Origin of the sequence: Pantoea sp. ICBG 985 (genome assembly GCF_002928365.1) — a bacterium.
Taxonomy (GTDB): Bacteria; Pseudomonadota; Gammaproteobacteria; order Enterobacterales; family Enterobacteriaceae; genus Pantoea; species Pantoea dispersa.
In genome coordinates this window covers 338901-453283 of the sequence record NZ_POWM01000001.1, presented here as the reverse complement: position 1 = coordinate 453283, position 114383 = coordinate 338901, and the positions used below count along the sequence as shown (strand labels likewise).

The following is a 114383-nucleotide window of genomic DNA, read 5'->3' as shown; positions in this document are numbered from 1 at the left end:
GCGTGAGCTGCTGGGCAAGGTCGGCCTCGCCGAGCGTGCGCACCACTTCCCTTCTGAGCTGTCCGGCGGCCAGCAGCAGCGCGTGGCGATTGCCCGTGCGCTGGCGGTGAAGCCGAAGATGATGCTGTTCGATGAGCCAACCTCGGCACTCGATCCCGAGCTGCGTCACGAAGTGCTGAAAGTGATGCAGGATCTGGCGGAAGAAGGCATGACCATGGTGATCGTGACCCATGAAGTGGGCTTCGCACAGAAAGTAGCGTCGCGCCTGATCTTTATCGACAAAGGTACCATCGCGGAAGATGGCAATCCGGACGATCTGATCACTAACCCGCCGAGCGACCGTCTGCGTGAGTTCCTGCAGCACGTCTCTTAATACGGCGTAAAAACAACAAAGCCGCTGCGGATCCCCGTAGCGGCTTTTTTTTTACCTGAGCAGCGCTTAGCGTGCCAGCCGCTGCGCGCGCGTGGCGGGCGGTAAAAATGTCCAGGCGATAAAGCGGCTCTGCTTCTGGCCCTGCGCCATGTCGACGATGCGTACCTGATAAGCGTCCTGCGCCTTCAGCCGATCGCGCAGCTCGGGCAGATGCTCTTTGCGCGACACCAGCGAGGTAAACCAGACGATGCGATCGCCTAATGCGACGCTTTCATCGATCATCCGGCCGATAAACGCACGCTCACCGCCGTCGCACCACAGCTCGTTATGCTGACCGCCAAAGTTCAGCGGTGCCTGCTTGCCGAGGCCGAGATTGCGCACTTTACGCTGGCTGCCGGCCGCCGCATCGGCCGCCGAGGCATGAAACGGCGGATTACACAGTACCGCGTGATAACGTTCATTCTTGTGCACCACGCCAGCAAAAATCGCGCTCTCCTGCTTCTGACGGCGCAGGCGAATGGCGCGCTGCAGGCCTGGATTGCTGGCCACAATCTGACTGGCGGCGTTAACGGCGTCCGCGCTGATGTCGGTGCCGGTAAAGCGCCAGCCATACTCCGCGTGACCGATCAGCGGATAGATGCAGTTGGCGCCGCAGCCAATATCCATCACGTCGAGATCGCGCGGCAGCACGCCACCGTTATCGCTGGCCAGCAGATCCGCCAGCGCATGGATATAGTCAGCGCGGCCCGGTACCGACGGCGTCAGATAGCCTTCCGGCAGCTGCCAGTTCAGGTTATAAAACAGTTTCAGCAGCGCCTGGTTCAGCAGCAGCACCGCGTGCGGATCGGCGAAATCAACCGACAGCTCACCGTAACCGTTGGGGCGCACTTTGTCCGCCAGCGGCGGATGCGCGGCAGTCAGGGCAGCAAAATCATAACGGCCCTGATGGCGGTTACGCGGATGAAAGAGCGCGGTAGCGGCAGGCTTGTTCATAGATTCTCCGGACATTAATGCGCGCGTAAGATACGCTGGATGACGGCAGCGCACAATCCGCCAGGAAAATTTAGTGCAACGAATTTAAATCTATTCTCCCTAAAACTGAATCCGCAATACTGCGTCCAGCCGCCAGCACCGCCGGAACACGCAGTATCCAGGACGAATCAGGAGCGCAAATGCGTCAACGTTACACTTATCAGCCACGCAGTGGACACGGTCTGCCTCACGATCCGCTCAACGCCATCGTCGGCCCGCGCCCGATTGGCTGGGTCAGCTCGCAAAGCGCCAGCGGCCAGCGCAATCTGGCGCCCTATAGTTTCTTTAACTGTTTTAACTACCATCCGCCAATCATTGGTTTTGCCAGCAGCGGCTGGAAAGACAGCGTGCAGAATATCAGTGAAACCGGCGAGTTCGTCTGGAACCTGGCGACGCGTCCGCTGGCAGAAGCCATGAATGAGAGCTCCGCCTCAGTACCGCCCGATCACGACGAGTTTGCCCTCGCCGGCCTGACGCCGCTGGCCGCTTCCCACGTTAACGTCAGCATGGTGGCAGAAAGCCCGGTCAACTTTGAGTGTCGCCTGACGCAGCTGATTCGCCTGCAGGATGCACAGGGAGGCGAGCTGGAGAGCTGGCTGGTACTGGGCGAAGCGGTGGCGATTCACATCGATGAAGCGCTGCTGGAGAACGGCATCTATCAGACCGCCAAAGCGCAGCCGATTCTGCGCGCCGGCGGTCCTTCCGCCTATTACGCGATCAGCGAAGATCAGCGTTTTGATCTGGTGCGCCCGGACGCGCGCCGCGGTTAAATCAGGACACTGGCGGCGCGACACATTGCGCCGCTAGCAGGCCAGCGTCTGTAACACCTTCACCGCCCGGGCTATCTCCGGTGCCAGCCAGCGATCCTCCTGCCAGGTAGCAACCTCAGCGCGCAGCGCGCGTAGCGCCCGGCCCGTGCCGCTGGCCAGCTGCGCCTCACCGTGAAAATCCAGCGCCTGCGCCGCCAGCAGGTACTCAATCGCCAGCACCTGCCAGAGGTTATTCAGCAGTCTGAGCAGCTTGAGCGCCGCGCCGGTACCGAGGCTGAGGTGATCCTCCTGCAGTCCCGAGGTGACGTAATTGTCCAGCACCGCCGGCTGCGCCAGCTGACGATTCTCCGCGCACAGGGAAGCCGCCACGTATTGCGCGATCATCATGCCGGAGTTGACGCCCGGCTGCGCCACCAGAAACGGCGGCAGCCCGCTGACCAGCGGATTGACCAGCCGGTCCAGCCGGCGTTCGGCAATACTGCCGATCTCCGCCATGGCAATTGCCAGCAGATCGGCCGCCATGGCGACCGATTCACCGTGCGGATTGGCCTGCGACACCACGCGCCAGTTATCCGGCGTGCCCAGCACCAGCGGATTATCGGTGCAGGCATTCAGCTCGATCTCAACCTGACGCGCTACGTGGGCGAACTGATCGCGGCTGGCACCGTGCACCTGCGGCATCGAACGCAGGCTGAGCGCATCCTGGGTGCGTATGCCGCAGCTCGCCGCCAGCAGCGGGCTGTCGCTCAGCAGCGCACGCAGACGCTGACCGCTGTGCTGCATGCCGGGGCTGGCTTTCAGCGCAATCACCTCGGCATCAAACGCCGCCAGCTGACCGCGCAGCGCTTCGAAGCTCATCGCGCCGGTGACATCCGCGCAGTCCAGCAGCCGCGCCGCATCGTCCAGCGCCAGACAGCTCAGCCCGGTCATGCACGGCGTACCGTTGACCAGGCTCAGTCCCTCTTTGGCACCGGGGCGATACGGCTGTAAACCGGCCAGCCGCAGCGCCTGCTCCGCCGGCATCACCTGTTGCTGGTACTCAACGTCGCCCACGCCAATCAGCGCCAGCCCGATATGCGCCATGTGGGTGAGATAACCGACCGAACCCTGCGACGGCACCTGCGGCGTGATCTGCTGATTGAGCAGCGCCAGCAGATGCTGCACCAGCGCCACCGAAACGCCGGATTTGCCGTGGCTGTAGTTGGCGAGGGCCGCACACAGAATGGCGCGCGTCTGCTCGCGCGTCAGCAGCGGACCGACGCCGCAGGCGTGGCTCAGCAACGTATTGCGTGACAGCTGGCTGAGCTGGTCTTCCGGCAGCGTGATGTTACACAGCGCCCCCAGCCCGGTGTTGATGCCATAGGCAATCTGGCCGCTGGCAACGATCTGTTCGACGATCTCGCGACCGCGCGCAATGCGCTGCCAGGCGGCGGCGCTCAGCGTCAGTTCGGCGTTATGTCGCGCTACCTGTACCAGCGCCTGCCAGGTCAGCGGCGCATCGCCCCAGACGACGGTCATACTGGCTGCTCCGCGTGATGGCTCTGATGGCTGGAGATAAACTGCTTAAAGCGCGATGAACCGCTGGCGCTAAACATCGCTTCTGGCGTGCCCTCGCAATCAATGTTGCCCTGATGCATAAACACCACGCGATTAGAGACGTTGCGCGCGAAGCCCATCTCGTGCGTCACCACCAGCATGGTGCGCCCCTCTTCCGCCAGGCTGCGCATCACTTTGAGCACCTCGCCGACCAGTTCCGGGTCGAGCGCCGAGGTTGGCTCATCAAACAGCATCACCTCCGGATCCATCGCCAGCGCGCGGGCAATCGCCACGCGCTGCTGCTGGCCGCCGGAGAGCTGCGCCGGATAAAAATCCTTGCGGTTAAGCAGCCCGACGCGATCCAGCAACTGCTCTGCCTGGGCGATACAACTCTTTTTATCGCGCTTCAGCACATAGTGCGGACCTTCAATCACGTTCTGCAGCACCGTCATGTGCGACCACAGATTGAAGCTTTGAAACACCATGCCCAGCCGCGAACGCAGGCGTTCAATCTGCTTAGGATTCGCCGCCAGCTGATGGCCGCGCGCGTGGCGCTTCATTTCAATGGTTTCGCCGCCGACGCTCACCACGCCGGCATCCGGCGTCTCCAGCAGATTGATGCAGCGCAGCAAGGTACTTTTGCCCGAGCCGCTGGCACCGAGAATTGAAATAACATCGCCCTGATGCGCCTGCAGCGAGATGCCCTTGAGCACCTCCATAGCGCCAAAGGATTTATGGATATCAGTGGCGGATAAGGTGACTGGTGAAGTGGAATGCATATTACTCTCCGGCAAGCGGTTTAACGGCGGGCAGCGGCTTTTTTTCAGCGCGGTGCACCGGGGTCAGACGGCGCTCTAACAGCGCGTACAGCTGGACGATAATAAAGTTGAGAATCAGGTAGATGGCCGCAGCGCAGACAAACACCTCCATGGTGCGATAGGTACGCTGGATGATCTGCTGCGCCACGCCGGTGACATCCCACACCGTGACCAGGCTGGCGAGCGCGGTGGATTTCACCAGCAGAATCGCCTCGGTGGAGTACGCCGGCAGCGCATAGCGCAGCATGATCGGCGCGATGATGCGGCGCAGCAGCAGCCAGCGCGACATGCCGCAGGCCAGCCCGGCTTCGACCTGACCTGCCGGCACCGCCAGCAGCGCACCGCGCAGGATCTCAGCGGTGTAAGCGGCGGTACACAGCGACAGCGCCAGCACCGCGCAGATAAACGGCTCGCGCAGAAACGGCCAGACGAAGCTGTGGCGAATCACGCCAAACTGGCCAAGGCCGTAGTAGATGAGAAACAGCTGAATCAGCAGCGGCGAGCCGCGAAACACCAGAATGTAGCCGCGGGCAAAACCGCTCAGCAGCCGCCAGCGGCTCATGCGCAGCGCCAGAATGCCCAGCGCCAGCAGCCCGCCGCAGATAAAGGCGCTGATAAACAGCCCGAGCGTCACCGGCAGCGCCGCGCTCAGCTTAAGAAAGGTATCGGCAAGAAAAGCGAAGTCGATCATACTGCTGCTCCTTAGTGCTGTGCCGCAGTGCGACTTTGCCATGCGCGGCCGAGGCGCGATTCCGCGCGGCGAAACGCATGGTTCGACAGCAGTGTCAGCAGCAGATAGCAGCCACCGCCAATCAGGTAAAAGGTGAAGTAATCGCGCGTTGAACCGGCCGCCACCTGGCTGGCGCGCATCAGCTCGACGATGCCGGTCACTGACACCAGCGCCGAATCTTTCAGGCTCATCTGCCAGACGTTGGACATCCCCGGCAGCGCGTAGCGCACAATCTGCGGGACGAGGATGCGCTGGGCGATACGCCAGCGCGGCATCCCGATGGCTACCGCCGCTTCGACTTCGCCCTTGGCCAGCGCCAGGCGCGCAGCGCGATACACTTCACCCTGATAGGATCCGGAGATGAGCCCGATAGCCAGCGCGCCAATCAGGAACGGCGGCGCTTCAATAAAGCCGTCTGCACCAAACAGCTGGCCGACCAGCGTGATCAACCCCGATCCACCGAAGTAGAACAGGTAGATCACCAGCAGTTCCGGGATGCCGCGAAACACCACCGAATAGCTTTCACCCAGCCAGCGCAGCCAGCGCTGGTGCGAGAGTTTCGCCGCCGCCACGCCGGAACCGACCACGGCGCCAATCATCAGCGCCGCCAGCGACAGCAGCAGCGTGGTACCGGCGGCGCTCAGAATCAGGCGACCCCAGCCATCTGCACCAAAACTCAGCAGGCTCATCATCTTTCACCTCACTTACGGCGTTACGTCAGTTTTAAACCACTTCTCGCTCAGCTTTTTCACCGTGCCGTCCGCCAGCGCAGCGTGAATGGCGGCATCGAGTTTGGCCTTCAGGTCGTTATCAGCCATGCGCACGCCCATCGCTTCGCCTTCCCCCCAGATCGGACCGCCCAGCTGCGGGCCGCTGAACGTCAGGTTGCTGTTCTCTTTACGCGCCAGCATCGACTGCGCGAAGGTCACGTCATCAAACACCGCATCAATGCGGCCCGCCTGCAGATCGAGAATCGCATCCGCCGAAGCGGTGTATTCGCGCACGTCGGCCACATCTTTGAAGTATTTATCGATAAATGGCGTATACACGGTGCCGGACGCAATACCGATGGTTTTGCCCTTGAGCGCCGCCTTCAGCGGGGCGATGGCCGCATTGATGGCAGCCTCGTCGTCGTGCAGTTTGATGATGTTCTTATCGGCCGGCAGCAGCGGGTTATCTTTGCTGGTGATGAAGGTCGCCGGCGTTGACGCGTACGGCGTGGTGAAGTTGACCACTTTTTTCCGGTCCGGCGTAATCACAATCGCATCCATGATGACGTCATATTTCCCGGCGTTCAGTCCGGCAATCATCCCGTCCCAGTTCTGCACCACCAGCTTGCACTGAATACTCATGCGCTTGCACAGATCTTCCATCAGTTCAGGTTCGAAGCCGCCCAGCTTGCCGCCCGGCAGCGTCAGGTTCCACGGCTCATAGCTGCCTTCAGTGGCGATGGTGATGGATTTCCACTCTTTAGCCTCGGCAGCCACGCCGGCCAGCATCAGGCTGGCAAACAGCGTGGTAAGGCAAAAACGGCGAAACGGGGCACGGTGTGTCATACGTCTTCTCCTGGTGGTTAACAAATCTGGCTGTCTCTGTTGGCTGATACAGCGCAAATGACATTTCATGTATATACAAGTTAGCTTGCGGCAGATCATTGTCGGCATAAGCTTTTTGTGAGCCAGCCAGAATAAATAGTCATCATTGCCGCGCGGTCTTTACTTGTACATACAAGCTAGCAAGGGCTGTGCCAGATCGGCAAAGACGGTAAACGGAGGGGATCGGCGTCAGGCGGACCGCGTCGTGCACACTTTCAGAGCAGGGGTTGCACAGGATTGGGGAGTGAGGCAGCGGTTGTACATCCGCCACATGAGAAACGGGGTCACCGTGATGGCGACCCGCATCAATTAAACGGCTTTCCCCGCCTGCAGAAACGCCTGCAGCAGCGGCTTCAGCACTTGCTGCAACCGCGTGGCGCGATCCTGCTGCCAGGCAAACGGCGGCGCCTCATCCATGTAATTCAGCTGCGCCAGCTCCAGCTGCACCGCCTGCACGCCCTGCGCTGGCTGGCCGTAAGCGCGCGTGATGTAGCCGCCTTTGAAGCGTCCATTCACCACCCAGCTGTAGTCGCTTTGCGCGGCGCACACCTGCTCAATCGCCGCGATGCTGGCCGCCGAACAGCTGGCGCCATCGTTGGTGCCGATGTTCAGGTCCGGCAGCTGGCCGTCGAACAGGCGCGGAATCACCGAAGCGATGGAGTGCGCATCAAACAGCAGCGCATAGCCATGTTCGGCTTTTAACCGCGCCAGCTCCTGCTGAATCTGCTGATGATAGGGCTGCCAGATAGTCTCGAGATAGCGCTGGCGCGCCGCGCTGTCCGGCGTCATGCCGGGTTTGAAGGTCGGCGTGCCATCAAACAGCGTCTCCGGATAGAGCCCGGTGGTGGCCGTGCTGTACAGCGGCTGGTTGTCCGGCGGACGGTTGAGATCGATCACGAAGCGCGAGTAGTGACCGATTAGCACGCTGGCACCGAGGTCGCGCACAAAGTCGTACAGCAGCGGAATATGCCAGTCGGTATCCGGCAGGCCGCGCGCGGCCTCGCTCAGCCCGGCGTCAACCTCCGGCGTCAGTTGGGTACCGGCATGCGGAATACTGACCAGCAGCGGCAGCTTACCGGCGGTGAAATGAAAAGGGGTCATTGCGCTTCTCCACGATAGATAACCTGGCACGGCAGTTCGCCGCCCAGCCAGTAAACCAGCTCAGCCGGGCGAGCCAGCGGCCAGTGGACAAAATTGGCTACTTTGCCTGGCTCCAGCGAGCCGTGCGTGGCCTGCAGGCCAAGCGCCTTCGCGCCCCACAGCGTGACGCCGGCCAGCGCTTCCTCCGGCGTCAGGCCAAACAGCGTACAGCCCATGTTCAGCATCAGCCGCAGCGACAGCGCCGGTGACGTGCCCGGATTGGCATCGCTGGCCAGCGCCATCGGCACGCCGTGCTGGCGGAACAGTTCGACCGGCGGACGCTGCGTCTCGCGCAGCAGGTAGAACGCTCCGGGCAGCAGTACTGCCACCGTGCCATGCTCCGCCATCGCGCGGGCATCCTGTTCGGTGGCATACTCGAGGTGATCGGCAGAGAGCGCACCATAGCGCGCCGCCAGTGCGGCACCGCCGAGTGCCGACAGCTGTTCAGCGTGCAGCTTCACCGGCAGGCCGAGCGCTTTGGCGGCATCAAATACCGCGCTCACCTGCTGCGGTGACAGCGCCAGGTGTTCGCAAAACGCGTCGACCGCATCTGCCAGCCCCTCCGCTTTCACCCGCGGCAACAGGCGCTGACAGATAATATCGATCCAGCCCTGCGGGTTATCCCTGAACTCTGGCGGGAAGCCGTGCGCTGCCAGGCAGGTGGCCTGCACATCGGCAGGCACCGACTGCGCCAGCTCGCGGATAGCGCGCAGCAGAGTGAGCTCGCTCTCCTCGTCCAGCCCGTAGCCGGATTTAATCTCCACCGTGGTCACGCCTTCGGCCAGCAGGCGATCGAGCCGCCAGCGCGCTGACGCCACCAGCTGCTGCTGACTGGCCGCGCGCGTGGCGCGCACCGTCGACAGGATGCCGCCGCCCTGCGCGGCGATCTCCGCGTAGCTCACGCCGTTGAGCCGCTGTTCGAACTCCTGGCTGCGATCGCCGCCAAACACCAGATGCGTGTGGCAATCCACCAGACCGGGCGTGATGATGCCGCCGTCAAACTGCTGCTGCCGGCGCGGGGCAAAGTCCGGTAAGGCACTGCGCGGGCCGACCCACACCAGCTCGCCGTTATCCACCGCCACGGCGCCATCCTCAATCAGGTTATAGCGACCGTCACGCATGGTGACCACATCGGCCCCCAGCCACAGGCTGTCGATCTGTTTACTTGCCATCCCACTCCCCTTTTGTCTGGCGATTTACACTGCGCCTCAAAGTATGTATATGTATATACAACTTTCCGCCATTGAGGATCAACCATGGCAGTTTATTTTGCCCCACGCGCACGGCTGGCCGACGGCTGGCAGGAAAACGTGCTGATCGCAACCGACGATCAGGGATTTATTTGCGCCCTTACCGCCGACAGTACGCCCGGTGACGCCGTGCGCCTGGCCGGCCCGGTGATTCCAGCGATGGCCAACCTGCATTCCCATGCCTTCCAGCGCGCCATGGCCGGGCTGGCGGAAGTGGCAGGCGATCCGCAGGACAGCTTCTGGACGTGGCGCGATCTGATGTACCGCATGGTGCAGCGCCTGTCGCCTGAGCAGGTCGGTGCCATCGCCACCCATCTCTACATTGATATGCTAAAGGGCGGCTACAGCCAGGTGGCGGAATTTCACTATCTGCATCACGATCCGCACGGCCAGCCGTATGCCGACGATGCGATGCTGCAACAGCTGATGCAGGCAGCGCACACCGCCGGTATCGGCCAGACGCTGCTGCCGGTGCTGTACAGCTACAGCGGCTTCGGTGCGCAACCGGCCAGCGACGGTCAGCGACGCTTCATTCAGCACACCGATGCCTATCTGCAACAGCAGCAGCGCGTCGCGCAGTGGAGCGCGCAGCAGCCGCTGATCAACCACGGCCTGTGCTTCCACTCGCTGCGCGCGGTGAGCGAAGCCCAGATGCATGAGGTGCTGGCCGCCAGCGCTGCGCATCTGCCGGTGCACATTCACGTTGCCGAGCAGGAAAAAGAGGTTAATGACAGTCTGGCATGGAGCGGCGAACGGCCGGTGGCGTGGCTGTATAACCGCTTTGCCGTCGATGCGCGCTGGTGCCTGATTCACGCCACCCATCTCGAGCAGCAGGAGATTGCGCTCATGGCGGACAGCGGCGCGATTGCCGGTCTGTGTCCCACCACCGAGGCCAATCTCGGCGACGGCATCTTCCCGGCGGTGGAGTACATCGGGCGCGGCGGACGCTGGGGCATTGGCTCTGACAGCCACGTTTCGCTCAGTGCGCTGGAGGAGCTGCGCTGGCTGGAGTATGGCCAGCGGCTGCGCGATCGTCGCCGCAACCGCATCACGCTAACCGATCAACCCTCGGTCGGCGATCTGCTGTGGCAGCAGGCGGCGCAGGGCGGCGCGCAGGCCTGTGGCATTGCCAGCGGTGAGCTGGCGGTGGGCAAACGCGCCGACTGGCTGGTGCTGGAGGAGGATGCGTTGCTGGCCAGCGTCAGCTCCGCCGCGCTGATCAATCGCTGGCTGTTTGCCGGCAGCAGCCAGCAAATTCGAGACGTGTTTGTTGCCGGACAGGCGGTGATTCAGCAGGGCCACCACGTGGCGGAAGAAGCGGCCGCCGCTGGCTTCGCCCGGGCAATGCGGGCGCTGCAATGATCGCGCGCTTTGACTACGCGCAGCTGCCGGTCAGCCGCTGGCGCAACGGCGGCGGGGAGACGCGCGAAATTATCAGCTATCCGCCGGGCGCAGCGCAGTTCGAGTGGCGCGCCAGCATCGCCACCATCGACGCCGACGGGCCATTCTCGCCCTTCCCCGGTGTCGATCGGGTGATCACTTTGCTGCATGGCGATAGCGTGCTGCTGCGCTGTGAACAGGCCGAACAGACGTTACTGCCCCATCAGCCGTGGGCCTTTCCCGGCGAATGGGCGATAGAGGCGCAGGTCAGCGGCAGCTGTCAGGACTTCAATATCATGACGCGGCGCGACGCATGGCGCGCGGCGGTAAGCGTGGAGCAGCTGGCGGTCAGCAGCCTGCATGGCGTGGCGTATGTGCTGGCCGGTACATGGCGCAGCAGTGCGGGCGAGACACTGCAGGCGCAGCAGGGAATGTGGTGGCTGCAGGAGCAGCAGCTGGTGCCGCAAACGGCAGAGGCCAGCCTGCTGTTTATCGCGCTTAGCCGTGTCCCCTGAAGCGGCCCAGCAATTTGTAGCGTGAGCCTGGATAGAGCAGGCGCGCATAGGTGACGATTTTGTTGTCGCTCCACGTCTGGCGACGGATAAGCAGGCACGGCTCGTGCTCGTCCAGCGCCAGATGCTTACGCTGGCGCAAATCCGGCAGTACCGCTTCAACGATATGCTCACCGGCGGTCAGCGGGGCGACGCGCATCAGATAGGTGTACGGCGTCAGGCTGTGGTAATCCTGGCTGAGGTAGTCAGGCGCGACCAGCGGATTGACCAGACGATCTTCCAGCTGCACCGGCAGCTCATTTTCATAGTGCACGATCAGCGAATGATACAGCGTCTGGCCGGTGGAGAGTCCCAGCACCGCCGCCTGTTCCGGATCGGCCTTCATCTGACCTATCGAGAGAATTTTGCAGCTGTGCGTATGGCCGCGCTGGGCAATTTCATCGGCGATGTTATGCACTTCCAGCATTGCGGTGTAGCCCTTCATCTCCGCGACAAAGGTCCCGACGCCCTGCATGCGCACCAGAAACCCTTCGCTGGTGAGCTCCCGCAGCGCGCGGTTGATGGTCATGCGGCTGACGCCCAGTTCATTGACCAGCTCGCTCTCTGACGGCACCCGCTGGTTGGCTTTCCAGTGACCTTCGCGGATCTGGCTGACGATTGCCTGCTTAACGCGCTGGTAAATGGGCGCGGGTTCATCCCCCATCGCTGCCGCCAGCTGTGCGATTGCCGTTTGCTCCGCCATTTCCTGTTCCTTTTCCGAATGATATGTGAAGTTTACTGTCTCGCCGCCTAAATGTATATACATCCAATGGTGCAAAGCCTGCCCGCGTGGTGCAACCGCCGCCCGATTTTGGTGCAGCGTACCAGGCTGAAGGTTGCCGCGCCCGCATTGCGGCACGTTTCACAGAATACGATCAATCTGGCACAGCGCTTGCTACTTGTATAGACAAGATTAGACACTTATGCTTCACTCACAACACTTATAGCGCCTCTGGCGGATGCCATCGCATCTTGCGCTCCGCCACAACGTGGCAGATCACTTGTATAGACAGGAGTAGACTATGTCAGGTTCGGTTCAGGCAATTCGCCTCGTTCCCGGTGAAGTGGACCTCGCCACCTTACGCCGTATTTATCAGGAAAAGGTGACGCTGCAGCTGGCAGAGGAAGCGCGGGCGGATATTGACCGCGCACGTGAAACCGTCGAGGCCATCGTCGCCTCGGGCAAAGTGGTGTACGGCATCAACACCGGCTTCGGCAAGCTGGCGCAGACGCAGATCCCCGCCGAACGCCTGGCGGAACTGCAGCGCAACCTGGTGCTGTCACACAGCGTCGGCCTCGGCGATCTGCTGCCGGACAACGTCACTCGCCTGGTGGTCGCCAGCAAAATCATCAGCCTGGCACGCGGCCACTCGGGCATCCGCATGGAACTGATTGACGCGCTGCTGGCGCTGTTCAACGCTGGCGTGATGCCGTGCATCCCGGCGAAGGGATCGGTTGGCGCGTCCGGCGATCTGGCGCCGCTGGCGCACCTCTCCCTGATGCTGCTTGGTGAAGGCCAGGTGCGCATTGACGGCCAGCTGGTGCCCGCCAGCGAAGGCCTGGCCCGCGTCGGCCTGCAGCCGATTGTGCTGGGACCAAAAGAGGGGCTGGCGTTGCTCAACGGCACCCAGGTCTCTACCGCGCTGGCGCTGCGTGGGCTGTTTGAAGCCGAAAATCTGTTTGCCGCCGGGCTGATGGCCGGCGCGCTGTCGCTGGAAGCAATTAAAGGCTCGGTTAAACCGTTTGATGCGCGCATCCATCAGGCGCGCGGCCAGCACGGGCAGATTGCCGTCGCCGCTGCAGTGGCGACGCTGCTCGAAGGCAGCGAAATTCTCAGTTCGCACAGCAACTGCGGACGCGTGCAGGATCCCTACTCGATCCGCTGCGTACCGCAGGTGATGGGCGCCTGTCTCGATAACCTCAGCCACGCCGCGCGCGTGCTGCAGATTGAAGCCAACGCCGCTTCTGACAACCCGCTGGTCTTCAGCGACAGCGGCGACGTGATCTCCGGCGGTAACTTCCACGCCGAGCCGGTGGCCTTTGCCGCCGACATCATCGCGCTGGCGATTGCGGAAGTCGGCGCGATTTCCGAACGCCGTCTGGCGCTGCTGCTCGACACCGGCCTTTCCGGTCTGCCGCCCTTTCTGGTGCGCGACGGCGGCGTGAACTCGGGCTTTATGATTGCGCAGGTCACCGCTGCCGCGCTGGCCTCGGAGAACAAATCGCTGGCGCATCCGGGCAGCGTTGACAGCCTGCCGACTTCAGCCAATCAGGAAGATCACGTATCGATGGCCACCTACGCGGCACGCCGTCTGGGCGAAATGTGCTTCAACACCGCTGCCGTGGTCGGCATTGAAGCGATGGCGGCGGCGCAGGGCATCGACTTCCACCGCCCGCTGCAAAGCTCTGCCGCGATCGAACAGGAGATGAGCCGCATTCGTGCGCAGGTCGCCTTCCTCGATCAGGACCGTTTACTGGCGCCGGACATTGATGCCATGCGCCTGTGGGCCAGCAGTTACGTCTGGCCTGAAACCCTTACTGCGCTGCTGCCAAGCCAGCGTTCTACTGCTAATTAAGGAACCGATGATGAGCGAAACTTTGACTCAGGCTGTTGCCCGTGAAATCCGTGCGCCGCGCGGTAATGAACTGCACTGCGCCAACTGGCTGATTGAAGCGGCATACCGCATGATTCAGAACAACCTCGATCCTGACGTGGCCGAACGCCCGGAGGATCTGGTGGTGTACGGCGGAATCGGCAAAGCCGCGCGCAACTGGGCGTGCTTTGAACAGATTCTGCGCTCGCTGCGCGCGCTGCAGCCGGAAGAGACGCTGCTGATTCAGTCCGGCAAGCCGGTCGGTGTGTTCCGCACCCATGCCGATGCGCCGCGCGTACTGCTGGCCAACTCCAACCTGGTGCCGCACTGGGCGACATGGGATCACTTCCACGAACTGGATAAGGCCGGGCTGATGATGTATGGCCAGATGACCGCTGGTTCATGGATCTATATCGGCGCGCAGGGCATCGTGCAGGGTACCTTTGAAACCTTCGCTGAAGCCGGTCGCCAGCACTACAACAGTGACCTGACGGGCCGCTGGATCCTCACCGCCGGTCTGGGCGGCATGGGCGGCGCGCAGCCGCTGGCGGGCGTGCTGGCCGGTGCCTGCGTGCTGGCGATTGAGTGCCAGGAGTCGCGCATCGATTTCCGTCTGCGCACCCGCTACCTCGACCATAAAGCCTACAGCCTGGATGAGGCGCTGGCGCTGATCAAAGATGCCACCGAAGCCGGCCAGGCGATCTCCGTGGGCCTGCTGGGCAACGCGGCCGAGCTGGTCCCGGAACTGGTGCAGCGCGCGAAAGCGGGCGGCATGAAGCCTGACATCGTGACCGATCAGACCTCCGCGCACGACCCGATCAACGGCTATCTGCCGGTGGGCTGGGACGTGGCGCGCTGGGAAGCCGAGCGCGTCAGCAATCCGAAAGCGGTAGAGAAAGCGGCACGCGCTTCCATGGCGCAGCACGTACAGGCGATGCTCGACTTCCACCACATGGGTGTGCCGACCGTGGATTACGGCAACAACATTCGTCAGGTAGCGCTGGATGAAGGGGTGAAAAATGCCTTTGACTTCCCGGGCTTCGTGCCGGCGTATATTCGTCCGCTGTTCTGCGAGGGTAAAGGCCCATTCCGCTGGGTGGCGCTCTCGGGCGATGCGGAAGATATCTATAAAACCGACGCCAAACTGAAAGAGCTGTTCCCGGAACACAAAAACCTGCACCGCTGGCTGGATATGGCGCAGGAGCGCATCGCCTTCCAGGGCCTGCCGGCGCGTATTTGCTGGCTGGGGCTGGGCGAGCGTCATAAAGCGGCGCTGGCATTCAATGAGATGGTGCGCAACGGCGAGCTGAAAGCGCCGATCGTGATTGGTCGTGACCACCTCGACTGCGGCTCGGTGGCGTCACCTAACCGTGAAACCGAGGCGATGAAGGATGGCTCGGATGCGGTGTCAGACTGGCCGCTGCTGAACGCGCTGCTGAACACCGCCGGCGGAGCCACCTGGGTGAGCCTGCACCACGGCGGCGGCGTCGGTATGGGCTTCTCGCAGCATTCCGGGGTGGTGATCGTCTGTGACGGTACGGCTGAAGCGGATGCGCGCCTTGGTCGCGTACTGTGGAACGACCCGGCCACCGGCGTGATGCGTCATGCCGATGCGGGCTACGAGCTGGCGCAGTCCTGCGCAGAGCAGCACGGTCTCAATTTGCCGATGCTGAAGTAGTTCCAGGTGCGCATCAATGCGCACCCTACGGGAAGTTACCCCGGCTGGGCAATGCCGCAATGTGCGGTCTGTTAAGCCTTAACACTGTTCGCAAAGGTTGCACTGTACAAGGTCGGCATTGATGCCGACCGCGTGCAGCGCCAGCACGGCAGCATCCCATCGAGTCCTGTAGGGTCGGCATTTATGCCGACCGCGTGCAGCACCAGCATGGCGGTATCCTATCGCGCTCTGTAGGGTCGGCATTCATGCCGACCGCGTGCAGCACCAGCACGGCGGTATCCTATCGCGCCCTGTAGGGTCGGCATTCATGCCGACCTTGCCCCCCATGCCCTTATGCCAATCCGCTATAGCCTATAGCCAAATTATTCCTTTCCACGATAGACGCCCCCCACGCTTACCACTACAGTGGACACTTAACTTCCCGCGTCGGAGATTGCGCAGCTGACGCTGCTGATGGAGCCTTACCTTATGAGCCTGCCTGCTGTCCTGCTGGAAAACGCCCTCACCTGGCGTCGTCAGTTACATCAACACCCTGAACTGGGTTACCAGGAGCAGCAGACCAGCGAGCTGGTAGCCCAGGTGCTGACCGATGCCGGACTGCAGGTGTTTCGCGGCCTCGCCGGCACCGGCGTGATCGGCACGCTGGAAAACGGTCCCGGTCCGGTCATCGGGCTGCGCGCCGATATGGATGCCCTGCCGATCACCGAAAAAGGCGAGCCGCAGTGGAAATCGAGCCGGCCTGGCGTGATGCACGCCTGCGGTCACGATGGCCACACCGCGATACTGCTGGCCGCAGCCTGTCAGCTGGCCGCCACGCGCAATTTCAAAGGTACGGTACATTTCCTGTTTCAGCCGGCCGAAGAGAATCTTGGTGGTGCGCGCAAAATGGTGGAGGAAGGTCTGTTTCAGCGCTTCCCGATGGATGCCGTGTACGCGATGCACAACTGGCCGGGATTGCCGGTGGGATCGCTGGCGGTAAATCCGGGCGCGATGATGGCATCGCTGGATTCGTTTGAGATTACGCTGTACGGCAAAAGCTGCCATGCGGCGATGCCGGAAAGCGGTGCCGACCCGATGGTGGTCGCCGCCGAGCTGATTCTGGCGCTGCAAACCATCCCGTCGCGCCGCCTGTCACCGCTGGCGTCGGCGGTGGTCAGCGTCACCCAGATTCACGGTGGCGAGGCCATTAACGTCATTCCGGAGCAGATCACGCTGCGCGGTACGGTGCGATGTCTGCAGACCGACGTGCGCAATCGCGTACGCGGTCTGATTGAAGATTTTGTCACCACGCTGCCGCGCCCGTTTGGCGTCAGCGGCGAGATTCACTGGTATCCCGGCTATCCGGTTACCGCCAACCATGTCGCCCCGGCGGAGCAGGTGCGTGACGTGGCATGCCAGCTGCTGGGTGAACAGCAGGTGCACTGGCAGGTTAACCCGTCGATGGCGTCTGAAGATTTCGCCTGCATGCTGGAAGCCTGTCCCGGCGCCTATTTCTGGCTCGGCGCTGACGGTGCCACGCCTTCAGCCCCGCTGCACAATGCCAACTATGATTTCAACGATGCGCTGCTGCCGATTGGTATTACCTTCTGGCAGCAACTGGTGGAGAGCGTACTGATTAAACGCTGATGGCGCTGCTCAGCAAGCCATTTCAGCTGCGCAGGCGTGCACCCCCTGCGCAACCGCTGCGGTGACCGCCGTCACCGCCCAGGTTTTTCGTGCATGGCCAGCCGGGCAGCCCGGTTAAATCCCCGCCTGCTGTAACCGCGTTTCGGCATCGGCCATTGTTGCGGCTTCGCCGGTCGCCACCAGACAGCACGCCAGCTGCAGGCGCAGCGCCTGCGGCACCGCGCGTTCACCGGCCAGCACCTGACGAATCCACGCTGCGGTATCCTGGGCGCTTTTGCTCTCTGCTAACGCCAGCGCGACCTCCGGCTGCCGCTCGACCCACACTTCCGCTTCTGCGCCAGCACCGCGAATATAATTAATCGCCGGGCAGCGCTGCGGATTGGCATAGACCTCACCTTCAGTGCCGTTCAGCAGAATGGCCGGTGCATCGATATCCTGGAAGAATTTCCCCACGCGCGGCACATATTCCGGATGCGACACGCTCGCCAGCCGCAGCGCGGCGCGTTCGGCAAACGGCGTCGCCAGCTTGGCCAGCGTGTGCGCGCTGTTGCGCACGCCCATGCGCCAGCGCAGCGCCAGCTGTTTAGCCATTGGCGCACATAAATTATCGATGGTGATGAACGCCAGCTCGCCAGCGTCGAGTTTCGCCTGCGCCTGTTGCGCGCTGGTCACTGGCGCAATATCCAGCGCCGCCAGCACCGCTTCGCTGGTCACGCGGGTTGGGTCGTCGCTGACGCCGTGCAGCAACACCGGAAAACCGAGCTTCACCAGCAGCAGCGCCAGCAGCGGCGTCAGGTTGCCCTGGCGACGCGCGCCGTTATAGCTGGGGATGACGATGGGCATCGGACGCTGTGCCGGGGCCTGCAGCCGCATCATGCGCTGCTGCATCGCGTGGTAGAAGCCGCGCATCTCTGCTTCCCCTTCGCCTTTGATGCGCAGCGCAATCAGCACGCCACCCAGTTCGAGATCCGGCACCTCGTCCGCCAGCATCGCGCTGTAAAGCGCCACGGCAGTGTCAAAGTCGATATCGCGTGCGTGATTCTTGCCGCGGCCAATCTCTTTAATGATCTTATTCAGTTCCATCATACTTTCCCGCTTCCAGGGCGCGCCGTCACCCGGCGGCCAACAATCGTGCATCCGGCTGTTGCCGCATACTCAGGATTTCTTGCTGCGCTTCGCCGGTTTGTCCGCTTCCGGCACCGGCGGTTGTTCAATCGGAAACACCGGCAGCGCGGCCAGCAGGCGGCTGCCGTAGGTTTTGCTCAGCAGCCGGCGATCGTAAATGACGATTTCACCAAAACACTGATGGCTGCGGATCAGACGCCCGACCTGCTGGATCAGCGTAAACGATGCGCTGGGTAAGCTTTGTACTTCAAACGGATAGCGTTTGAGGCTCTTGAGCCACTCCCCTTCGGTCAAAATTACCGGACTGTCCACCGGCGGAAAAGCGATTTTATGGATGTGCACCTGCGATAGCAGATCGCCTTTCAAATCGAGCCCTTCGGCAAAGGATTGCAGGCCAACCAGAATGCTGCTCTGCCCGGCCGTCACCCGTTGCCGGTGTAATTCCACCAGCCGCGAGCGCGGCTGATCGCCCTGCACCAGCATCGTCAGGCGCAGCTCCGGCACCAGGCTGACAAACTGCTGCATCGCGCGCCCGCTGGCAAAAAGCACCAGCACGCCTTTGTGCTGCTGCGCCTGCATTTGCTGGCGGAAGAAGCGCGCCATCTCAGCAATGTGCTCCGCTTCATTGGCCAGCAGCGGCTCATAGCGCATCTGCGGAATCACCAGCTTACCCTGGTCGACATGGTTAAACGGCGAATCGAGCGCCACAAAGCGGTCGCCGGCCTTTTGGTTCAGGCCGGACATCTCCTGCAGGCGATTAAAGCTGTTTAGCGAACGCAGCGTAGCCGAGGTCACCACCACGTGCGGGATTTTGCGCCACAGCAGCTTTTCCAGCTGGTCGCTGACGCGAATCCCGGCGCAGTGAAACAGCAGATGCGCCTGGCCGTCACGAATTTCACGCGTCACCCATTTCGACACCGGCGCGTTGGACGCTTTTTCCATCGCCGCCAGCCGCCACAGTTTGCTGATGGATTCAAACCAGCCGAAGTGGCGATTGAGCTGCAGGATGGCTTTGTGCAGCCGCATGATATCGGCCTTGCCGGTCTGTTCGCCCAGCTCGTTGAGCAGCCCTTCGCTCAGGCCACGCAGCGCATCACTCAGCTTAAACAGCAGCGCGCACAGGGTCAGCAGTTCTGGCGGCAGCTCACCGAGCACAAAGCGAAACTCGCCTGGCTGATTGTCGCGCGGCAGCAGAGGATTGAGCGCGTTGCACAGCGTCTGCAGCTGCTCGCGCATCTCATCACAGTGTCCTTTCAGACGTTCGGGATTGCTCAGCGGCGGCGGGGATTTCGGCCGGAACTGCGCCATGATGGTCTCCACCAGCCGCACAAACAGATCGAGCTGCAGGCTGCTCCAGCCCGGCGTGATCTCCGCGCTCATCTCCAGCGCATCCCGCGCCACTTCCGGCAGATGGTGCCCTTCATCCAGCACCAGCATCAGGTGTTTGGCCGGCGGCAGCACCGACTCATTCTCCATCGCCGCCATCACCAGCGCATGGTTCGCCACCACCACATCGGCCTGCTCGATTTCGCGTCGCGCCACAAAGAACGGGCATTCGCGATACCAGCGGCAGTGGTGTGCCAGGCAGTTTGCTTTATCAGTGGAGAGGCGCTGCCACAGGCTGTCGTCAATCGCCATGTCGCTGTGATCGCGCAGGCCATCCCACTTATAGCTGCTGAGGTCTTTCTCCAGCCGCGCGCAGAATTTCTGCTCCTCTTTCGAACCGGTCACCGCCTGTTCGTCGAGATACAGCAGCAGATCGCCCTGCTGATCGTCCGTGGCTGCCAGCGCGGTCAGGTTGCGCGGACAGACATAGCGTCCGCGACCAAAAGCCGCGGTGAAGGTGAGGTCAGGAATAATTTTCTTTAATAGCGGCAGATCTTTGCTGAAGATCTGATCCTGCAGCGCCACGTTGGCGGTGCTGATGACTAAACGTTTCTCTTCGGCGCGGCTGACCGCAATGCCGGGAATCAGGTAGGACAAGGTTTTGCCGACGCCGGTGGGCGCCTCAATGGCCAGATGGCGACCCTCGTCACCGGCCAGACTCTTCGCCACTTCGGCGATCATCTGGCGCTGCGGCGCGCGCGGGATAAAGTCAGGAACCTGCTGCTGCAGCGCCTTATACCATTGCGCAATCTGGCTTTTTATCGCTGCTGTCAGGGCCATAGTGAATACTGTTGGTTAAACCGGCCTGTATTTTTACACAGTATTGCCACAGCGTCAGCTTTCGCGCTCAGTTTTTCGCGCTGGATTCAGAATTTCCCGCATCGCGCGGATCAGCGGCTCGCGCGCGCGGCCGCGCCGGAAGGCGAACGAAAACGGCGCGCGAAAGTGAAAATGGTGGGGCAGCAGGCGCAGCAACTGGCCCTGCTGCTCGCGACTGCGCGCGTAATGCTCGGGCAAAAAGCCAATATAGCGCCCGGAGAGAATCAGCATCAGCTGCGCTTCAATGCTCTCCACCGAGGCGGTGCTGTGGCGGAAACCGCGCTTGTTCAGCTCCTGCTGGTTCCAGTAGCGCCGCGTTACCATACCGGTCTGCTGCACGCGACGCACATCCGCATCGCCCTGCGCCAGCGCATGTTGCGGACTGCAGTACAGCCACTGCTGCTCCTCGTACAGCGGCAGCGTCACCAGATTGCTGGCGCGCAGCGGAAAGTGTCCGATGGCCAGGTCGAGCCGATCTTCCAGCACCTGCTGCTGCAGTTCGTTGGGCTCGCACACGCTGAGGGTGAGAAACACCGCCGGAAAGCGCTGGTTAAAACGGGCGATAACCGCCGGCAGATCCAGCGTGCTGTCGGTGACGGTGGCGTCGACCACGCCGAGCGCAAATGTGCCGCCCTGCGCGCTTTTCAGCGTCTCCACCTGCGACTGCCAGCCGCTCAGGGTCGCCAGCATTTCCCGGGTGTAGGCATAGAACTGTTCGCCTTTGCTGGTCAGCGCAAACCCCGCGCGGCCGCGCTGGCACAGAATAAAGCCCAGCTGGCTTTCCAGTTCACTCATGTAGGCGCTGATGGCCGGCGTGGTCATGTTCAGCGCCTGCTGCGCACGCGAATAGCCCTGGTTTTCCACCACGCTGGCGAACACCTGCAGCAGTTTCAGATTGGGTAAGGTTGGCACCGCACTTCCTTCAGGGATTGCTGACAATAGTTAACGAATCGCTGAAGTGATTATCAGCTGACAGGGATTTTTTCTGCAAGCCGCTTTGGCGATGATGCAGCCATTCCCTCAAAAAGAGAGCTTTCGCTATGTCGCAACAAAATTTGCTGTTCCCGGCGCGCGTGCTGCGTGGTGCGGGTGTGATTAACCAGCTGGGGGCCATCTGCGCCGGGCTGGGCCAGCGCGCACTGCTGATTGGCGGCCAGCGCGCGATGCAGGCGGTGGCGACGCAGGTGAAGACCCAACTCGACGCCGCTGGCGTCACGCTGCTGGCACCGGTGTGGTTTGGTGGCGAAACCTCGCTTAACCATATCGAACGGCTGGCGGCGTTAGCGGTTGAACAACAGGCAGAAGTGCTGATCGGTGCGGGCGGCGGCAAGGCGCTGGACACGGTTAAAGCGGTGGGTGCGCAGCTCGGGCTGCCGGTGATAACCGTCCCGACGATTGCCGCCACCTGCGCTGCGGTGACCCCGCTGACCATTCGCTACGACGATAACGGCAACTTCTTTGATATTTTCCCGCTGCCACAGGCGCCGGCGGCGGTGATCATCGACAGTGAGTTGCTGGCAGCCGCCCCTGCCCGCTGGCTGGCCGCGGGCCTCGGCGATACGCTGGCTAAATGGTATGAGTTCCGCGCGGTAAGCACGCGCCATCCGGCGCGCACCGGCAATGCGCTATCATCGCTGGCGCACAGCCAGATCTGCTATGAGGTGATCGCAGAGCACGGTCCGGCGGCTTACGCAGCGGTGCTGCGCGGTGAGAGCGGCACCTCGCTCGAGCAGGTGCTGGACGCGATTTTTACCTGGGCCGGTCTGACCTCGCTGATGAGCAATGGCGCCCACGCCGCCGCTGCGCATGCCATTTACGAAGGTTTCACCTTCTGCGACAAAACGCGCGAGTTTGGTCACGGCCTGCTGGTGGGTTACGGCAATTTGTGCCTGCTGGCGCTGGAGGATCGCAGCGACGAAGAGCTGGTGGATGAGATGCGCCTGGCGCGCGACTGCGGCGTACCGTTGACGCTGGCCGAGATTGCCGCGCTGGATGAGAGCGAGCTGGCGTTGATTATACGTGAGTCTGTCCACGCGCCGGATATGGCCAACATGGCCGAACCGGTCAACGAAGCGCGGTTGCGGGCGGCGATGGCGCGGATTGAAGGGCTGGCGGAACGGGTTTGATTGCGGTCGCAATGGATGTGGTAAATCCCAGGTCACCGTAAACGGCAAACCCCAGGTCACCGTAAACGGCGACCCTACGGGCCAGCGCGCGTTTTTGTAGGGTGCGCATTTATGCGCACCGTCATCATCAGGTCGCGCTGGCTTGACCGATCGGCATTACGCCATGGCTGGCACCCCACTTTTACCGGGTCGCCAGCAACGCCGCGACTTGCCGCACATCCGCCACGTTATCCAGCGTCAGACACAGCGTTTCCAGCTGCTGCACCTGTGCCGCCGGCAAGACGCGCGCGGCGAGGCTGCGGTATTTGGCGTGCAGCGCCGCGTCGCTCAGCGGATTCGCCGGCGATCCGGATGGCACCGCGACGTGCTGCTGCCACTGCTGGCCCTGCACCGTTTCCAGCCGGACCCACGGCTCATCATCGCGCCCCTGCTGGTGGTCAATCTCCAGCTCAATACGCGCCATCAGCGCGGCAGCTTCCGCACTCAGGCGACGGCTGTCGTCATAACTCGCCAGCTCCGCAGAGCCGAACAGCGCACGCGCCGTCAGCGCATACGGCAGACTCATTTGCGCGGCGGCGAGGCTGGTGAGTTCACGCGTGCCGCACATCTCCAGCAGGAAGGGATTGAGCCCGACCACAATGCGCGCGATGTCCCCGGTCGCCACCGCATGCAGCTCAAGCAGCAGACCCAGCGCATCGATCGCCGCATGCGTACCGCGACAGGCGGCGTACGGCTTGATGGAACAGCGCGCCAGTTTCCACACCTCGCCCAGTTGGGCCGTGAGCGCGGCGGGCTGTTGCGTTTCACCGGCCAGGGTTTGCAGAAAGCCGCCCCAGCGCGCCTCAAATACCGCGGCCGGTCCGCTGATGCCGCGCTGTGCCAGCAGCGCCGCCTGTACGCCCCCTTCCGCCGCGCGCGCCGCGTGCAGCTTTTTGGTGTGCGAGCCATCATGAATAAAGCCCCACAGGCCACCACTGAAGCTGGCAGCGATGCCCAGCGCCGAGGCACACTGCGCGGCCGGCAGCCGCAGCAAACAACTGACGGCGGCAGCCGCGCCAAAAACGCCACAGCTGGCAGTCGAGTGCCAGCCCGCACCGTTGTGCGCCGCATACCCCCCGCAGGCTTCCAGCACGCGACGGCCGATGTCATAACCCACGACCATCGCGGTGAGAAACTCCCGGCCGTCGACCGGCTGCGTCGCCAGCGGCAGTGCCGCCAGCAGCGCCGGTAACACCACGGCACCGGAGTGATCGCAGCCGCCGGTGTCGTCCAGTTCATACATGTGCGCCGCCACGCCGTTGAGCCACGCCGCCTGGCGCGGGGAAGCTTGCTGTGCGCACCCCCACAGTTGCGCCACGGCGCTGCCGCCCTCTTCGGCCACCAGCGCCCGGCATTCGCACCAGATCGGGCTGTCACAGCCCGCCAGCGCCGCGCCGAGCGTATCCAGCAGATGGCGCTTCGCCTGCGCTACCAGCGGTTCCGGCAGCTGGGCAAAGCGGGTGGTCGCGATGAAATCCGCCAGCCGATCAAGCGTGGTGTTCATGTTCACCTCCGCTGACCCGGGCAAATACCTCTGCCGGATGATCGGCATCGTTATCCGGCTGCGTCTGCCAGTGCGCGGCCACCTGGCCGGCAGTAGCGATCCACACGTCATGCTGCTGCAGCGTCTCCAGCAGCTGACGCAGCAGGCCAATGCGTCCGGCGGTGCCGATAATTTCCGGGTGCAGCCGCAGCAGGTAGCACAGGCCGAAACGGTGAAAACCGTGGAAATCCTGCGTCAGGTTAGCCAGCGTTTCGCCATAGGGCGCGATGCGCGACTGTCCGGGCGGAATCGCCGGACTGAGGTTGAAGGCAAAATAGGGCGCATCCTCCAGCGTGTAGTGCATGGGCAGCTCCACCAGCCGGGTGCCGGGGTGAAAATAGGGTAAATCATCACCGCGCCAGCTGGAGGACCAGCGGATGCCGTGCGTTGCCAGCGCCGCAGCAAGGCCCGGTTTCCACTGGCCGGCCGGCGTGCGAAACCCGGCAATCGGCTGGCCGGTCAGCTGCGCCAGCCGCTCGCAGCCGCGCGTTACGCTGGTAATCTGCTGCGCCAGCGTCAGCGCCGAGAAGTCTTCGTGTCGCTCACCGCTGCAGGCGATCTCATGCCCGGCGGCGACAATACGCTGCAGCACCTGCGGCTGCTCTTCGGCGACGATGGCCGGCAAGCACCAGCTGGCCAGCAGCTGTTTCTCCGCCAGCAGATCCAGCAGGCGATCAACGCCGCGCAGCGTGCCATAGCGCCACACCGACAGGGTTTTATCGCGCCCGGCGACCGCAGGCGCCTGTGTCAGGATGCCGTGAATATCGTGATAGTCGATGGTAATGATGGCCGCCGATTGTTTGCCCAACGGCCAGCGTGAATGTTCAGTCATGTTGCTGCTCCTGCAAATACCACGCGGCCACCGCATCACAGCGCGCAAACCACACATCGTCGCGCGCCGTCATGTGGGCAAACAGCTGCTCCAGCAACAGCAAACGGCCAGGCTGCCCGGAAATTTTCGGGTGGAACAGCGTGGTCAGGCACAGTCCTTCGGCCATCGCGCCGTCAAATTCGCGCTGCCAGTTGTCACCGGTGTGCGCATAGCTGGCGATGCGGTCGCCGCCCTGTGGAAAATCCGGCTGGCGCGTGTAGGCCAGCGAGGCGTAATCATCCATCTCCCATTTGCCGGGAATCTCCACCAGCGGCGTATGCCCGGCGACGGCAATGCTGTACGGCCGATCGTCACCGCGCATGCTGCTGGAGTAAATCACCCCGGCTTCCCGCAGAATCTGCGGCGTTTCGGCGTGCCAGTCGCCGGAAGGAGTACGAAAACCGCAGGCGCGGATACCAAGATGTTGCTGAAAGATGGCGGCAGAGCGCGCCATCACGGCGCGCTGTTCATCTGGCGTAATCGCCCAGAACGATTCGTGGCGATAACCGTGATAGGCCACTTCGTGGCCCTGTTCGATAATCGCCTGGCACTGCCGCGGCCACTGCTCCACCACCCACGCCGGCACAAAAAACGTGGCCGGCAGTTGGAAGGCGCGCAGCAGATCCAGCAGCCGACCGAGCGCGCGAAACGGCCCGTAGGCGCCAAAGGTGAAATACTCTGGTGTTGACCACAGGCTGCCATTGAGCATGGCATCGCCAGTGGGACCATCAAGATCAAACGCCAGCGCCATACAGCCACGCTTGCCCTGCGGCCAGCGCACTGCGCCCGGTTGTTGCATACGCCCGCTCCTTAGCCCTGATTTACCGTGGCTTCGGCAATGCCGTTGTCGCTCAGGCCCCATTTGCTGAGGATTTTCTGGTAGCTGCCATCGGCAATCATGGCATTGATAGCTGCCTGAATCGCCGTGGTCAGCTCACCGGCATCTTTACCCAGCGCCATGCCGGTGTACTGGAAGGAGAAGGCTTTATCCAGCGGCTTAAAGGTGCCTTTTTCCAGGTTCATGATGTACGGCAGGGTTTCGCTGCCCTGTACCGCGCCATCCAGACGACGCTGACGCAGCTGCGTGCGCGCATCGGCGGTGCCTTCCGCGCCCACCACGATAATCGTGGGTTTACCGGCCGCTTCGCAGTGCGCTTTTGACCAGGTCGCAATCTCCTGCGGGAAGGTGGTGCGGCGGCTGGTACCTACTTTTTTGCCGCACAGATCGGTGGCGCTGTTGATGTCGCTACGCGCCGCCAGGGTGTAGAACTGCGGGCCGGTTTTGAAGTAGTCGATAAAGTTAACCACCTTCTGCCGCTCTTTGGTGTCGGTCATGCCGGACATCACCAGATCGACGCGTTTGGTCACCACCGCGTTGACCATCTGTTCAAACGCGATCTCCTGCCAGTTAACCTTCACGCCGAGCTTCTCGCCAATTGCCTGGCCCAGCTCATAATCGACGCCGCTCAGCTGATTGGTGGCCGGATCTTTAAAATCCATCGGCGGGTAGTTCGGCATGATGGCGACGGTCAGCCCTTTCTCTTTGATACTGGCCGGTACGGCAATCTCCGCCCAGGCAGAGGATTGCAGCAGCAGCGCGGCACTGATGGCACTCAATAACAATTTTTTCATCTATTCACCCCGGTCACGTTAAAGAAGAATCGCGTTGATAAAGTTTTTCATCCGTGGGTTTTGCGGGTTCAGCAGAATCTCTTCCGGTGCGCCCTGCTCAATAATGCGTCCCTCATCCATAAACACCACCTGGTTGGCGACCTCACGCGCAAAGCCCATTTCGTGGGTCACCACCAGCATGGTGGTGCCTTCTTTTGCCAGCTGGCGCATCACCGCCAGCACTTCACCGACCATCTCCGGATCGAGCGCCGAGGTCGGTTCATCAAACAGCATCAGTTTGGGTTTCATCGCCAGCGCGCGGGCAATCGCCACGCGCTGCTGCTGACCGCCGGAGAGCGACTGCGGATAGTCGTGCGCTTTGTGCGCCAGTCCGACGCGATCCAGCAGCGCCATCGCCTCTTCGCTGGCTTCGCGTTTCGGGCGCAGCAGCACGCGACACGGCCCCTCAATGATGTTCTCCAGCGCGGTCTTGTGCGGAAACAGGTTGAAGCGCTGAAATACCATGCCGGTCTGCAGCCGCTGGCGCGCAATCTGTTTGTCACTCAGCGGGTGCAGCTTGTTGCCGGCAATGCGATAACCCGCCAGTTCGTTGTCGACCCAGATACCACCCTGATCCACTTTCTCCAGCTGGTTGATACAGCGCAGAAAGGTGCTCTTACCGGAACCCGACGGGCCGAGAATGCACATCACCTCGCCGTAGTTCACTTCCAGGCTGACGTCCTTCAGCGCGTGGAACTGATCGAAATATTTGTTCACCTTGACGGCGCGCACGATGTTTCTCATCTCTCACTCCCGGTTACTGGCGACGACGATGGCCGCGTGAGAAGTAGCGTTCCAGCTGGCTCTGCCCGAACGACAGCAGCGTCACGATAATCAGGTACCAGATGCCCGCCACAAACAGCAGCTCCATCACGCGCGCGTTGGCGAAGTAGATGGTTTGCGCGTTGTACAGCAGCTCGGAGTACTGAATCATGCTGGCCAGACTGGTGGTTTTGATCATGCTGATGAACTCATTGCCGACCGGCGGCAGAATCACCCGCATCGCCTGCGGCAGAATGATGCGCTGCAGCGCCTGCAAACGTGGCATGCCGATGGCTTTGGCGGCTTCATACTGACCGGTATCCACCGATAACAGCCCGGCGCGCACCACTTCTGAGGTGTACGCGCCCTGATTGATGCTCAGGCCGAGCAGCGCGGCGAGAAACGGCGTCATCACCGTGACGGTTTGCACGCTGAACAGACCGGGAATGCTGATGGTGGGAAACACCAGCGCCAGGTTGAACCACAGCAGCAGTTGCAGAATCAGCGGCGTGCCGCGAAAGATCCACGCATAGCCCACCGCGATATAGTGCAGCACCGGATTGGGCGACATGTACATGATGGCGGTGATGACGCCAAACAGGATGCCCAGCGCCATCGCCAGCACCGACATAATCAGCGTGTTAACCACGCCGTTAAGGATCGCCTGCGCGGTGAAGAACTGGCCGACGAACGACCACTCAATATTGCCGTGCGCAAAGGCGTTAACCAGCAGCGCCAGCAGCACGAGGATCACTGCCGATGCGGTGATGCGGCCATAATAGCGGCGCGGCACCACCTGATAGCGATCGAGATCGTAATGTGGCTGGACGCGGCCATTGTTGACCGATGGTTCAACCGGTGTGGTGTGTGACATAGGCTCTCCTCAGGCGCGCGGTCCGGCGTAGTCATCGGCCCAGCGCTGCTGGTCCTGCATCAGGGTTTGCAGACGGGCCAGCTGCTCGCGCACCCGTGCCGGCGCGGTGCCGCCGTAGCCGCTGCGGGCTGCCAGCGCCGCTTCCAGGGTTAACGCCTGACGCACCTCGGGCGTGAGACGTGCATCGACGCCGTGCAGCTGCGCATCGCTGAGATCGGCCAGGCCGCAGTTTTCGCGTTCACACAGCTGCACCAGCTGGCCGGTAATCTCGTGCGCCTCGCGGAATGGCACGCCGCGCATTGCCAGCCAGTCGGCCACTTCGGTCGCCAGCGTAAAGCCATCCGGCGCCTGCTCGCGCATCACCTCAGTATTGAATTTCAGTGTCGCCATCATGCCGGCCATGGCAGGCAGCACCATCAGCAGCGTGTTGACCGCATCAATCACATTACGTTTGTCGTCGCTGAGATCGCGGTTGTAAGAGAGCGGCATGGCTTTCATGGTGGTCAGCAGCGCCATCAGGTTACCGACCAGCCGGCCGCTGCGGCCGCGCGTCAGCTCGGCAATGTCCGGATTTTTCTTCTGCGGCATGATCGAGCTGCCGGTGGCGTAACTGTCGTGCAGCTCCACCCAGCGGAACTGCCGTGACGCCCACAGGCACACCTCTTCACACAGCCGGGACAGGTTGATGCCGATCATGCTGGTGACGAACAGGAATTCCGCGGCGTAGTCGCGGCTGGCGACTGCATCGATCGAGTTTTCGCACGGTGCCAGATAAGCGAGATCGGCAGCGGCCAGCTGTGGCTGACGCGCAATCGCCGAACCGGCCATCGCCGCTGCGCCCAGCGGACAGCGCGCGCTGCGGCGATCCCAGTCCTGCATACGCTCAATGTCACGCGCGAAGGATTGGGCATGCGCCAGCAGCTGATGGCCAAACACAATCGGCTGCGCCTGCTGCAGATGGGTGAAGCCGGGCGCGACGCTGTCGGTGTGTTGCGCGGCCTGCGTCACCAGCGCCTGCTGCAACTGCAACAGCGCGCTCACCAGCTTGCGGCCGTTATCCCGCAGGTAGAGACGCAGATCGTTGACGGTCTGATCGTTGCGTGAACGGCCGGCACGCAGCTTGCCGCCCAGCGCGCCGAGGCGTTCTGTCAGCGCGCGTTCGATGAAGGTATGCACGTCTTCATCGGCGGCAATCGGCTGCAGCTGGCCAGCGCGATAATCGGCGTCCAGCGCGTCAATCGCCGCCAGCATGGTATCCAGCTCGTCAGCACTCAATAGCCCGGCACGCGCCAGCTCGCGCGCATGGGCGCGGCAACCGGCGAGGTCGTACGGCGCCAGCGCAAAGTAATAATCCGGGCTACGCGACAGCGCGGTTAAACTGGCTGCCGGAGCCGCTTTAAAACGTGCGCCCCATAACAGTTCGGCATTCTCAGACATGCTATTTCCCTCACAAATCAGCCGCAGCAATATGAAAAAGTTTGGATTCAGCCGGCAGCGATAATAAAAACTTATTTTATTGCCACGCTGGCAAATAGGTGGTATTTCAGATTCACTGTACTTTCACCGCAATTATTCCGGAGTTGAATAGCAAAAATGGAAAGTAAAGTTTCCCAGTCTGGAAACAATGCGAATAATCGCGGCGATAATGCGGTTCTGGCGCTGAGTAATATCGACTTAAAATTGCTGCGGGTATTTAAATGCGTGGTGGAAGCCGGAGGATTAACCGCCGCCAGTCACGAATTAAATATTGGCCTGGCGGCGATCAGTAAACAGGTTTCTGACCTGGAGATTCGGCTGGGCATGACGCTGTGCAGCCGCGGCCGTGAAGGTTTTGAGCTGACGCAGTACGGCATCAATGTTTATCAGGCCACGCTGGAGCTGTTCGTATCGCTCAACCTGTTTCGCGAGCGGCTGCACAACAGTCGCAACGAGCTGCTGGGGGACATCGCGATTTGCGTGGTGGATAACACCATTAGCGATCCACACTCGCCGGTCACCAGTGCGGTGCAACAGTTGCACCAGAAAGCGCCAAAGGTGCAGATTCGTCTGCAGACCGCACAGCTGGATGATATTGAACGCGGCATAAGCGAAGGGCGTTTTCATTGCGGCATTGCGCCCGTGTATGAAATGAAAAAAGAGTTTGATTACTTCGAACTTTATAAAGAATACGCAAAATTATATTGCGCTGCGTCACATCCTCTCTATTGCGGATCTTGCGATAAAAATATTTCGGTGGATGTATTACGTCAGCAGAAAATTATTAATCATTTATATGTTACCCCACGCGATGAACGCCGCCTGATTCCGGTGCAGGAGAGCGGTGTGCAGGCGGTGCAGGTGGAATCGGTGGCCATGCTGATTTTAACCGGTCACTTTATTGGGTATTTACCGGAACATTATGCCGCTCCGTTTATTGCCCGCGGACAATTGTGTGAGCTGGGCGATGACACGCTGCGGCGCGAAACCGCATTTTGTCTGGTGATGAAGAAAGGCCGGAAAATAAATCCGATCATCCGGCTGTTTATGCAGGCGCTGGGGTTGAGCGATGCGGCGGCGGCGCACTGATTTGGTGCGTGTGACCAGGTTTCTGCTGGCACGGGATGGGAAAGTGTACGCTGATGCCCTCACCCCGGCCCTCTCCCACCGGGAGAGGGAGACGCAGCTGCGGACAAGGGAGAGTCAGCCTGCGGAAAGGGAGAGGCAGTCTGTGGACAAGGGAAACGCGGCGTCCGGTAACAGCAACCAGAACGCTTACGTCAGCCGCTTATACATCACCGTGGTAGCATCCAGCTCGCCGGATGTGGATTCGGCATAGTACGGAATCGAACCCGCCACCTGCCAGCCGAGCGACAGATAGAGCGCGCTGGCAACATCGCCGCTGCGCGTATCCAGCACCAGCAGCGTTTTACCCTGCTGCTGCGCCAGCTGCTCGGCACGTAACATCAGACGGCGCGCAATGCCCTGACGTCGCGCACGCGGATGCACCAGCAGCTTGCTGATCTCCGCACGATGGCGGCCGTTGGGCATACTGCTGAAGCCCAGCATCACCGTGGCCACTATCTCGCCCGCTTGCCAGGCCACCAGCAGCTGGTTATCGCCGCTCGCCAGGCTGTAAATTTTGTCCTGCCAGAAACGCGCCATCACTGCGCGATCGTCCGCGTCAATGAAGCCGACGCTGGCACCGTCTGCCACGCAGCCGTGCAGCACCTCACACAGTGACGCCAGCAGCGGCTGCGCCTGGGTGGCGCTGAGAGAGTCGATTTCAATCATGGTTTGCACACCACCAGAATGTAGCGCGCGCCGCCTTCGGCATGCGCCTGAAAAGAGGAACGCCCGCTGAGGTGGAAGCGCAGGCAATCGCCGGCCTGTAGCGTCCAGCTCTGCGTCTCCATGGTGATGGTCAGCTCGCCCGACTGCAGCCAGATGTGCTGTTCCAGCCCCTGTACCGGCGGCGCATCATAATCAATGCGCGCGCCTGGACGCAGCACGCCCTCCACCAGCTCCGCTTTAAACTGACTGGCCGGCGGCGAGACGTTGCGTCGCTGGAAGCCGCTGAGCGTGTCCTGCCAGACCGGCTGCTGCTCCGCTTTCAGCAGCAGCGCCGCTTCTTCTTCTACTTCGCTGAGCAGTCGCGACATAGTTAAACCGTAGGCCACGCACAAGCGATTAAGCAAAGCGGCGGTAGGGCTGGTCTCGGCGCGCTCAATGCGCGACAATGATGCCCGGCTAATGCCGGTTGCCAGAGCCAGTTCATCCAGCGACCAGCCGCGCTGCAGGCGTAATTCCGCCAGACGTGCCGCAAGCCGATCTTCCGTATTTAGAGCAGACATCTTTAACCTCTCATTTTCGGGAAATTAATCTCACATAAGAGATAAAGCCCGAAATCGTGCAGTGGGTCAAGTTGTACAATAAAATAATCATTGTACAAGCTCACTCTGGCGGTTAAGGTGTTGTTATGCAGGTCAGAATTTTAGAGGATGCCATGGCCTTATACAGTATCGGTGATGTTGCCGAGCGCTGTGGAATTAACCCGGTAACCCTGCGCGCCTGGCAGCGTCGTTATGGATTGTTAAAGCCGCAGCGCACTGAGGGTGGTCATCGACAATTTGATGATGAAGATGTTCAGCGGATCGAAGAGATCAAACGCTGGATAGAGAGCGGTGTGCCTGTTGGCAAAGTCAAAGCCCTGCTTGAAGGAGAGACCTTCAACGTGCATGACGGCTGGACGGCGCTGCAGGAAGAGCTGATGAGCGTGCTGCGCCACGTGCGCGCCTCCAAACTGCGCACCAAAATCGCCACCATTGGCCGTGAACACCCGGTCGATGCGCTGATTGACCACGTTTTTGTACCGGTACGCCAGCGTCTCGGGCTGGATCAGAATACCGCCCGCACCATGTGCAGTCTGCTGGACGGCGCGCTGATTGATTATGTCGCGTTCTGTCTGGCAGGCGCGCGTAAAAAAGCCGGCAAAGATGCCTTAATGATTGGCTGGGGCGTAGAAGATCGCACCCGCATCTGGCTGGAAGCCTGGCGCTTAGCGCAGCAGGGCTGGCGCATTGATGTGCTGGCGGAACCGCTGGATATGCCGCGTCCGGAGCTGTTTCCCGGCCAGCATCTGTTTATCTGGACCGGTAAAAAGCCGACGCGCCGCCAGCTGGAGCAGTTTGAACACTGGCAGGCTCAGGGCTTCTCGATTCACGTCCACGAACCCACCTGAAAAATCGCACATGCGGCCTTTGCCTTACCGCATGTGCGCGTTATCATGCCGCACTTCATGACTTTTCTCAGGTTTACCTATGAACTGGAATAAAATTCTCATTGGCACCTTGTTTGCCATCATGGCGATTGGCGGCATGGGCGGCATGATGCTGGTTGGCTACAGCCTTATTCTGCATACCCACTGAGTGCGTGCTGCAACCGCTCCAGCAGCCGGTCGCAGATCAGCGCCAGCAGCGCCACCAGCAGCGCGCCCTGAATCACATAGGCGGTATTGAAGCCGCTCAGACCGATAATTACCGGCGAACCCAGACTCTCCGCTCCGACGGTTGAGGCGATGGTCGCGGTGCCGATGTTGATCATCACAGAGGTGCGCACGCCCGCCATAATCACCGGTGCCGCCAGCGCCAGCTCTATCTGCCACAGACGCCGCCACGGTCCCATTCCCAGACCGACGGCGATCTCACGGCTGCTGGCCGGAACGCTGTCCAGTCCCGCCAGCGTGCCTTGCAGAATCGGCAACAGCCCATACAGAAACAGCGCCATCACCGCCGGCGCAGCGCCAAAGCCCATGACCGGCACGGCAATCGCCAGCACCGCCACCGGCGGAAAGGTCTGACCGGCAGCCGCCAGCGTCTCCAGCAGCGGGCGGAACGCCCTGCCGCCGTGACGGGTAGCGAAGACCGCACAGCCAACGCCCACCACAATCGCCAGCGCGCTGCCGCTGATCACCAGCAACAGATGGGCCAGCGCCAGCTGCCAGAAACTCTCCTGCTGGTACAGCGGACGCTCCAGCTGCGGAAACCAGTGCGCAAACAGCGGTGCACTGTGCGGTAACCCCCACAGCAACAGCAGAAATACCCCCAGCAGCCAGTAGAGCGGATCGCGCAGCACTCGCATCAGCCCGCCTCCTGCTGTCGCAGCAAATCGCTAAAGTGCAGCACGCCCAGCGGCTGCTGATGCTGATCGACAACCGGTAATTTGTCGGTGCGCCGCGCAATAAACTGCGACAGCGCCTCGCGCAGCGTCAGCCCGGCGGCGATCGGTTCCGCCTCCAGCCACTCACCGCGCCGCGCCGCACTACCGGCCCGCCCCAGCGCCAGCAGACGCACGCCCAGCTCGCTGCGGCCAAAGAACTGGCGCGCGAAATCACTGGCAGGCTGCGTCAGCAGGTCAATCGGCCGTCCCTGCTGCACAATCTCTCCGCCGTCCATCAGCACCAGCTGATCGGCTAGGGTTAACGCTTCGTCGATATCGTGCGTCACCAGCACCACAGTGCGCCCCGACAGCTGCTGAATGCGCAGCATCTCCTGCTGCAGCGCCTGCCGGTTGACCGGATCGAGCGCGCCGAAGGGTTCATCCATCAGCAGCAGTTCCGGATCGGCCGCCAGCGCGCGCGCCACGCCAACACGCTGCTGCTGACCGCCGGAGAGCTGGTGCGGATAGCGCGACGCCAGCTGACTGTCGAGATTGAGCAGCGCCAGCAGCTCCTCAACCCGTGCGGCAATTTTTTCCCGCGGCCAGCCGAGCAGCGACGGCACGGTGGCGATATTTTTGGCCACATTCCAGTGTGGAAACAGGCCGATGGACTGAATGGCATAGCCAATGCGCCGCCGCAGCGCGCGCGCATCCATCTGCTCGATCGGCTCACCGGCAAAACGGATTTCGCCGCTGTCATGCTCAACCAGCCGGTTAATCATCTTCAGCGTGGTGGATTTACCCGAGCCGGATGTGCCGATCAGCACGGTAAAACTGCCCTTCTCAATCTTTAGCGACAGGTTGCGAATCGCCTCTTTACCGGCGAACGCTTTGCTCACCTGATGAAATTCAATCATGTCCTCTCTCCAGCAGCGCCGACAGCAATCGCAGCAGCGCATCGAATATCACCGCCAGCGCCACCACCGGAATCACGCCCAGCAGCACCAGATCCAGCGCGCTGCTCAGCAATCCCTGAAACACAATGGCGCCGAAGCCGCCGGCCCCAATCAGTGCGGCGACCACCGCCAGCCCGACGGTTTGCACCACCACCACGCGCAGTCCGGAGAGCCACACCGGCAGCGCCAGCGGCAGCTCGGCGTGCCAGAACTGCTGCCAGCTACTCATGCCCATGCCGCGCGCGGTTTCACGCACCTCCTGCGGCACCTGCTGCAGCCCCGCAACCACGCTGCGCACCAGCGGCAGCAGTGCATACAGCACCAGCGCAATCAGCGCTGGCGCGACGCCAATCCCGCTGATACCGAGGCGCGCCAGCTGCGGAAAATGCGCCGCCAGCCCGGCCAGCGGTGCAATCAGCAGGCCAAACAACGCCACAGACGGCACGGTCTGGATCAGATTCAGCACGCTGAAGGCGACATGTTGCCAGCGGGCGCGACGCGCGATGGCGAGTCCCAACGGCAGACCAATCAGTAAGGTGGGCAGCAGCGTGCCGCCCAGCAGCAGCAGATGCTGGCTGAACGCGGCGTTAAAGACAGCGGTGCGATTGCTGTACTCTTTCAGCAGCGACAGCGCATCCAGCTGACCACTCAGCAGCAGTATCAGCGGCGGCAGCCACACTTGCAGATTGAGCAGAATACGCAGCGGCGTCTGCTGGCTAAGCTGGCGAATCGCTTCGGCGGCCAGCAGCAGCGCTAATCCTGCCGCACACCATAGGCCGCTGCCCAGCGCGGTGCGCGCCAGCGGGCTGCCGCTGCGGGCCAGCTCACTGGCGGCGTGGCCGCCGATGCCAATCAGCAGGGCGAACAGTAGCTCCGCGCCCAGCAACTGCGCCAGCGCCGCACCGCGACCTGGCGGCCACCACAATCCCAGCCATAGCCATAACAGCGGCAGCAGCAGCAGCCAGCCCGCCGTTACCTGCCAAAGCATCAGCGGCTGTCCGGAGACCAGCCGGTTGGCCGCATAGCTCAGCAGCGGTAGCGCTCCCAGCGCCAGCGTAATCAGCAGCGTCAGCACCAGCAGCACCGGCTGCTGGCGCGGTCGGTTTATCCGTGACAGCACCGCTTACAGCAACTTATTCTGCTGCAGCCACTGCTGCGCAACCTGGCTGGCGTCCTGTCCGTCAACGGCGATTTGCGCGTTGAGCTGCTGCAGGGTTTTCTCATCCAGCTTGCTGAATACCGGCTGCAGCCAGTCGGCAATCTGCGGGTACTGTTGCAGCACGCTGGCACGGATCACCGGCGCAGGCGCGTAAATCGGCTGTACGCCCTTCGGGTCGCTCAGGGTTTGCAGGCCGAGCGCCGCGACCGGGCCGTCGGTACCGTAAGCCATCGCCGCATTGACGCCGGACGTTTGCTGGGCGGCCGCTTTGATGGTAACAGCGGTGTCCCCGCCAGCCAGCGACAGCAGCTGTGACTGGCCCAGCTTGAAGTTGTAGGCTTTCTCAAACGCCGGCAGCGCATCGCTGCGCTCGATGAACTCCGCCGACGCCGCCAGCTTAAAGGTGCCGCCTTTTTTCAGGTAAGCGCTGAGATCGTCGAGGGATTGCAGGTTATTCTGCTGCGCGACATCGCCGCGCACCGCAATGGTCCAGGTGTTGTTAGCCGGTGCTGGCGTCAGCCACACCAGATGATTTTTCTCTGCATCGAGCTTTTTCACCTTCTCATAGCCCTGCTGCGCGTTTTTCCACGCCGCGTCCTTCTCATCATTGAAGAAGAACGCCCCGTTGCCGGTATATTCCGGATAGATATCCAGCTCACCGGCGGTGATTGCGCCGCGCACCACCTGCGTGGTGCCGAGCTGGATTTTATTCACGGTTTTTACCCCATGCTGGTTCAGCACCTGCAGAATGATGTTGCCGAGCAGCGAACCTTCAGTATCGATCTTGGAACCTACCTTGACCGGGTCCGCTGCCTGCACGGCCCCGACACTCATCGCGAATGCGATCATCCCCAATAAACCCTGCTTAATCATGGCGCTTTCCTCAGCATTATTTTCTTTCAGTGATTATCAAGCGTAGCCTGGCGAAACGGGATGGGTGCGGTCAAGCGGCGCAATTCGTTCTTTTTCTGCTATCCGTTGCCGGTTTTATAGAACGCTTTGGTTGCACTTATAACCAAATAGAATTTTTCACATCCGTGGCGCGGCTTATGCTCATAGCCCCACTCTTTACAATAAATCACACAACATCATGTCTGACTTAACTTCTTCGGCGCACGTGGCGCTGGCAGGGAATACGCCGCAGGGCGAGACGCAGTGGATTCGCAGCGCGGCCGACGTGACGCGGCTGGTCAACAACAGTAACGCCTCGCGCAGCAATGCGCGCATCGTCATCGCCATTGCGCTGGGCGGGGTTTTTCTCGATGCCTACGATCTCGGTGCGCTGGCCTTCGGTATTAAAGATGTCACGCGCGAATTCAATCTGACGCCCGCCGGCACCGGCATGGTGGCGTCGGCTATCACCTTTGGCGCGATTGTTGGCGCGCTGATCGGTGGCTATCTCACCGATAAAATTGGCCGCTATCGGGTCTTCATGGCCGATATGTTCTTCTTCGTGGTGGCGGCACTGGCCTGTGCCTTTGCGCCGAACGAGTACGTGCTGGCGGCGGCGCGCTTTGTGATGGGGCTCGGCGTCGGCATCGATCTGCCGGTGGCGATGGCGTTTCTGGCGGAGTTTTCCCGACTGCGCGGTCAGGGCAATAAGGCCGCCAGCGTCGCGATGTGGTGTCCCACCTGGTACGCGGCGATCAGCATCTCCTATCTGCTGGTGCTGCTGCTATATGCGGTGCTGCCAGAGAGCCATACTGACTGGCTGTGGCGGCTGATCCTCGGCTTTGGCGCGGTACCGGCGCTGTTGATCATCGCCATCCGCAGTCGTTACATGAGCGAATCACCGATCTGGGCGGCAAATCAGGGCAACCTGCAGGGTGCAGCGGCAATCCTGCGGCGGTCATATAACATCAACGCGGAGGTCGCGCAGGATGCCGAGCTCACTGCCGTACAGCCAGTACGTAAAGCCAGCTGGCGCAACTATGGCGCGCTGCTGCAAGGCGTTTACCGCCGCCGTACGCTACTGGCAACGATAACCTCGATTGCCTCGTCGTTCGCCTATAACGCCGTGGCCTTTGGCCTGCCGGTGATCATCTCCAGCTTCCTCGCGCAGTCGATGCTGACCACCATTCTGGTCTCGCTGGCGCTTAACCTGCTGTTTGCGTTTGTTGGCGGCCTGCTGGCGGTGCGGCTGGTGCCACGGCTGGGCGCGTGGAAGATGTCGGTGGCCGGTTACGCCTGCCAGTGTGCGGCGCTGCTCGGGCTGGCGCTGATTGGTCGCCCGGCCGGCGGAGAAGAAGCAGCGCTGGCAATTGCCATGCTGGCGCTGTTCCTGTTCGGTCAGGGGTTTGGTCCGGGTTCACACACCATGACTTTTGCCTCACTCAGCTATCCGGCTTCGCTGCGCGGCGTAGGCGTCGGCTTTAATCAGACGCTGATGCGCGCCAGCTCGACGGTATCCCTGTTTGTGTTTCCGCTGCTGGTGGCGGCGTTCGGCACTGGCGTGTTCTGGGTCATTCTGCTGGCGCCGCTGGCCGGATTGCTGGCGCTGCTGGCGATTCGCTGGGAACCGTCAGGCTACGATGTAGATGCGGAAGATTTTCAGTAAGCGGATAACGCCTCAGCGATGAGGCGTTTACTCAGGCGGTGAGGCGGAAATCGCCCAGCGTAGTGGGGATGCGCGGGAAAGTGTGCAGGAACCACGGCGTAAATTTTGCCGGATTATCGCGCATCTCCTGCTGAATCTGTTCGACAGAGCAGTAGCACCAGTCGTCGGCCTCGTCGAGATTAAGCACCGGCGCTTCGTCACTGATGGCGAAAAACACGTGGCCATACTCATGCTCGATCAGGCCGTTGCTGAGCGGCAGATTGTAGCTCAGCTCAAACACCGGCGTCAGCGCCAAATCCAGCCCCATCTCTTCACGCAGGCGGCGCTCAGCCGCGTCGCGCGTCAGCTCCTGTGGATAAGGATGGCTGCAGCAGGTGTTGCTCCATAAACCGCCGCAGTGATACTTACTCTGCGCCCGGCGCTGCAGCAACAGTTCATGGCGCGAATTGAACACGTAAACCGTTACCGCGCGATGCAGCAATCCCTTCTCATGGACTTCCAGCTTTTCCATCTTGCCGGTGGGACGATCGAGGTGGTCGACGAGGATAACTTCAATGGCGGGCATGACAACTCCTTCGGAAAAATCCCCGCTATTGTACACAATAGCGGAAGCGGCAGCGGAGAAAATCGCGCACATTCCGTGCGCTGTCGCGATAAGCAGTAAGCTTAGCAGCCAGCGGATAATTCTGGAGAAAAAGGCAGGAAAAAGCGTGACAGCGGCGCCATAAAGACGCCGCTGTAAGGGGTGTGCGCTGCGTTACAGTTTGAAGCCGTGCACCACCTGCTCAAGCTGCACGCTTTGCTCTTCCATGGCACGCGCCGCCGCGGAAACCTGTTCCACCAGTGCCGCGTTCTGCTGGGTGCTGCCGTCGAGCTGGGTAATCGCCACGTTCACCTGTTCGATCCCCATGCTCTGCTCACGGCTGGCGGACATGATTTCGCTCATCAGCGTTGTGACGCTGCTGACGCCCTGCATCAGCTCATCCATGGTTTGTCCGGCCTGCTCCACCAGCTGGCTGCCGGTGTCGATATTAGCTACCGACTCTTCAATCAGCTTCTTGATTTCGCGCGCCGAGTTGGCGGAACGCTGCGCCAGATTGCGTACCTCCGAAGCCACCACGGCAAACCCGCGACCCTGTTCACCGGCGCGTGCCGCTTCTACCGCCGCGTTGAGCGCCAGAATGTTGGTCTGGAAGGCGATGCTGTCGATGACGCTGATGATATCCACCACCTTACGCGAGGAGTGATGGATTTCGCCCATGGTGCTGACCACCTGACGCACCACTTCACTGCCGCGCGCCGCCACCTGAGACGCGCCATCTGCCAGCTGGTTGGCGTGCGTGGCGTTGTCGGCGTTCTGACGCACCGTGCCGGTCAGCTCTTCCATCGACGCGGCGGTTTGCACAATGGAACTCGCCTGCGATTCAGTCCGCGCCGAGAGATCGGCGTTGCCGCTGGCGATTTCGCGTGAAGCCGCAGTAATCGCCAGTGCGCTGTCGCCCACCTGGCGCATCAGCCCCTGCAAATGGGCGATGAACTGGTTGAAGCTTTGCGCCACAGCGTTGAATTCCGGGCTATTGCTGGCTGGCAGACGCTGCGTCAGATCCGCACCACCGGTCGACAGCGCTTCGATATTTTGATGCAGCAGATTCAGGCGTTTCATCATCGCGCGGACAAAGCCAAGCAGCACCAGCAGCAGCAGAATCGCCAGCGGGATCTGGACCAGGCCGAGACGGGTCAGCATGCTGTGCGTCTGCGCATCCAGCAGCGCGGACGGCACGTCGCTGGCCAGATACCACGGGCTACCGGGAATGGCCTGCAGGAACAGCGTGTGCTCACCATCTTCTCCGCTGAAGGTGGTTTGCGACGGCTGAGAACCGGCCTGTGCCAGCAGCCCTTTCAGCGCCGCCGCCATTGGCAGCTGGGTGTCAGCCAGATTTTCCAGCTTCGGCGTACCCTCCAGCAACGCGGCATTGCCGACCACTTTGCCGTCCGCTTCGACAATCAGTACGCGACCATGAATCGCCTCACCCATCTGCTGCGCCAGCTGGTTGAAAAAGCCGAGCGTGACGTCAATGGTTGAGACGCCCCACACAGTGCCGTTACGGTAAATCGCCATCGCGCAGTTGGTGCGCGGCTGCGGGCTGGCAGCATCCTGATAAGCCTTCGCCCACGCGCACTGGCCTTTTTCTGCGGCCATGCCATCTTTGTACCACGGCTGCTCCCAGTATTTGTCGGCAGCATCGGAGTTCCAGTAGGTGTTGACCTGCAGCTGGTTGCTGGCGTTACGCGCAAAGAACGAGCTGTCTTTCTCTTTCGCCGGATCGCGCCGGTTGGGTAACGGCCAGATACCGCCGCCGAACACGTTGCTGTCCTGATACTGGTTAACCAGCGCCGGCAGCAGCGTATCAATGGCGGCGCTGTCCATCACGCCCGCCGCTTCGGTAATGGCACGCTGCTGCGCCTGCACGCGGTTCATCTGCTCGACGATACGTCCGGCGAGACCATCCACCTCATAGCGCACCAGCCGGCTTTCGTTCTGGCTAAGCTGCGGTGCGATGAACTGGTTAATCACCAGGACGGTGACCAGCATAAGAACAACGAAGAATGCGACTAAGGTCGCGGTAAAACGGGATTGTGTGGTTTTTAACATCGGTGTGCCCTTACCCTGGTGTGGCGAGTTGCCTGATCGAGGTTAACGGCTTGTTACAGAGGAACTTGAGGTGCGCAAGATCACAAAATGGTTAACTGATTGAATAGCGTGATCATAAGAGCGCTTATTGTCACTGGCCTTACCCTGCCTCCTTTCTGACCGCTCTGGTGTTAACTTCGGTGACAGTCAGCACGTAAATACTGAGGCTGAAGGCCCTGGTCGTGAAGAAAAAACCGGCGGTGAGCGGGTCGCCGCTAGGCCTTTTTACAAGCTAAATGTTCAGCGTAGTCTGCAGGGTAATAGCAGACCTGTAGCAAAGCTATTACGTAATAAACTAAGCTCGTGCTGTTCGTCTCTGTTAGTTTGCCTGCACCAGCGGCATAAAGTTTTCCGCAAAAATATCTGGCTCATAACCCGCAGCGGCAAACAGGTGCGCACGCGATTCATCAATGGCTGCGCGGAGGCGCTCGCTGTCAACACCCGAAATTTTACCGTTCTGTTTGACGATGCGTCCGCCGATCAAAACAGTGTCGATGTTACTGCGTTCGGTTGCATGCACCACCGTACCAAAAGCATTTCCATCAGGATAAAGGTTGAGATCTGTAGCATTAATCAGCAGCAGGTCGGCCTGTTTACCAGGAGTCAGGCTGCCCACCTTATCCTGCATTCCCGCACAGGCAGCACCATCAATGGTTGCAGATTTAAGAAGCTGCTCTGCCGGAAGCGTTGTCAGCGAATGCTCTGAATCACAGCAATGCTGCTTATGCATGCCCATTACACGCTGCAGATAAAACGCCACGCGCATTTCCATAAACATGTCGGTGCTGTATGACGTTTCGTTGTCCACGCTAAGGCCAGGATGGATGCCATGACGCCGTGCGGCCTCAATGGCAAACATTCCGTTCTCAATACCATAATGCGAATCTGAGCGCGGGCAGACATTCACACGGACACCGGCTTCGCGCAGAATTTCCCATCCCTGATCTGGCAGTGCCGTGCAGTGATTGAATATATTGTCCGGACCCAGCAGGCCCTGCTTATGCAATGACTCAAGTTCAGAAGCCATCTCAGCACCGAAAAATTCAGTGACGATGGGCAGTCCCAGCCGGCGTGCTTCAGCCCATAGATCAGGCTCCAGTTGAGCCATGACACCCAAAGAAACGAGGCTTTCAGGATTATTTTCGAAATATTTTTTCTGCAGACGCTGCCAGTTACCCGGCCAGTGCGCTCTATTCCATTCCCCTGCTACCGGCGCACCTGAAGCGTGGATGGCACGTATGCCGGCATCAAGCAGAGCCTCTACGGCAGCGTCAGAATGTGCAGCAGTACGGCTGTTGTGGGAATTATCAATGATTGTTGTGATGCCGGCGTCGATAGCACTCAGTGCGGTCAGGAGGTTACCGATATACATATCGGCTGGCCGATAGTACCTGGCAAACGAGAAGTGCGTGGCGTTGCTGTAGTCGTCCAGACAGGTGGCATTTGGATTGATGCGGCGCAGCTGCCCCTCCCATGAGTGACGGTGCGAATCGACCATCCCCGGCATGGCAATCATGTTCGTAGCATCAATTACACGTGCCCCATGAGCATCCAGATTTTGACCTACGGCACTGATGGTTGAGCCGGTGACAAGAATATCACCGCGTTCAAGATTACCGACGTTATCATCCATGCTCAGTATAGTGGCGCCACTGATGAGCGTCATCGGCGGGTTTACGGTCTGGTTATTAATAATATCTCTTCTGTAATCGCTCATTTAAATCGCCTCGTTTCGTGTTGACAGGAAGACGATAGGTCACACAATTACATTGAAAAAGATGCTAAACGCGCTTTCATAATTCAAAATTTGCGAACAATGATATTTAATAGGGGCAGAAATCAGAGGTGTGGGAGCAGGTGAATGGATCGACTTCAGGCAATGCAAATCTTTATAAGGGTGGCTGAAGCCGGAAGTTTTGTTCGTGCTGCCGAGACATTGTCCCTGCCGCCCTCAACGGTCACCAGTTCGATTAAGGGTCTTGAAAAATACCTGCAGGTACGGCTGTTTAACCGTACGACAAGGCGGGTAAATCTCACTGCTGAGGGTCTCCAGTATCTTGCGCAGTGCCGCGAAATACTGTCGTTAATCGAGCATACGGAATCCAGTCTGACGGATTCCAGTAAACGGCCGCAGGGGCGGCTACGTGTGGATATGCCAGGTGGCATTGCCCATTTCATTGTCATGTCAAATCTGAAAGATTTTTACCGCCGTTATCCGGATATTTATCTGATGATTGGGGTGAGCGATCGTCAGATAGATCTCGTTCAGGAAGGCGTGGATTGTGTAATAAGAACAGGAGAATTGCTAAATTCCACGCTAGTTGCACGTCCACTGGGCCGGTTTCGCTGGGTGACATGTGCTTCACCGAAATATCTCAGCGAATATGGCATACCGCAGTCACCTGAAGATTTATCCCGGCATCGGGCAGTCCACTATTTTTCAGACCAGTCCCGGCGTAATGGCGAATTGTGTTTCGTGCAGAATTCAGAGCCGCTTTCCGTGGCTGTCAGCGGCCAGGGTGCTGTAAACGAAACAGGACTCTACATTAAAATGTGTCTTGAAGGTTTTGGGCTGGCCCAGCTTGCCGGAAATATTGTTTCTGAGCACCTGCAGAAAGGAACGCTGGTTGAAGTACTTACCGACTGGCAGCCACCCTCAGTGCCGGTCAGCCTGCTTTATCCCCATCAGCGCTTCCTTTCCCCTGCCGTACGCGCATTTGCAGATTGGATAGAGGAAATCATCTGACAGGTCTGTCTCACGCACATTTCGTGCCTTGCATTACTGACGCACCACAGCATGGTGCGAACAGTATCTATTGCTTAGCTGAGCGATGACGCAACGTTGAGATGCAGATTGGGCTAACCCGCTACGCTTAAATTATTTCAAGGGAGATGAAGATTGATTTTATGGTGCTCCTGACCAGGCATTAACGATTAATCCTGCGCCGGAAATAAACAGAATGACGTCTATCAGCACGGCAAATTGTGTGACTGACAGTCTCTGGACTATCACCTTCGTGCTCAGGGTGCCCAGCATAATGCCACTGCCCACTAACACACCGGTGAGCACAATCTGCATTGAGAGCGCCTGCTGGAAGGCGAACGTACTGACCTTGCTGAAATATAACAGCAAGGCACTCGATGCTTCCGTGCCAATAAATGCGCCACGACTCAATCCATAGGCGGTAAAAATCAGCACGCTCACCGGTCCGGTGGAGAGAACCAGTCCGGTCAGAAAACCCACCACGCCACCACAAAACCCTAACTGCTTTATCGAGAGCGTCCAGTGACTGTTTTTCAGGTTGCGTCTGACCAAAATCATCACCCAGAAAAACAGACCCAGCGCGCCATCAATGATCCAGGCAGGTAAAGAGAGCAGCACATGCGCGCCTAACGACGCAGCTGGCACGCCAGGCAGGCTATAGGCCAGAGTGGCGCGCCAGTCGATTTCACGCCACCAGACCGCGATGCGCGAGAGATTTCCCAGGATTGCGGCGATAGCCATGACCGGCATCGCCACTCTGGGGCCGAAATTGCTGACCATCAGCGGCAGCAGCAGTAACGAAGAACCGGTGCCGATGATGCCACTCAGCGCTCCGGAGAGGATCGCGATCAGCGTCACAAATAGATAATCACCCACTGACTTTCCTCATTTTCAACGGCAAAGCACGCATCTTAATCAGGGCAATTCGATCATAATATCGATAAATATTGCCCACTCCTGATACTAAAAGTCACAGATGAAAAAACGTAACCTGCCGCCGTTGAATGCATTGCGGCTGTTCGAAACGGCCGCGCACGCCAACAGCCTGAGTGACGCGGCTGAGGAATTAGGGATGACTCACGGTGCCGTTAGCCGTCAGATCAAATTGCTTGAAGAGTGGCTGGGACAACCGTTATTTGAACGTCAGGGACAGCGCAGCGTGGCGGCGGAACATGCCCGGGCTTTTGCCGCAGAGATCAGCACCGCTTTTGACATCATCAGCGATGCCGCAGTGCGCTTTGGCAAAACACCCAACACCCGCACGATACGCGTCAATGCGCAAACCACCTTTGCGATGCACTGGTTGATCCCGCGCCTGCCGGCATTCCACAGCCAATATCCCGACATTGAAATCTCGGTATCCACCTCAAACAGTTCGGAGTTGAAAGGGCTATCTGGCTTTGACGTATTGATTCGCCGGGATGCGCTGAACAAACCTGAATGGCGTTACTTTGAGAAGAAAGCGTTATTTGAGGAAAAGCTCACCCTGATTGCCGCGCCGAAACTGTTAGCCACAAAAGCGCTGAACACCCCTGCAGACCTGGCGACCCACGTTGTCGTGTTATCCAGTACGCGGTCAGGCGAGTGGGAACGGTGGATGAAGCAGGCTGGCGTCGGCGAGGTGCGTCCGGAACGTTTTCAGCGATTCGAACACAATTATATCAGCCTGCAGGCGATTATTGATGGCGTCGGTGTGGGTATCGGTGGAATACAAATGCTGGGACATGATTTGCAGGGCAACCGGCTTGTCACCCCGTTAGCTGTTGAGGCGAAGGGAAGCCGCTACGTGGCGTTAATTGCGCCTGACGTGGATAAATCATCGTCGCTAAACCGCTTTGTCGCATGGCTGGAACGGGAAGCATCCGCTTAATACCCGCCTGGTCGCTGCCAGAGGGGTATGTCGGGGCTTTTTCGGCAGGCACTACGGTGCGGACTCCACCACTTCCTGGCGCGGACGGAATACATGATCGCTGCCCTGCGCCAGCAAACGCTGCAGCAGCTGCTGGCCGCCGCGATCGTCCGCCTGGGCAAACAGCCGCTCGGCTTCGGTGATCGGCGTCGCCCACAGCAGATTGGGCCGATCGCCGTCGCGCTTCGGCAGCCGCAGTTGCGCGTTTTCGCCCGCCAGCCCGTTGGCCAGCAGGAAGCTTTCAAAGCCGACCGGCGCAACTTCCGACGCCAGCGTGTGCCCTTCGCCAATCCACGTCAGCCGCGCCCACGGCAGATGAGCAAACTCCGCCAGCGCGCTGGCCATCTGTACCGCGTTGGCCTCGGTCATCACTTCGCCATCCACCGCCATCGCCAGCTCTACACGCCGGTACTGCGGTGCCAGCTCATCAAACAGATAATCCACCTGCGGCATCGGCCGGATACTCATGCCGAGCGTGAAGAAATACCACACGCCGTTATGCCAGTGCTGCGAAATCGCCATCGGCGGCCAGTTGCCCTGATCGATGGCGTAATATTTTACCGACTCACCAAACTGCGCCTGGTAACGCTGCAGCAGCTCGCTCTGCACGCGATCCCACTGCTGGCCATCGTGCCAGTCACGCCAGAAATGACGCTGCTGTTCGGCGCGCGCGTAGTAATCGTTGGTGGAGGCTGAACCGAGCGGCGCGGTGAGACGGTTCTCCTTGATGCAGCCCGACGAGAAGCTGACCTGCTTGTCCTGATACAGGCTCCAGCCGGGGATTACCGCCAGCAGCTGGCCGTAATACCACAGCGCGGCACCGTCGTCGCTGGGCTCCCACAGAATCTGCAGGCCGGCCGGATCGAGCATCGGCTCCGCTTCCAGCGTGCGGCAATAGCTGGCGCTGAGCAGCGGCGCAATACCCTGCTCCATCGCTTCGCGATCTTCCTGCGCCGGTGCCGGCAGCAGATTGCGCAACCAGCAGCCGCGCACGGCGTACTGACTGCGGAACAGGTCGTTCGGCCAGATATAAAAATAGGCGGTACGCGCATCCTGTTCGACGATGGCGGTTAAAGTGTGTTGCTGATTCGGCACCTCAGCAATCAGAGGTTGGTGTGTCATAACGCCTCGACAATGCCTGGAGGGATCCATTTTCCCCGAGAATAGAGCAGGATCGGCACTCGCGCCATGTGACACAAGGGTAAAACTCTCAAAGTGCGCCAGGCCATCGTTCAGCCCGGCTTAAGAATAGCGGGGGCAGCGGCGGCGAAGCTTCAGATTTTTTTGCGATTCTTTTACCGCTTCGCATGCTATTGTCAGCGCACTCTTCTGTTGCGGAGCTGTCGTCATGGTGCTGCAAACCCTCGATCTCAATCTGCGCGAAATCGTGATTCTCGCCCTGCTGCTGTGGCTGTTTGTCCGCTATACGTGGGTGATGGCAGCCCTGACGCTGATCGTCGGTGCCATCGCGCTGCTGGTGCTGCTGCCGCTGGATATCTACTACACGCTGGTGCCGCTGGCGCTACTGGGCGTTGGCCTGGGCATGCTGCTGCATCACTATCAGCAGCGCCAGCTCCTGCTGAAACGCGAGGCGCGCACGCCGCGTAGCTATACCAGCAAGCAGGATGAATTTCACCTGTAACGCGGATCGCGCCCCATGCGCTGCATGGCACGCGCCCAGGCGCCACGCTGGATTGACCAGCGCAACAGGGCGGCAATCAACGCGATCTGCTTATCAATCCGCCATTGCGCCACTGGCCCGATCGGCTGTTGCATCAGCTGTTGCGCCCAGTCGGGCAGCAGACCACAGCCAGCCCGCAGCATGACGCGCATCGCCGGTTTCGCCTGCCAGCTGGGTGCTGGCGCATTAAGCAGCAGCTGCATCACTTCGTGAGTGCGCGCATCGTAAACCAGCTCTGCCCGCATCGCCTGTAAATAGGCCTCAACCGCCTCTACGCTTTTCGGCACCTGCTGCGCACCAAGCGCTTCCGCTACCCGCGCCGCTTCGGCGTAATAACGATCGCGATCGGCGAGGCTGAGCTGCGGATTTTTGTAGCGCAGATGCGCGGTCAGGAAGCGGCTGGTTTCTGCAACGTGCACCCAGGTGAGCAGATGCGGATCGCTGGCGGCATAGGGTTTACCGGTGTTATCAATGCCGGTGACGCGCAGATGGATGCGTTTGACCCGCTCAATCAGGGTATGCGCATCGGCGGTGTTGCCGAAGGTGGTGACCGCGATGAACTGGCTGGTGCGCCGCAGCCGGCCAAGCATGTCCTGGCGGAAACTGGAGTGATCCCACACGCCCGCCAGCGCCGCCGGATGCAGCATCTGTAGCATCAGCGCGCTGATGCCGCCGCACAGCATCGCGGGAAAGTCGCCGTGCACCTGCCAGATGATGTGGTCAGGGCCGAACAGGCCGGGATCGCCCGGCGGTTGAGAGATGTCAAATTCGTTGAGCGACAGGCCGTTAAGGCGAAAGACCTGCTGTTCGATGCGGTGGCGGAGATTCATTTGTTCGTTCTTGCGCTAATGACCTTTCCCTCACCCCAGCCCTCTCCCGCGCGCGGGAGAGGGGGCAGTCCGCTGAAGCGGGCAGGTCAGAGGATAATATCCGCTAAAAGTCGGTTTGATCGGTTCCCTCTCCCGCCGGGAGAGGGTTAGGGTGAGGGAAACCAGGATAACAAACCCTCAATTACAAATAATCGAACTGCGCATCCTGGGTTCTGACCGAATCCAGACCGATCATCACGTTGAATTTGCCCGGCTCGGCGACGTGCTGCATCTTCTGATTCCAGAACTTCAGCGCATCGACATCAATCTTAAAGCGCACGGTCTGCGACTCGCCGGCCTTCAGCATAATGCGCTGGAAGCCGCGCAGCTCCTGCACCGGACGGCTGATACTGGCAACCGGATCGTTCAGGTACAGCTGCACCACCGTGGCACCATCGCGTTTGCCGGTATTCGTCACCGTCACGCTGGCTTCCACCGTGCCGTTACGCGGCATGGTTGGTGCAGACATCTTCACCGGCGACACGCTGAACTGGGTATAGCTCAAACCGTAACCAAACGGATAGAGCGGACCGTTGACCGCGTCGTAATAGTGCGAGGTGTACTTGTTCGGCTTCTCGAAATTGTACGGACGGCCGGTTGGCAAATGATTGTAATAAATCGGAATCTGTCCGACCGAGCGCGGGAATGACACCGGCAGTTTGCCCGATGGGTTGTAATCACCGAACAGCACATCGGCGATGGCGTTCCCGCCCTCGGTACCGCTGAACCAGGTCTCCAGCATCGCATCCGCCATGCGGTCCTCATTTACCAGCGCCAGCGGACGGCCATTCATCAGCACAATCACCAGCGGTTTCCCGGTGGCTTTCAGGGCCGCCAGCAGCTTCTGCTGGCTCGGCGGGATCACCAGATCGCTGCGGCTCGACGCTTCATGCGCCATGCCCTGCGCCTCGCCCACTGCCGCCACTACCACGTCCGCTTTTTTCGCCTGCGCGACCGCTTCGTCAATCAGCTGCTGCGGCGAACGGGCATCGACACTGACCGCCTGCTCATACAGGTTGAGGAAGTTCTGGATACCTTTGTTATCGGAAATATTGGCCCCTTTGGCATACAGCACGGTGCCTTTGCCGGCCATGGCGCTGCGCATGCCCTGCAGCAGCGAGACAGATTGCTTCGCCACGCCCGCAGCCGACCAGCTACCCATGATATCGCGCTGGCTATCGGCCAGCGGTCCCACCAGCGCCACGGTGGCCTCTTTCTTCAGCGGCAGGGTTTCATGCCAGTTTTTCAGCAGCACCATACTGCGGCGCGCCACGTCGCGCGCTTCCGCCCGGTGCAGGCGGCTTTCCGCATTGGTGTCCTGCGGATCGCTGCCTTTCGGTCCGAGATGGCTGTACGGATCGTTGAACAGGCCCATGTCATATTTAACGTTGAGCACGTGACGGGCCGCATCGTCGATTTCCGCCATGCTCACCGCGCCGCTTTTCACCAGTCCCGGCAGGTATTTGCTGTAATACTCGTCGCTCATACTCATGTCGATGCCGGATTTCAGCGCAATACGCACGGCATCCTGCGGATCGCTGGCGACGCCGTGTTTGATTAACTCTTTGATGGCACCGTGATCGCTGATGGTGATGCCTTTGAATTTCCAGTCGTTGCGCAGAATATCTTTCAGCAGCCAGCTGTCGGCGGTGGCCGGGGTGCCGTTCAGCGAGTTGAGCGCCACCATCACGCCGCCGCTGCCGGCATCCAGCGAAGCTTTATACGGCGGCAGATAATCCTGGAACAGGCGCTGCGGGCTCATGTCGACGGTGTTGTAATCGCGACCGCCTTCCACTGCGCCGTAAGCTGCAAAGTGCTTAACGCTGGTCATGATGGCGTAGCGGTCGGCGGCGCTCTTGCCCTGCATGGCTTTGACCATCGCACTGCCCATCTGCGAGGTGAGGTAGGTATCCTCGCCAAATCCTTCAGAGCCGCGGCCCCAGCGCGGTTCGCGCGACACATCCACCATCGGCGCCCAGGTCATGTTGAGGCCATCGTCTGCCGCTTCATAGGCGGAGATGCGTCCCACTTCGCTAACGGCTTGCAGATCCCAGCTGGCGGCGAGGCCGAGCGGGATCGGGAAAATGGTGCGCTGGCCGTGCACCACGTCATAAGCAAAGAACAGCGGCACCTTCAGGCGGCTGAGCTGCATCACCTGATCCTGCATGGCGCGGATATCCGGACGCGTTACCGTATTGAAAATCGCCCCGACCTGGCCGTGCTGAATCATGTCGCGAATCGCCTCTTTTGGCGTATCCGGACCGACGCTGATCAGGCGCATCTGCCCAATCTTTTCATCCAGCGTCATTTTGCTCAGCAGCTGATTAACAAAGGCGTCGCGCGCCTGTTCCGTCATTGGATGGGGGCCGAACAGGTCATCCGCAAACGCGGGTTGCACGGCAAGGGAAACAGCGAGGCTAACAGAGTAAATCCATTTCATCAGGTCGGGTTCTCTTAAGTAACTGCGCAATATCGAAATAACCGGGGCAGTGTGCCACAAGATGAGGATAGCAGGTAGCCGCCATTGTCACACTGCGCCCCCGTGGCCGACGCGTGCTACAGTAGAAACGCCACGTTAACGACAAGGATAGGCTAATGAATAACAACACCTCACACCCTGCCCTGCTGTCCGAGCTGCGCCGTCTGGTCGGCGCATCACAGCTGCTGACCGACGCGGAGCAGACCGCGCGCTATCGTAAGGGTTTCCGTTCCGGCGAGGGCGATGCGCTGGCGGTGGTTTTCCCCGGCTCGCTGCTGGAGCTATGGCGCGTGCTGCAGGCGCTGGTACAGGCCGATGCCATCGTGCTGATGCAGGCCGCCAATACCGGCCTGACCGAAGGTTCAACGCCCAACGGCAACGATTACGATCGCCCGGTGGTGATCATCAGTACCCTGCGTCTCGACAAACTGCAGCTGATCGACGGCGGCAGGCAGATTCTCGCCTTCCCCGGCAGCACGCTGTATCAGCTGGAGAAAACCCTTAAACCGCTCGGGCGCGAGCCGCACTCGGTGATTGGCTCCTCGTGCATCGGCGCCTCGGTGCTGGGCGGCATCTGCAATAACTCCGGCGGCTCGCTGATCAAACGCGGCCCGGCCTACAGCGAAATGGCGCTGTTTGCGCAGGTGGACGCCGACGGCAAGCTTCGGCTGGTCAACCATCTGGGCATCGACCTCGGTCATTCGCCGGAAGAGATTCTCGGCCGGCTGGACGACGAGCGCTGGCAGCCGGATGATGTGCGCTGGGATGCGCGCCACGCGTCCGACCACGAATACGCCGAGCGGGTGCGGGACATTCACGCCGATACGCCGGCGCGTTTCAACGCCGACCAGCGGCGCCTGTTTGAGGCGTCAGGCTGCGCCGGCAAACTGGCGGTGTTTGCCGTGCGGCTCGACACCTTCCCCACCGAGCCAAAGCAGCAGGTGTTTTACATTGGCACCAACGACCCGGCGACGCTCGGCGAGCTGCGTCGCCACATGCTGGCGGAGTTTACCCATTTACCGGTCGCCGGTGAGTACATGCACCGCGATATTTTCGACATCGCCGAGGTCTACGGCAAAGACACCTTTGTGATGATTGATAAACTCGGCACCGACAAGATGCCACTGTTTTTCACCCTCAAAGGCCGGGTGGATGCCTGGCTCAGCAAGCTGAGCTTCGTTAAGCCGCACCTGACCGATCGCCTGCTGCAACGCATCAGCCGCTGGTTCCCGGCGCACCTGCCGAAGCGCCTGAAGCAGTATCGTGACAAATACGAGCACCACCTGATGCTGAAGATGTCTGGCGACGGCGTGGCCGAAGCGCAGGCGTATCTGCAGGAGTATTTCCGCGAAGGCGGCGGTGAGTTCTTTGCCTGCGACGCCAAAGAGGGCGCGCACGCTTTTCTGCATCGTTTTGCCGCAGCCGGTGCCGCCGTGCGTTATCACGCGGTGCACGCTGACGAAGTGGAGGATATTCTGGCGCTGGACATTGCGCTGCGCCGCAACGATCAGGAGTGGTTTGAGCGCCTGCCGCCGGAGTTTGATAACGATCTGATTCATCGCCTTTACTACGGCCACTTCTTCTGCCATGTGTTCCATCAGGATTACATTGTGAAGAAAGGCGTAGATGCCCATGCGCTGAAGGAGAAGATGCTGGCGATCCTCGCGGCGCGCGGCGCGGAGTATCCGGCAGAGCATAACGTTGGCCATCTGTATGCGGCCAAACCGCAGCTGCAGGCGTTTTATCGCCAGCTCGATCCGACCAATACCTTTAACCCGGGCATCGGGAAAACCAGTAAGCACAAAGGCTGGGCGGTGAAAGCCTGAGTCAGATCTGCCGGACCCGTAGCGGCGCGATTTATCGCGCGGGTTTGCTGCATCAGAGGCAAACCTTAGCGCAATGAATTGCGCCGCTACGGTCTCATGCCATTATGGCAACGCTTCACCTTCATTCTGCGTCGCCGGCAGCGCGCGGCGTTCGATAATCATGGTCTGTGGCGTCGACAGCACGATGCCCTCTTTGCGCAGGCGCGTCAGGATATCGAACAGCAAATCGCTTTTCGCACCGGAAATCTGGCGCTGGCTGGCGACGTTGCCGGTCACGCTCAGCACAATACCCGCCGGCGTCAAATCTTTAAACGAAACCGACGGCTCCGGCGTTTCGAGAATACGCTCGTTTTCGCGATACACGTCCAGCAACAGTTCGCGCACCTGCACCGGATCGATATCCAGCGGGAAGGTCAGCTGAATCGTCACCACGCCCTGCGCGTTGCCCATGGTGGCGTTACGCACGTTCTGCGAAATCAGCTGCGAGTTCGGCACGATCACCGTGGATTTATCGCCCAGCTGAATCTCAGTCGCACGCACGTTAATACGGCGTATATCCCCTTCGATGCCGCTGATGCTCACCAGATCGCCGACCTTCACCGGACGTTCGGTCAGCAGGATCAGACCGGAGATAAAGTTCTTCACGATCTCCTGTAAGCCGAAACCGATACCCACCGACAGGGCGCTGACGATCCACGCCAGCTTGTTCCACTGCAGCCCCATAATCGACAGCGTCAGCAGGATAATCAGCACGTAGCCGATATTGCTGAACAGCGTCACCAGCGACACGCGCATGCCGATGTCCATGGTGGTCTTCGGCAGGAACTCTTTGTCCAGCCAGCGCCGCACCGAGCGCAGCACGTAGATACCCACCACCAGACACAGAATGGCGTTCACCATGTGCGCCGGCACAATGTTGAGCGACTCCAGCCCTTTGCCACCCCAGAACTCAATGACTTTCTGGATCAGCTCAATCGGCGTGGACGAGGCAAACGTGCCGTTGAGCAGCGCCAGCGCGACAAATGCCACCAGCAGAGTTTTACCCACGGCGCTGAGCAGTGTTGCAGCCTGCTGCAGGTAGCGCTCGTCAATATTCAGCGAGGTCTGCAACCGCTTGCCGGTCGCGTTGTTGGTGGAGAACAGGCTTTCACAACCGTCGTTGATCAGATGACTGAGGAAGTAGAACGAGCCAAACAGGATGCCGCACCAGATCACTTCATAGCTGAGGAAGCGCGCCAGCGTGACGTAGCCGACAATCAGCGAAACCAGAATCGCCACGGCGGTGACCGTCAGCGCCAGCTGCACCAGGCCGACGATGGTCGGACGCGCTTCCGGCGGATTGCCGGCCTGCGCCATGCGACGACGCACGCGATTGGTGCGCATGCTGATCGCCAGCCCGGTGCTGCCAATCAGCAGCGCCGTCAGGCCGTTGGCAAAAATGGTGGTGTTCAGGCTGGTGCCGACCGTGTAGTTAAACGACTCGGCGGTCTGGAAGATAAACACCAGCGCGGCGGTAATCGGCGGGAACGGCTTCAGCGCCAGCGCCACTTCACTGGAGATGCTCGGCAGACGCCAGCTCGGGCGGCGCGTTGACAGAAATGCGCGGCCGAGACCGGCGATCAGTCCGCAGTAAACGCTGAGCTGCACCAGACGGCTGATAAAATCCTGCACGTCGCTGGACACTTCATCGCGGCGCACAAACGCCAGCGAGAGAAAATTAAAGGTCAGCACCACGGCCGCCAGCGTAGTCAGCGCAATCGCCGCCGCGAGGAAGCTGCGGCGCAGCCGCCCTTCCGGCAGTTTGTGAATGCTGACCCACGCCAGAAACTCTTCGCTGTAACGCCGGCCCAGCGTCATCACCAGCAGCGCCGCCAGCAGCCAGCCGACCGTGCCCACGCGCCAGCCCGGCTCCCACGACAGCGCGGCGGTATCCTGCAGCTCGCTGATAAAGTCGCCAATTTTTTCGCCATCCAGGTCCTGACGGCTGAACAGCGGTGACCAGAAGCGTGGCCCTAAAATACTGCCGGAGTTGAGCGCCAGCTGGCTTTTCAGCTGATCGCGCCGCAGGTTGACGATCTGCGAGGATAGCACCAGCGCCCCGTTTTTGATGCCGTCGGCCTGCTTGATCTGATCATCCAGTTTGCCCTTCTGATTCTCCAGCGCGGCGCGTTTGCGCGTCACTTCCGGCGTCTCTTTCACGCCGCTGTCCGCCTTCGGCGCCGGGCCGAGCACCGCCAGCTGCGCATCCAGCTGCTGACGCTGCGGAATCAGCGCCTGGCCGAGGGTTTCCGCATTACCTGACAGCTCCAGCGCCATCTCATTGAGCTGGTTGAGCTGGTTTTCATTGGTATCGCCAGACACCTGGCCCTTAATTTTGTCGAGGATTTTCTGCATCTTCGGCAGTTCAACCGCCGGATTGACCTTCGGTGCCGCGTCTTCTTCCTGCTGCGCGGGCGCGGCGTTGTCATCCGCATAGCTGAGCGCCGGCGTGAATAACACCAGCAGCAGCAGGAACGGGGTAAACAGAGAACGAAACTTGAACATATGAGTGAGATTCCAGCGCAATAACAGCCTGTAAACGCAAGGTTAACCGTGAATGGTCGCCAGTGTAGGACTTTGCCGTCAGGGAAACTATAGGAATGGTGGCGTAAAACATTGGTGCTAACGATAAGAAATTTTGTTCATTTAAGCGCCGTTGACCGTCAGTCACGCGCCACCCCGGCACACGGCGCACTCCCTTGCGCCGCTACGCTGAGTAACGGGTTGCGTTACTCCACGTCCGCACTGCTGGCAAGCTGTGACGCTTTCTGCTTTTTGTACGCCAGCGCGGCCGCCGGCACCGGCGCCGCCTTGCCGGTTTCCAGCCAGTCGCGCAGGCGGTTGGCATCGGCAAAGTGGGTATATTTGCCAAACGCATCCAGCACCACCAGCGCCACCGGGCGGTTATTAATCATGGTACGCATTATCAGGCAGTGACCGGCCTCGTCGGTGTAACCGGTTTTGGTCAGCTGAATGCGCCAGTCATTTTTGTACACCAGATGGTTAGTATTGCGGAACGGCAGCGCGTAGCTGGGGTGTTTAAACACCGCCGTCTCCTCTTTGGTGGTGCTCAGTTGACCAATCAGCGGATACTGGCGCGTGGCCCTGAGCAGCTTCACCAGATCTTCCGCACTGGAGACGTTGTGCAGCGACAGACCGGTCGGCTCTACGTAGTGGGTGTGCGTCATGCCGAGCGCGCGCGCTTTGGCGTTCATGGCGCGGATAAAGGCGTCGTAACCGCCGGGATAGTGATGCGCCAGGCTGGCCGCCGCGCGGTTTTCCGAGGACATCAGCGCCAGCAGCAGCATGTTGCGGCGGCTGATTTCACTGTTGAGCTTCACGCGCGAGAATACGCCCCGCATTTCGGGCGTCTGGCTGATATCCACCGACAGCATTTCGTCCATCGGCAGCCGGGCATCCAGCACCACCATCGCGGTCATCACTTTGGTGATCGACGCGATAGGCCGCACCCGATCCGGATGGCTGGAAAACAGCACTTTGTTATTATCGAGATCGACAATCAGCGCGCTGCCGGAGGCGATTTGCGGCTGGGCAATCGGCGCCAGATCGGACAGTTTTGCTGCGGCGGCGAGCGCCGGAGTCATCGCAGCTGGCGCGGCGACAAACAGCGCCAGCGACAGCAAAGAAATACGCATTTTTACAGACATCGTGTCAAAAAAATCCGGTGAGGAGGTTTGCGCTGTGTCGAAACACAGGCCGCCGGCGTCAGGCCTGATGCGACGCGGGCTGGCTGCGCTATCATACGCGCTCGTCTGCGAAATTTCTTAGGGAGATTGTTTCCGAGCGTTAAAAAAGGCGGGCATGACAGACACTGCCAGGCGCAGCGGGATCAGTCAGGTCGCCATGGCTGACGACCTGACCCCTCTCACGGTCAGAACAAGCGTGGTCCGTAACCCCACAGAATCACCGTCAGCGCCAGCAGCACCTCGAACACCAGCACACCAATCGCCAGCGTCGAGCCGGAGAAGCGCAGGCTCTCTTCACGGTCAATGTTGAGGAATACCGGGATGCCGACGTACAGCAGATAGCCGGTGTACATCAGCGCTAACGCACCGGCCAGCACGCATAGCCACACCAGCGGATAGAGCGCCACCAGCCCGCTGATGAACAGCGGCGTTGCCACATAGCCGGCAAACACGGTGCAGCGCTGGATGCTGGGACGCTGCGGATAGTCGCGCGCCATCCAGTGAATGACGCGGCCCATCACCGCCACACCGCCTAAGATGATCAGATAAAACAGAATGCCGAGACCAATACCGGTCAGCATGTTGAGTTGCACGAACTGCCCTTCGCCCAGGTTCCAGCCCAATTGCGTGGTGCCGATAAAGGCGCAGATCACCGGGATCGCCGCCATCAGCAGAACGTGATGGGTGTAGTGGTGCGAAACGCTCTCGTTTTCCTGCTTGATATCACGCATCTCCTGATTGGGATGCGCCAGAAGACCCCAGACATGATTCATACAATCACTCCTCTGATGCGACGGGCTGCCCCAGCGATCAGGCTGTCCAATGCAGGCAGCTTCAGTTCAAGTATAATCGGCGCGGCTGTTTTTGCGGCCAGCGGCACAAAAAAAGCCGCAGCCAGCTAGACTGTTAGCTGTATCGCTTACCCAGGGAGGAGCAATTGCACATCGATATCAATGGATTAATCACCCAGTACGGTTACCTGGCGCTGCTGATTGGCTGCATTGCCGAAGGGGAAACCTTTACCCTGCTGGGCGGCGTCGCGGCGCACGAAGGCCTGCTGCACTTCAGCGGCGTGGTGCTGGCGGCGATGGGCGGCGGCATTATTGGCGATCAGCTGCTGTTCTGGCTTGGCCGCCGCTATGGCACGCGCATTCTGCGGCGCTTCCGCAAACATCAGGACACGATTAAAAAAGCTAACCGGCTGATTCAGAAGCACCCCAGCCTGTTTGTGATTGGCGTGCGCTTCATGTACGGCTTTCGCCTGATTGGACCGATTATTATTGGCACCAGCCGTCTTAAGCCGCTGCGCTTTTTCGTGCTTAACGTCATTGGCGCCGCGCTGTGGGCGCTGATTTTTGTCACCCTCGGCTACTTCGCCGGTGAAATCATCACGCCGTGGCTGCACAAGCTTGATCAGCACCTTAAGCACTTCATCTGGCTGGCGGCGGCGATTGTGTTCGGCATCGTGCTGCGCTTTGTGATTCGCCGCTGGAACCGCCGCCGCGCCGGTTAACTGTGGTAACCCTTGAACTGCGGGTTGGCCAGCATGAAGCCGCCGTCGACCACGAATGACTGCCCGGTGGTGTAAGTGGCCCATTCCGAGCACAGCCACGCCACCAGACTGGCGATTTCGCGCGTATCGCCAGGGCGGCCAATCGGGATTTCCGGCATGCGCCGGCTGTGCGCCTCGCTGTTGCTCATGTCGTTCATCGGCGTAGCGATGGCGCCCGGCGCCACGGCATTCACCAGAATGTGATGCGGCAGCAGGCTCAGCGCCATCGATTTGGTCAGCCCGCCAAGCGCATGCTTGGCCGCGGTATAGGCGGCGGCGTCCGGCAGCGGCGTATGCTCATGCACCGAGGTGATGTTGATGATGCGCCCGCCGTCGCCCTGATCCACCATATGCCGCGCGGCAATCTGTCCGCAGACAAAGGCGCCGTCTACGTCAACAGTGAAGACTTTGCGCCAGTCCTCAAAGGTCACATCAAGAAAATCGGCTTTGGTCATCACGCCGGCATTGTTCACCAGCACATCGATGCGGCCCAGCGAATTGATCAGCTGCGCCAGCTGCTGCCCGCCAGCCTGCGGATCGGACAGATCGAGCTGCCGCACCTGGGCCAGCTGGCCTTTACTCTCCACCAGCCGCGCGGTCTCCTGCGCGCCCTCTTCATCCGAGCGCCAGGTAATGCCGACGGTGTAACCGGCCTCGGCCAGCATCACGGCGCAGCTGCGTCCAATCCCCGAATCTGAAGCGGTCACTACGGCGACTTTCTGTTTGCCCAGTGTCATAACGTTCTCCTGCCTGATGGGTGTCTTCACAGTATAGAAGTTATCGTTCTGTGCCACGTCGCAGCCGATTCTGCCGTTTCGTCTATAGTTAACAATTGGATAGCGTTCAGGAGGCAGGATGAGCAAGATTAAACGCAGAATTGACGACCACGGCGTCATCGGTGATTTACGCACCTGTGCCCTGATCGCGAACGACGGCACCATTGATTATCTTTGCTGGCCTGAACTTGACAGCCCCTCCGTGTTTGCCGCCCTGCTCGACAGCGACGAAGCCGGCCTGTTTTCGCTGGCACCGCAGTGGCAAAACGCGCGCCAGCAGCAGCTCTACCTGCCCGATACCAACATTCTGCAAACCCGCTGGCTTGATGAGGCCGGCGTGGCGGAAATTACCGATTACATGCCGATCTGCGATGAGCGCAGCAAAGTGCCGCGCCTGGTGCGGCGGGTAAAAATGATCCGCGGCACCGCCACCTTTGATCTGCGCTGCGCGCCGCGCCACGACTATGCCCGTGCCGAAATGCGCACCGAGACGCGCCCAGGCGGTATCGCCTTTGTCGCCGAAGGCCAGCCGTCGCTGCGCCTGAGCGCCACGGTGGTGATGACGCGCGAACCGGACAGCGCGGTGGCGCAGTTTACCCTGCAGGCCGGTGAGCACGCCGAATTTGTGTTTGGCAACGATGACGATCCGCAGGTGCAGCATATCGCGACCGAGCGCTGCTTTCGCGATACGGTGGATTACTGGCGGCGCTGGAGCAGCCACAGCTCCTATCGCGGTCGCTGGCGTGAGATGGTGACGCGCTCGGCGCTGGCGCTCAAGCTGCTCACCTCGCACCAGCACGGCTCGATTGCGGCTGCCGCCACCTTTGGCCTGCCGGAAGAGCTGGGCGGCGAGCGTAACTGGGATTACCGCGCCTCGTGGATCCGCGATGCCTCGTTCAGCATGTACGCGCTGATGCGGCTCGGCTATGTGGAAGAAGCGCGTGACTTCACCCATTGGGTAGGCCGCTGCGTTGAGCACAGCCACGACGATACGCCGCATTTGCAGGTGATGTACCGTCTCGACAGCGGCACCGAGCTGCACGAGACCGAACTGCTCAACCTCTCCGGTTACGCCAACTCGCGCCCGGTGCGCATCGGCAATGATGCCTGGCGTCAGACGCAGCTGGATATTTATGGCGAGCTGATGGATGCGGTCTACCTTGCCAATAAATACGGCGAAGCCATCTCGCAGCGCGGCTGGCGCCATGTGTCCAGCATGATTGACTACGTCTGCGTTAACTGGAACCAGCCGGACGCCGGTATCTGGGAGATGCGCGGCGAGCCGGAGCACTTTCTGCATTCGCGCCTGATGTGCTGGGTGGCGCTGGACCGCGCACTGCGGCTGGGCATGAAGCGTTCGCTGCCGATGCCATACGATCGCTGGGACCGGGTGCGCAGTGAGATCCGCGACGACATCTGGCAGAACTTCTGGAACGATGAACTCGGCCACTTCACCGCCACGCGCGGCGGTAAATACCTGGATGCGTCGATGCTGCTGATGCCGCTGGTGCGCTTTGTCAGCTCGACCGATCCGGAGTGGATCGCCACGCTGGATGCCATTAAAACCCATCTGGTGAGCGACGGTTTAGTGCGGCGTTATAACATCAGTGAGACGCCCGCCGATGCGCTGACCGGTGGCGAGGGTGCGTTTGCCGCCTGTTCGTTCTGGTATGTGGAGTGTCTGGCGCGCGCCGGGCGGGTGCACGAGGCGCATTTCGAGTTTGAAAAGCTGCTGAGCTACGCCAATCCGCTGGGATTGTACGCCGAGGAGTTTACCTCGCACGGCAACGCGCTGGGCAACATGCCGCAGGCGCTGACCCATCTGGCGTTGATCAGTGCCGCGTTTTTCCTCAACCGTAAACTGAGCGGCGAAGTGACTCTGTGGCAACCGTAAGAAAATTCACATTTTGGGCGGCGTGGCAAAGAGAATAGTCTGTGAAACGCCGCGTTTTGCGTAAAGTATCTTCAACCAGCGAAAATCCTGATTCCCATCATTGCGCCTATGCACATATAATGCGCAGCGGGTTATTCTGACCCTGATGGGTTCGACACACTGACAAGCCATGAAAATGGCCATAACGACTTGTAAAAACATGAAAAAAAGCATTCGCGCGTTCGCTTCACTCGCCCTCGTACTGGCGGCGTTCAGCCAGTCGGCCTTTGCAGTCGTCTATCCGCTGCCTCCAGCGAATAGCCGCCTGATTGGCGAAAATATTGAAATCACCGTGCCAGACGACAGCAAACTGCCGCTGGAAGCGTTTGCGGCGCAGTACCAGATGGGCCTCAGCAACATGCTGGAAGCCAATCCGGGCGTGGACGTTTACCTGCCGAAAGCAGGCACTAAAATGGTGATCCCGCAGCAGCTGATTCTGCCTGACGCACCGCGTGAAGGCATCGTGATCAACAGCGCCGAGATGCGTCTGTATTACTACCCGAAAGGCACCAAAACTGTCGTGGTGCTGCCGATCGGTATCGGCGAGCTGGGTAAAGATACGCCGGTTAACTGGACCACCGCGGTTGAGCGCAAGAAGAATGGTCCAACCTGGACGCCAACCAAAGCGATGCACGCAGAGTACGCGGCGCGCGGCGAGAGCATCCCGGCCGTGTTCCCGGCAGGTCCGGATAACCCGATGGGCCTGTACGCGCTGTACATTGGCCGTCTGTATGCGATTCACGGCACCAACGCCAACTTTGGTATCGGCCTGCGCGTGAGCCACGGCTGCGTGCGTCTGCGTGCGGACGACATCAAATGGCTGTTCGACAACGTGCCAGTGGGTACGCGCGTCCAGTTCATTGACCAGCCGGTAAAAGCCACCGTTGAGCCAGACGGTTCGCGCTACATCGAGGTTCACAACCCGCTGTCGACCACCGAAGAGCAGTTTAACTCACGTGAACTGGTGCCAATCAGCCTGACGTCCGCCGTGACCAAAGTGGTGGCCGATGCCAGCACTAACCAGGATGCCGTGAACAACGCCATCCAGGCACGTACCGGTATGCCGACCAAAATCAACGGTCAGCCGGGCGAAACCCAGCCTGCGCCGGTGATGGTACAAGAGTCTTCTGACGCGATGCCGAAAGAAGAGCCGATGACGCCGCAGGGTGCCACCGCCGTCGCGCCGCAGGCCGATGTGCAGCAGCCCGCTGAAGCCGCTCCGGTTGAGCAGGCCGCGCCGGCACAGCCTGCCAGCAACGGCAACAGCCTGTAAGGGTTCGCTGTCGATGATCAAGCCAGCCGCAGGGCTGGCTTTTTTATTGCCCGATCGCCGGGATCATTGTGCGGTTGTGTCGCGGCGCAGTTGCGCGCTCAATCGTGTGGTCGGCGTAACGCCAGCCAGCCCGCCACCAGAGTAAACACCAGCACCACCAGCACTAACAGCAGAAAGCCGTGCGGATTGTTCGCCAGCGGAATGCCGCCCACGTTCATGCCAAAAAAACCGGCTACGATATTGATGGGCAGCGCCAGCACGGTGATTGAGGTGAGCAAAAACAGCGTTCGGTTGCTCTGCTCCATCAGGCGGGCAGCGATCTCCTCCTGCAGCAGGCGAATGCGCTCCATCAGGCTGGCAAGATCGTTAAGCGCCACGCTGAACTCCTCGGTGAAAATCCGCAGCTCACTGAGCGGTTCCCGGTTGAGCCAGTTTGGCGGCCGGTTAAGCAGGCGAAACAGCGCGGCCGGCTCCGGCGCCAGCAGCCGCTGGACGCGCAGCAGCATGCGGCGCAGATGGCCCAGCTCGCTGCGGTTGGCTTTGATCGCCGCGCTCAGCAGCCGCTCTTCTATCGCATCCACCGCCTGGCTGGAGCGCCGCACCACCTGCTCCAGCTGCGCTTCCTGTTCGCCGAGCAGCCACAGCAGCATCGCATCCGGCGCGCTGAAGCACAGCCGATCAATCTGCTGATGCATACGTTCAATCATGCCAACCGGGCGATAGCGCGCGCTGACCATCACCTGCGGCCGGCACCAGATCCACAGCGTCGCATTTTGCGTGCTGCGTTCCTCCTTACTGAAGGTGACGTCATTCAGCACCGCCAGCAGCGCATCGTTTTGCTGTGCCAGCCGGGTGCGCGGCGAGGCTGAATGAATCTCATCGAAAAAATCGTCATCTACGCTGAAATGGTCCTGAACCCAGCGCTCGGCGCGGGCATGATTCAGGTTAATGTGCAGCCAGAGAAAGCAGCCGTCGGGTAGGGTGTGCCGCGCCAGCTTCGCGGCCTCGCGGGCGTTGAGCCGCTGTGGCGGAGCATCCGGGTTGAACAGGTAACCGTGAATCAGTCCGGCGACTTCGTTGTTGAAGTCGGGCAGCGAGGCAAGCGGCAGGACAGGCTGGAGCATAGCGGCGTGAAGATCCCAGAGCGGTCAGATCCACAGCCTGCGACAGGTCTGTTACAGCATGATGACAGCCCGCGCTGGCATCATCATTCTGTCATACAAAACCCGTATCACACTGCAGTTAACGGGTGCCATTCGTGCATCGTTAATTCACCCCGGGGGGTGTGTTATGGCTGAAAACAGTTTACCTGCATCATCGTCCGCCCGCGGACGGCCCAATCTGCACCCGCGCAGCGGTCGCGCCTCGCGCGTGCTCTTTCTGCTGCTGCTGGTGGCCGGGCTGGTGTTCACCGGTATCAATCTGTTCAACGACGTGGAAGAGACCGGCGCGGTCGTCACCAGCTATACGCCGTTTCTGCTGCTTGGCGTGGCGCTGCTGATTGCGCTCGGCTTCGAGTTTGTTAACGGCTTTCACGATACCGCCAACGCCGTCGCCACGGTGATCTACACTCACTCGCTGTCGCCGGGCGTGGCGGTGGTGTGGTCCGGCTTGTGTAATTTCCTTGGTGTACTGCTCTCCAGCGGCGTGGTGGCGTTTGGCATTATTTCGCTGCTGCCGGTGGAGCTGATTCTGCAGGCGGGCAGCGGTCACGGCTTTGCTATGGTGTACGCGCTGCTGTGCTCGGCGATTGTCTGGAACCTCGGCACCTGGTATTTCGGCCTGCCCTCTTCCTCTTCGCACACGCTGATCGGCTCGATTATCGGCGTAGGCGTGGCGAATGCGCTGCTGCACGGCCGCAGCGGCACCAGCGGCGTCGACTGGGATCAGGCGGTTAAAGTCGGTTACGCCCTGCTGCTGTCGCCGGTGATTGGCTTCATCTGCGCCGCCGTGCTGCTGCTGGCCATGAAGGCATTGGTGCGCAATCGCCAGCTGTATCAGGCGCCGGAAGGCAATCAGCCGCCGCCAGCGTGGATTCGTGGCCTGCTGATCCTCACCTGTACCGGCGTCTCGTTTGCCCACGGCTCGAACGACGGTCAGAAAGGCATGGGACTGATTATGCTGATCCTGGTTGGCACCATGCCGATCGCCTATGCGCTCAACCGCTCGCTGCCACCGGAGCAAATTCCGCGCGTGGCGGCGTTAACCCAGGTCACCGAACAGCAGTTGCTGACGCTGCAGCCACCGCCCGCCGCAATGCCGGCAGCGCGTGAGGTGCTGACGGAATATGTACGCACCAGCCAGAACCGGCCGCAGGTGCTGCCGGCGCTCGGCATGATGCTCGGCGATATCGGCGAACAGATTCGCCAGTACGGTTCGGTAGAAAATATTCCGGCGCAGGCAGTCACCAACACGCGCAACGATATGTATCTCGCTTCGGAAACCATCAAGCATCTGCAATCGGCCAACATCGCGCTGCCGGAAGAGACGGCGCGCAACCTGACGGCGGTGAAGCACGAGCTGGACGCGGCTACGCGCTTTATCCCGATGTGGGTCAAAGTGGTGGTGGCGATTGCGCTGGGTCTCGGCACCATGGTCGGCTGGCGCCGGATTGTGGTTACGGTGGGTGAGCGCATCGGCAAAACCCATCTCACCTATGCGCAGGGTGCCAGTGCGGAGCTGGTGGCGATGGCTACTATCGGTGCGGCCGATGCCTTTGGTTTACCGGTGTCGACCACCCATGTGCTGTCGTCCGGCGTGGCCGGTACCATGGCGGCCAACCGATCCGGCCTGCAGCTCGCCACCCTGCGTAATCTGGCGCTGGCGTGGGTGCTGACGCTGCCGGTATCGGTGCTGCTGTCAGGGCTGCTGTATGCGCTGTTTATTCATCTGGCCTGATAGGCTCTGAAGACTGCTGGTGCAGGCGCAGCGTAATCAGGAACGCGCCCAGCACCATCAGTGCTGCCGCCAGATACACCGACTGCATGCCCCAGTGGCCGATTAACAACCCCGCCACTGGTCCGGTCAACCCCAGCCCCAAATCGAGAAACGCCGAATAGGTACCGAGCGCCGATCCCTGATCCTGCTGCTGTACCCGCTTCACCGCTTCCACGCCCAGCGCCGGGAACACCAGCGAGAAACCGCCGCCGGTGAGGAAGGCGCCAATATCCACCAGCCAGCTGCTGTCCGCCTGCCAGATCAGCAGCAGACCAGCGCCCTCCAGCACGAAGGAGATCAGCGAGACCTGCAGCCCGCCGAAGCGCGTGATATAGCGCCCGCACGCCAGCCGCACCAGGACGAAACCGAGGCTGAACAGCGTCAGGGCGAAGGCCGCGCCGCTCCAGTCGCGACTGGCGAAATAGAGAGTAATGAAGGTGGAGATCACGCCAAAGCCGATGGTGCCAAATCCCAGCGCCAGGCCAAACAGCCAGACGCGGCTGACCACGCGATGAAATGGAATGCGCACGCCGGCGCTGACGCTGACCGCCGGTTTGCCGGAGGCCATCCAGAAGCCGATCGCCCCCATCAGCGCCACCAGACCAGCAAAGCCGCTGATGCCAAAAATCTGATTCAGCAGCACGCCCAGCGGCGCACCAATCGCCATGGCAAAGTAAGTCGCCACGCCGTTCCACGAAATGACCCGCGCGGTTTGCCGCGGGCCGACAATGTTCATGCCCCACAGCGTCGAGCCGGTACTGCTAAAACTTTCCCCGACGCCGAGAAACAGCCGCCCCAGCGCCAGCAGCGTCAGGCTCAGCAGCGGCGCACCGCTGCACAGCGCGGCAATGATCGACAGCACGCCGCTCATGCCGCAGCACACCAGCCCCATCATCACCACGCGTTTCGGGCCGTAGCGATCGGCCAGCCGGCCAGAGTGCGGGCGACTGAGCAGCGTGGCGAAATATTGCAGACTGATGATCAGCCCGGCGATAAACGAGCTGAAGCCCAGCTGGTTATGCACAAACCCCGGCAGCACCGCCAGCGGCAACCCGACGGACAGGTAGCAAAAGAAGGTGAAAACGATGACGGAGAGGATGCGTTTATTTAACTGAGCATTACTCAGTACAGCGGCGTCAGACATGGAAGATGGCGTCAGAAACGTGGTGAAAGCGAAGGTTCACTATACCGGTTAGCAGACTAAGGATCGCGGCTTTTTTTGTTATAAAACATGGCGGCAGCGCACACTTTCACCGGGTGATCGCTGGCTTGCCCGTTAACGCGGCGGACCTGACAGTTCAGGTACCACCGCTCAGGTTCAGATGCAGGACACCTGGGCCATGCGTGCGGCATGGCGTTCGATGGCGCTGGCGATCTCGGCGGAGACACGCAGCGTGCGGATCTCGCTGAACAGGCCGTCGGCCTCTTGGTAGGCTTTGCGCAGATAGCCCAGCCACTGCTTGATGCGCGCAACGTGGTAGTTGCCGGTATCACCCTGCTTTTCCAGCTGGGTGTAGCGCAGCAACAGCTCAACCACCTGCGACCACGGCATCGGGGCTTCGTTGTATTTCACCACGCGCCCCAGGTTAGGCACATTGAGCGCGCCGCGCCCGAGCATGACCGCGTCGCAGCCGGTAATGCGCAGGCAATCCTGCGCATCCTGCCAGTTCCAGATTTCGCCGTTGGCGATCACCGGAATTGTCAGACGCTGGCGAATCTCACCAATCGCCTGCCAGTTGATGCTCTCTGCGCGATAGCCGTCCTCTTTGGTCCGGCCATGCACCACCAGCTCGCTGGCACCGGCCTGCTGCACCGCATCGGCGATCTCGAAACGCCGCGCGCCCGAGTCCCAGCCGAGCCGCACTTTTACCGTGACCGGCAGATGAGCGGGCACCGCCTCGCGCATCGCTCTGGCACCGCGATAGATCAGCTCCGGATCTTTCAGCAGCGTCGCACCGCCGCCGCTGCCGTTCACCAGCTTCGACGGGCAGCCGCAGTTGAGGTCAACGCCCCACGAGCCCAGCTCCACCGCACGTGCGGCGTTTTCTGCCAGCCATTCAGGATACTGGCCCAGCAGCTGCATGCGCACGCGCGTGCCGGAGGGCGTCCGGCTGTGATGGTGCAGTTCCGGACACAAACGGTAGAAGGATTTTACCGGCAGCAGCTGATCGACCACGCGTAAAAACTCAGTGACGCACAGGTCATAGTCATTCACACCGGAGAGCAGTTCACGTACCAGCGAATCCAGTACGCCTTCCATGGGCGCCAGTAAAACCCGCATACCGTTACGCGTTCCCGTTGCTCTTCGCTGCCGGACGACGTGAGCGCGCCGGTTTACCCGCGTTGCCTGCCGCCGGGCCGTTGTTGCCCGAACGACGCGGTGCACGCGCCTCGCCCTGTGGCCGCGCGCCGCCGTTACCGGCGCTGGCACGCTGACCATTGCCGCCGCTGCGGCTGCGCGGTGCGTCAGCACCCTGCCCCGGCGCGCGGCCCTGGCCACGTCCGCGTGGCTGCTGCTGGCGGCCATTCTGAATCGGCTCCGCCTTGATGCTCGGATCCGGCTCAAAGCCCGGCAGCGCAATGCGCGGAATTTCCCGCTTCAGCAGGCGCTCGATATCACGCAGCAGCTTGTGCTCGTCCACGCACACCAGCGACAGCGCAGCACCGGTGGCCGCGGCACGACCGGTGCGGCCGATGCGGTGCACGTAATCTTCCGCCACGTTCGGCAGCTCGTAGTTGACCACGTGCGGCAGCTCTTCGATATCCAGACCGCGCGCGGCAATATCCGTCGCCACCAGCACGCGAATGCCGCCGGTTTTGAAGTCGGCCAGCGCACGGGTACGTGCGCCCTGGCTCTTGTTGCCGTGGATCGCGGCGGCCGTGATGCCATCTTTATTGAGCTGCTCAGCGAGGTGGTTAGCACCGTGCTTGGTGCGGGTGAACACCAGCACCTGCTGCCAGTTGTCGCGACCAATCATCAGCGACAGCAGTTCCCGTTTGCGCTTCTTATCGACAAAATGCACCTGCTGCGACACCTGCTCGGAAGCGGTGTTGCGGCGTGCCACTTCTACCTGTTCCGGGTTGGTGAGCAGTTTTTCCGCCAGCGCTTTGATCTCGTCCGAGAAGGTGGCAGAGAACAGCAGGTTCTGCCGTTTGGCCGGCAGTTTTGCCAGCACGCGGCGAATGTCGTGGATGAAGCCCATGTCGAGCATGCGATCCGCTTCGTCCAGCACCAGGATTTCCACCTGCGATAGATCGACCGCGTTCTGGTGCGCCAGATCGAGCAGACGCCCCGGCGTGGCGATCAGTACATCGACACCGCCGCGCAGTTTCATCATCTGCGGATTAATGCTGACGCCGCCGAACACCACCAGCGAACGCATGTTGAGGTACTGGCTGTATTCACGTACGTTTTCGCCAACCTGCGCCGCCAGTTCACGGGTTGGCGTGAGGATCAGCGCACGTACCGGACGGCGACCGCGCGCCGCTGCCGGTTTTTCTGACAGACGCTGCAGCAGAGGCAGCGTGAAACCGGCGGTTTTACCCGTGCCGGTCTGGGCGCTCGCCAGCAGGTCACGACCGGCCAGCACCACGGGAATCGCCTGACGCTGGATTGGCGTCGGTTCACGGTAGCCCTGTTCTGCTACCGCACGCAAAATATCGGCATTCAAGCCGAGAGAGTCAAAAGACATGCAGGTGTATTACTCCGAACCGCCCTGATCGCGCTGCGCGATGTAGTTTTCAGGGGGGATATGACGCAGCCTCAAGGCCTGCGTGTGAAAAGGGCACAAACTACCATGCGTAAGAGCGGCAGTGTAGCAGCTTTCCGCAAGAACCGCGACCAGCAAAACGTGAGGGTGATGGGCCGCTGCGCGGTAGCGCGTAAAAAAGGAGCCGCAGTGGGCTCCTCTTTTCTTGCTGGCACATCCGCTTAGCTGCGTTTTTTCTGCACGCGCTGCGGTGGCTCTTTGGCCAGCAGCGACACCAGCGCCGGGCCCACCAGCATCACCACGCCCAGACAACCAATCAGCAGATTGTTGTGGATGAAGCGTGAAATCAGGAACAGCGTCAGCATCGCCGCGCCGAAGTAGTATGTCGTCGTCACTTCTTCCAGAGAGTCACCAAAGCGGCGCAAACGGGCACTACGCTGCAGGGCCAGCATGGTGATGAACACCAGCGCATAAGCTGCCACCAGGGTACTGCTCACTTCGACCAGTGCCTTATGTTTCCAGCCCCACACCAGCGCCGCGATCACCAGCAGGTGGGTCGCAATATGCAGGCAGGTTTGACCGGTAACAATCTGAACACGATTAGACCATTTCATTCTCTTCTCCTGGCAGACCCAACAGGTCGCCCAAGTGTATCTGACCGCAGCCAGACGGATTTCCTCAATGTAAAGCAAATTTCGGATAACACCCTAATTTTCTGTCTCCAGCACCACCCATTTGTGACAAAGACTACACTTTGTTCTGTTGATGATGAAAAGGAGCGCGTCGCAGTATGCCACAAAACACGCAAGGATCTTCATTTAAAGTCCTGACGATCAATACCCATAAGGGGTTCACCAGCTTTAACCGTCGCTTTATCCTGCCGGAACTGCGCGACGCAGTGCGCGCGACCTCGGCGGATATCGTCTTTTTACAGGAGGTGATGGGCACGCACGCCATCCACTCCGCACACATTGAAAACTGGCCGGAAAATTCGCACTACGAATACCTTGCCGACACCATGTGGCACGACTTCGCTTACGGCCGCAACGCGGTCTATCCCGAGGGCCATCATGGCAACGCGATACTGTCACGCTTTCCGATCACCGAATACCAAAACCGCGATATTTCTGTCGCCGGCAGTGAGAAACGCGGCATGTTGCACTGCCAGATCAGCCTGCCGGATCGGCCGGAACCGATTCACACGTTGTGCGTGCACCTCGGCCTGAAAGAGAAGCACCGTCTGGCGCAGATGCGCATGATGTGTGAACTGATTGAGTCGCTGCCACCGGATGCGCCCCTGGTGGTGGCCGGCGATTTTAATGACTGGCAGGTACGCGCTAATCGATTTTTACAGCGCGGAGCCGGTCTGCAGGAGGTGTTTAGCATGAAAAACGGTCGCCCGGCGCGCACCTTCCCGGCGCGCTTTCCGCTGCTGCGTCTCGATCGCATCTATATCCGTAATGCGTCGGTGAGCCAGCCGTGGGCGCTGCCGGTGAAACCCTGGTCACATCTGTCCGATCATGCCCCGCTGGCCGTGGAGATCTTTCTATGAATTTCAGCTGGCGCGAAGGTAACCAGCTGCGGCTGCTGGAGAATGGCGATCAATTCTTTCCACGCGTCTCCGGCGCGATTCAGCGCGCCCAGCGTACGCTGCTGCTGGAGACGTTTATCCTGTTTGAAGATGAGGTCGGTAAGGCGCTGCACCGCGATCTGCTGGCCGCCGCGCAGCGCGGTGTTAAGGTGGAAGTGATGGTGGATGGCTACGGCTCGCCGGATCTTTCCAGCCAGTACATTAACAGCCTGACCGAAGCAGGCGTGCGCTTTATCTATTACGATCCGCGCCCGCTGGTGATGGGCATGCGCACCAACGTGTTCCGCCGTCTGCATCGCAAAATTGTGGTAATTGATGAGGAGATTGCGTTTGTTGGCGGTATCAATTTCTCCGCCGAGCACAACACCGATTACGGGCCGGAAGCCAAGCAGGATTACGCCGTGGAGGTGACAGGACCGGTGGTGCTGGATATCGCGCGCTATGTACAGCAGGCGATCGGCAGCGAACAGGTAACGCGCCGCTGGTGGGGCGCGCGCTCCCAGCGCCTGGCGGTGAACGCCCTGCCCGGTGATGCGCAGGTGCTGTTTGTCTACCGCGATAACGATGAGCACCGCGACGACATCGAACAGCACTATCTCGATATGCTGCGCAAGGCGAAGCAGGATGTGATTATCGCCAACGCCTACTTCTTCCCCGGCTATCGCCTGCTGCGGGAAATGCGCAGTGCGGCTCAGCGCGGTGTGCGCGTGCGGCTGATTGTGCAGGGTGAACCGGACATGCCGATTGTCAAAGTCGGCGCCGAGCTGCTGTACAACTATCTGGTGGATGCTGGCGTTGAAGTGTACGAATACTGCCGCCGCCCGCTGCATGGCAAAGTGGCGGTGCAGGATCAGCAGTGGTCAACGGTCGGTTCCAGCAACCTCGACCCGCTCAGCCTGTCGCTGAATCTCGAAGCCAACCTGATCATCCACGACCACGCCTTCAACCAGACGCTGCGCGATAACCTTGAGCAGCTGCTGGCTGCGGACTGCGTGCGCGTCGATGAAGACAAGCTGCCGCCGCGCACCTGGTGGCAGCTGACCAAAAGCGTCGTCGTGTTCCATTTCCTGCGCCATTTCCCGGCCATCGCCGGCTGGCTGCCTGCCCATACGCCCCACTTGTCTCAGGTCGATCCGCCGGTGCAGCCGGAAATGGAAACCCAGGACCGGGTTGAAGCCGATAACGAAGGAGCGAAACCCTGATGAGCAAAAAGAACCCGCGCTGGCAGTTAGCGAAAAAAATCCTTACCTGGCTGTTCTTCATTGCGGTGATCGTGCTGCTGGTGGTTTACGCACGCAAGGTGAACTGGGAGGACGTGTATAAGGTCATCGTCGGCTATAACCGCTACGTGGTGCTGAGCGCCGCCGCGTTAGTGGTGGTGAGCTACCTCACCTACGGTCTGTACGATTTGATTGGCCGCGCCTACTGCGGGCATAAGCTGGCGAAACGTCAGGTGATGCTGGTGTCATTCATCTGTTACGCCTTTAACCTGACGCTGAGCACCTGGGTGGGCGGTGTGGCGATGCGCTATCGCCTCTATTCGCGCCTCGGCCTGCCCGGCGGCACCATCACGCGCATCTTTTCACTGAGTATTGCCACTAACTGGCTCGGCTACATTTTGCTTGGCGGCGTAGTATTTGTCTCCGGCATGGTGCCGATTCCGCCCGGCTGGTTCATCGGCGAAGGCACGCTACGGGTGATTGGTGCGGTCCTGCTGGCGATGGTGGCGGTTTATCTGTGGGCCTGTGCTTTCGCGAAGAAGCGCCGCTGGACGGTGAAGGGCCAGCATCTGCAGCTGCCCTCACTGCGCATGGCGCTGTTTCAGTTTGCCGTTTCCTGCGCCAACTGGATGGTGATGGGCACCATTATCTGGCTGCTGCTGGCGCGTGAAGTGGATTATCCCATCGTGCTGGGCGTGCTGTTAATCAGCAGTATTGCCGGGGTGATTATTCATATTCCGGCGGGCATTGGCGTGCTGGAAGCAGTGTTCCTCGCGCTGCTCAGCGGCCAGCATGCTTCGCACGGTGAGATTATCGCCGCGCTGCTGGCTTATCGCGTGCTCTATTTTATTCTGCCGCTGCTGCTGGCACTGGTGCTGTATCTGTGGCTGGAGAGCCGCGCGAAGCATTTACGGCAGAAGAATGAGCGCAAGATGGCGGCGCGATAAAGCGTGCCAGGTGGAGGCTGAATAACGCGTAATACATTACGCCGCTACGGAGAAGGTGAAACAGGCTGATAAGTACAAACCGTTTACCTCGCCGTAGCGGCGCGATTATTTTCACAGCCTTAATGGCTGGTTACTCTTAGCGACGGTTACCGAAAATCCGCAGCAGCATCAGGAACAGGTTGATGAAGTCGAGATACAGCGTCAGCGCGCCCATGATGGAGAAGCGGCGCAGATTCTCTTTATCGTTAACATCAATGCCCTCACCGATGGCTTTCAGCTTCTGCGTGTCATAAGCCGTCAGGCCCACAAACACCACCACGCCGATATAGGTAATCGCCCACATCAGCGCCGGGCTTTTCAGCCAGAAGTTCACCAGCGACGCCAGCAGAATGCCGATCAGCGCCATAAACAGCAGGCTGCCGAAGCGGCTCAGGTCGCGTTTGGTGGTGTAGCCGTAAAAGCTCATGGCACCAAACATACCCGCGGTAACGAAGAAGGTACTGGCGATCGACGAGTAGGTATAAACAAGGAAAATACTCGCCATTGTCAGCCCGGTCAGCGCGGAATAGAGCATAAACAGCCCGGTCGCCACGGCGCCGCTCATGCGCTGCACCATGCCGGAAAGCACGAACACCAGCGCCAGCTGCGCGATAATCAGGCCGAAGAAGGTGATGCGATTGGCAAACACCAGCTCCATGACGGCAGGCGTGCGCGCGGCAAACCACGACACAAACGCCGTCAGCAGTAAGCCGCAGGTCATCCAGCCATACACCTGCGCCATATAGGTTTGCAGCCCGGTCGACGCCTGCTGCACGATTGAACCATTACGTGGATATCGATCCATGATGCACCTCTTTAAAAGTTACTGATAACGTCAGTGTGAAGTGTACACCACGGATCGTCAACGGCGCGTCATACACTGCTGATATCGCCCGTCAACCCGCTGGGCAAACCACGCGGTGGTGAGATTACGGGTAATTTTCGGGCTCTCCAGCTTAATGCCCGGCAGCACTTCGCGCGGCAGACGTTTTCCCGCCATCTTATCGGCGAGGATAAAGGTCTGTTTCCACAGCGTGCTGTCGCTGAAGCTTTCGCTGTCGCCCTTCTCCAGATCGCGGCGAATTTCCCGCGGGCTCATGTCCAGCTGCTTCGCCAGCGTGCGCACCGCCAGTTCGGTGGCGCTCGCCTGTTCGCTGCCGTAGCGGATCAGGTCGCCGTCCAGCGCCAGTTTGATGCCGCTGGCACGCGCCACCGCAGCCTGGAACGCGGCGTTGCGGCTGGCGTACCAGCCGGCGTTGAAGTCAGCAAAGCGATACAGCGGCTGGCTGTAATCCACCGGATAACCCAGCAGGTGCAGCGTGCCGAAGTAGATACCGCCGCGCCGGCTAAACACTTCGCGCCGGATCGAACCGTCAATCGGGTATGGATAGCCCTGCGCATGCGCTTCGGCAAAGGCAATGCTGACCTGCATCGGCCCGCCGGTGTGGATTGGGTTGAGATTACCGAACAGCTTCTGCCCCATCGGCACCATATCGATAAAGTCATCGAAAATGGCGCTCAGCTCTTTCTCGCTGTGCACCTTATCGAGACGTGCCGCGTAGCTCTCGCCGTTGGAGGATTTGATCAGTAACGCGGTGCGCACCAGAAACGCCGGCACGTGCACGCTGGCGGCGCGGCGGTCAATTTCAGCCCAGGCGATTTTTGGCAGACCCGGCACGGTGGCATCGGCGCTGAAGTTAGATTCCTGATCGGTCACGGCGATCACCGCGCAAATATTGCTGGCGCTGGCGTCGATGTGCTGCACGCGCAGCGCGGTATAGATGTCGTCGGCCCAGGCCGATTTTTGCGTCACATGGGCGGGCAGCAATTGCTGAATTTGCGCTTTCACGTCAGCGGGCTGGCGGGCCGGTAGCTGCGGCTCCTTTTTGGTGCTGCATCCGGCCAGCACCAGCGCAGCCAGCAGCGCTGCGCCGCGTAATATCGTGTTGGTGTTCATCCTGCTCCCTGATAAGCCAGCAAAAACCGTACCTTACCGTTTTCGTGGTCTGGCGGCTATCAGCGCGGGCGGATTTTGCGCGCTAGTTCCAGCGTTCAGCGGCCTGATGGTCGCTGTCGCGGGCATCGACCCAGCGATCGCCCTGCGCGGTGGCTTCGCGCTTCCAGAACGGCGCGCGGGTTTTCAGGTAATCCATGATGAATTCACTGGCGGCAAAGGCGCTGCCGCGATGGGCGCTGCTGACGCCAACGAACACGATCTCATCACCGGGGAACAGTTCGCCTACGCGATGAATCACCGTCACCTGCTGCAGCGCCCAGCGCTGACGCGCATCCGCCACAATCTCTGCCAGCGCTTTTTCCGTCATACCCGGATAGTGCTCCAGCGTTAACACGGCCACGCTGTCGCCGAGATTGTGGTTGCGGACTTTGCCGGTGAAGGTGACGACCGCGCCGTCGCTGTCATGCGCCGCCAGCAGCGCATACTCGTCGCCAACGTTAAACGGCGCGCTGCCGACGCGAATTCGGGTTGTCATGCTCAGCCTCCGGTAACCGGCGGGAAGAACGCCACTTCATCACCGGCGCGCAGCGGATGGTTCATCGGCACCAGCGTCTGATTCACCGCCGCCAGCAGCTTGCCGGACTCCAGCGCCAGCGCCCAGCGATCGCTTTTCTGCGCCAGCGCAGCGCGCAGCGTGGCGACGTCAGCATACTCTGCCGCCAGGTCCAGCGCGGCGGTGCCGGTCAGTTCGCGCACCTGGGCAAAAAACAGCACCTTAATCATGGCGCACCGCCTGGAAATCACCGGATTTACCGCCGCTTTTGCTCAGCAGCCGCAGCTGGTCGATGACGATATCTTTCTGCACCGCTTTGCACATGTCGTAGATGGTCAGCGCCGCGACCGACGCGGCGGTCAGCGCTTCCATTTCCACGCCGGTTTTGCCGCTCAGGCGACAGCGCGAGGTAATGCGTACGCGGCTGTGCTCCGGCTCAGCCACCAGCGTCACCTCGACTTTGCTCAGCATCAGCGGATGGCACAGCGGAATCAGTTCCCAGGTACGCTTCGCCGCCTGAATACCGGCAATGCGTGCGGTGGCGAAAACATCGCCTTTGTCATGACTACCGTCGAGGATCATTTGCAGCGTGGCCGGCTGCATCAGCACCAGCGCTTCCGCCTGCGCTTCTCGCACGGTGTCAGTTTTGCCGGAGACGTCCACCATGTGGGCTTCGCCGGCCGCGTTGATATGGGTTAACGAGGACATGCTTATAACTTCTTCAAATGTGAGACAAAATTACACGGACGCGTACGCGCATCCAGCTGGGCTTCAATGATCCGCTCCCATGCACTGCGGCAGGCACCGGTTGAGCCCGGCACGGCAAACAGCAGCGTCTGGTTGGCCAGACCGGCCACCGCGCGTGATTGCAGCGTCGCGCTACCGATCTCCTCGTAAGAGATCATGCGAAACAGTTCGCCAAAGCCGTCAATTTCGCGATCCAGCAGCGGCAGCAGCGCTTCCGGCGTACTGTTTTTACTGTTAAAGCCGGTACCGCCGTTAATCAGCACCACCTGCACATCTTCACTGGCGATCCAGCGCGACACCGTGGCGCGGATGCGATAACGGTTGTCCGGGACGATGGCGTGATCAACCACCTGATGCCCGGCTTCGGTCAGCGCCTCACGCAGATAGTCGCCGGAGCTGTCACTGCTGGCGTCGCGGCTGTCAGAGACGGTCATCACCGCCACATTTAAGGCGACAAAATCGCCGGAAGGTTTACCCATGGCCGTAACTCCTGTGTTTAGCCACCAATGAAGGAGAGGTTCTGCGTGATGCCGGTATTGCCCTGATGCAGGAAATGCGTCTGCTTCTTCTGCCCGAGGCTGTGAGCGATGCGCGCCTGTAGCTCGGCCTGCTGATCGTCGGAGGCCAGCAGATCGCGCAGCGGCACGCCGCCGTCGCCAAACAGGCACAGATGCAGGTTACCGATCGCCGATACGCGCAGACGATTACAGCTGGCGCAGAAATCTTTTTCATACGGCATGATCAGGCCAACTTCACCCTGATAATCCGGATGGCGGAACACCTGGGCCGGACCATCGCTGCGGCCGCGCGGCTGGCGCTGCCAGCCCTGCATGATCAGCTGATCGCGGATCACCTCGCCGGACACATGATGACGGCGGAACAGATCGCCGCCCTCGCCGGTTTCCATCAGCTCGATAAAGCGCAGCTGAATCGGCCGGGTGCGGATCCACGCCAGAAAGGTCTCCAGGCTGTGGCTGTTGACGTCGCGCATCAGCACGCTGTTGACTTTGACGGTGCTGAAACCGGCATCAAAGGCCGCATCAATCCCCGCCATGACTTCATGAAACTTGTTCTGCCCGGTAATGGCGTGAAACTGCCGTGCGTCGAGGCTGTCGACGCTGACATTGATATGGGTGAGGCCTGCCGCACGCCAGGCGCCGACGTCGCGCGCCATGCGGTAGCCATTGGTGGTCATGGCGATCTGGCGGATTGCCGCGTTGTCGCGCACGGCGGCAATGATATCGGTGAAGTCGCGCCGCATCGAGGGTTCGCCGCCGGTCAGGCGCACTTTTTCAGTGCCCGCTGCCGCAAAGGCACGCGTCACGCGACGAATCTCATCCAGCGAGAGAAAACTTTTGTTGTGCACGCCGTTTGGCCGGTAGCCGTCGGGCAGGCAGTAGGTACAACGGAAGTTACACACATCCGTGACCGACAGGCGCAGATAATAAAAGCTGCGCGCATAGGCATCTGTAAATTGTGGCACCTGAACACCTTTCCAAAGTACGGGAGATGCAGTCATTTCTTTCTGCACCCTGGCAGCTCGCGGCTGCGGCCAGGCATCCATATCACACGACTTAGGAACGCAAGGCTTGGGAGTCTGTTGTCATTGTGGACAACACGGTTAAAGCAAATGGTAGCGCGATTTGACGCTCGCATCCATCGGCATTTATCGCTATATATATTGATACATAACGTTATTTCACCGCATTTTCGCGACAGGATACGGTAAAATGCGCGACAGATATTGATACACATCAGTTGAACGCCGTCTGCACCTCACGTGCGGCGTTTTAAGGAGCAGCATGAATCGTACCCTGGCAGATTTGGATCGCGTGGTGGCACTCGGCGGCGGCCACGGCCTTGGCCGCGTGATGTCGGCGCTGGCGCCGCTGGGCTCACGCCTGACCGGCATCGTCACCACCACCGACAACGGCGGATCCACCGGCCGCATACGCCGTTCAGAAGGCGGCATTGCCTGGGGCGACATGCGCAACTGCATTAATCAGCTGATCACCGAACCCAGCGTGGCCTCTGCCATGTTCGAGTATCGCTTTACCGGCAACGGCGAACTGGCCGGGCATAATCTGGGCAATCTGATCCTGAAAGCGCTCGATCATCTCAGCGTGCGTCCGCTGGAAGCCATCAACATTATCCGCAACCTGCTGAAGGTGGATGCGTTTCTGATTCCGATGTCAGAGCAGCCGGTGGACCTGGTCGCGCAGGATAGCGAAGGCAATATGGTGTACGGCGAAACGGCGATTGACGAAATGAAGCAGGCGCCGGAAGAGCTGATGCTGCACCCCAATGTGGTGCCGACGCGTGAAGCGCTGGACGCCGTCGCCGAGGCCGATTTGATCCTGATTGGTCCCGGCAGCTTTTACACCAGCCTGATGCCGATTCTGCTGATGGAGGAGATGGCACGCGCGCTGCGCCGGACGCCCGCCACCATGGTGTTCATCGGAAATCTCGGGCGCGAACTGAGCCCGGCGGCGGCCAGCCTGACGGTCGCCGACAAGCTGGCGATGATGGAAAAAGCCATTGGCAAACGGGTGATTGACGCTGTAGTGGTCGGCCCGTCAGCAGACACGCGCGGCGTCACTGAGCGGTTGATCGTGCGCGAACCGCTGGAAGCCGCCGATATCCGCTATCGTCACGACCGCCAGCTGCTGCGCCGCGCGCTGGAACATGCCATTCAGGCGGTTTAGCCGGCGCGAAACGCGACCGCCGGCTTCAGATTAAGAGGCGGCGATAAACAGTTCACGCAGCTCGTGCAGCTGGTCGCGCACCCGCGCGGCCTCTTCGAACTCCAGGTTCTGCGCGTGCTGCTGCATCTGCCCTTCCAGCTCGTGGATCTTCTTCTGCATGGCCTGGGGCGTGAGCGCCAGATAGCTGGCCTCAGCCTCGGCGGCCGTGCGTGAAGCCGTTTTGCCTTTGCCGCGCGTTTTCACCACGTTTTTGCCCAGCTCAAGAATATCGGTGATTTTCTTGTTCAGGCCCTGCGGCACAATGCCCCGCTCTTCGTTATAACGCTGCTGCTTCTCGCGGCGGCGCTCGGTCTCTTCCATCGCCCGCGCCATCGACGGCGTGATCTTATCTGCGTATAGAATCGCTCTGCCGTTGACGTTACGCGCCGCGCGTCCGATGGTCTGAATCAGCGAGCGCTCGGAGCGCAGGAAGCCCTCTTTATCGGCGTCAAGAATCGCCACCAGCGACACTTCCGGCATATCCAGCCCTTCGCGCAGCAGGTTGATCCCCACCAGCACGTCAAACTCCCCGAGACGTAGATCGCGAATGATCTCCATACGCTCAACGGTATCAATGTCGGAGTGCAGATAACGCACCTTCTCGCCGTGCTCTTCAAGATACTCGGTGAGGTCTTCGGCCATGCGCTTGGTCAGCGTGGTAACCAGCACGCGCTCGTTGATTTCGACGCGCTTGCGGATCTCCGACAGCAGATCGTCGACCTGGGTCGCCACCGGACGCACCTCAAGGATCGGATCGAGCAGACCGGTAGGCCGCACCACCTGATCGATGACGTCGCCGCCCGATTTCTCCAGCTCGTAGTTACCTGGCGTGGCCGAGACGTAAATGGTCTGCGGTGCCAGCGCTTCAAACTCTTCAAAGCGCAGCGGACGGTTGTCCAGCGCTGACGGCAGGCGGAAACCGTACTCCACCAGCGTCTCTTTACGCGCGCGGTCACCGCGATACATGCCGCCAATCTGCGGAATAGTCACGTGGGATTCATCGACCACCAGCAGGCCATCCGCCGGCAGGTAATCAAACAGCGTCGGCGGCGGCTCGCCCGGTCCGCGCCCGGAGAGATAGCGCGAATAGTTTTCAATGCCCGAGCAGTAACCGAGTTCGTTCATCATTTCGAGGTCAAACTGGGTGCGCTGGGTGATGCGCTGCTCTTCCAGCAGTTTGTTGTTCTCCAGCAGCACTTTGCGCCGCACCGCCAGCTCATCCTTGATCTCTTCCATCGCCTGCAGAATACGCTCGCGTGGCGTCACGTAGTGCGTTTTCGGGTAGATGGTGAAACGCGGAATCACCGAGATCACCTGGCCGGTCAGCGGGTCGAACAGCGACAGGCGCTCAACCTCTTCATCAAACAGCTCTACACGCAGACCAATGTCATCGGATTCCGCCGGGAAGATATCGATCACTTCGCCGCGCACGCGGAAGGTGCCGCGCTGGAAAACCTGATCGTTGCGGGTGTACTGCAGTTCGGCGAGGCGGCGCAGGATGCTGCGCTGGTCGATGATCATGCCGCGCGTCAGATGCAGCATCATTTTCAGGTAGAGATCGGGATCGCCCAGGCCGTAGATGGCAGAAACCGACGCCACCACAATCACGTCGCGGCGCTCCAGCATCGCTTTAGTGGCAGAGAGACGCATCTGCTCGATGTGCTCGTTTACCGCCGCATCTTTCTCGATGAAGGTATCCGAACTGGGCACGTAGGCTTCCGGCTGATAGTAGTCGTAGTAGGAGACGAAGAACTCGACGGCATTATCCGGAAAGAACTCTTTCATCTCGCCATACAGCTGTGCCGCCAGCGTTTTATTCGGTGCCATTACCATGGTCGGCCGGTTGAGATCGGCAATGACGTTGGCGATGGTAAAAGTTTTTCCTGAACCGGTAACCCCCAGCAGCGTCTGGTGCGCCAGTCCATCCTCCAGCCCTTCTTCAAGGCGACGAATCGCCTCAGGCTGATCGCCTGAAGGTTTGAAAGCGGAGTTGAGTTTAAAGGCTTTACTCATGGTATTACGGTTCCTGCTGAAGAAGTCGGCGGGCAGGCTGGTAATTCTACTCTGCTATGGCGATTTTGCCAGAAAAAAATACTGGATATAATTACAGATATACTGCACGATGATGGGGAGATGCCGCGATTCGCTTCAGCGTAATTTATGCGGTAATCCGGAAGCGTTTGTTGCGCAAGGTTATCCCCAGACGAGCAACGCTTTTAACAATTGTCAATAGAGCGTCATTAAATTGCAGTCTGATGACAAGCCAGACAATTCTCAGGCTTGCTTTTAAATAACCTGCTGATTTAAAAGACTTTGACTCAAAAGCCCAGTTTCGCAGCATTATGTATGCAACCCGCGTATTTCCTCGCTTGCGCCCGGTTTTCAGTCGCTAATGCACAAGGTTATCCACAGGAATAGTGGATAACTGAATCCAGCCCCACGTCCATCGGCTGTGTATAATTTTCCCCTCGCTTATCCTGCCGTGCGAAAAAATTTTTTTTGCGATTATTTTTCCATCATCCCGTGCGGCTTTAACTATTCTTTTGGCGTACCCCATCGTGCCGTAACGGGAAAAAGCCCAGCGTTAAGGCCACTTATTTCTTCAGTCCCTGCCTTATGACAGCACAGATGCACCAGAAACGTTAAGCAGTCAGCACCGTCAAAGTGCAGGCGAGTTATTACTGTGGGCAATTGTTAAGCTTTGCTCATCAATTATGGCGAGTTTCGCTGCCTTTTACCCCGATTGAGGCTGCTTTGGCGGATCTGGCCTGGGAATTGCAGTGAATTAACGGTGGAGTGACGAGTCCATGCCGGCAGGATGAACAAGCGCCGCCGGCGACAGCAGTGTCCCAATAGCCATTGTGCATGACTGTATGCCAGACGACACAGAGCGGGAGCATTCAGGCGAATAATCTGGAAGGAGAATGTCAGATGCTGAGTTTACGTTCGGTGAATCAATTTTACGGTCAGAACCATATTTTATGGGATGTGGATCTCGATCTGCCGCCAGGCACCTGCACCGGCGTGCTGGGCAGCCCGGGGATGGGCAAAACCACGCTGGTGAACTGTATTATGGGTCGCCTGCCCATTAATAGTGGATCAATGACCTGGCAGGAAGACGGCGCGCCGCCGGAAAACCTGCTGCTGCAGCCTGCTGAGCAACGCGCGCGCATGGGCATCGGCTACGTACCACAGGGACGCCACATCTTTTCCCAGATGAGCGTGGAAGATAACCTGCTGATTGCGCTGATGGCGGCACAGGACGATCGCAGCCGCGCCATTCCCGAGATGGTATTCGATCTGTTTCCGGCGCTCTACTCGCTGCGTCATCAGCGCAGCGGCGAACTGCCGATGGATCAGCAGCAGCAGCTGGCCCTGGCGCGCGCGCTGGTGCTGCAGCCGAAACTATTGATCCTCGATGAACCCACCGAAGGCATGTCGCCGTGGCTGGAGGAGGAGATGGGGAATCTGATTCGCCGCCTGAACCGCGACTATGGCCTGACGATTCTGCTGCTGGAACAGCATGTGTCGTTCATTCGCCGCGTGGCAGACTATTTTCTGCTGCTGCATCGTGGCCGCAACGTGGCGCAGGGCAGCGTGGCGCAGCTGGATGATGTAACGGTGAGTAAGTGGTTAACGGCCACCTAGCGTCGGTAGCGTGCGGCGCAGAGTGCTGCGCCGCCGCGCCATTTACTGTGGCAGGGTAAGGTAACGGCCACAGTCGGCCTGCTGCGCCGCGCTGCTCAGCCACGGAATCTCACCGAGGAACGGGGCCGCAATCCGCTGCTGCAGCGTTGCCAGATATTCCGCATGTCGCTTACCCGGCGGCTGGATGTCATTGGCAATCCAGCCGGCAAGGCGCAACCCGCGCGCTTTCACCGCTTCCGCCGTCAGCATGGCGTGGTTGATGCAGCCGAGCTTCACGCCGACCACCAGAATCACCGGCAGCTGCTCGGCGGCGACCCAGTCGGCGTAGGTTTGCGTCGCGGACAGCGGCGTGAACCAGCCGCCCGCGCCTTCCACCAGCACCCATTCAGCCTGCTGCTCCAGCGCGCGTAAGCCAGCGGAGAGCTGCGTAAATTCAATCGGTCTGCCCTCTTCCGCGCTAACGATATGCGGCGACGTCGGTTCGATGAACGCCAGCGGGTTCACCTGCTCATAGCTCAGCGCCAGGCTGCTGTAGCGCTGCAGCGCCAGCGCGTCGCTGTTGCGCACGCCGTCGGGCGTGACCTCGCAGCCGGAGGCCACCGGTTTGTAGCCGGCAGTGCGTAATCCCGCAGCGCTGGCCGCCTGCAACAGGGCGCCGCTGGCGACTGTTTTGCCCACTTCGGTGTCGGTTCCGGTAATAAACCAGCGTGTCATTTTTGTAAAACTCCATACATCAGGTGATAACTGAGACGATAGCCGTGCGCATCCTGCGGCCAGTGCTGCTCCAGCTGCGCCAGCTGCGGGCGCGTCAGCAGGGCTGCCTGCCGTCCTTCATGCAGATGCGTCGCGCCGATGCCTTTCAGCGAGCGCATGGCGCTCAGCGCGCTGGGAAAATGCAGCGTCACGATCTGCGTCTGGCTGCGCAGCGGCAGGCCAGCAGTCGCCGCGGCAAACGCGTCGTCGCTGATAAAGCGATTGGCGTGACGCCGACCATCGATCTGCGCCCACGCCTGATGCACCTCCTGCAGCGAGCCGTCGAGCAGCGTCGAGAACAGCACGCTGCCGCCCGGGCGCGTCACGCGCAGAAACTGCTGCAGCGCGGTGCGCAGATCGCTGCTCCATTGCACCGCAAGGTTGCTCCAGACGCCGTCGACACTGTTATCCGCCAGCGGTAACTGGTCGATATCGCCCTGTAAATAGTCGTGCGCCGACTGCTGTTCGCGCGCCGCCTGCAGCATCGCCGGTGACAGATCCAGCGCGCAGACCTGGCGACCGCGATCGCGCCAGTAGCGGCTGAACCAGCCGGTGCCGCAGCCGGCATCCAGCAGCTGCGGGCCAAATCCGGCCGGCGTCAGCGCCAGCAGCGCCTCGCCGCTCTGGCGCTGCAGCTGAGCATGCTGTTCGTAGTGCGCGGCCGCCCGGCCAAACGCCTGCGCCACCGCCTGTTTATTCACCTGCAGCGTCATACAGTGCCTCCAGCAACGCGTCGATATCTTCGGGATGATGCGCGGCGGTGAGCGTAATGCGCAGCCGCGCGGTGCCCGGCGGCACAGTCGGTGGCCGGATCGCGCTCACCCAGCAACCGGCCTGCGCCAGCCGCTGTGACAGCGCCAGCGCGGCACGGTTTTCGCCAACGATCAGCGGCTGAATGGCGCTGTCAGAGGCCATCAGCTGCCACGGCAACTGCGCCGCGCCCGCGCGAAAGCGGGCAATATTCTGCTGCAGCCGGGCCCGCAGCGCGTCGCCCTGCTGGATCTGCTGCAGCGCCGCCAGCAGCGCACAGCACTGCGCCGGCGGCATGGCGGTGGAATAGATTAAATGGCGCGAGAACTGCTCGACGTAATCTGCGGTGGCGTCATCACACAGCAGCGCGGCGCCGCTGACGCCAAAGCCTTTACCAAAGGTCACCACCAGCAGTTCCGGTTTCACCTGCTGCTGCCAGCAGCTGCCGCGCCCCTGCTCACCGGTGACGCCAATGCCATGCGCATCGTCCACCAGCAGCCAGCCGCCCGCGCGCCGGGTTTCGGCGGCAAGTTCAGCCAGCGGCGCACTGTCGCCATCCATGCTGAATACGCCCTCGGTCACCACCAGCGTGCCGCCTTCCGCGCGCGTCGCCAGCAGCTTCGCCAGGCTGGCCGGCTGGTTGTGGGCAAAACGGCGCAGCGTTGCCGGACTGTGGCTGGCGGCATCCAGCAGCGAGGCGTGCGCCAGTTTGTCAGCGATAATGCGATCCGACTTTTGCGCCAGCAGATGGATTACTGCCTGGTTGGCGGCAAAGCCGGAGATAAACAGCAGCGCGCGCGGGTGGCCGAGCCAGGACGCCAGCTGCTGCTCCAGCTGCGCATGGTGACGGCTGTAGCCGGTGACGTGGCCGGAAGCGCCGGCACCGACGCCCGCCTCGCGCACGCCCTGCTGCCAGGCGGCCATCACCGCCGGATGCTGGCTCAGGCCGAGGTAATCATTGCTGGAGAAGTGGCGATAGCGCTGCCCGTCGAGGGTAATTTCACGCACGCTGTTGTGCTCAATGCGCCGCCGCTGCCGCCAGCCGTCGGCGGCACGCTGCGCCGTCAGCGCCTGCGCAATACGTTCAGACCACATTTACACGGCCGCGTTATAGAACTGCGCGCTGTCGGCGTGCAGCAACTGCTCGCTGAGCTGATGCTGCTGTTCGTTATCGCCCGCCGTCGTGGCGGTGTGCTCCGGATTCAGGCCCAGCTTGCGGAACAGTATCAGATCTTTGTCCTCTTCCGGGTTCGGCGTGGTCAGCAGCTTGCAGCCGTAGAAAATCGAGTTGGCACCCGCCATGAAGCACATCGCCTGGGTCTGTTCGCTCATCTGCTCGCGACCGGCCGACAGGCGCACGTGCGAGGTCGGCATCATGATGCGCGCCACGGCAATGGTGCGGATAAAGTCGAACGGCTCGACGTCATCGTTATCCGCCAGCGGCGTGCCTTTGACTTTCACCAGCATGTTAATCGGCACGCTCTCCGGCGGCGTGGGCAGGTTGGCCAGCTGCACCAGCAATCCGGCGCGGTCGTTGACCGTTTCGCCCAGCCCGACAATGCCGCCTGAACACACTTTGATGCCGGCGTTGCGCACTTTATCCAGCGTATCAAGACGCTCCTGATAGGTACGGGTGGTGATGATGCTGCCGTAAAACTCCGGCGAGGTGTCGAGATTATGGTTGTAAAAATCGAGCCCGGCGCTGGCCAGCCGCTGCGCCTGATCGTGGTCGAGCGTGCCCAGCGTCATGCAGGTTTCCATGCCCATGGCTTTCACGCCCTGCACCATCTGCTCCAGATACGGCATGTCGCGCTCGTGCGGGTTTTTCCACGCCGCGCCCATGCAGAAGCGGCTGGAGCCGGCTGCTTTGGCCTTGCGCGCCGATTCCAGCACCGCCTCCACCTCCATCAGGCGCTCGGTTTCCAGCCCGGTTTTGTAACGCGCGCTCTGCGGACAGTATTTACAGTCTTCCGGACAGGCGCCGGTTTTGATCGACAGCAGCGTGCTGACCTGCACCTGACGCGGGTCGAAGTGCTGGCGGTGCACCTGCTGTGCTTCAAACATCAGCTCGAGAAAAGGTTTATCAAACAGCGCCTGAGCCTGAGCCAGTGTCCAGCGATTAGCCATTGCTTACTCCAAAAAAGGGGGTTCATCCTGACGATTAACGTGGTTATACTTGTAAACTAAATCTTTTCAAAATGGTTTACAAGACAGATGTTCACACAGGATGACCTCCGCTTTGACCGCCAGCATATCTGGCATCCTTACACCTCAATGCGCGATCCGCTGCCGTGCTACCCGGTGGTGGCCGCGCACGGCTGCACGCTGCAGCTGGCCGATGGACGTGAGCTGGTCGACGGCATGTCGTCGTGGTGGGCAGCGATCCACGGCTATAACCATCCGCGCCTCAATCAGGCGTTGCAGCAGCAGATGGCGCAGATGTCACACGTGATGTTCGGCGGCATCACCCATCCGCCAGCCGTGGAGCTGAGCCGCCAGCTGATCGCCATGACGCCCGAGGCGCTGGAGTGCGTGTTCCTCGCCGATTCTGGCTCGATCGCCGTCGAAGTGTCGATGAAAATGGCGCTGCAGTACTGGCTGGGACGCGGAGAGACGCGGCAGAAATTCCTCACGCTGCAGCGCGGTTATCACGGCGATACGTTTGCCGCCATGTCGGTCTGCGATCCGGAAAACTCCATGCACAGCCTGTGGCGCGGCTACCTGCCGGAGCATCTGTTCGCCCGCGCGCCGCAGTGTGGCTTTGACGATGACTGGGATGACAACGATATTGCCGATTTCGCCCGGCTAATCGAGCAGCACCATCGCAGTATCGCCGCGGTGATCCTCGAACCTATCGTGCAGGGTGCCGGCGGCATGCGTTTCTACCATCCACGCTATCTGCAACAGGTGCGGACGCTGTGCGATCGCTACGGTTTATTGCTGATCGCCGATGAGATCGCCACCGGCTTCGGCCGCAGCGGCAAGCTGTTTGCCTGCGAACACGCCGGCATCACGCCGGACATTTTGTGTCTCGGCAAGGCGCTGACCGGCGGCACCCTGACGCTCTCCGCCACCCTGACCACGCGCGACGTCGCCGATACCATCAGCCGCAGCGCGGCGGGCTGCTTTATGCACGGTCCGACGTTTATGGGCAATCCGCTGGCCTGTGCGGTGGCAGTCGAAAGCCTGAAGCTGATCAACGAAGGGCACTGGCCGGCGCAGGTGGCGGCGATTGAACAGCAGCTGCGTGCGGAACTGCTGCCGCTGCGCGACCATCCGATGGTGGCGGATGCGCGCGTGCTGGGGGCGATTGGCGTGATTGAGACCCATCAGCCGGTGAACATGGCGGCGCTGCAGCAGTTCTTCGTGGAACGCGGCGTATGGATTCGCCCGTTCGGTAAGCTGATTTACCTGATGCCACCTTATCTGATTTCTGCCGCACAGCTGACGCAGCTGACGGCGGCGCTAAGCGCTGCACTGGCGGTGGACGGCCACTTTCAGCCCTGACACCGCTGGCACTCGCCGCCATTTTCCACCATCATGGAAAGCAGTACACAACAGGAAAGGAGAGATCATGCGCGTAGTGAGCCAGGATTTTAACGATGGCGATAAAATGCCCGAGCGCCACGTGTTTAACGGCATGGGTTACCAGGGCGATAATCTGTCGCCGCACCTGGCATGGGATGAAGTGCCGGCCGGCACCAAAAGCTTTGTGGTGACCTGCTACGATCCGGATGCCCCGACCGGCTCCGGCTGGTGGCACTGGGTGGTCGCTAATATTCCGGCTGAGGTGACCGTGCTGTCACAGGGCGCCGGTTCCGGCGTGGCGGAACTGCCGGAGGGTGCCATTCAGACGCGCACCGATTTCGGTCAGAGCGGTTACGGTGGTGCAGCACCGCCGCAGGGCGAATCGCATCGCTACATCTTTACGGTGCATGCGCTGGACGTGGAGAAAATTGAGGTGGACGAAGGTGCCAGCGGCGCGATGGTCGGCTTCAACGTGCACTTCCATGCGCTGGCCAGCGCGTCGATCACGGTGAAATACGCCTGATTGCATAAGGTGCGCATCGCTGCGCACCCCGGCAGAGGTCGCCGTAGATGGCGACCCTGCATGACCGAATAGCGTTCCTCAGTCCAGTGCGTGAATCACTACCCACATCGGGCCCTGACCCACGGCGTAACGCGCCAGCGGTTGCAGCAGGCCACGCTCGCCGATGCGATAGACTTCAATGTGATGCGATTTCTGCCCCGCCGCCACCAGATACTGACCGCTGCCATCAATGTTAAAGCCACGCGGCTGAGTTTCGGTCGGCTGATAACCTTCAATCGTCAGCACCGAGCCGTCCTCACTGATACTGAACACGGTCAGCGTGCTGCTGGTGCGGTCACAGGCATACAGGAAGCGACCGTCCGGGGTGATATGGATATCCGCTGCCCAGCGCGTATCGCTGAAGCCCGGCGGCATGATATCAAGACTCTGCACGCGCTCGACCTGGCCGTTAACATTGTTCAGCGCCCAGACGTCGACGGTACTGTCCAGTTCGTTAACCACATAGCCATAGGCGCCGTTCGGGTGGAACGCCATATGACGCGGGCCGGCGCCTTCTACCGTGGTCACCTGCGGCTGCGTGCGCGGTGCCAGCGTGCCGTCCGCCTGCAGCTGATACAGGCAGATGCGATCCTGTTTCAGCGCTGGTACAAACAGCGTCTGGTTGCTGAGGTCGATATTCGCCGAATGGCAGCCCTCCAGCCCGTTAATCACCTGCAGCGGTGCCTGCGGCAGGCCGTCGCTGCCAATCGGACTGATGCTGACGCAGGCATCGTTATAGGAGCCGCAGAACAGATAGTTGCCCTGGCGGTCGGTAGAAATGTGAGTCGGGCTGCCCGGCAGCGGCGCTTCACCGGCCAGGCTCAACGTACCGTCGGCCGCAATGCGGTACGCCAGTACGCGAAAATTCGGACGCACGCCGACATAGAGAAAATCTTTCTTCGGGCTCACCACCATCGGCTGCACCTGGCCGGCCACATCCGTGACCTGCAATAACGTCAGTGCGCCATCTTCCTGCATCTGCCAGGCGTGAATCTGCTGGCTCTCGGGACTGGCGGTATACACGACTTGTTTCATGCGTTTTCCTTATTCGCTGCCTGATGAAAAACAGTAACTGTAGCGCGTTTCACCGCCGCGCGCTGGGCTGATTTGTGCCCTGCTTTTTGTCTCAGGGCCGCTGGCGGGTGTAGACTTAACGCTTTGCTAACTCCGGACGGAAAGTGTAATGAGCTACCGCGTAATCGCCCTTGACCTCGACGGCACCCTGCTGACCCCAAATAAAACCATCCTGCCAGAATCCCTTGAAGCCTTAGCCCGCGCGCAACAGGCTGGCGTTCAGGTGCTGATCGTCACCGGTCGCCATCACTGCGCGATTCACCCGTTTTATCAGGCGCTGCAGCTGACAACGCCCGCCATCTGCTGTAACGGCACGTACCTGTACGATTACCAGGCGCAACGGGTGCTGGCGGCCGATCCGCTGGAGAAAAGTCAGGCGGCGCGGGTGATTGAGATGCTCGATCAGGAGAATATTCACGGTCTGCTGTATGTCGATGATGCGATGCTGTACCAGGAAGCGACCGGCCATGTAACGCGCACCCTCAACTGGGCGCAGTCGCTGCCGGAAGCGCAGCGTCCGCTGTTTGTGCAGGTGCCGAGCCTGGCGCAGGCGGCGCACGACGCGCAGTCGATCTGGAAATTTGCCCTGTCGCATCCGGACACCCGCGCGCTGCAGCAGTTTGCCGAGCGCACCGAACGCGAGCTGGGTCTGGCGTGTGAATGGTCGTGGCACGATCAGGTCGACATCGCTCAGGCCGGCAACAGCAAAGGCAAACGCCTGGCGCAGTGGGTGGCGAGCCAGGGTCTGAGCATGCAGGACGTGCTGGCGTTTGGCGACAATTACAACGATCTCAGCATGCTGGAGCAGGCCGGGCTGGGCGTGGCGATGGGCAATGCCGATGAGGCCATCAAAGCACGCGCGCGCAAAGTGATCGGCACCAACCTTGAGCCGGGCATTGCGCAGGTGATCTACCAGGAAGTGCTGTAACGCCAGGCTGGTCGCGGCAAAAGGTATCTGTAGGGTGACCGGAAAAAAGCGCGAAAAATCGCGCTGATCCGCAGACCGGACGTACCGCACTGTCGTCCGGTTTATGTTACGCGGTAATCGACACGCTCTTGATCTGCGCATACAGCCACTGATCGGGCCGGATATTCAGTTCGTCGCGCGCCCACGGTGAAATGCGCGCCCACAGCTCGCTGACGCCGATGCGCAGCTTCACTTCGACCTGGTCGTCCAGCTCCAGCAATTCCACCACCTGCGCCGGTAAGATGTTGCGGATCGAGGTATTTTGCGGCGGCTGCAGCGCCAGCGACACGTCCGCCGAGGCGATACGGATGCGCAGTACGCTTTTCACCGGCTGATTCACCCGGCTGACCCAGATGTGCTGATCGCCAAGCGACAGCGCGGTCATCGGGTAATCCGGATGCTGCTCCAGCACCTGCACGCGCAGTACGCTGCTGCGCTCGGCCGGCGGCAGCCACGGTCGCATCGCGCTGCTGCCCCACACTTTTTCCAGCGCGCCGAAGGCTTTGACGTTACCGTTATCCAGCACCAGTACCTGATTCGCCAGCTGGACAATCTCCTCCAGGCTGTGGCTCACGTACAGCAGCGGAATCTCCACCTGCTTCGCCAGCTTCTGCAAATAGGGCATCAGCTCGCGCTTGCGTGGCAGATCGAGCGACGCCAGCGGTTCGTCCATCAGCAGGATATCCGGCGCGCTCAGCAGCGCCCGGCCCATCGCCACGCGCTGCTTTTCGCCACCCGACAGCGAGGCCGGATAGCGATCCAGCAGCGCGTCCAGTCCCAGCAGCGTCACCAGCGCCCCGAACTGCGCCTTCATTTTAGGCGCCATTCCATACTGCAGATTGCCGCGCACGCGATAATGGGGAAACAGCCGCGCATCCTGAAACACGTAGCCGATGCGGCGTTTTTCCGGCGGCAGATTGATACCGCTGTCGCGGTCAAACAACAGACGATCGTTAAGCGCAATCTGGCCGCTCTGCGGCTGCGTCAGACCGCTGATGGCATTGATTAATGAGGTTTTTCCTGCACCGGACACGCCAAAGATCGCGGTGATGCCGCTGGCCGGAATCTCCACATCGACGTTGAGCTGATGCTCACCGAGCTGTTGCGCAATGTTGATTTTCAGCATCAGGCCGCTCCCAGCCGCTTGCGGCCCCAGCGCGCCAGCAGCTCTGAGGCCACCAGCGACAGCAGCGCCAGCGCAATCGCCACCGCGCACAGCCGCGCCGCAGTGCCTTCCGCGCCGGGCGTTTCAATCAGGGTAAACATGGCTGACGGGATGGTGCGGGTTTCGCCGGGAATGTTGGAGACAAAGGTAATGGTGGCACCAAACTCACCGAGCGAGCGGGCAAACGCCAGCACGGTGCCCACGATGATGCCCGGAAAAGTCAGCGGCAGCGTGATGGTGAAAAACACCCGCCAGCGGCCCGCGCCTAAGGTCCGCGCCGCCTGCTCCAGCCGGCTGTCTACCGCTTCCAGTGCCAGACGAATGGCGCGCACCATCAGCGGAAACGCCATCACCGCGGAGGCCAGCACCGCACCGCGCCAGCTGAAGGCGAAGGTGATACCGAACCAGTCATACAGCCAGCTGCCAATCAGGCCGCGCCGCCCGAGCGACAGCAGCAGCAAATAGCCCACCACCACCGGCGGCAGCACCAGCGGCAGGTGAATCAGGCTATCGAGCAGGGTTTTGCCGGGAAAGCGACAGCGCGCCAGAATCCATGCCATCAGGATGCCAAACGGCAGGCTGCACAGCACCGCCACGCAGGAAACTTTCAGGCTGAGGAACACGGCCTGCCATTCGGGATCGCTCAGTATCATCTCTTCGGCGTAAATCCATACTGTTTAAACACGGCAGCGGCATCCGGCCCCTGCAGATAGTCATAGAAGGCCTGCACCGCTGCGTTCTGGTGATCGCTGACCACCGCCATCGGGTACTCTACGGGTTTGTGACTCGCTTCGGGGAAGCGTCCGACCACCTGCACCTTATCACTGGCTACCGCGTCGGAACCGTACACGATGCCATACGGCGTTTCGCGGCGTTCCACTAGCGCCAGCGCGGCACGCACGTTGTTAGCCGGTGCGAGCCGTGAAGCCAGCGTGTCCCACGCGCCCAGCTTTTGCAGCGCTTCTTTGGCATAAATACCTGCCGGCACGTGATCCGGATCGCCCACCGCCAGGCGCTCGCCCTTAAGCAGGTTCTGCCATTGGGTCTGCGCATTGATGGTCACCGGCTGCGCGTTAGCGCTTTTTGCCGCCACCAGCACCAGATCGTTGCCCAGCAGCGTGTAGCGCGTACTGCCGATCACGCTGTTTTTCGCCACCGCATCGTCCATCCACTGCTGATCGGCAGAGATAAACAGATCCGCCGGGGCGCCCTGCTCGATTTGCCGCGCCAGCGTCGACGAGGAAGCGAACGAGGATACCACTTCAACGCCGCTTTTTTGCTGATATTGCGTGGCAATCTGCTGCATCGCATTAGTCAGCGAGGCCGCAGCGAACACAGTAATTTTCTCCGCCGCCAGCGCCTGACCCGACAGCGACACGGTGACCACGGCCGCCGCCGCCCAGTGATAAAGCGTATTTTGCATAGAGAGCTCCAGGTTACGTTATATAGTTGATAATACAACGCGAGCCTGAAAGCTGTCATGAGCTTTATATCGGCAAAAACGGCGGGAAGTTAAGGGAAAAACGCCCGCAGCGTGCGGGCGTTAAAAATCAGTGGTGTGAGCTATTGGCGGGACGGTCGTCGCGGCGGCCAAATTTAGAGATGACGTTAAAGACTTCACCCAGGCCGTAAATCAGACCCAGCATAATCGCCATCACGATGGGCACCATGATGATGGCGACCGCCAGGCTTTTTAACAGTTCCAGCATGGAAACCTCGCGCAAAGAGTAAAAAAGTGATTGTAACGGCTGGAGAAAAAAAGGCACTGCCCTTTTCGTGCTTTTACTTTAGGCCTTACAATTGGCGCATTCACCTAAGGAGCTGACATGCAGGCAGAACTCTCTCTTCACATTCGTCTTCAGCAGAAACTGTTTGCCGATCCGCGCCGTATTGAGCTGCTCAGGCGCGTGCAGGAAACCGGCTCCATCAGCCAGGGCGCCAGACTGGCGGGCATCAGCTATAAAAGCGCCTGGGACGCCATCAATGAGATGAATCAGCTGGCGGATCAGACGCTGGTCGAACGCGCAACCGGCGGCAAAGGCGGCGGCGGTGCCCGGCTGACGCGCTACGGCGAGCGATTGATTCAGCTGTTTCAATTGATGGAGCAGATCCAGCAAAAAGCCTTTGACGTGCTGCAAAACGACAGCCTGCCGCTCGACAGCCTGCTGGCGGCGATCGCCCGCTTTTCCCTGCAAACCAGTGCGCGCAACCAGCTATTTGGCACGGTGCAGGCGCGCGATCGTCAGCAGGTGCAGCAGCACGTTGAGGTACTGCTGAACGACGGCGTGACGCGCCTGCAGGTGGCTCTGACCGAACGCAGCGCGGAGCGGCTGCAGCTCGACAGCGGTAAAGAGGTGCTGGTGCTGATCAAAGCGCCGTGGATCCGCCTGACGCCTGACGCCGCAGAGGGCGATAATCAGCTGCCGGGCGTTGTCCACACCATCGAACCCGGCGAAACGCAGAGTGAAGTGCTGATTGCACTGGCAGGCGGTGAAATGCTGTGCGCCACCGTCCCCAGCCAGGTGCTTTGCCAGCATAATCTGCAGCCCGGCAGCGCCGTGACCGCCTGTTTTAATGCCGAACACGCCATCATCGCCACACTGCTCTGATCTGGCCGCCATGATTTGACTTCATTTCGCTGGCTCGCTACAACTGAGCGACTTGATGCAGAAAACGGAACAAATCATGGCCTCATTGCAAATTTCGCAAGGCATATTTCACCTGAGCGATAGCCGTACCCTGACCCTGCCGGACTTAACCCTGCACAGCGGCGAAAGCTGGGCCTTTGTCGGTGCCAACGGCAGCGGTAAATCTTCGCTGGCGCGCGCGCTGTCCGGCGAGCTGACGGCGGCAAAGGGCGAGCTGCGGCAGGATTTTCAGCGCCGCACCCGTCTGTCGCTGGAGCAGCTGCAACAGCTGGTGACGCAGGAGTGGGAGCGCAACAACACCGATCTGCTGAGTGAAGGCGAAGATGACACCGGCCGCACGGCGCTGGAGATCATTCAGGATGAAGTAAAGGATGAGGCGCGGGCGCAGGCGCTGGCACAGCAGTTTGGCATCAGCGCTTTACTGACTCGCCGCTTCAAATACCTTTCTACCGGCGAAACGCGCAAAACGCTGCTGTGTCAGGCGCTGATGGCGCAGCCGGATTTGCTGATCCTCGACGAACCTTTTGATGGTCTGGATGTGGCATCGCGCGCCAGTCTTGCCGATACGTTGCATCAGCTGCATCGCGACGGCTACACCGTGGTGCTGGTGCTGAACCGCTTTGACGATATCCCGGATTTTGTCCAGCAGGTCGGCGTGCTGGCGGAGTGCACGCTGACACACGTGGGCGCGCGCCAGGCGATTCTCGCCGAAGCGCTGGTGGCGCAGCTGGCGCACAGCGAACGCCTGCAGGGCATGGCACTGCCGGAGCCGGATCAGCCGGATCAGCTGCCGCAGCTGGCAGCAGATGCGCCACGCGTTATTCTGCGCAACGGCGTGGTGTCGTATAACGATCACGCGGTGATCGACGGCCTGAACTGGCAGGTCAATCCCGGCGAGCACTGGCAGATCATCGGCCCCAACGGCGCGGGTAAATCGACCCTGCTCAGCCTGGTCACCGGCGATCATCCGCAGGGCTACAGCAATGATTTAACGTTGTTTGGTATTCGCCGCGGCAGCGGTGAGACCATCTGGGAGATCAAGCAGCATATCGGTTACGTCAGCAGCAGCCTGCATCTGGATTACCGCGTCAGCTGTAATGTGCGTACGGTGATCCTCTCGGGCTTTTTTGATTCGATCGGTCTTTATCAGGCGGTATCGGATCGGCAGAAAGCGCTGGCGCGCCAGTGGCTGGCGCTGCTTGGCATGGACAATGCGCTGGCCGATGCGCCGTTTCATAGCCTGTCGTGGGGCCAGCAGCGGCTGGTGCTGATTGCGCGCGCGCTGGTGAAGCACCCGACGCTGTTAATTCTGGATGAGCCGCTGCAGGGGCTCGATCCCATTAACCGCCAGCTGGTGCGCCGCTTTGTTGATGTGCTGATCGGCGAAGGCCGTACCCAGCTGATGTTTGTGTCCCACCACGCCGAGGACGCGCCGCAGTGCATCACCCACCGCCTGAGTTTTGTAAAACAGGGCGCGGGCTATGCTTATCAGCAGGAGGCGTTGCGTTAGTTTTCATTGATGAGCGGGTCGCCATGCATGGCGGCCCGGCAGCAACAGTACGCACCTGACAGATTTCTTCCCCTAAAAATGTAACCGCTACCACTAGCCTGCCGCATTATTCAGCAAACGCTGCGCATAAACCCACAAAATGAGAATCGTCACCTTGTGTAAACGATACCATTTATCCAGACTGGATCACGCTTTCAGCGCCACCGTTATGCTACGTTGAAGGCAGTGATTTTCTTCTGTTTGCCGATTACCAGGACTTGTTATGCAAAAATTTAACCCGGTCGATCATCCGCATCGCCGCTATAACCCGTTGATCGATCAATGGGTGCTGGTGTCACCGCATCGCGCCAAACGTCCGTGGCAGGGTGCACAGGAGACACCAGCGCTGGAGCAACTGCCCGCACACGATCCGGACTGCTTCCTGTGCGCCGGTAACACCCGTATCACCGGCGACAAAAATCCCGATTACAAAAGCACTTACGTGTTCACCAATGACTTCGCCGCGCTGATGACCGATACGCCGGACGCGCCGCAGAGCGATGATGTGCTGATGCGCTGTGAAGGCGCGCGCGGTACCAGTCGGGTGATCTGCTTCTCGCCGGATCACAGCAAAACCCTGCCCGAACTGCCGCTGCACAACTTGCAGGACATCGTGCGCACCTGGCAGGAGCAGACCGCCGAACTCGGCCAGCACTATCCGTGGGTGCAGGTATTTGAAAACAAAGGCGCAGCCATGGGCTGCTCGAATCCGCATCCGCACGGTCAGGTGTGGGCCAACAGTTTTCTGCCGAATGAAGCGCAAAAAGAGGATGACAATCAGCGCCGCTACTTTGCCGATAAAGGTACGCCGCTGCTGGTGGATTACGTAACGCGCGAATTGCAGGACGGCAGCCGTACCGTGGTTGAAACCGATCACTGGCTGGCGGTGGTGCCGTGGTGGGCGGCCTGGCCGTTTGAAACCCTGCTGCTGCCGAAAACGCACGTGAAACGCATTACCGATCTCAGCGAGGCGCAGCGCACCGATCTGGCGCTGGCGCTCAAGCAGCTCACCAGCCGTTACGACAATCTGTTCCAGTGCTCGTTCCCGTATTCGATGGGCTGGCACGGCGCGCCGTTCAACGGCGAAGCCAACGATCACTGGCAGCTGCACGCGCACTTCTATCCCCCGCTGCTGCGCTCCGCGACGGTACGAAAATTTATGGTTGGCTACGAGATGCTGGCCGAGACCCAACGTGATTTAACGGCGGAACAGGCAGCAGAACGTCTGCGCTCTGTCAGCGCTATCCATTTCCGCGAGGAACAATAAATGTCTTTAAAATCGATCACTCAACAGGTTTTCACTGACACCTTCGGCTACGCGCCGAGCCACAGCATTCAGGCACCGGGACGGGTGAACCTGATCGGCGAGCATACCGATTACAACGACGGCTTCGTGCTGCCCTGCGCTATCGATTATCAGACCGTGATTGCCTGCGCCCGCCGCGACGATCGCCAGGTGCGCGTGGTGGCGGTGGATTACGACAATCAGCAGGATAGCTTCTCGCTGGATGCGCCGATTGAGCCGCTCAGCGAACCGATGTGGGCCAATTACGTGCGCGGCGTGGTGAAACATCTGCAGCAGCGCGACGCCAGCTTTGGCGGCGTGGATATGGTGATCAGCGGCAATGTGCCGCAGGGTGCCGGTCTCAGCTCGTCCGCCTCTCTGGAAGTGGCGGTGGGCACCGTGTTCCAGCAGCTGTATCAGCTGAAGCTCGACGGCGCAGCGATTGCCGTTAACGGGCAGGAAGCGGAGAACCAGTTTGTTGGCTGCAACTGCGGCATCATGGATCAGCTGATTTCAGCGCTCGGCCAGCAGGATCACGCCATGCTGCTGGACTGCCGCACGCTGGGCACGCGCGCCGTATCCATGCCGGAGGATGTCGCGGTGGTGATCATCAACTCGAACTTCCGCCGTAATCTGGTGGGCAGCGAATACAATACCCGCCGCGAGCAGTGCGAAACCGGTGCGCGCTTCTTTAACAAAAAGGCGCTGCGCGACGTGACGCTGGAGGAGTTTGCGGCGGCAGAACAGCAGCTCGATCCGCTGGTGGCCAAACGCGTGCGTCACGTGATCACCGAAAATGCCCGGACGCTGGAAGCGGCGGACGCGCTGAGCAGCGGCGATCTGCAACGCATGGGTGAGCTGATGGCCGCCTCGCACGCCTCAATGCGCGACGATTTTGAGATCACCGTGCCGCCCATCGATCAGCTGGTGGAGATCGTCAAAGCGGAAATTGGCCCGCGCGGCGGCGTGCGTATGACCGGCGGCGGCTTCGGCGGCTGTATTGTCGCCCTGATGCCAACCGATCTGGTCGATCAGGTAAAAGCGGCGGTGGCGCAGCAGTACGAAGCGCAGACCGGCATCAAAGAGACCTTTTACGTGTGCAAAGCCTCAGCAGGAGCCGGCCAATGGTAAGCGACGTCAACTCTCATGCGCCGGACGGCCAGCCGTGGCGCATCACCGTTTTGCGCAACCGCAACGGCATGGTCGCCACCTTTATGGACTGGGGCGCCACCTGGCTGTCGGCGCGCGTGCCGATGCAGGACGGCAGCGTGCGCGAAGCGCTGCTCGGCTGCGCCACGCCGTCCGACTATCTGCATCAGGATGCTTATCTCGGTGCCACCATCGGGCGTTACGCGAACCGCATCGCCTTCGCTGAGCTGAAGCCGCTTAACCGGCTGCTGGCGGCCAATCAGGGTCCGCACCAGCTGCATGGCGGGCCGCAGGGTTTCGACAAGCGCCGCTGGCAGATCCTCAGCCAGAGCGACAGCGAAGTGCACTATCGTCTTGATTCGCCGGACGGCGACCAGGGCTATCCCGGCAATCTGATTGCCGATGTGATTTATCAGCTCGATGACGATAACTGCCTGTCGATTCGCTATGAAGCGCAGACCGATCAGGCCTGTCCGGTCAACCTGACCAACCATGCTTACTTCAACCTTGATGCGCATCATGGCGACGCGCGCCAGCATCGCTTACAACTGCAGGCCGATCGTTATCTGCCGGTGGACAGCGCAGGCATTCCCAATGCGCCGCTGAAAGCGGTAGACGGTACCAGCTTTGATTTCCGCCAGCCGAAACGCGTGGCGGACGAGTTCCTGGCCGACGACGATCAGCGCGCGGTGAAAGGTTACGATCACGCGTTTCTGCTCACCACCGCCGGTGACAGCAGCCAGCCTGCTGCGCAGCTGTGGTCAGCGGACGACAAACTTAGCGTGAGCGTGTTCACCGCCGCGCCGGCGCTGCAGTTCTACTCCGGCAACTATCTGGAGGGAACGCGCGCCCGTGAACAGGGCAGCTATACTGCTTTCCAGGGCATCGCTCTGGAGAGTGAGTTTTTACCGGATTCGCCCAACCATAGCGAGTGGCCGCAGCCTGATTGCTGGCTGCAGCCCGGCGACACATGGCACTCCGTGACGCGTTATCGCTTCACCCCGCACTAAGCGCCGGTTGAAAAACGCGCACTGCGGTGCCGACAGGCTTACGCCGTGCGCTGTTTTCCGCTATGGTATGGCGCTATCAGTGTGCCGCTGAAATCAGCGGCCGCAGCCGGTTTCTATCATCATCGAAACATTAAGCATTAAGGAGTAAAGCTATGGCCGTAACTAAGCTGGTTCTGGTGCGCCACGGCGAAAGCCAGTGGAATCAGGAAAACCGCTTCACCGGATGGTACGACGTGGATCTGTCCGACAAGGGTCGCACCGAAGCCAAAGCAGCCGGTCAGCTGCTGAAAAAAGAAGGTTTCGTGTTTGATTTTGCCTACACCTCAGTGCTGAAGCGTGCCATCCACACTCTGTGGAACGTGCTGGATGAGCTGGATCAGGCCTGGCTGCCGGTCGAGAAAACCTGGCGTCTGAACGAGCGCCACTACGGTGCGCTGCAGGGTCTGGACAAAGCGGAAACCGCTGCAAAATATGGCGACGATCAGGTGAAACAGTGGCGCCGCGGCTTTGCCGTTACGCCGCCAGAGCTGGATCGTAACGACGAGCGTTTCCCGGGCCACGACCCGCGCTACAAATCCCTGACCGACGCGCAGCTGCCAACCACCGAAAGCCTGGCACTGACCATCGATCGCGTGATCCCATTCTGGAACGAGAGCATCCTGCCGCGCATCAAGAGCGGTGAGAAAGTGATCGTTGCCGCGCACGGTAACTCACTGCGCGCGCTGGTGAAATACCTCGATAACATGAGCGAAGATGAGATCCTCGAACTGAACATCCCAACCGGCGTACCGCTGGTGTATGAGTTCGACGAGAACTTCAAGCCAATCAAACATTACTATCTGGGTGATGCCGAAGAGATCGCAGCGAAAGCCGCCGCCGTTGCTAACCAGGGTAAAGCGAAGTAAGTTCACGCTGAAACGCAAAAGGCCAGACGCGAGTCTGGCCTTTTTTTATGCCGTGCGCTGCCGTTAGCCGCGACGGGTTTTGATCGCCTGCGCCAGCTGACGCAGCGCTTTTTCCGTGTCGTCCCAGCCAATACAGGCGTCGGTGACGCTCTGGCCGTACACCAGCGGTTTACCGCTGTCGAGGCTCTGGTTGCCTTCCACCAGGTGGCTCTCAATCATCACGCCGGTAATCGCCTGCTCGCCGCCGGCAATCTGCTGCGCCACGTCTGCGGCCACCACCATCTGACGCTGGAACTGCTTGCTGCTGTTGGCGTGGCTGAAGTCGATCATCACCTGTGGACGCAGGCCCGCTTTTTCCAGCCCGGTTTTCACCGCCGCAACGTGTTCCGCACTGTAGTTTGGCTCTTTGCCGCCGCGCAGAATGATGTGGCAATCTTCATTACCGCTGGTTTCGACAATCGCCGAATGACCATATTTGGTGACCGACAGGAAGCAGTGCGGCGCGCTGGCAGCGCCGATGGCATCGATGGCTACTTTGATGGTGCCGTCAGTGCCGTTTTTGAAGCCGACCGGACAGGAGAGCCCGGAGGAGAGCTCGCGGTGCACCTGCGATTCGGTGGTGCGCGCACCAATGGCGCCCCAGCTCATCAAATCCGCCATGTATTGCGGTGTGATCATGTCGAGGAACTCACCGGCAGCCGGAAGTCCGGTGTCGTTGATATCCACCAGCAGCTTACGCGCCAGGCGCAGGCCGTCGTTAATCTGGAAGCTACCGTCCATGTAAGGATCGTTGATCAGCCCTTTCCAGCCCACCGTGGTACGCGGTTTTTCAAAGTACACGCGCATCACCACTTCCAGCTCACCCTTCAGCTCCTCGCGCAACGTCAGCAGGCGAGCGGCATACTCTTTGGCTGCCTGCGTATCGTGGATGGAGCATGGCCCAATCACCACCAACAGGCGGTCATCTTCACCGTGCAGAATGCGGTGAATGGCCTGGCGGGCCTGGGCAACGGTTTGAGCAGCGTTATCGGTGGCGGGGAATTTTTCCAGCAGCGCAACAGGGGGCAGTAACTCTTTGATCTCTCTGATGCGTAAATCGTCGTTCTGGTAATCCATACTTATTCCATTCAAATTTCTGGCCCTGCGTACGCCGGGCGCAACCCGTCCAATGTATCCCTTCAGGCACCAGGTGTAAATTATGTCCTGTGCGCAAATGGCTCGCTCAGATTTGCATTTATTCGTTTCTGAACTAAGCTTTTTAAACGTAAGCACTGAGGAATGAGGTGCTTTCGCTATTTATATTCATGCCGAACACTCATGACGGAATTAAATTCCGTCGCGGCACGCTTTTTTCGTCAAACAGCACCAGCGGGTGTCACGCGGCAACTATCCATTTATTACAGGAGCATAATGATGAATAAGTTTGCATTGATTTTTCTGACGGCAGCGATGACTTTGGGCAGCGGCGCAGCACTGGCTGCGGATAACAACAACGGCCAGGCGAATGCGTCAGCAGAAGCCGGCGCAGCCGCGGGCGGCGCGAAAGAGAATCTGCCGCCAAATAATGTCGACAATAGCAACATTAATAATGGCAGCATGAACACCAACGGCGCGGCGACTTCCGGTACCAGCTCCGGCAATATGTCGGCCAGCCAGGAACATAAAAATACCATGTGTAAAGATGGTCGCTGCCCGGATATGAACAAGAAAGTTGAAACCAAGGAAGGTGGTGGTCACGTCAAACATAAAACTGACGGCACCACCCAGTAATCCACGCGGAGCGTGATGCAGGGCGAGCTTCGGCTCGCCCTGTTGTTTTTCCCCTGCCCTATTTCCGCTATGCTAACGCTATGAAATCCACAGGAACTGTTTCATGGCCGCGCTGCTGCTTATCGATGATCACCCTTTAGTTGAAGTCGCGCTGGAAGCGGCCTGCCTCAACGCCCCTATTCCATTACAGCTGTACGCCGCCGGTGACGAAGCCCAGGCGCGCCAGCTGCTGCAACAGCATCATATTGACCTGATTGTGCTGGATATCGGCCTGCCGGATAGCGATGGTCTGGAGCTGCTGCGCCGTCTGCGCGCGCGCCATCCGCAGTGTCCGGTGCTGATTTACTCGGCCCAGCAGAGCCGCCACACGCTGCTCAGCGCCGCCTCGCTCGGGGCGGCCGGCTATGTGGTGAAGAGTCAAAGCATGGCGCAGTTGCTGAGCGCGATTCTGGCGGTGCTGGGCGGCCAGCAGGCGTTTCCACCGCTGCCGGAGCGCATTGCGCTGCCGCTCACCGAGAAAGAGCAGCAGATTGTGGCGCTGCTGGTGCGTGGGCTGTCGAATATTCAGATTGGCGAACAGCTGCACATCAGCAATAAAACCGTCAGCACCCACAAGAAAAATATCCTCGAGAAGACCGGCGTGCAGTCGGTGGTCGAGCTGGCAGAACTGTGGAAAGCGCAGCAGTGAAACGCTGGCTGTTGCTGTTCGCGCTGTTTTTCAGTCTGCTGGCGCGCGCCGGATTGCAGCCCGCCAGCAGCGTGATGCTGCCCGCCATGATGCCCGCGCCGCACGCCGAGCCGTGGCCGGGACCGGTGCTGCGCGTGGCGGTGCCGGCGCAAAACAGCGCGCCCTGGGCGATGCGCATTGGCGATCGCATCTGGGGCATTGATGCCGATTATCTCAGCGCCCTCAGCCAGCTGAGCGGCAGCACATTCAGCCTGCACGGCTATCCTGACTTTGCCGCCCAGCTGGCGGCGCTACAGCGTGGCGACGTGGATATGGTGCTGAGCACCCGCCAGCGCGATCTGCCCGCCGACGTACTGACCAGCGAGAGCTGGTTCACCAGCCCGATGCGCATCTACCGCAATCGCGACAACCAGCGCGCGGTGATGTTCAACAGTGACAACGCCCAGCTGACCATCGCCGCCGACACGCTGGCGCAGCTGCCGCAAACCTTTGCACATCGCCACCGCTGGCAGACGCTGCCCGGCAATTTACAGGCGCTGTATGCGCTGCTGAACCAGCAGAGTGACTATCTGGTGGCCGATGAAGCCAGCGCCGGTTTCCTGCTCAGCCAGCTGCAGCAGGGACAGATTTATCAAATCACCGCCGATCCCGGTGCCGGCGAGCTGTCGCTGCGCGCGCAGACACGCGATCCGGCGCTGATTGCCTGGCTCAACCGCCAGCTGCGTTTGCTGCCAGCGGAGTTCAGCAATCGCGTGCAGCAGCGCTGGAGTCCACCGCTGCTGCGCTATCAGGATACGCAAACCCTGATGCTGACGGGCGAAGAGAAACAGTGGCTGGCGCAGCAGGATGCCATCCCTTATGCCGCCGAGAGCGATAACGCGCCGTGGAGCTATCGCGATGCCAGCGGCAACGCGCGCGGCTTCGGTATTGACCTGCTTAACGCCCTGAGCCAGAGTACCGGCCTGCGTTTCACGCCGCGCTGGGTCAATAATCCGCAGCAGGCCGCCAGTCTGTTGCAGCAGCAGCAGGTGATGCTCAACCTGTTACAGCCGCTGTACGGGGACGATGCTAACCGCACCGCGCTGCCAGTGTGGCGCGCCATCTGGGGCATTTACACGCTGTCCGACAGGCAGCCGATGGGCTGGTCCGCGCTGCACGCTCAGCGCGTCGGCGTGCTGCGTGGCGATCTGGCGCAGCGTCTGCTTCCGGCTGAAATCGCGCCTCAGCTGTTCGACGATCGCGCCCAGCTGTGGCAGGCCCTCAACACTGGCCAGATTGATGCAGTGGTGGATAACGTGCTGTCGGCGCGCTGGCGCATGGCCAGCCATGAGGGCAACCGCGTGCATCTCGCGTTTGTGGCCAGCGATATCGCCTGGCCGCTGGCGCCGCAGGTGAGCGCACAGCAGCCACAGCTGAGCGCCCTGCTCGACCATGCGCTGCAGCAGATTCCGGCAGATACGCTGAACCAGATGCGCGTCAGCTGGTCGCAGCCGCCGCAGCCCGGCACCACCATGACGATGCGCAATGTGCCGCTGCTGATTTTGATTGCGGCCGCCGTGATCATCCTGCTGTTGCTGGTATTGCTGCTGCGCCGTTATCTGCAGCAGCGGCGTGAGCGGTTACAGCGCGAGCAGGCAGAACGCGCCAATGCCGCTAAAAGTCAGTTTCTCGCCACCGCCAGCCACGAGCTGCGCACGCCGATGCAGGCGATTCTCGGTCTGCTGGAGCTGGAGCAGCAGCAGCATCCGAGCGCGCGGCTCGATCTGATGCACAGCAGCGCCCGGTCGCTGATGACGCTGCTGAACGACCTGCAGGATCATGCGCGTATCGAGAATCACAGCTTCCGCCTGACGCCGCGCCCGCTCGATCTCAGGTTGTGGCTACAGCAGCAACAGCAGTTTTACCACCCGCTGATGCGCGATGGCGGGCCACAGCTGCACGTAGCGGCGCTGACCCCGCTGCCGGCCAGCGTGATGCTCGACAGCGATCGCCTGCAGCAGGTGGTGAACAATCTGGTGGCCAATGCGCTGAAATTTACCCGCCACGGCGAAATCCGCCTGACGCTGGCGGTCACCGGGGATATCGCGCTGACGGTGAGCGACAGCGGCAGCGGCATTCCGCTCAGCGAGCAGGCGCAGCTGTTTGAACCGTGGTATCAGGCGCCGTCGGGCAAGCGCCATGCGGTGCAGGGCAGCGGCCTCGGGCTGTTTATCTGTCGCGAGATTGTACAGCGCATGGGCGGCACGCTGTCGCTGGAGTCCGCGCCGCAGCAGGGCACCACGGTGAGCGTGCGCCTGCCGCTGGAACCCTGTGCGGCATCGGCGGCGGATGACGCCACGCACTGGCCGCACTATCCGCAGCTGCGCGTGGCGATTGTCGACGATCACCCGACCAATCTGCTGGTGATGCAGCAGCAGCTGGCAAGCTTTGGCATTACTGCGGCGGTGTTTGAGGATGGCCGCGAACTGCTGCGGGCCGATGCGCAGCAGCCGTTTGATGTGCTGTTTATCGACCAGATGATGCCACGCCCGGATGGCCTGACGCTGCTGCGCATCCTGCGCCGCCGTCAGCGCCAGCGCGTGCAGCCTGCGCTGCGCATACTGTGCTCCGCCGACGTACAGCTGCTGAAACTGCCGCTGCAGGCGCACGAAGCGCAGCTGGTCAAGCCGGTAACTCTGCGGGATATTGCACCGCTGCTGGCGCAGGCAGTGCGCGATCCGCTGCAGGTGCTGCCGGACAGCCTGCAGATTCTGGCGCAGCACAATCCGGCTTTCATTCCGCGTATTTGCCACACCCTGCAGCGTACGCTGCAGCAGGATCGTGATGCGCTGCTGCAGGCGAGCGCGGCTGCAGACTGGCCCCAGCTGGCGCGCGCGGCGCACCGCCTGAAAGGCAGCTGGCTGATGCTCGGCATTGACGACGTGGCCGCCCGCTGCCAGCAGCTGGCCGACGCGGCAAAACAGCATCAGCCTGACCGTGATAATCTCAATTTACTGATATCATTAACGAACAGGCTACTTAACCAACTGGAACGTTATGGCACACACTCATTCTCACAGTGAGCACGGCGGCAACCGCGCGCGTCTCGCCGCCGCGTTTGGCGTCACCGCGCTGTTTATGGTTGCCGAGGTCATCGGCGGGCTGGTATCCGGCTCGCTGGCGCTGCTGGCCGATGCCGGACATATGCTCACCGACGCCGCCGCGCTGCTAATGGCGCTGCTGGCCGTGCAGTTCGCCCGGCGCAAACCGAATGCGCGTCACACTTTTGGCTTGCTGCGTCTTACCACGCTGGCAGCGTTCGTTAACGCCATCGCGCTGCTGGTGATTACCGTCCTGATCGTCTGGGAAGCACTGCGCCGTTTTTACCAGCCCGAGCCGATTGAAGGCGGGCTGATGCTCGGCATCGCCATTGCCGGCCTGCTGGCGAATCTGCTGTCATTCTGGCTGCTGCACCGCGGCAGCGAAGAGAAGAATCTCAACGTGCGTGCTGCCGCGCTGCACGTGCTGGGCGATCTGCTGGGTTCGGTGGGCGCAATCGTGGCGGCGGTGATCATCATGCTGACCGGCTGGACGCCGATCGATCCGATTCTGTCGCTGCTGGTGGCGTTGCTGGTGGTGCGCAGCGGCTGGGCGCTGCTGCGCGAGAGCCTGCACGAGCTGCTGGAAGGCGCACCGACGCATATCGACGTGGATAAGCTAGCGCGGGCGCTGACACGTCACATTGATGAAGTGCGTAATGTGCATCATGTGCATGTGTGGCAGGTGGGCGAAAAGCCGGTACTGACGCTGCACGTGCAGGTGATTCCGCCGTACGATCACGACGGCCTGCTGCGACGCATTCATCAGTATCTGCACCAGCATTATCAGATTGCCCATGCCACGGTGCAGATGGAGTATCAGCCCTGCGTCGGCCCGGACTGCGAGTTATGCGAGGAGAGCGGCACGCAGCACGAGCACGCAGCGCTGGAAGGCCACGCGCATCACCACCACTAATGGGACAGCGCGCGCGAACCCTGTTCCCGTGCGCTCTGCATCCACAGGCGCGTGCCGTTCAGCGCGATCAGCGTCAGAATGGCGTACTCCAGCGCCATGGCATACACGCCCTGACGCGCGAAGATCATCACGCTGATAACGTTGATCACCACCCACAGCAGCCAGTTCTCGACGTATTTGCGTGTCATCAGGATCATCGCCACAATCGACAGCACCATCATGCAGGAATCCCAGAACGGGAAGGCATCTGGCTGCAGCTGCGGCATCGCCACGTTAAGGCCGAGCGACTGCATCAGGCCCACCGCGGTGCGCGTGAGGAAAGCGAATACCGGGTCGATATAGCGCGTCATCAGCGCAATGGCGATCACGCAGGCGGCGCCCCAGCCGATGGCTTTCGGCAGCGGCAGCCAGCGGATTTTCAGCGCCGCTTCATGGCTGCTGGTCTGCCGGCTCCACGCGTACCAGCCGTACACGTTGGCAACAAAGAAGAACAGCTGCAGCAGCAGGCTGGCATACAGCTGAATCTGAAAGAAAATCACCGCAAACAGCGTGACGTTAATCAGACCAAACAGGTAGTTGATAATTTTTTCCTGGCTGGCAAGCCAGATACACAGCAGGCCGGCCAGCGTACCGATCGCCTCAATCCATGACAGATCGTAGCCGCCGACGCCAATCGGAATATGAACCAGAATATTGTGTGTGCTAAAGAAGTCCATCATCTGCACCTGTATGAAAACCGCCTCAGGCGTTCCCTTTCAGCGTAAGTTTGAGTTGTGCTGCAAAGTCTAGCATGCGGTTGAGCGGCAGCAACGCTGCCTTGCGCAGTGCCGCATCGACGTGAATTTCATGCTGTGCGCCGCCGTGCGCCAGCCCTTCAGCGATAGCCTGCAGGCCATTCATCGCCATCCACGGGCAGTGCGCGCAGCTGCGGCAGGTCGCCCCTTCGCCTGCGGTTGGCGCTTCCAGTAACTCTTTATCCGGTACCGCCTGCTGCATTTTGTAGAAGATGCCGCGATCGGTCGCCACAATCATCTGCGGATGCGGCAGCGTTTTGGCGGCCTGAATCAACTGGCTGGTGGAACCGACCGCATCGGCCAGTTCGACAATCGCCTGCGGTGACTCCGGGTGCACCAGCACCGCCGCGTCAGGATAGAGCGCTTTCATGCGCTGCAGTGCCTGGGTTTTGAACTCATCATGCACGATGCAGGCGCCCTGCCAGCACAGCACATCAGCGCCGGTTTGCTGCGTGACATAGCGGCCTAGGTGGCGGTCCGGTGCCCAGATGATTTTTTCACCGCGACTGTCGAGATATTCAATCAGCTCAACCGCAATGCTGGACGTCACCACCCAATCGGCGCGTGCTTTTACCGCCGCCGACGTGTTGGCATACACCACTACAGTCCGATCCGGATGCGCATCGCAGAAGCGGTTAAATTCGTCAATCGGGCAACCGAGGTCAAGCGAGCACTCCGCCTGCAGCGTGGGCATCAGCACGGTTTTTTCCGGGCTAAGGATTTTGGCGGTTTCGCCCATGAAACGCACGCCGGCCACCAGCAGCGTTTGCGCCGGATGCTGGCTGCCAAAGCGCGCCATCTCAAGGGAATCCGCCACGCAGCCGCCAGTCTCTTCGGCCAGCGCCTGAATTGCCGGATCGGTGTAGTAATGCGCCACCATCACCGCATCGCGTGCTTTGAGCAGACGTTTAATTTCTTCGATGTAACCGGCTTTTTCCTGCGGGCTGAGGCGCGCCGGTTTCGGCGGGAAGGGATAAATGGCGCTTTCGGCATCAAACATTGCACTCATGACACGGCTCTCGTTTTATCGATTTAACAAAATCGCCCATCAGGACGATGATGCGGCATTAAATCCGCCATCATGTTTTATATGCTAAACACAATAGCGGATTACGCCGAGCCTGTCGTGTGATTTTTATGCGGGAAGTACCAGCTGCGCGCCGGCCTGCGCCTGTTGTGGGCTTTCCAGCTCAAGCAGAAACGCTTTTACCGCCAGGCCGCCAGCGAAGCCGGTGAGCTTACCGTTGCTGCCGATAACCCGATGACAGGGCGCCATGATCGACAACGGATTTTTACCGTTGGCAGCCCCGACGGCACGTACCGCTTTCGGGTTGCCGATCTGCTCCGCGATTTGCAGATAGCTACGGGTTTCACCAAACGGAATGGTGAGCAGCGCCTGCCAGACCTTTTTCTGAAACGCAGTGCCAACGGTGTCGTACGGCATGTCAAACTGCTGACGCTCGCCGGCAAAGTACTGGCGCAGCTGGCGCTCAGCCTCACAGAGAATCGGATGCTGGTCGTTACGCGCGATCGGTTTCAGCGGCACACGCTGCGCGCCTTCGTTTTCCCATAAAATGGCTGACAGACCGCGATCCGTGGCAATGAGCGTCAGTTCTCCGACGGGCGTGGTAATGATTTTAGCGTGATACATGTTGCACCTCCGACGTGGGCTATGCGGATGATTATCGCACTTTTGCGCGGCGAAACTGGCTGTTTTCGGCCATGAGCATAAACTGGTTAGCTGTCCGAAAGCAGCCAGTTTTCCATCTGCACCTGCGCGACGATGGTGTTTATTTGCCGGAGACGATGATGTTTGATCCTGAAATTGCCTATCAGGCGCTGACGGCGCGCGACAGCCGTTTCGACGGGGTGTTTTTTGTCGGCGTGACCTCCACCGGTATTTACTGCCGTCCGATCTGTCCGGTGAAAGCGCCGATGCAGAAGAACTGCCTGTTTTTCACCAGTGCCGAAGCGGCTGAAAAGGCGCACTTTCGCCCCTGCCTGCGCTGTCGTCCCGAGCTGGCACCTGGTTCGGCGCCAGTCGATAGTCATCATCGCATCGCCGACCGGCTGATACGCCGTATCGAAGAAGGCTTACTGGAAGAACAGGAGACGCTGGCTGAGATCGCCAGCGAGTTTGACCTGAGTGAACGCCAGCTAAGGCGGGTGATTCAGCAGGAGCTGGGCGTGTCGCCACTTGAACTGCGGCAAACCCGGCGTATGCTGCTGGCGAAGCAGCTACTGACTGAAACCGCATTGCCGGTGACCGAGATTGCCTATGCCAGCGGTTTTCGCAGTCTGCGCCGTTTTAACGACGTGTTCCAGGCTCGCTATCGCATGACGCCTTCGCGTCTGCGTAAGCAGATTCAGACGGAAGCCCTGAATGGTGAGCAGGAGAGCGCCGAACTGCGCCTCAGCTACCGGCCTCCTTATGACTGGGACGCCATCCTCGATTTCCTGCAACAGCGCGTGATGAAGCAAGTCGAGTGGGTCAGCGAGGGCGTTTATCATCGTACTGTGGCGCTCGGTCAGTGTCGTGGCTGGGTGCGCATTAGCCATTTGCCGGAAAAGCAGGCGCTGAAGGTGCAATTTACTACCACGCTGACGCCGGTGCTGCCTGCCCTGCTGCGCCGCTTGCGCGATCTGTTTGATCTGGATGCCCAGCCACAGCGCATCAGCGAGCAGCTCAGCCAGGATCCGCTATTAGCTGCGAGTCTGGCACGCTATCCAGGTTTGCGCGTTCCTGGTGCCTTTGACGGCTTCGAGCTGGCGGTCCGCGCCATCCTCGGCCAGCAGGTGACGGTGAAAGCCGCGACCACGCTGAGCAGTCGCGTGGCGGAGCGTTTTGGCGCGCCCCTCACCACGCCGTGGCCTGCGCTCTCCCGCTTACCGCCAGAGGCCGAATCACTGGCTACTGCAACTCTGGATGATATCGCCAGCCTCGGCATTGTGAGCGCCCGCGCGCAGGCGATCCAGGCACTGGCCGGGGCCTGCGCCTCAGGAGCGCTGCGCTTCAATGGCGCGGTTAATCCGGACGTGGTGCAGCAGCAGTTGCTGGCGCTGAAGGGTGTCGGGCCGTGGACAGCGAGTTATATCGCCATGCGCGCCCTGCGCTGGCCGGATGCCTTCCCGAAAGAGGACATTGCGATCCGCAATAATCTCGGCGGCGTGAGCGCAAAGGTCGCAGAGCAGATGTCACAGGTGTGGCGCCCGTGGCGCAGTTACGCGGTGCTGCATATCTGGAAGAGCCTGACGCCGGATAAGGTAAAAAAGTAGATCAGCTTGAAACCTTGCAGCCAGCCGAAAGTACCGGGCGGTTCCGTAAAGTCGCCGTAAATACGTCCCTGTAGGCTCTGCCGGCGGTTTACTCGCCTCATCCCTGAGGCTCGCCCACTTTGTGGGCCAACGCTACGCGTTGTTCAAAAATGCTCCCGGCATTTTTGTCCATGCGCCGGAAGCTTTACTCCACCGCTCCGTACCCTTCGGCTTCATATTAACTCTCTGCGCCTTGCTGAAAGCGCTGCAAAACTAAAGCAGCTGAAATGCCTGACAGCCAGAAAAGGCGGGTGCGGAGGAGCGAAGCGTCCGAGCCATGGATGGCGAGGCCGATCCACAGGGATGTGAGGTTCCTTTGCGATCCGCCCCGCCTTATCTGGCCGGTGCACAATCTCAAAGCAACCCATCTAACACTTTAAAAAACGTAAAAAAGCAAAAAGGCGCCTTTAGGGCGCCTTTCTACATAACTGGTGGGTCGTGCAGGATTCGAACCTGCGACCAATTGATTAAAAGTCAACTGCTCTACCAACTGAGCTAACGACCCGCTCGGGAAGTGGCTTACAACTTTCGACTTGATGGTGGGTCGTGCAGGATTCGAACCTGCGACCAATTGATTAAAAGTCAACTGCTCTACCAACTGAGCTAACGACCCATCAAGGTTGTGAAGCAAACTGAAGTGACATCAAAACTGAATGGTTGAGATGGTGGGTCGTGCAGGATTCGAACCTGCGACCAATTGATTAAAAGTCAACTGCTCTACCAACTGAGCTAACGACCCATCTTCAGTGCTGCCGATACTTGTTAAGATATGTCCCGGCAACGGCGGCATATATTACTGATTTAGCGGGAGGGCGCAACCCTTATTTTCCGCTAAATGTCTCAACTGCTTACCTTTCATGCGGCAAGACCAGAAATCAGACGAAATCCGGTCTTAACTGCAGCAATTACATGGCAGCGAGCCGTTTTTGTGCCTGCTTAGCGGACTCAGAGTTAGGGAACTGTTTGATCACCTGCTGGTAGACCGCTTTCGCTTTCGCTGTATCGTTCTTCTCCTGCATGATCACCCCAACCTTAAACAGCGCTTCCGCCGCTTTTGGCGATTTCGGGTAGTTTTTAACTACAGTGGCAAAATAGTAGGCCGCATCGTCCTTTTTGCCTTTGTTGTAAAACAACTGACCCAGCCAGTAATTGGCATTCGGCTGATAGGTGGAGTCAGGATACTTCTTCACCCACGCCTGCAGCGCAGTAATCGCCTGGTCGTACTGCTTCTTCTCAAGAATCAGCGCGACGGCAGCATTGTAATCGGTGTTGGCATCGCCGGTTTGTGCGGGTGCAGCGGCAGCCGTATTGCTGCTCCCCGCATCAGCGTTTCCCGCTGCGGCACCGGCTGCTGCATCGGCACCACCGCTGGCCTGCGCACCATTACTGCTGCTCAGACTGTCGATCTGCTGATAAAGCTGCTTCTGCCGCTCAATCACCTGATTAAGCTGATAACTGTTCTGCTGGATCTGCCCGCGCAGCGAATCGATATCGCTTTGGTTATCACTCATCTGCTGCTGCAACTGCTGCAGAAGCTGAGCCTGGGCATTGGAGATACGTTCAAGAGTGGTGACACGGTCTTCGACCGAGCCTGAGCCAACGCTACTGATTGACGCCTGGGCATTAGCGGCCCAGGGGGCCGCTACGCCAACCAGTAACGACAGACTCAACAGATGAAGTCTGAAGTTACTAATCATGTGATTCTCTTAGTAAACCAGTACGGCACGACGGTTTTTAGCGTAAGCCGCTTCGTCGTGGCCCAGTACAGCAGGTTTCTCTTTACCGTAAGATACGATAGACATCTGGTCAGCAGACACGCCTTTACCCTGCAGGTACATTTTAACGGCGTTAGCACGACGCTCGCCCAGGGCGATGTTGTACTCTGGGGTGCCGCGCTCATCCGCGTGACCTTCGATGGTCACTTTGTAAGATGGGTTGCTGCGCAGGAAAGCAGCGTGCTGATCCAGCATCTGAGCGTATTCAGACTGCACGTCATACTTGTCCAGACCGAAGTAAACGATGTTGTTCTGCTGCAGCTGCTGCATCTGCAGACGCGCCTGCTCGTCAGAAGACATGTTGCCGTTCTGGCCAGCGCCAGCGCCGTATGCACCGTCAGCACCCATACCGGTCTGATCGTTGTTGTTGTTTTTGTGAGAGCTACATGCAGCTACCGCGATAACCGGCAGAGCCAGCATCAAACCCTTCAGCACTTTGTTCAGTTGCATTTCTTTATCCTATTATTTTGTTTGCCATACATTTTACTCCCCCGCCAGGCGAGGGAGCGATGCATCACAGATACGGCGACCAGGCAGGGAATTTGACCTGTCCATCAGTTGCCGGAAGACGCGCTTTGAAACGCCCATCGGTTGAAACCAACTGCAACACGGAACCCATCCCCTGAGTAGAGCTATAGATTACCATCGTGCCGTTAGGAGCCAGACTTGGCGTCTCATCCAGGAACGTGTCCGTTATTGTCTGAACGGCTCCCGTTTCCAGATCCTGTTTGGCGACGTGCTGCGCGCCACCCGCGCTGCTAATCATCACCATCGTTTTACCGTCAGATGACACATCCGCATCCTGGTTCTGAGCACCTTCCCAGGTAATGCGCTGTGGCGTTCCGCCGTTAACGTTAACTTTGTAAATCTGTGGCGCACCGGCCTGATCCGAAGTGTAAGCCAGCGTCTGGCTGTCCGGGAACCAGGTAGGTTCGGTGCTGTTGTAGCGGCCATCGGTCACCTGACGCGTCTGACCGGAGGCCAGATCCATCACGTACAGGTTCAGGCTACCGGTTTTCGACAGGGCGAAGGCCAGCTTAGATCCGTCCGGCGAGAAGGCCGGTGCACCGTTGTGACGCGGATAAGAAGCTACCTGACGGATAGCGCCGTTGGCCAGCGTCTGCACCACCAGCGCCGATTTACCGCTTTCAAAGGTCACGTAAGCCACTTTGCTGCCGTCTGGCGACCAGGCCGGTGACATCAGCGGCTGCGGCGAACGGTGTACCACAAACTGGTTGTAACCATCGTAGTCAGACACGCGCAGCTCGTACGGGAACTGACCACCGTTGGTCTGCACCACATAGGCGATACGGGTACGGAACGCGCCTTTGATACCGGTCAGCTTCTCAAACACTTCATCGCTGGCGGTATGCGCAGCATAGCGCAGCCACTGTTTGGTGACTTTATAGGAGTTCTGCGCCAGCACGGTGCCCGGTGCGCCACCGGTATCCACCAGCTGATAAGCCACCTGGTAGCTGCCATCGGCGTTCGGCGTAACCTGCCCGACGACCACGGCATCAATACCCAGTGCGCTCCACGCGGCAGGCTGAACTTCCTGTGCGCTGGTCGGCTGCTGTGGCAGACGAGAGCGATCCAGCGGATTGAATTTACCGCTGTTACGTAAGTCTGCTGCGACGATGCCACCAATATCTTCGGGTGCAGCGCCCGGACCGGCCCACTGGAACGGCACCACACCAATTGGGCGCGCGGTATTCACGCCCTGCGTAATTTCAATGCGTACTTCCGCGTGCAGCATCGCTGCCCACAGCAGTACAAAAAAACCTAAGGTTACACGAAGTGCCTGCTTCATCTTATCTCCCTTATCTGAACCTGAGTTCATGATAATTCGCACAGTTCCTGAAAAAACACGAGTACTCATAGAGTACGGCAAGCTAACCTTAGTTCAACCTGCCGTACGTTACTGCATTATTCTGGTTTGAAACGCATCGGTGCGTTCTTAAACACTTCATATACTGCCTGCGAAGGCGGCTTCGGAATGCGTGCCTGCTTCGCTGCGGTAATCGCCGCCTGACACAGCGCCGGATCGCCGCCTTCAGCTTTCACGTCAATCAGCAAACCATCCGGTGCCAGTTTAATCCGCAGATCGCAGCTTTTACCGCGATACAGATCGGCATCATAGAAACGGCTCTGAATCGCACTGGTGATCTGACCCAGATACGCATTCACCTCAGCACCTGAGGCACCGGCCTTCTTCTGATTGCCCTGACCTGCCGCCGCGCCACCACCGGAAGCGGCACCGCTTTTCGGCGCATTCTTACCGGAAGAGAGACCGCCTAACAGATCATCCACATCGCTCTCGTTCTTCGCCGCTTCGGCAGCCGCTTTCTTCTTCGCATCAGCCGCAGCTTTAGCTTTCGCCGCCGCATCCGCTTTGGCTTTGGCTGCTGCCTCAGCTTTCGCTTTGGCTTCGGCGGCCGCTTTCTCTTTCGCGGCTTCCGCAGCTTTCTCTTTGGCTTCCTGTGCAGCTTTGGCTTTCGCATCTGCCGCGGCCTGA

104 protein-coding genes, 3 tRNA genes and 1 riboswitch (2 of these 108 cut by a window edge) are annotated in these 114383 nt (G+C 60.4%); of the genes, 38 read left to right on the top strand and 69 right to left on the bottom strand.

From position 1 onward, the window contains the following. Window positions 1-373: the 3' portion of a glutamine ABC transporter ATP-binding protein GlnQ gene (gene glnQ, locus C1Y42_RS02260; protein WP_021508424.1), read on the top strand. The gene continues 350 nt to the left of window position 1, outside the view; only the last 373 of its 723 coding nucleotides appear in the window; its start codon lies off the left edge, out of view; the stop codon is at window positions 371-373. A 66-nt stretch (window positions 374-439) separates the two neighbouring features. On the opposite strand, the gene rlmF is transcribed toward glnQ, so the two are convergent. Beyond that, the gene (rlmF, locus tag C1Y42_RS02255; protein WP_104092743.1) at window positions 440-1366 is read right to left on the bottom strand and encodes a 23S rRNA (adenine(1618)-N(6))-methyltransferase RlmF; all 927 of its coding nucleotides are present in this window, start codon (window positions 1364-1366) and stop codon (window positions 440-442) included. 179 nt (window positions 1367-1545) lie between these two features. Here rlmF and C1Y42_RS02250 point away from each other — a divergent pair, with 179 nt between their 5' ends. Next, window positions 1546-2175, top strand: a complete 630-nt coding sequence (locus C1Y42_RS02250; protein ID WP_021508426.1) for a flavin reductase family protein — start codon at window positions 1546-1548, stop codon at window positions 2173-2175. 33 nt (window positions 2176-2208) lie between these two features. Here C1Y42_RS02250 and hutH (C1Y42_RS02245) read toward each other — a convergent pair whose 3' ends face one another. The 7 genes from hutH (C1Y42_RS02245) to hutI all read right to left on the bottom strand — a co-directional run bounded on the left by hutH (C1Y42_RS02245) (window position 2209) and on the right by hutI (window position 9166). After that, a complete protein-coding gene (gene hutH, locus C1Y42_RS02245) occupies window positions 2209-3693 on the bottom strand; it encodes a histidine ammonia-lyase (protein WP_104092742.1) in 1485 nt (494 codons plus the stop codon). Next, window positions 3690-4490 carry an ABC transporter ATP-binding protein gene (locus tag C1Y42_RS02240; protein WP_104092741.1) on the bottom strand — a complete coding sequence of 267 codons (801 nt, stop codon included), beginning with the start codon at window positions 4488-4490 and terminating at the stop codon, window positions 3690-3692. Before C1Y42_RS02240 ends, hutH (C1Y42_RS02245) begins: the two co-directional genes overlap by 4 nt. A gap of 1 nt (window position 4491) precedes the next feature. Beyond that, window positions 4492-5220, bottom strand: a complete 729-nt coding sequence (locus C1Y42_RS02235; RefSeq protein ID WP_104092740.1) for an ABC transporter permease — start codon at window positions 5218-5220, stop codon at window positions 4492-4494. A gap of 11 nt (window positions 5221-5231) precedes the next feature. Continuing rightward, the gene (locus tag C1Y42_RS02230; protein WP_031279871.1) at window positions 5232-5951 is read right to left on the bottom strand and encodes an ABC transporter permease; all 720 of its coding nucleotides are present in this window, start codon (window positions 5949-5951) and stop codon (window positions 5232-5234) included. A 12-nt stretch (window positions 5952-5963) separates the two neighbouring features. Then, the gene (locus tag C1Y42_RS02225) at window positions 5964-6815 is read right to left on the bottom strand and encodes a transporter substrate-binding domain-containing protein (protein ID WP_058769505.1); all 852 of its coding nucleotides are present in this window, start codon (window positions 6813-6815) and stop codon (window positions 5964-5966) included. Window positions 6816-7163: 348 nt separating this feature from the next. Further along, window positions 7164-7955 carry an N-formylglutamate deformylase gene (hutG, locus tag C1Y42_RS02220; protein ID WP_104092739.1) on the bottom strand — a complete coding sequence of 264 codons (792 nt, stop codon included), beginning with the start codon at window positions 7953-7955 and terminating at the stop codon, window positions 7164-7166. After that, a complete protein-coding gene (gene hutI / locus C1Y42_RS02215) occupies window positions 7952-9166 on the bottom strand; it encodes an imidazolonepropionase (RefSeq protein WP_104092738.1) in 1215 nt (404 codons plus the stop codon). Before hutI ends, hutG begins: the two co-directional genes overlap by 4 nt. An 84-nt stretch (window positions 9167-9250) precedes the next feature. Here hutI and C1Y42_RS02210 point away from each other — a divergent pair, with 84 nt between their 5' ends. Both C1Y42_RS02210 and C1Y42_RS02205 read left to right on the top strand, forming a co-directional pair. Beyond that, the gene (locus C1Y42_RS02210) at window positions 9251-10606 is read left to right on the top strand and encodes a formimidoylglutamate deiminase (RefSeq protein WP_104092737.1); all 1356 of its coding nucleotides are present in this window, start codon (window positions 9251-9253) and stop codon (window positions 10604-10606) included. After that, window positions 10603-11139, top strand: a complete 537-nt coding sequence (locus C1Y42_RS02205; protein WP_104092736.1) for a HutD family protein — start codon at window positions 10603-10605, stop codon at window positions 11137-11139. Before C1Y42_RS02210 ends, C1Y42_RS02205 begins: the two co-directional genes overlap by 4 nt. Here C1Y42_RS02205 and hutC read toward each other — a convergent pair. Then, on the bottom strand, window positions 11123-11878 hold the full coding sequence (hutC, locus tag C1Y42_RS02200; protein ID WP_021508436.1) for a histidine utilization repressor: 756 nt from the start codon (window positions 11876-11878) through the stop codon (window positions 11123-11125). The genes C1Y42_RS02205 and hutC overlap by 17 nt on opposite strands. Window positions 11879-12197: 319 nt before the next feature. Here hutC and hutH (C1Y42_RS02195) point away from each other — a divergent pair, with 319 nt between their 5' ends. From hutH (C1Y42_RS02195) to C1Y42_RS02185, 3 genes are all read left to right on the top strand, one after another. Further along, window positions 12198-13751, top strand: coding sequence for a histidine ammonia-lyase (gene hutH, locus C1Y42_RS02195; protein WP_058757812.1), 1554 nt, complete (start codon window positions 12198-12200; stop codon window positions 13749-13751). A 10-nt stretch (window positions 13752-13761) separates the two neighbouring features. Next, window positions 13762-15447 carry a urocanate hydratase gene (hutU, locus tag C1Y42_RS02190; RefSeq protein ID WP_104092735.1) on the top strand — a complete coding sequence of 562 codons (1686 nt, stop codon included), beginning with the start codon at window positions 13762-13764 and terminating at the stop codon, window positions 15445-15447. A gap of 468 nt (window positions 15448-15915) precedes the next feature. Then, window positions 15916-17073, top strand: coding sequence for a M20 aminoacylase family protein (locus C1Y42_RS02185; RefSeq protein ID WP_059012921.1), 1158 nt, complete (start codon window positions 15916-15918; stop codon window positions 17071-17073). Between the two features lie 114 nt (window positions 17074-17187). On the opposite strand, the gene ybiB is transcribed toward C1Y42_RS02185, so the two are convergent. The 3 genes from ybiB to C1Y42_RS02170 form a co-directional block, all read right to left on the bottom strand. After that, entirely contained in the window at window positions 17188-18156 is a 969-nt protein-coding gene (ybiB, locus tag C1Y42_RS02180) for a DNA-binding protein YbiB (protein ID WP_104093014.1), read from the bottom strand. A gap of 72 nt (window positions 18157-18228) precedes the next feature. Next, on the bottom strand, window positions 18229-20364 hold the full coding sequence (gene dinG / locus C1Y42_RS02175) for an ATP-dependent DNA helicase DinG (RefSeq protein WP_104092734.1): 2136 nt from the start codon (window positions 20362-20364) through the stop codon (window positions 18229-18231). A gap of 54 nt (window positions 20365-20418) precedes the next feature. Then, a complete protein-coding gene (locus C1Y42_RS02170) occupies window positions 20419-21315 on the bottom strand; it encodes a LysR family transcriptional regulator (protein ID WP_059012926.1) in 897 nt (298 codons plus the stop codon). Between the two features lie 128 nt (window positions 21316-21443). Here C1Y42_RS02170 and C1Y42_RS02165 point away from each other — a divergent pair, with 128 nt between their 5' ends. Then, complete coding sequence (locus C1Y42_RS02165; RefSeq protein ID WP_059012928.1) at window positions 21444-22529, top strand: iron-containing alcohol dehydrogenase family protein; 1086 nt, start codon at window positions 21444-21446, stop codon at window positions 22527-22529. 181 nt (window positions 22530-22710) lie between these two features. Here C1Y42_RS02165 and C1Y42_RS02160 read toward each other — a convergent pair whose 3' ends face one another. Genes C1Y42_RS02160 through argH form a run of 7 tightly spaced genes read right to left on the bottom strand, consistent with a single transcriptional unit; the run spans window position 22711 to window position 29726 of the window. Next, window positions 22711-24072 (bottom strand): MmgE/PrpD family protein, encoded by a 1362-nt coding sequence (locus tag C1Y42_RS02160; RefSeq protein WP_059011153.1) that lies wholly within the window; start codon window positions 24070-24072, stop codon window positions 22711-22713. Further along, on the bottom strand, window positions 24056-24943 hold the full coding sequence (locus C1Y42_RS02155; protein ID WP_059011155.1) for a polysaccharide deacetylase: 888 nt from the start codon (window positions 24941-24943) through the stop codon (window positions 24056-24058). The genes C1Y42_RS02160 and C1Y42_RS02155 overlap by 17 nt, the downstream gene beginning before the upstream one ends. Beyond that, the gene (locus C1Y42_RS02150) at window positions 24936-25781 is read right to left on the bottom strand and encodes a polysaccharide deacetylase (protein ID WP_021508446.1); all 846 of its coding nucleotides are present in this window, start codon (window positions 25779-25781) and stop codon (window positions 24936-24938) included. The genes C1Y42_RS02155 and C1Y42_RS02150 overlap by 8 nt, the downstream gene beginning before the upstream one ends. An 11-nt stretch (window positions 25782-25792) precedes the next feature. Further along, window positions 25793-26614, bottom strand: coding sequence for an ABC transporter substrate-binding protein (locus C1Y42_RS02145; protein WP_104092733.1), 822 nt, complete (start codon window positions 26612-26614; stop codon window positions 25793-25795). Window positions 26615-26632: 18 nt separating this feature from the next. Then, window positions 26633-27397, bottom strand: a complete 765-nt coding sequence (locus tag C1Y42_RS02140; protein WP_021508448.1) for an amino acid ABC transporter ATP-binding protein — start codon at window positions 27395-27397, stop codon at window positions 26633-26635. A gap of 13 nt (window positions 27398-27410) precedes the next feature. After that, the gene (locus tag C1Y42_RS02135; RefSeq protein WP_021508449.1) at window positions 27411-28289 is read right to left on the bottom strand and encodes an amino acid ABC transporter permease; all 879 of its coding nucleotides are present in this window, start codon (window positions 28287-28289) and stop codon (window positions 27411-27413) included. 9 nt (window positions 28290-28298) lie between these two features. Beyond that, window positions 28299-29726 carry an argininosuccinate lyase gene (gene argH / locus C1Y42_RS02130; protein WP_058757821.1) on the bottom strand — a complete coding sequence of 476 codons (1428 nt, stop codon included), beginning with the start codon at window positions 29724-29726 and terminating at the stop codon, window positions 28299-28301. A 156-nt stretch (window positions 29727-29882) separates the two neighbouring features. On the opposite strand from argH, the gene C1Y42_RS02125 reads away from it, so the two are divergent. Beyond that, the gene (locus C1Y42_RS02125) at window positions 29883-30854 is read left to right on the top strand and encodes a LysR family transcriptional regulator (protein ID WP_104092732.1); all 972 of its coding nucleotides are present in this window, start codon (window positions 29883-29885) and stop codon (window positions 30852-30854) included. Between the two features lie 186 nt (window positions 30855-31040). On the opposite strand, the gene C1Y42_RS02120 is transcribed toward C1Y42_RS02125, so the two are convergent. Both C1Y42_RS02120 and C1Y42_RS02115 read right to left on the bottom strand, forming a co-directional pair. Next, window positions 31041-31559, bottom strand: a complete 519-nt coding sequence (locus C1Y42_RS02120) for a GNAT family N-acetyltransferase (RefSeq protein WP_059011157.1) — start codon at window positions 31557-31559, stop codon at window positions 31041-31043. Then, window positions 31556-32119 carry a helix-turn-helix domain-containing protein gene (locus C1Y42_RS02115; protein WP_058775322.1) on the bottom strand — a complete coding sequence of 188 codons (564 nt, stop codon included), beginning with the start codon at window positions 32117-32119 and terminating at the stop codon, window positions 31556-31558. Before C1Y42_RS02115 ends, C1Y42_RS02120 begins: the two co-directional genes overlap by 4 nt. Before the next feature lie 152 nt (window positions 32120-32271). On the opposite strand from C1Y42_RS02115, the gene C1Y42_RS02110 reads away from it, so the two are divergent. Continuing rightward, window positions 32272-33006 (top strand): MerR family transcriptional regulator, encoded by a 735-nt coding sequence (locus tag C1Y42_RS02110; protein WP_031279872.1) that lies wholly within the window; start codon window positions 32272-32274, stop codon window positions 33004-33006. Between the two features lie 167 nt (window positions 33007-33173). On the opposite strand, the gene C1Y42_RS02105 is transcribed toward C1Y42_RS02110, so the two are convergent. The 4 genes from C1Y42_RS02105 to C1Y42_RS02090 are packed head-to-tail and all read right to left on the bottom strand — an operon-like array spanning window position 33174 to window position 36911. Beyond that, a complete protein-coding gene (locus C1Y42_RS02105) occupies window positions 33174-33905 on the bottom strand; it encodes an ABC transporter permease (RefSeq protein ID WP_058757824.1) in 732 nt (243 codons plus the stop codon). Continuing rightward, window positions 33905-34840: an ABC transporter ATP-binding protein gene (locus tag C1Y42_RS02100; protein ID WP_021508457.1), complete on the bottom strand. Its 936-nt coding sequence runs from the start codon at window positions 34838-34840 to the stop codon at window positions 33905-33907. The genes C1Y42_RS02105 and C1Y42_RS02100 overlap by 1 nt, the downstream gene beginning before the upstream one ends. Then, entirely contained in the window at window positions 34833-35999 is a 1167-nt protein-coding gene (locus C1Y42_RS02095; RefSeq protein ID WP_104092731.1) for an ABC transporter permease, read from the bottom strand. Before C1Y42_RS02095 ends, C1Y42_RS02100 begins: the two co-directional genes overlap by 8 nt. A gap of 3 nt (window positions 36000-36002) precedes the next feature. Continuing rightward, window positions 36003-36911, bottom strand: a complete 909-nt coding sequence (locus tag C1Y42_RS02090; protein WP_058780854.1) for an ABC transporter substrate-binding protein — start codon at window positions 36909-36911, stop codon at window positions 36003-36005. Between the two features lie 217 nt (window positions 36912-37128). Between C1Y42_RS02090 and C1Y42_RS02085 the strand changes: the two genes are divergently transcribed. Then, window positions 37129-38595, top strand: a complete 1467-nt coding sequence (locus tag C1Y42_RS02085) for an MFS transporter (RefSeq protein ID WP_104092730.1) — start codon at window positions 37129-37131, stop codon at window positions 38593-38595. 31 nt (window positions 38596-38626) lie between these two features. Here C1Y42_RS02085 and idi read toward each other — a convergent pair whose 3' ends face one another. The 3 genes from idi to C1Y42_RS02070 form a co-directional block, all read right to left on the bottom strand. Continuing rightward, on the bottom strand, window positions 38627-39160 hold the full coding sequence (gene idi, locus C1Y42_RS02080) for an isopentenyl-diphosphate Delta-isomerase (protein WP_104092729.1): 534 nt from the start codon (window positions 39158-39160) through the stop codon (window positions 38627-38629). A 192-nt stretch (window positions 39161-39352) separates the two neighbouring features. Continuing rightward, entirely contained in the window at window positions 39353-41248 is a 1896-nt protein-coding gene (locus C1Y42_RS02075) for a methyl-accepting chemotaxis protein (protein ID WP_058769488.1), read from the bottom strand. 358 nt (window positions 41249-41606) lie between these two features. Next, window positions 41607-43004: an amidohydrolase family protein gene (locus tag C1Y42_RS02070; protein WP_104092728.1), complete on the bottom strand. Its 1398-nt coding sequence runs from the start codon at window positions 43002-43004 to the stop codon at window positions 41607-41609. Window positions 43005-43148: 144 nt separating this feature from the next. Between C1Y42_RS02070 and C1Y42_RS02065 the strand changes: the two genes are divergently transcribed. Further along, on the top strand, window positions 43149-44033 hold the full coding sequence (locus C1Y42_RS02065) for a LysR family transcriptional regulator (RefSeq protein WP_104092727.1): 885 nt from the start codon (window positions 43149-43151) through the stop codon (window positions 44031-44033). Between the two features lie 159 nt (window positions 44034-44192). Here C1Y42_RS02065 and C1Y42_RS02060 read toward each other — a convergent pair whose 3' ends face one another. Beyond that, window positions 44193-44927, bottom strand: a complete 735-nt coding sequence (locus tag C1Y42_RS02060; RefSeq protein WP_104092726.1) for a sulfite exporter TauE/SafE family protein — start codon at window positions 44925-44927, stop codon at window positions 44193-44195. A 100-nt stretch (window positions 44928-45027) separates the two neighbouring features. Between C1Y42_RS02060 and C1Y42_RS02055 the strand changes: the two genes are divergently transcribed. Then, a complete protein-coding gene (locus C1Y42_RS02055; RefSeq protein WP_104092725.1) occupies window positions 45028-45921 on the top strand; it encodes a LysR substrate-binding domain-containing protein in 894 nt (297 codons plus the stop codon). A 51-nt stretch (window positions 45922-45972) separates the two neighbouring features. Here the strand turns inward: C1Y42_RS02055 and C1Y42_RS02050 are convergent, their stop codons facing one another. Further along, window positions 45973-47082, bottom strand: a complete 1110-nt coding sequence (locus C1Y42_RS02050) for a suppressor of fused domain protein (RefSeq protein ID WP_104092724.1) — start codon at window positions 47080-47082, stop codon at window positions 45973-45975. A gap of 226 nt (window positions 47083-47308) precedes the next feature. Here C1Y42_RS02050 and C1Y42_RS02045 point away from each other — a divergent pair, with 226 nt between their 5' ends. Next, on the top strand, window positions 47309-47602 hold the full coding sequence (locus C1Y42_RS02045) for a hypothetical protein (protein ID WP_058757834.1): 294 nt from the start codon (window positions 47309-47311) through the stop codon (window positions 47600-47602). Here the strand turns inward: C1Y42_RS02045 and C1Y42_RS02040 are convergent. Next, on the bottom strand, window positions 47593-48471 hold the full coding sequence (locus C1Y42_RS02040) for an oxygenase MpaB family protein (protein WP_104092723.1): 879 nt from the start codon (window positions 48469-48471) through the stop codon (window positions 47593-47595). The genes C1Y42_RS02045 and C1Y42_RS02040 overlap by 10 nt on opposite strands. Before the next feature lie 181 nt (window positions 48472-48652). Then, window positions 48653-50950: a beta-glucosidase BglX gene (gene bglX, locus C1Y42_RS02035; RefSeq protein WP_031279874.1), complete on the bottom strand. Its 2298-nt coding sequence runs from the start codon at window positions 50948-50950 to the stop codon at window positions 48653-48655. Window positions 50951-51105: 155 nt separating this feature from the next. Here bglX and dld point away from each other — a divergent pair, with 155 nt between their 5' ends. Continuing rightward, window positions 51106-52815 (top strand): D-lactate dehydrogenase, encoded by a 1710-nt coding sequence (gene dld / locus C1Y42_RS02030; RefSeq protein ID WP_104092722.1) that lies wholly within the window; start codon window positions 51106-51108, stop codon window positions 52813-52815. Window positions 52816-52917: 102 nt separating this feature from the next. Here dld and C1Y42_RS02025 read toward each other — a convergent pair whose 3' ends face one another. The 3 genes from C1Y42_RS02025 to C1Y42_RS02015 form a co-directional block, all read right to left on the bottom strand. Further along, window positions 52918-55359 (bottom strand): DUF3772 domain-containing protein, encoded by a 2442-nt coding sequence (locus C1Y42_RS02025; protein WP_058775310.1) that lies wholly within the window; start codon window positions 55357-55359, stop codon window positions 52918-52920. A gap of 224 nt (window positions 55360-55583) precedes the next feature. Next, entirely contained in the window at window positions 55584-56522 is a 939-nt protein-coding gene (gene pbpG, locus C1Y42_RS02020) for a D-alanyl-D-alanine endopeptidase (RefSeq protein ID WP_021508474.1), read from the bottom strand. Between the two features lie 224 nt (window positions 56523-56746). Continuing rightward, window positions 56747-57334 carry a Yip1 family protein gene (locus C1Y42_RS02015; protein ID WP_021508475.1) on the bottom strand — a complete coding sequence of 196 codons (588 nt, stop codon included), beginning with the start codon at window positions 57332-57334 and terminating at the stop codon, window positions 56747-56749. Between the two features lie 164 nt (window positions 57335-57498). On the opposite strand from C1Y42_RS02015, the gene C1Y42_RS02010 reads away from it, so the two are divergent. Further along, on the top strand, window positions 57499-58074 hold the full coding sequence (locus C1Y42_RS02010; protein ID WP_021508476.1) for a DedA family protein: 576 nt from the start codon (window positions 57499-57501) through the stop codon (window positions 58072-58074). On the opposite strand, the gene C1Y42_RS02005 is transcribed toward C1Y42_RS02010, so the two are convergent. Next, window positions 58071-58850 carry an SDR family oxidoreductase gene (locus C1Y42_RS02005; RefSeq protein WP_058757839.1) on the bottom strand — a complete coding sequence of 260 codons (780 nt, stop codon included), beginning with the start codon at window positions 58848-58850 and terminating at the stop codon, window positions 58071-58073. The genes C1Y42_RS02010 and C1Y42_RS02005 overlap by 4 nt on opposite strands. 118 nt (window positions 58851-58968) lie before the next feature. Between C1Y42_RS02005 and C1Y42_RS02000 the strand changes: the two genes are divergently transcribed. Both C1Y42_RS02000 and C1Y42_RS01995 read left to right on the top strand, forming a co-directional pair. After that, complete coding sequence (locus tag C1Y42_RS02000; RefSeq protein ID WP_104092721.1) at window positions 58969-60783, top strand: glycoside hydrolase family 15 protein; 1815 nt, start codon at window positions 58969-58971, stop codon at window positions 60781-60783. Window positions 60784-60982: 199 nt separating this feature from the next. Continuing rightward, window positions 60983-62095, top strand: coding sequence for a L,D-transpeptidase family protein (locus tag C1Y42_RS01995; protein WP_104092720.1), 1113 nt, complete (start codon window positions 60983-60985; stop codon window positions 62093-62095). A 98-nt stretch (window positions 62096-62193) separates the two neighbouring features. Here the strand turns inward: C1Y42_RS01995 and C1Y42_RS01990 are convergent, their stop codons facing one another. Further along, window positions 62194-63219, bottom strand: coding sequence for a transporter (locus C1Y42_RS01990; RefSeq protein ID WP_104092719.1), 1026 nt, complete (start codon window positions 63217-63219; stop codon window positions 62194-62196). Between the two features lie 166 nt (window positions 63220-63385). Here C1Y42_RS01990 and C1Y42_RS01985 point away from each other — a divergent pair, with 166 nt between their 5' ends. Further along, entirely contained in the window at window positions 63386-64993 is a 1608-nt protein-coding gene (locus tag C1Y42_RS01985) for an inorganic phosphate transporter (RefSeq protein WP_104092718.1), read from the top strand. Here the strand turns inward: C1Y42_RS01985 and C1Y42_RS01980 are convergent. The 4 genes from C1Y42_RS01980 to C1Y42_RS01965 all read right to left on the bottom strand — a co-directional run bounded on the left by C1Y42_RS01980 (window position 64977) and on the right by C1Y42_RS01965 (window position 69356). Further along, a complete protein-coding gene (locus tag C1Y42_RS01980) occupies window positions 64977-66176 on the bottom strand; it encodes an MFS transporter (RefSeq protein WP_021508482.1) in 1200 nt (399 codons plus the stop codon). The two genes, C1Y42_RS01985 and C1Y42_RS01980, sit on opposite strands and share 17 nt — an antisense overlap. A 174-nt stretch (window positions 66177-66350) precedes the next feature. Then, the gene (gene dusC / locus C1Y42_RS01975; protein WP_058775305.1) at window positions 66351-67313 is read right to left on the bottom strand and encodes a tRNA dihydrouridine(16) synthase DusC; all 963 of its coding nucleotides are present in this window, start codon (window positions 67311-67313) and stop codon (window positions 66351-66353) included. 4 nt (window positions 67314-67317) lie between these two features. Continuing rightward, the gene (rhlE, locus tag C1Y42_RS01970; protein ID WP_058757842.1) at window positions 67318-68724 is read right to left on the bottom strand and encodes an ATP-dependent RNA helicase RhlE; all 1407 of its coding nucleotides are present in this window, start codon (window positions 68722-68724) and stop codon (window positions 67318-67320) included. A 239-nt stretch (window positions 68725-68963) separates the two neighbouring features. Continuing rightward, window positions 68964-69356 carry a YbhQ family protein gene (locus C1Y42_RS01965; RefSeq protein WP_021508485.1) on the bottom strand — a complete coding sequence of 131 codons (393 nt, stop codon included), beginning with the start codon at window positions 69354-69356 and terminating at the stop codon, window positions 68964-68966. Between the two features lie 176 nt (window positions 69357-69532). Here C1Y42_RS01965 and C1Y42_RS01960 point away from each other — a divergent pair, with 176 nt between their 5' ends. The 3 genes from C1Y42_RS01960 to C1Y42_RS01950 are packed head-to-tail and all read left to right on the top strand — an operon-like array spanning window position 69533 to window position 72500. Then, on the top strand, window positions 69533-70294 hold the full coding sequence (locus tag C1Y42_RS01960) for an endonuclease/exonuclease/phosphatase family protein (RefSeq protein WP_021508486.1): 762 nt from the start codon (window positions 69533-69535) through the stop codon (window positions 70292-70294). Further along, window positions 70291-71535, top strand: coding sequence for a cardiolipin synthase ClsB (gene clsB, locus C1Y42_RS01955; RefSeq protein ID WP_104092717.1), 1245 nt, complete (start codon window positions 70291-70293; stop codon window positions 71533-71535). The genes C1Y42_RS01960 and clsB overlap by 4 nt, the downstream gene beginning before the upstream one ends. After that, complete coding sequence (locus C1Y42_RS01950; RefSeq protein WP_058757844.1) at window positions 71535-72500, top strand: lysylphosphatidylglycerol synthase domain-containing protein; 966 nt, start codon at window positions 71535-71537, stop codon at window positions 72498-72500. Before clsB ends, C1Y42_RS01950 begins: the two co-directional genes overlap by 1 nt. Window positions 72501-72636: 136 nt before the next feature. On the opposite strand, the gene C1Y42_RS01945 is transcribed toward C1Y42_RS01950, so the two are convergent. The 7 genes from C1Y42_RS01945 to moaA form a co-directional block, all read right to left on the bottom strand. Continuing rightward, window positions 72637-73344 carry a Bax inhibitor-1/YccA family protein gene (locus C1Y42_RS01945; RefSeq protein WP_021508489.1) on the bottom strand — a complete coding sequence of 236 codons (708 nt, stop codon included), beginning with the start codon at window positions 73342-73344 and terminating at the stop codon, window positions 72637-72639. A 57-nt stretch (window positions 73345-73401) separates the two neighbouring features. Then, window positions 73402-74496 carry a DUF1615 domain-containing protein gene (locus C1Y42_RS01940; protein WP_104092716.1) on the bottom strand — a complete coding sequence of 365 codons (1095 nt, stop codon included), beginning with the start codon at window positions 74494-74496 and terminating at the stop codon, window positions 73402-73404. A gap of 82 nt (window positions 74497-74578) precedes the next feature. After that, window positions 74579-75031 (bottom strand): molybdopterin synthase catalytic subunit MoaE, encoded by a 453-nt coding sequence (gene moaE / locus C1Y42_RS01935; RefSeq protein WP_104092715.1) that lies wholly within the window; start codon window positions 75029-75031, stop codon window positions 74579-74581. Between the two features lie 2 nt (window positions 75032-75033). Next, a complete protein-coding gene (gene moaD / locus C1Y42_RS01930; protein ID WP_021508492.1) occupies window positions 75034-75279 on the bottom strand; it encodes a molybdopterin synthase sulfur carrier subunit in 246 nt (81 codons plus the stop codon). After that, a complete protein-coding gene (gene moaC, locus C1Y42_RS01925; protein ID WP_058757847.1) occupies window positions 75272-75757 on the bottom strand; it encodes a cyclic pyranopterin monophosphate synthase MoaC in 486 nt (161 codons plus the stop codon). Before moaC ends, moaD begins: the two co-directional genes overlap by 8 nt. A gap of 2 nt (window positions 75758-75759) precedes the next feature. After that, complete coding sequence (gene moaB / locus C1Y42_RS01920; RefSeq protein ID WP_104092714.1) at window positions 75760-76275, bottom strand: molybdenum cofactor biosynthesis protein B; 516 nt, start codon at window positions 76273-76275, stop codon at window positions 75760-75762. 17 nt (window positions 76276-76292) lie between these two features. Next, the gene (gene moaA / locus C1Y42_RS01915) at window positions 76293-77279 is read right to left on the bottom strand and encodes a GTP 3',8-cyclase MoaA (RefSeq protein ID WP_021508495.1); all 987 of its coding nucleotides are present in this window, start codon (window positions 77277-77279) and stop codon (window positions 76293-76295) included. Further along, window positions 77268-77404, bottom strand: a riboswitch (molybdenum cofactor riboswitch). It overlaps the preceding gene by 12 nt. Before the next feature lie 194 nt (window positions 77405-77598). Between moaA and yvcK the strand changes: the two genes are divergently transcribed. Next, on the top strand, window positions 77599-78501 hold the full coding sequence (gene yvcK, locus C1Y42_RS01910; protein ID WP_021508496.1) for a uridine diphosphate-N-acetylglucosamine-binding protein YvcK: 903 nt from the start codon (window positions 77599-77601) through the stop codon (window positions 78499-78501). Between the two features lie 30 nt (window positions 78502-78531). Here the strand turns inward: yvcK and uvrB are convergent, their stop codons facing one another. Then, window positions 78532-80553: an excinuclease ABC subunit UvrB gene (uvrB, locus tag C1Y42_RS01905; protein ID WP_021508497.1), complete on the bottom strand. Its 2022-nt coding sequence runs from the start codon at window positions 80551-80553 to the stop codon at window positions 78532-78534. Between the two features lie 918 nt (window positions 80554-81471). Between uvrB and C1Y42_RS01900 the strand changes: the two genes are divergently transcribed. Beyond that, window positions 81472-82188 carry an ABC transporter ATP-binding protein gene (locus C1Y42_RS01900; protein ID WP_021508499.1) on the top strand — a complete coding sequence of 239 codons (717 nt, stop codon included), beginning with the start codon at window positions 81472-81474 and terminating at the stop codon, window positions 82186-82188. A 42-nt stretch (window positions 82189-82230) separates the two neighbouring features. Here the strand turns inward: C1Y42_RS01900 and bioD are convergent, their stop codons facing one another. From bioD to bioB, 4 genes are read right to left on the bottom strand one after another with little or no spacing between them, the layout of a single operon-like run. Next, the gene (bioD, locus tag C1Y42_RS01895) at window positions 82231-82902 is read right to left on the bottom strand and encodes a dethiobiotin synthase (protein WP_104092713.1); all 672 of its coding nucleotides are present in this window, start codon (window positions 82900-82902) and stop codon (window positions 82231-82233) included. Further along, window positions 82899-83654: a malonyl-ACP O-methyltransferase BioC gene (gene bioC, locus C1Y42_RS01890; protein WP_104092712.1), complete on the bottom strand. Its 756-nt coding sequence runs from the start codon at window positions 83652-83654 to the stop codon at window positions 82899-82901. The genes bioD and bioC overlap by 4 nt, the downstream gene beginning before the upstream one ends. Continuing rightward, the gene (bioF, locus tag C1Y42_RS01885; RefSeq protein ID WP_104092711.1) at window positions 83635-84786 is read right to left on the bottom strand and encodes an 8-amino-7-oxononanoate synthase; all 1152 of its coding nucleotides are present in this window, start codon (window positions 84784-84786) and stop codon (window positions 83635-83637) included. The genes bioC and bioF overlap by 20 nt, the downstream gene beginning before the upstream one ends. Continuing rightward, complete coding sequence (bioB, locus tag C1Y42_RS01880; RefSeq protein WP_058757850.1) at window positions 84787-85818, bottom strand: biotin synthase BioB; 1032 nt, start codon at window positions 85816-85818, stop codon at window positions 84787-84789. It abuts the gene before it with no gap. Between the two features lie 87 nt (window positions 85819-85905). Between bioB and bioA the strand changes: the two genes are divergently transcribed. Together bioA and C1Y42_RS01870 are read left to right on the top strand one after the other, a co-directional pair. After that, window positions 85906-87198, top strand: a complete 1293-nt coding sequence (gene bioA / locus C1Y42_RS01875; protein ID WP_104092710.1) for an adenosylmethionine--8-amino-7-oxononanoate transaminase — start codon at window positions 85906-85908, stop codon at window positions 87196-87198. Window positions 87199-87265: 67 nt separating this feature from the next. Further along, complete coding sequence (locus tag C1Y42_RS01870; RefSeq protein ID WP_058781275.1) at window positions 87266-87742, top strand: kinase inhibitor; 477 nt, start codon at window positions 87266-87268, stop codon at window positions 87740-87742. A gap of 78 nt (window positions 87743-87820) precedes the next feature. On the opposite strand, the gene pgl is transcribed toward C1Y42_RS01870, so the two are convergent. Next, window positions 87821-88816 carry a 6-phosphogluconolactonase gene (gene pgl / locus C1Y42_RS01865; protein WP_104092709.1) on the bottom strand — a complete coding sequence of 332 codons (996 nt, stop codon included), beginning with the start codon at window positions 88814-88816 and terminating at the stop codon, window positions 87821-87823. A gap of 148 nt (window positions 88817-88964) precedes the next feature. Here pgl and C1Y42_RS01860 point away from each other — a divergent pair, with 148 nt between their 5' ends. Further along, entirely contained in the window at window positions 88965-89783 is an 819-nt protein-coding gene (locus tag C1Y42_RS01860) for a pyridoxal phosphatase (RefSeq protein ID WP_104092708.1), read from the top strand. 106 nt (window positions 89784-89889) lie between these two features. On the opposite strand, the gene modC is transcribed toward C1Y42_RS01860, so the two are convergent. The 4 genes from modC to C1Y42_RS01840 all read right to left on the bottom strand — a co-directional run bounded on the left by modC (window position 89890) and on the right by C1Y42_RS01840 (window position 92696). Next, the gene (gene modC, locus C1Y42_RS01855) at window positions 89890-90948 is read right to left on the bottom strand and encodes a molybdenum ABC transporter ATP-binding protein ModC (RefSeq protein ID WP_104092707.1); all 1059 of its coding nucleotides are present in this window, start codon (window positions 90946-90948) and stop codon (window positions 89890-89892) included. Next, window positions 90948-91640, bottom strand: coding sequence for a molybdate ABC transporter permease subunit (modB, locus tag C1Y42_RS01850; protein ID WP_104092706.1), 693 nt, complete (start codon window positions 91638-91640; stop codon window positions 90948-90950). The genes modC and modB overlap by 1 nt, the downstream gene beginning before the upstream one ends. Further along, window positions 91637-92410, bottom strand: coding sequence for a molybdate ABC transporter substrate-binding protein (gene modA / locus C1Y42_RS01845; protein ID WP_104092705.1), 774 nt, complete (start codon window positions 92408-92410; stop codon window positions 91637-91639). Before modA ends, modB begins: the two co-directional genes overlap by 4 nt. Window positions 92411-92537: 127 nt before the next feature. Next, a complete protein-coding gene (locus C1Y42_RS01840; RefSeq protein ID WP_021508511.1) occupies window positions 92538-92696 on the bottom strand; it encodes an AcrZ family multidrug efflux pump-associated protein in 159 nt (52 codons plus the stop codon). Window positions 92697-92813: 117 nt separating this feature from the next. Here C1Y42_RS01840 and modE point away from each other — a divergent pair, with 117 nt between their 5' ends. The 6 genes from modE (at window position 92814) to gpmA (ending at window position 99533) form a co-directional block, all read left to right on the top strand. Continuing rightward, a complete protein-coding gene (gene modE / locus C1Y42_RS01835) occupies window positions 92814-93596 on the top strand; it encodes a molybdenum-dependent transcriptional regulator (RefSeq protein WP_104092704.1) in 783 nt (260 codons plus the stop codon). A 76-nt stretch (window positions 93597-93672) separates the two neighbouring features. After that, window positions 93673-95145: a molybdate ABC transporter ATP-binding protein ModF gene (gene modF, locus C1Y42_RS01830; protein ID WP_104093013.1), complete on the top strand. Its 1473-nt coding sequence runs from the start codon at window positions 93673-93675 to the stop codon at window positions 95143-95145. Between the two features lie 262 nt (window positions 95146-95407). Next, window positions 95408-96451, top strand: a complete 1044-nt coding sequence (galT, locus tag C1Y42_RS01825) for a galactose-1-phosphate uridylyltransferase (protein WP_021508514.1) — start codon at window positions 95408-95410, stop codon at window positions 96449-96451. Beyond that, complete coding sequence (galK, locus tag C1Y42_RS01820) at window positions 96452-97600, top strand: galactokinase (RefSeq protein ID WP_104092703.1); 1149 nt, start codon at window positions 96452-96454, stop codon at window positions 97598-97600. Continuing rightward, a complete protein-coding gene (gene galM / locus C1Y42_RS01815; RefSeq protein ID WP_058757860.1) occupies window positions 97594-98628 on the top strand; it encodes a galactose-1-epimerase in 1035 nt (344 codons plus the stop codon). The genes galK and galM overlap by 7 nt, the downstream gene beginning before the upstream one ends. A 152-nt stretch (window positions 98629-98780) precedes the next feature. Further along, window positions 98781-99533 (top strand): 2,3-diphosphoglycerate-dependent phosphoglycerate mutase, encoded by a 753-nt coding sequence (gene gpmA / locus C1Y42_RS01810; protein ID WP_104092702.1) that lies wholly within the window; start codon window positions 98781-98783, stop codon window positions 99531-99533. 63 nt (window positions 99534-99596) lie between these two features. Here gpmA and aroG read toward each other — a convergent pair whose 3' ends face one another. After that, window positions 99597-100649: a 3-deoxy-7-phosphoheptulonate synthase AroG gene (aroG, locus tag C1Y42_RS01805; RefSeq protein WP_021508517.1), complete on the bottom strand. Its 1053-nt coding sequence runs from the start codon at window positions 100647-100649 to the stop codon at window positions 99597-99599. Window positions 100650-100946: 297 nt separating this feature from the next. Between aroG and C1Y42_RS01800 the strand changes: the two genes are divergently transcribed. The 4 genes from C1Y42_RS01800 (at window position 100947) to zitB (ending at window position 105984) form a co-directional block, all read left to right on the top strand. Further along, window positions 100947-101303, top strand: coding sequence for a YbgS-like family protein (locus C1Y42_RS01800; RefSeq protein WP_088516301.1), 357 nt, complete (start codon window positions 100947-100949; stop codon window positions 101301-101303). Window positions 101304-101406: 103 nt separating this feature from the next. Beyond that, window positions 101407-101991, top strand: coding sequence for a response regulator transcription factor (locus C1Y42_RS01795; RefSeq protein WP_021508519.1), 585 nt, complete (start codon window positions 101407-101409; stop codon window positions 101989-101991). Beyond that, on the top strand, window positions 101973-105053 hold the full coding sequence (locus C1Y42_RS01790; RefSeq protein WP_233210679.1) for an ATP-binding protein: 3081 nt from the start codon (window positions 101973-101975) through the stop codon (window positions 105051-105053). The genes C1Y42_RS01795 and C1Y42_RS01790 overlap by 19 nt, the downstream gene beginning before the upstream one ends. After that, window positions 105028-105984, top strand: a complete 957-nt coding sequence (gene zitB, locus C1Y42_RS01785) for a CDF family zinc transporter ZitB (RefSeq protein WP_058757864.1) — start codon at window positions 105028-105030, stop codon at window positions 105982-105984. The genes C1Y42_RS01790 and zitB overlap by 26 nt, the downstream gene beginning before the upstream one ends. Here zitB and pnuC read toward each other — a convergent pair. The 3 genes from pnuC to C1Y42_RS01770 form a co-directional block, all read right to left on the bottom strand. Further along, window positions 105981-106700, bottom strand: a complete 720-nt coding sequence (gene pnuC / locus C1Y42_RS01780; RefSeq protein WP_058769456.1) for a nicotinamide riboside transporter PnuC — start codon at window positions 106698-106700, stop codon at window positions 105981-105983. The genes zitB and pnuC overlap by 4 nt on opposite strands. Window positions 106701-106725: 25 nt before the next feature. Further along, window positions 106726-107787, bottom strand: a complete 1062-nt coding sequence (nadA, locus tag C1Y42_RS01775) for a quinolinate synthase NadA (protein ID WP_104092701.1) — start codon at window positions 107785-107787, stop codon at window positions 106726-106728. 126 nt (window positions 107788-107913) lie between these two features. Then, window positions 107914-108429, bottom strand: a complete 516-nt coding sequence (locus tag C1Y42_RS01770; protein WP_021508524.1) for a methylated-DNA--[protein]-cysteine S-methyltransferase — start codon at window positions 108427-108429, stop codon at window positions 107914-107916. 158 nt (window positions 108430-108587) lie between these two features. Here C1Y42_RS01770 and C1Y42_RS01765 point away from each other — a divergent pair, with 158 nt between their 5' ends. Next, entirely contained in the window at window positions 108588-110054 is a 1467-nt protein-coding gene (locus C1Y42_RS01765) for an AlkA N-terminal domain-containing protein (RefSeq protein WP_104092700.1), read from the top strand. Window positions 110055-110522: 468 nt separating this feature from the next. Here C1Y42_RS01765 and C1Y42_RS01760 read toward each other — a convergent pair. From C1Y42_RS01760 to tolA, 7 genes are all read right to left on the bottom strand, one after another. Beyond that, window positions 110523-110598: transfer RNA gene (locus tag C1Y42_RS01760), tRNA-Lys, on the bottom strand. Between the two features lie 32 nt (window positions 110599-110630). Then, window positions 110631-110706, bottom strand: a tRNA-Lys gene (locus C1Y42_RS01755). Window positions 110707-110756: 50 nt separating this feature from the next. After that, window positions 110757-110832: transfer RNA gene (locus C1Y42_RS01750), tRNA-Lys, on the bottom strand. 166 nt (window positions 110833-110998) lie between these two features. Continuing rightward, window positions 110999-111790, bottom strand: a complete 792-nt coding sequence (gene cpoB, locus C1Y42_RS01745; RefSeq protein ID WP_058757869.1) for a cell division protein CpoB — start codon at window positions 111788-111790, stop codon at window positions 110999-111001. A 9-nt stretch (window positions 111791-111799) separates the two neighbouring features. Beyond that, window positions 111800-112318, bottom strand: a complete 519-nt coding sequence (gene pal, locus C1Y42_RS01740; protein WP_021508527.1) for a peptidoglycan-associated lipoprotein Pal — start codon at window positions 112316-112318, stop codon at window positions 111800-111802. A gap of 64 nt (window positions 112319-112382) precedes the next feature. Continuing rightward, window positions 112383-113678 (bottom strand): Tol-Pal system beta propeller repeat protein TolB, encoded by a 1296-nt coding sequence (tolB, locus tag C1Y42_RS01735; protein ID WP_021508528.1) that lies wholly within the window; start codon window positions 113676-113678, stop codon window positions 112383-112385. A 116-nt stretch (window positions 113679-113794) separates the two neighbouring features. Further along, on the bottom strand, window positions 113795-114383 hold the 3' end of the coding sequence (tolA, locus tag C1Y42_RS01730; protein WP_021508529.1) for a cell envelope integrity protein TolA. The gene runs 671 nt beyond the window's last position; only the last 589 of its 1260 coding nucleotides appear in the window; the start codon falls outside the window, past its right edge; it ends in the stop codon at window positions 113795-113797.

Coding starts and splice junctions, on each gene's coding strand:
- rlmF (WP_104092743.1), bottom strand. CDS start 1,366: ATGAACAAGCCTGCCGCTACCGCGCTCTTTCATCCGCGTAACCGCCAT.
- C1Y42_RS02250 (WP_021508426.1), top strand. CDS start 1,546: ATGCGTCAACGTTACACTTATCAGCCACGCAGTGGACACGGTCTGCCT.
- hutH (WP_104092742.1), bottom strand. CDS start 3,693: ATGACCGTCGTCTGGGGCGATGCGCCGCTGACCTGGCAGGCGCTGGTA.
- C1Y42_RS02240 (WP_104092741.1), bottom strand. CDS start 4,490: ATGCATTCCACTTCACCAGTCACCTTATCCGCCACTGATATCCATAAA.
- C1Y42_RS02235 (WP_104092740.1), bottom strand. CDS start 5,220: ATGATCGACTTCGCTTTTCTTGCCGATACCTTTCTTAAGCTGAGCGCG.
- C1Y42_RS02230 (WP_031279871.1), bottom strand. CDS start 5,951: ATGATGAGCCTGCTGAGTTTTGGTGCAGATGGCTGGGGTCGCCTGATT.
- C1Y42_RS02225 (WP_058769505.1), bottom strand. CDS start 6,815: ATGACACACCGTGCCCCGTTTCGCCGTTTTTGCCTTACCACGCTGTTT.
- hutG (WP_104092739.1), bottom strand. CDS start 7,955: ATGACCCCTTTTCATTTCACCGCCGGTAAGCTGCCGCTGCTGGTCAGT.
- hutI (WP_104092738.1), bottom strand. CDS start 9,166: ATGGCAAGTAAACAGATCGACAGCCTGTGGCTGGGGGCCGATGTGGTC.
- C1Y42_RS02210 (WP_104092737.1), top strand. CDS start 9,251: ATGGCAGTTTATTTTGCCCCACGCGCACGGCTGGCCGACGGCTGGCAG.
- C1Y42_RS02205 (WP_104092736.1), top strand. CDS start 10,603: ATGATCGCGCGCTTTGACTACGCGCAGCTGCCGGTCAGCCGCTGGCGC.
- hutC (WP_021508436.1), bottom strand. CDS start 11,878: ATGGCGGAGCAAACGGCAATCGCACAGCTGGCGGCAGCGATGGGGGAT.
- hutH (WP_058757812.1), top strand. CDS start 12,198: ATGTCAGGTTCGGTTCAGGCAATTCGCCTCGTTCCCGGTGAAGTGGAC.
- hutU (WP_104092735.1), top strand. CDS start 13,762: ATGAGCGAAACTTTGACTCAGGCTGTTGCCCGTGAAATCCGTGCGCCG.
- C1Y42_RS02185 (WP_059012921.1), top strand. CDS start 15,916: ATGAGCCTGCCTGCTGTCCTGCTGGAAAACGCCCTCACCTGGCGTCGT.
- ybiB (WP_104093014.1), bottom strand. CDS start 18,156: ATGGAACTGAATAAGATCATTAAAGAGATTGGCCGCGGCAAGAATCAC.
- dinG (WP_104092734.1), bottom strand. CDS start 20,364: ATGGCCCTGACAGCAGCGATAAAAAGCCAGATTGCGCAATGGTATAAG.
- C1Y42_RS02165 (WP_059012928.1), top strand. CDS start 21,444: ATGTCGCAACAAAATTTGCTGTTCCCGGCGCGCGTGCTGCGTGGTGCG.
- C1Y42_RS02160 (WP_059011153.1), bottom strand. CDS start 24,072: ATGAACACCACGCTTGATCGGCTGGCGGATTTCATCGCGACCACCCGC.
- C1Y42_RS02155 (WP_059011155.1), bottom strand. CDS start 24,943: ATGACTGAACATTCACGCTGGCCGTTGGGCAAACAATCGGCGGCCATC.
- C1Y42_RS02150 (WP_021508446.1), bottom strand. CDS start 25,781: ATGCAACAACCGGGCGCAGTGCGCTGGCCGCAGGGCAAGCGTGGCTGT.
- C1Y42_RS02145 (WP_104092733.1), bottom strand. CDS start 26,614: ATGAAAAAATTGTTATTGAGTGCCATCAGTGCCGCGCTGCTGCTGCAA.
- C1Y42_RS02140 (WP_021508448.1), bottom strand. CDS start 27,397: ATGAGAAACATCGTGCGCGCCGTCAAGGTGAACAAATATTTCGATCAG.
- C1Y42_RS02135 (WP_021508449.1), bottom strand. CDS start 28,289: ATGTCACACACCACACCGGTTGAACCATCGGTCAACAATGGCCGCGTC.
- argH (WP_058757821.1), bottom strand. CDS start 29,726: ATGTCTGAGAATGCCGAACTGTTATGGGGCGCACGTTTTAAAGCGGCT.
- C1Y42_RS02125 (WP_104092732.1), top strand. CDS start 29,883: ATGGAAAGTAAAGTTTCCCAGTCTGGAAACAATGCGAATAATCGCGGC.
- C1Y42_RS02120 (WP_059011157.1), bottom strand. CDS start 31,559: ATGATTGAAATCGACTCTCTCAGCGCCACCCAGGCGCAGCCGCTGCTG.
- C1Y42_RS02115 (WP_058775322.1), bottom strand. CDS start 32,119: ATGTCTGCTCTAAATACGGAAGATCGGCTTGCGGCACGTCTGGCGGAA.
- C1Y42_RS02110 (WP_031279872.1), top strand. CDS start 32,272: ATGGCCTTATACAGTATCGGTGATGTTGCCGAGCGCTGTGGAATTAAC.
- C1Y42_RS02105 (WP_058757824.1), bottom strand. CDS start 33,905: ATGCGAGTGCTGCGCGATCCGCTCTACTGGCTGCTGGGGGTATTTCTG.
- C1Y42_RS02100 (WP_021508457.1), bottom strand. CDS start 34,840: ATGATTGAATTTCATCAGGTGAGCAAAGCGTTCGCCGGTAAAGAGGCG.
- C1Y42_RS02090 (WP_058780854.1), bottom strand. CDS start 36,911: ATGATTAAGCAGGGTTTATTGGGGATGATCGCATTCGCGATGAGTGTC.
- C1Y42_RS02085 (WP_104092730.1), top strand. CDS start 37,129: ATGTCTGACTTAACTTCTTCGGCGCACGTGGCGCTGGCAGGGAATACG.
- idi (WP_104092729.1), bottom strand. CDS start 39,160: ATGCCCGCCATTGAAGTTATCCTCGTCGACCACCTCGATCGTCCCACC.
- C1Y42_RS02075 (WP_058769488.1), bottom strand. CDS start 41,248: ATGTTAAAAACCACACAATCCCGTTTTACCGCGACCTTAGTCGCATTC.
- C1Y42_RS02070 (WP_104092728.1), bottom strand. CDS start 43,004: ATGAGCGATTACAGAAGAGATATTATTAATAACCAGACCGTAAACCCG.
- C1Y42_RS02065 (WP_104092727.1), top strand. CDS start 43,149: ATGGATCGACTTCAGGCAATGCAAATCTTTATAAGGGTGGCTGAAGCC.
- C1Y42_RS02055 (WP_104092725.1), top strand. CDS start 45,028: ATGAAAAAACGTAACCTGCCGCCGTTGAATGCATTGCGGCTGTTCGAA.
- C1Y42_RS02050 (WP_104092724.1), bottom strand. CDS start 47,082: ATGACACACCAACCTCTGATTGCTGAGGTGCCGAATCAGCAACACACT.
- C1Y42_RS02045 (WP_058757834.1), top strand. CDS start 47,309: ATGGTGCTGCAAACCCTCGATCTCAATCTGCGCGAAATCGTGATTCTC.
- C1Y42_RS02040 (WP_104092723.1), bottom strand. CDS start 48,471: ATGAATCTCCGCCACCGCATCGAACAGCAGGTCTTTCGCCTTAACGGC.
- bglX (WP_031279874.1), bottom strand. CDS start 50,950: ATGAAATGGATTTACTCTGTTAGCCTCGCTGTTTCCCTTGCCGTGCAA.
- dld (WP_104092722.1), top strand. CDS start 51,106: ATGAATAACAACACCTCACACCCTGCCCTGCTGTCCGAGCTGCGCCGT.
- C1Y42_RS02025 (WP_058775310.1), bottom strand. CDS start 55,359: ATGTTCAAGTTTCGTTCTCTGTTTACCCCGTTCCTGCTGCTGCTGGTG.
- pbpG (WP_021508474.1), bottom strand. CDS start 56,522: ATGTCTGTAAAAATGCGTATTTCTTTGCTGTCGCTGGCGCTGTTTGTC.
- C1Y42_RS02015 (WP_021508475.1), bottom strand. CDS start 57,334: ATGAATCATGTCTGGGGTCTTCTGGCGCATCCCAATCAGGAGATGCGT.
- C1Y42_RS02005 (WP_058757839.1), bottom strand. CDS start 58,850: ATGACACTGGGCAAACAGAAAGTCGCCGTAGTGACCGCTTCAGATTCG.
- C1Y42_RS02000 (WP_104092721.1), top strand. CDS start 58,969: ATGAGCAAGATTAAACGCAGAATTGACGACCACGGCGTCATCGGTGAT.
- C1Y42_RS01995 (WP_104092720.1), top strand. CDS start 60,983: ATGAAAAAAAGCATTCGCGCGTTCGCTTCACTCGCCCTCGTACTGGCG.
- C1Y42_RS01990 (WP_104092719.1), bottom strand. CDS start 63,219: ATGCTCCAGCCTGTCCTGCCGCTTGCCTCGCTGCCCGACTTCAACAAC.
- C1Y42_RS01985 (WP_104092718.1), top strand. CDS start 63,386: ATGGCTGAAAACAGTTTACCTGCATCATCGTCCGCCCGCGGACGGCCC.
- C1Y42_RS01980 (WP_021508482.1), bottom strand. CDS start 66,176: ATGTCTGACGCCGCTGTACTGAGTAATGCTCAGTTAAATAAACGCATC.
- dusC (WP_058775305.1), bottom strand. CDS start 67,313: ATGCGGGTTTTACTGGCGCCCATGGAAGGCGTACTGGATTCGCTGGTA.
- rhlE (WP_058757842.1), bottom strand. CDS start 68,724: ATGTCTTTTGACTCTCTCGGCTTGAATGCCGATATTTTGCGTGCGGTA.
- C1Y42_RS01965 (WP_021508485.1), bottom strand. CDS start 69,356: ATGAAATGGTCTAATCGTGTTCAGATTGTTACCGGTCAAACCTGCCTG.
- C1Y42_RS01960 (WP_021508486.1), top strand. CDS start 69,533: ATGCCACAAAACACGCAAGGATCTTCATTTAAAGTCCTGACGATCAAT.
- clsB (WP_104092717.1), top strand. CDS start 70,291: ATGAATTTCAGCTGGCGCGAAGGTAACCAGCTGCGGCTGCTGGAGAAT.
- C1Y42_RS01950 (WP_058757844.1), top strand. CDS start 71,535: ATGAGCAAAAAGAACCCGCGCTGGCAGTTAGCGAAAAAAATCCTTACC.
- C1Y42_RS01945 (WP_021508489.1), bottom strand. CDS start 73,344: ATGGATCGATATCCACGTAATGGTTCAATCGTGCAGCAGGCGTCGACC.
- C1Y42_RS01940 (WP_104092716.1), bottom strand. CDS start 74,496: ATGAACACCAACACGATATTACGCGGCGCAGCGCTGCTGGCTGCGCTG.
- moaE (WP_104092715.1), bottom strand. CDS start 75,031: ATGACAACCCGAATTCGCGTCGGCAGCGCGCCGTTTAACGTTGGCGAC.
- moaD (WP_021508492.1), bottom strand. CDS start 75,279: ATGATTAAGGTGCTGTTTTTTGCCCAGGTGCGCGAACTGACCGGCACC.
- moaC (WP_058757847.1), bottom strand. CDS start 75,757: ATGTCCTCGTTAACCCATATCAACGCGGCCGGCGAAGCCCACATGGTG.
- moaB (WP_104092714.1), bottom strand. CDS start 76,275: ATGGGTAAACCTTCCGGCGATTTTGTCGCCTTAAATGTGGCGGTGATG.
- yvcK (WP_021508496.1), top strand. CDS start 77,599: ATGAATCGTACCCTGGCAGATTTGGATCGCGTGGTGGCACTCGGCGGC.
- uvrB (WP_021508497.1), bottom strand. CDS start 80,553: ATGAGTAAAGCCTTTAAACTCAACTCCGCTTTCAAACCTTCAGGCGAT.
- C1Y42_RS01900 (WP_021508499.1), top strand. CDS start 81,472: ATGCTGAGTTTACGTTCGGTGAATCAATTTTACGGTCAGAACCATATT.
- bioD (WP_104092713.1), bottom strand. CDS start 82,902: ATGACACGCTGGTTTATTACCGGAACCGACACCGAAGTGGGCAAAACA.
- bioC (WP_104092712.1), bottom strand. CDS start 83,654: ATGACGCTGCAGGTGAATAAACAGGCGGTGGCGCAGGCGTTTGGCCGG.
- bioF (WP_104092711.1), bottom strand. CDS start 84,786: ATGTGGTCTGAACGTATTGCGCAGGCGCTGACGGCGCAGCGTGCCGCC.
- bioB (WP_058757850.1), bottom strand. CDS start 85,818: ATGGCTAATCGCTGGACACTGGCTCAGGCTCAGGCGCTGTTTGATAAA.
- bioA (WP_104092710.1), top strand. CDS start 85,906: ATGTTCACACAGGATGACCTCCGCTTTGACCGCCAGCATATCTGGCAT.
- C1Y42_RS01870 (WP_058781275.1), top strand. CDS start 87,266: ATGCGCGTAGTGAGCCAGGATTTTAACGATGGCGATAAAATGCCCGAG.
- pgl (WP_104092709.1), bottom strand. CDS start 88,816: ATGAAACAAGTCGTGTATACCGCCAGTCCCGAGAGCCAGCAGATTCAC.
- C1Y42_RS01860 (WP_104092708.1), top strand. CDS start 88,965: ATGAGCTACCGCGTAATCGCCCTTGACCTCGACGGCACCCTGCTGACC.
- modC (WP_104092707.1), bottom strand. CDS start 90,948: ATGCTGAAAATCAACATTGCGCAACAGCTCGGTGAGCATCAGCTCAAC.
- modB (WP_104092706.1), bottom strand. CDS start 91,640: ATGATACTGAGCGATCCCGAATGGCAGGCCGTGTTCCTCAGCCTGAAA.
- modA (WP_104092705.1), bottom strand. CDS start 92,410: ATGCAAAATACGCTTTATCACTGGGCGGCGGCGGCCGTGGTCACCGTG.
- C1Y42_RS01840 (WP_021508511.1), bottom strand. CDS start 92,696: ATGCTGGAACTGTTAAAAAGCCTGGCGGTCGCCATCATCATGGTGCCC.
- modE (WP_104092704.1), top strand. CDS start 92,814: ATGCAGGCAGAACTCTCTCTTCACATTCGTCTTCAGCAGAAACTGTTT.
- modF (WP_104093013.1), top strand. CDS start 93,673: ATGGCCTCATTGCAAATTTCGCAAGGCATATTTCACCTGAGCGATAGC.
- galT (WP_021508514.1), top strand. CDS start 95,408: ATGCAAAAATTTAACCCGGTCGATCATCCGCATCGCCGCTATAACCCG.
- galK (WP_104092703.1), top strand. CDS start 96,452: ATGTCTTTAAAATCGATCACTCAACAGGTTTTCACTGACACCTTCGGC.
- galM (WP_058757860.1), top strand. CDS start 97,594: ATGGTAAGCGACGTCAACTCTCATGCGCCGGACGGCCAGCCGTGGCGC.
- gpmA (WP_104092702.1), top strand. CDS start 98,781: ATGGCCGTAACTAAGCTGGTTCTGGTGCGCCACGGCGAAAGCCAGTGG.
- aroG (WP_021508517.1), bottom strand. CDS start 100,649: ATGGATTACCAGAACGACGATTTACGCATCAGAGAGATCAAAGAGTTA.
- C1Y42_RS01800 (WP_088516301.1), top strand. CDS start 100,947: ATGAATAAGTTTGCATTGATTTTTCTGACGGCAGCGATGACTTTGGGC.
- C1Y42_RS01795 (WP_021508519.1), top strand. CDS start 101,407: ATGGCCGCGCTGCTGCTTATCGATGATCACCCTTTAGTTGAAGTCGCG.
- zitB (WP_058757864.1), top strand. CDS start 105,028: ATGGCACACACTCATTCTCACAGTGAGCACGGCGGCAACCGCGCGCGT.
- pnuC (WP_058769456.1), bottom strand. CDS start 106,700: ATGGACTTCTTTAGCACACACAATATTCTGGTTCATATTCCGATTGGC.
- nadA (WP_104092701.1), bottom strand. CDS start 107,787: ATGAGTGCAATGTTTGATGCCGAAAGCGCCATTTATCCCTTCCCGCCG.
- C1Y42_RS01770 (WP_021508524.1), bottom strand. CDS start 108,429: ATGTATCACGCTAAAATCATTACCACGCCCGTCGGAGAACTGACGCTC.
- C1Y42_RS01765 (WP_104092700.1), top strand. CDS start 108,588: ATGTTTGATCCTGAAATTGCCTATCAGGCGCTGACGGCGCGCGACAGC.
- cpoB (WP_058757869.1), bottom strand. CDS start 111,790: ATGATTAGTAACTTCAGACTTCATCTGTTGAGTCTGTCGTTACTGGTT.
- pal (WP_021508527.1), bottom strand. CDS start 112,318: ATGCAACTGAACAAAGTGCTGAAGGGTTTGATGCTGGCTCTGCCGGTT.
- tolB (WP_021508528.1), bottom strand. CDS start 113,678: ATGAAGCAGGCACTTCGTGTAACCTTAGGTTTTTTTGTACTGCTGTGG.